The sequence below is a fragment of the Paenarthrobacter sp. NPDC056912 genome (assembly GCF_042786555.1).
Lineage (GTDB): Bacteria > Actinomycetota > Actinomycetes > Actinomycetales > Micrococcaceae > Arthrobacter.
Map to the genome: position 1 here is coordinate 1 of NZ_JBHUCD010000009.1, position 115,343 is coordinate 115,343.

A 115,343-nucleotide genomic window follows, 5' to 3' on the forward strand; every position below is an offset into this window, starting at 1 on the left:
CGGATCTCTTCACGCGTAAAACCCTTGTTATCAACGGGCATCGCCGGCTCCTTCAACAGGTAATGAATGACTCACAACCAGCCTGACGAAGAGGGCCTCTCTCACTTTCCAGAGGAAAGTGAGAGAGGGCCGGCCGGTGGGTGTCGGGAAGTGGGAGAGCGTCAGGCTGCGGTGTGAAGCCCGTCGAAGGCCATGGTGATCACATCGTCGGCGAGCTTCTCAGGGGACAGGGAGCCGCCGGGCTTGTACCACTCCACGATCGAGTTGATGGTGCCGAACAGCAGGCGCGTGACAGTGCGGGGATCGATGTCCTGGCGCAGGGAGCCGTCCTCACGGGCGGCCGAGATCAGCTCAGCTACCCTGTGGTCGAACGCACGGCGGCGTTCCAAGGCATTCCGCTCGATCTCCGTGTTGCCCCTCAAGCGCAGGAGCAGGGTCACAAACGGCAGCCTGTCCACCAGGACCGCAATGGTCTGCCGCAGTACGAACTCCAGACGCGCATCAGCAGGACCGGACGTCGCAGCGGGCTCCTCCAGGATGGCTTCCAAGCCGCCCAGCGCGTGGTCCAGGGCGAGCTTCAGAAGATCGCCCTTGGACGGCACGTGGTGGTAAATCGCCGACTTCGAAATGCCGAGGTTCTCGGCCAGGATGCCCATGGACGTTGCGTCGTACCCGTGGCGGTTGAAGACGTCGACGGCGATGCGGAGCACCGACTGCTGGTCGTAGCCGGGCCGTCCGCGCTTGGTGGTGGTCTCAGTAGGCATGCTGGCATTTTCTCATGAAGTGGATCAGCCCTTGGGGCGCATGTCGTAAATGCGGCGAAGCTTGCCGTTGGATCGCTCAAGGGAACCGGGCTCCACAACGTCAACGACGCAAGATGACCCGACGTGAATCTTGATCTGCTCACGCAAGGTGTGTGCCGCCGTCGTGCCTGCCTCGGACGGAACGTTCTCGCGGCGCTCGATCTTCACCGTCAGCGAATCCATGCGCTTGCCTTCGGGGCGGGTGATTTCGAGCTGGAAGTGCGGGCTGAGCTCTGGGATACGCAGCGCGATTTCCTCGATCTGTGACGGGAAGAGGTTCACGCCGCGAAGGATGATCATGTCGTCGCTGCGGCCGGTGATGCGCCCCATGCGGCGGTGCGCGGGGCGGGCTGTGCCGGGGAGCAGCCGCGTGAGGTCCTTGGTGCGGTAGCGGATGATCGGCAGCGCTTCCTTCGTCAAGGACGTGAAAACAAGCTCGCCGGGTTCGCCGTCCGCCAGGACCGTGGCGTGATCGAAGGGGTCGATGATCTCGGGGCGGAAGTGATCCTCCCAGATGTGGCAGCCGTCCTGGGTTTCAACAGCTTCGCCGGCGACGCCCGGGCCCATGACTTCGGAGAGTCCGTAGATGTCCGAGGCCTTGATGTTCATGGTGACTTCGAGCTCGTGGCGCATTTCTTCGGTCCACGGCTCGGCACCCAGGACTGCGTACTTGAGCGAGGTGGAGGTGGGATCGATGCCCTGGTGGGCCATGGCGTCGGCGATGGTCAGCAGGTACGTCGGCGTGGCCAGGATGGCGTCCGGCTTGAAGTCTTGGATGAGCTGGATCTGGCGTTCAGTCTGGCCGCCGGACATCGGGATGACGGTGCAGCCCAGTGCTTCGGCGCCGGCGTGTGCGCCCAGGCCGCCGGTGAAGAGGCCGTAGCCGTAGGCGTTGTGGACCTTCATGCCGGGGCGGACGCCGGAGGCCCGGAAGGAGCGGGCCACCAGGGTTGCCCAGTTGGCGAGGTCGTTCTTGGTGTAGCCAACCACTGTGGGGCGCCCGGTGGTACCGGAGCTGGCGTGGATGCGGGCTACTTCGCTCTGCGGGACCGCGAACATGCCAAACGGGTACTCCAGCCGGAGGTCTTCCTTGGTGGTGTACGGGAACTTGCCGAGGTCGCCCAGTTCGCGCAGATCCGTGGGGTGGACGCCGGCTTCGTCGAACTTGCGCTTGTACAGCGGCACGCGGTCGTAGGCGTAGGCCACCGTGTGCTGGAGGCGGGTCAGCTGCAATGCCTCGAGCTCGTCGCGGGACATGGTTTCTTCGCGGTCCAACACGGCGGCATCAGATGCGGGGGCGGCGACGGTGTTCTGAGTCATTTGCTGTTCCTACTTCTTGGAGATGGTGCGGCTGCGGCCACGGAACTCGGCAATGAGCTCTCCAGGCGCGGTGTCGGGGGTGGCGTCGGGATCGGCCGCGTAGATCTGGATGTCGTACAGGCCGCTTCGGCCGGTACTTGCACGGCGATTTGCGACGGCGGTGATCACCTGACCCTGGAAGGCCGGCTTGATGAAGTTGATGTCGACGCCGGAGGCCACCGTGATGTTGGCGGCTTGCTTGGGCGTGGGGTTGGCCGGGTTGCAGGCCAGCGCGAAGGCGGTGTCCCCGAAGGCGAAGATCATTCCACCGTGGGCCATGCCGAATCCGTTGAGCATTTCCTGGCGGAGGTGCATGCGGATGGTGGCGTGGCCGTCGTCGATCTTGAGGACCTCGATGCCCATCCATTCGGACGCGTAGTCGTTCGTCAGGATGTGGTGCGATGCACCGGAGAGGGTTGCTTCAACCATGCGTCATTGCCTCCAGCTTTATTTACCGAATGTTCATTAGGTAATCCCAGATCGCGCCACGTGTCAAGACTGGACCATGTTTCAGCCGTACCTAGTAGCCTCGAGTGCATGCCCGAAATTGAGCTTCCCATCATCACCGATCGACTCGTCCTGCGGCGCTTCGAGGCCGAGGACCTCGATCGCTTCCACGGTTACCAGTCCCTTCCCGAAACTGCCCGGTTCCTTCTGCGCAATGAGCTGACCAGGACCAAGTCCATGGAGGTCCTTGGCCGGTACGCGAACTTCGAGTTCAAACAAGAGGGCGACTGGGTTTGCCTTGCCATTGAACGCAAAGACCAACCGGGCCTGATGGGCGAGGTTGTGCTGAAGTGGCTGGAGGGCACGGGACAGGCCGAGGTGGGATGGATCCTCCATCCCGATGCCCAGGGCCACGGCATCGCCACGGAGGCGGCGGAGGCGGTGCTGCGGCTGGCGTTCGAGACGTTGTCCTTCCACCGCGTCGACGCCAAATTGGATGCCCTCAATGAAGGCTCGGCCGGGATTGCCAAGCGGCTGGGCATGCGGTTGGAGGCCACCTTGGTGGACAACTGGCACTACAAGGGGCAGTGGGCCAGCGAGTGCATCTACGCCATCCTGGACTCGGAGTGGCGCACGCGGCACCACCCGTGGACGCGGACCATCAGCTGACGGGCCACGTCTTGTGGTGCTTCAGCTGATCCGTGAGCTGCTCTTCAGGCAGCGGCCGGCTGAAGTAGTACCCCTGTCCGCTCGTGCAGCCGATGCTCAAGAGATATTCGGCCTGCTCAACGCTTTCGATGCCCTCCCACACGGCAGCCAGCCCGCAGGCCCGAATCAGCTGCAGCACCGCGGCGAGAAGCGCCGGCTGGGACGGGTCGCTGCCCAGTGCCGACAGCAGGGTCCTGTCCACTTTCACGGTATCCACGGGCAACTGCCGCAGGTAGCTGATGGAGGAGTAGCCCGTGCCGAAGTCGTCGATTTCCAAGCCGACACCCAGCCGGCGCAGGCTGTTGAGTGTGTAGCGATCCAGGTCGTTGCCCTGAATGACGGCGCTTTCAGTCAATTCCAGGACCAGGAGCGACGGGTCCAAGTGGGCCGACGCCAAAGCCTCCCTCACGTCCTCCACGAACTCCAGCCGCTGCAGGTCGGCGGCCGAAACGTTGATGCGCATGGTGAAGTCGTGACCTGACGTGAGGGGGTCGTTGCGCCATAGCTTCAACTGCTCGACGGCGGTGCGGAGCACCCAGCCGCCCAGATCGGAGATCATCCCCGTTTCTTCGGCGATGGGGATGAACTCGTCCGGCATGACGAGTCCGCGCGTCGGGTGCCTCCAGCGCACCAGAGCCTCCACGCCTTCGATTTCGCGGGTATCCAGCCGGATGATGGGCTGATAGTAGAGAACCAGCTGGGAACCGGAGATGGCCTCTTTGAGCTCGCCCACCAGCTGGTTCCGCATTTGCCGGGCATGGAGCATCTCGGGTTCGAATACCTTGAGCTTGCTGCGGCCGTCCGCCTTGGACTCGTACATGGCGATGTCAGCTTCGATCATCAGCTCTTCGGCCCTCTGGCCGGGATCGGCCATCCGGAGGCCCATGCTTGCGCTGCAACGGAGGTGTTGGCCTTCGATCTCCATCACGCCGTCCACGGAAGCGAGGATGCGGTTGCCAATGGAGCTGGCCATCGCGGGCGTGACTTCCGGGAGCAGGACAGCGAATTCGTCGCCGCCCATGCGGGCCACCATGTCCTGTTCACGGACTGCTGCGCTGATGCGGTTGGCTACCGTTTCCAGCACCTTGTCGCCGATGGTGTGTCCCAGGGAGTCGTTGATTGCCTTGAAGCCGTCCATATCGAGGAGGAGGATGGCTGGCCGCCTGGTGCCGGTGGCCTCATTGGCTTGGGCTTCGTTCAGGGCAGAGGAAAAGGCCGAACGGTTGTGGAGGCCAGTCAGGGGATCGGTCATGGCCATGTGCTGCATTGCCATGTGGGCTTCGTTGAGCTGCTGGGTCCGGGCCTGGACCCTCTGGTCCAGCTCCTCGTAGATGATCTGGAGGTCCTCGGCCAAGAGGTTGGTGCCCATGATCACGGCGTCGATCTCATCGCGGGCGGCCGAGACTTCAATTCTGGTGTTCAGGTCTCCGGCGGCCAACCTGACGATGCCTTCAAGGAGCAGCCCCAACCGGGGATCGTTCCCGGAATACATATTTCCTTCAGACATGCTCACTCCCCGTGCGGCCTGCCCCGCTGCTCAACAATTTGCCGCAGATGCTCGCGAACAGTGGCGCTGCGCTCAGGCAGGGCTGCCTGGTCAAAGAGCTTTGCCGATTCTTCAAAGACCGCCAGTGCATCCTCACGCCGATCCGATTCCAGCAAAGTCCTGGCAAAAAGGAAGTGTGCCTCGGCCGATGTTTGGGTTGCCAAAATGGACGAACGGGCGCAGAGCGGTTCAAGGATTGTCAAGGCTTCCTGCATATCGCCGCTAAGGAAATTCCAGTGGGCGCGAACCAACGACATTTCCAAGTGGTCCCGTTCGGATCCCCCCACAATGTCCGTTGCGAGCTCAGCCCTCTCAATGCAGCGGAGGGTTGCAGCGTCGCTGAGTTTCGCCTGAAGACGCATTTCCGCGGAGGCCCGGTTGAAACGTGCCCACAAATCCACGTCCTTGGACGGCGAAAGCCTTTCGGCTGCCAGATCGTGATAACGGCCCCCGTCGGCAACTCTGTCGGCCAGGAAAGCGACGTTTCCAATCACCCAATAGCCTTTGCCCGCGGTGTCTTCATCGACGTCGTCGGTTATCAATGTTTCCAAAACCAGGCATTCCCGCCAAGCGTCGTCAAGGAGGCGGCTTTCAGCCAAGGCGGCGATGAGCGCACGCTGGGCCAGGATCTGCACGTAGAGAAGATCGGCATCGCGGGCCGCCAGCTTGGCGGCGTCCGCTGCCACGGTGGCGGCTTCGGGGAGCCGGCCAAGGCCCTGCAGGCCAATGGCCACCATGGTCCCGGCTTTTGCGCCGAGTTCCGGGGACGATGCCGTGAGGCCGTGATCGTTCAGTTCGCTCGCCAGCGCGAGATATTTCTCAATGTTGCCTTGATCGCGGAGGCATTCGGCCTGAAGGTACCGCATGTTCCACCACGCGAGATCGTCTCCGGCGTCGGCAGCGAGTTGGGCGGCCTCTCCGGCCAGCCGGAAGGCCTCGTCGAAGTTCCGCTCTTTCCATTTTCCGCGTGCATTGAGTCCGGCAACAAGGTGAGGGGCTAGCTGGGGACTGTGCATATGCTCATTATCCATGTCAATGACGGGCAAAAGCTCGTATAGTTTGCCGAGTGACGATTTTGCATATCACGCACTGAAGTTCGCATCAGTTTGAAAGGGCACAGCGGATGAAGAAATTTGCAGTAACCCTGCTCATGGCAGGCATTCTGGCAGTAACGGGCTTCGTTGCTCCGGCGAATGCCGCGCCGACCCAGGAAACCAACACTACGGCAATCGGCTGGTGGCCTAACAGCATCACCACCACCAAGACGAATACCACGAGCATTGGGTGGTGGCCGAACTAATTGGGGATAGGACGGCCTGTCCTGACAGGCTGAAGCATAAAAGGGATGTCCCGGGCCCACGAGCCCGGGACATCCCTTTTTATGTCGGTTTGTGTCAGCTAGGGTCCGCCCACCGGTAACTCCACGGACACTGTGGTTCCGGTGCCCAGAATGGAGTCGAAGACCATCTTGCCCATGTGGCGGCTGATGATGTCGTGGGCGATCGCCAAGCCGAGTCCGCTGCCCGGAACGGCGGCCGAGGTGGCGTTGGAGGCCCGGTAGAAGCGGGTGAAGATGTGGGGGAGGTCGTGCTCGGGGATCCCCAGTCCGGTGTCGGCGATCTTTACCAGGGCCGAGCGTCCGCCGTTTTCCGACGACGACACCGTGCTGGTGATCCCCACGCGGCCACCTTCGGGCGTGAACTTGATGGCGTTGGCCACGATGTTGGTGAAGACCTGCTCCAACTTGGCTTCGTCTGCCGTGACCTCGATGTCCTCGGATGCTTCCGTGAAGGACACCGAGACGTGGCGGGACTCCGCCAACGGCCGGAGGGTTGCCACCACCACCTGCAGGAGCTTGGCGATGTCCACCGGCTTGAGGTCCAGGTTGCTTCCGTCCTGCATGGACACCGTGAGCATGTCCTCGATGAGCCGGCGCAAGCGGTCCGAGTTCCGGGCAATGACGTCCAGCATTTTGCTGATGCCCTCTGGAACCGGGCCTCCGGAACCGTCCCTGATCATGTCCAGGTAGGCCGTGATGGAGGTGAGCGGAGTCCTCAGCTCATGGTTCACGGTTGCCAGGAAATCCGTTTTGGCCTTGTCCAGCTGCCTGAGCTGGTGCAGGACGCGTTGCTGCGCGCTGATCAGGTGGCCTTGGATGAGCCCGTGGGCCACGTTGCCGGCCACGTGTTGCATCAGGGCGATCTCTGGGCGGGTCCAGTCGTGCCGGTCCTGCTCAGTGGACAGCAGGATGATGCCCATGGCCGAGGCTCCTTCGCCCACAGGCAGGAGCACAGTGGATATCGGGTGGAGTTCGGCGGACCAGTCCCGCAAAGCGGTGGAGATCATAGATTCGGGCTGGTCCCGGTGATCTGCCACGGCCAGGACATCGGCGGCGGCCCACAACTTGTTGGCTACCTCGGTGATGGCGTCCTCGCTGTTGCCCAGCCTTGCGGGCAGGAGCGGAAGGTCAGGTCGGTTCCATTGGGCGCGGATGAGGGGGACCCGTTCGTCGCGGAACGTCGCAAACCAGACGTGGTCCACGTCCAAGGCCTCGCCGAACCCGCGTACCACGTGCTCTGCGATAAGTTGGGGATCGTTGGTCTCCCGAACCGCGGAGGAGACGTTCCGGAGGCTTTCCCGGAGGGCTTCGATTTCGCCGCGGGACCTTGCGCGTTCCTTGGCCCGGCCAATCAGGGTTTCAACCCGATGGACGAGTTCCCCGGCGTGTACCGGGCTGATCACGTAGTCTGCCACGCGCCACGCTTCCACGTCCGCAACGTCCACGGTGCCCTGCCCGTCAAGGAGCAGCAACACCGGAACTCCAGGGTTTCGGAGGCCGTGGGCCAGTGGGGTTTCCGCCACGATCACACAAGGACTATGGTGCTGCAGCCGGGCGGCCAGGGACACGCCGTCGGAGGCCGTCAGGACCTCGAACCCGGCGGTACTAAGCGCTGCAACGATCGTCGCCAGACGCTCAACATCTGAATCCGCCACGACAGCGGAGCGGGCATGCTGCACATCGGCGCCGTTCTTGCCCACTGAGCCCCTTCCGTTGCAACCGTGATTCCGGATTTGGCAACACCCTATCAGCGGCATTGCGGGCGATGGCGGCCTCAGGCCAAATCGCCTGGATGAGTCGCGGGCGATGTCTTTACTTTGACTCCCGGAATCGACAACCTTGAGTGTGTCGGACGTGGCGGGCGTTGCACGCCTCCTTCCGCAACAGCGCCAACGCGGAAGGATCATTGTGGAGCATCCAACAACACCGGAGGACCATCAGGAGGTCACGTTCGAGCTGGAGCTCGAAGAGCCGGGCATCCTGCGCCTGACGTGGCCCCGCGGTGCCAGGATCACCGAGCACGATGCCCAGCGTGCCATGGACCGGGTCAACGAGCTCTGCGGCGAGGACCGCCACCCGATGATCGTTGACATGGCCACCACCGACGACGTCACCCGGGGTGCACGCTCCGTGTTCGCCAAGCCTTGCCAGGCCAACCGGATCGCACTATGGGGTTCATCGCCGGTGGACAGGGTCATTGCCAACTTTTTCCTGGGCATCATGAAGCCACCGTGTCCCACAAAATTCTTCACTTCCGAAACGGAAGCGTTGGAGTGGTTGGTGGAGGCGTAGCGCCGCCTATATTTGGAGAATGTTCTCCGCCCTCAGGAAGTACCTGCTGATCCCTCGCCTGATCAGGCTTTCTTCCGCAGCGCCCAAGGACCCGCTCACGGCCTGGGACCGGTACTGGGGCAATGTCCGGTCCACGGGTGCCACGGGCGACGTCTTGTGGGACTCGGGCAGCGACCATGAACTCAACGGCTACCTGCCCAAGCTGGCTCAGCTGGATCCGGCCCTACCTGTGGTGGACGTCGGATGCGGCAACGGCAGTTTCACGCGGCTGCTGGCGCAGCATTTCCCGCACGCACTGGGACTCGACTACTCCGCGAACGCCGTGGACCGTGCGCGGCTGGAGTCAGCAGACATCCCGACGGCGTCCTTCGCCGTGTGCGACATGACGGCGCCGGACGCCACTCAGGCCGTCGCTGCTGCCCTTGAGGCGGCGGGCTGGACCGGGGATGCAAACGTCTTCATCCGCGGTGTCCTGCACGTCCTGGACCGCGGCGGCAGGTCAGCCTTGGCCGCGAACCTGTTGCCCGTCGTCGGAAGCCGCGGTGGTGTCTTCTTGACCGAGACCAACTTTCCTGGAACCCCGGTTGACTACGTCAGCCACCTAGGTGCCACCCGGGATTCCATTCCGGCGCCGCTCGAGTGGGCCATCCGCGGGCTGCCCATGCCGGGCCGGTTCGGCGCCGCACAGCGCACCAAGGCCTTCCCGACGGCGGACTGGAACCTCGTGGAGGAAGGCTCAGCGAGCATCGAGACACGCCCGCTGAGCACCCCTGCGGCACCGGACGTGATCCCGGGCTACTACGCGCTGCTCAGGGCCCGGCAGTAAGGGCTACTTGAGCCCTGCTCCCGGCAACAGTTCGGTGGCCCCAACGGAGTCCGCCACGAAGGCGTAGTCCCACGCACGCTCGCGCCACTGCACGTACCGGCCCGAGGCGCCGCCGTGGCCGCCGTCCATCTCGATCTTCATGACAATCGGCTCGGATCCCGTGGAGACGGAGCGCAGCGCCTGAACCCACTTGGCCGGTTCGACGTAAAGGACACGAGTGTCGTTGAACGACGTGACGGCCGCGATCTTCGGATAGGCCACCGTCCGCACATTCTCGTACGGAGTGTAGGACTTCATGTACGCGTACGCCTCAGGGTCCGTGATCGGGTTGCCCCATTCCTCCCATTCCAGGGCGGACAGCGGGAGCTCGGGATCCAGGATGGTGGTCAGTGCGTCCACGAACGGGACCTGGGCCACTACTGCGGCGTATTTTTCGGGGGCCATGTTCGCGATGGCACCCATGAGCAGTCCGCCTGCCGAGCCGCCCATGGCCGCGATGCGGGAAGGATCAACCAAGCCCGATCCGGCCAGCCAGTCCGTGGCCGCGATGAAGTCGGAGAAGGTGTTCTTCTTGGTGAGCTTCTTGCCGTCCTCGTACCAGTGGCGTCCCAGCTCGCCGCCGCCACGGATGTGGGCGATGACCATGACGATCCCGCGGTCCAGGAGCGACAACCGCGCCACACCGAATCCGGGATCCATACTGACTTCGTAGGAGCCATAGCCGTACACCAGGCCTGCACCCGCGCCGTCCTGCTGCACCGAGGCGTGACGCAGCACTGACAGCGGCACCCGGGTGCCGTCGTCGGCCGTGGCCCATTCGCGGGTGGCAACGTAGTCCTGCGCGGAGTATCCGCCCAGGACCGGGCTCTCCTTGCGGAGCAGCAGCTGGCCTTCGGGGAGGTCTGCGGTAGGCAGAACAAAGTCGTAGACGCGTGACGGCGTGAAGTAGGACGTGTATCCCATGCGGATCACGGGGGCCTCGTAGTCCGAACCGGAAACGCCGGCGGTGTAAAGCTCCTCGTCAAACGCCGGTTCTACCGGCGTGCCCTGATCGGCAGTGCCCAGGCCTGCCAACGGCAGCACCTGCACGCGCTCGATGGTGTCCTTGCGGACAGACAACACCAGATGAGTGGACGTCACGCCCGCGCCGTTAACGCGGACGTCGTCGGAATGCCCGACGACGGTCCTCCAGTTCTGCTCGGCCACCGGCTTGGTGAGCTCGGCAGGGTCCAGCAGGCTCACCATCGAGTTGATGGCGTCCTTGTTGTGCGTCAGGAGCAGCGTTTCCTTGCCGTCCAGGAGGAAGGGCTCGGCCTCGTAGAGAATGTGTTCGTCGCGGGAGATGACCGTGCTGAGGCCCGCGGCGTCATCGTCAAAGCGGAGCAGCCGCGTCTCGCTGAACTCCGAGCAGCCGATGCTGAGCACCAGGTGGCGGCGGTCCGAGGAGAGGTCGAAACCGAGCCACATGGCGACGTCGTCCTCCTGGTAAAGAACCTGATCGTCGGTGACCGGCGTGCCCAGGACGTGGGACTTCACCTGGTACGGGCGCCACGAATCATCCACCACTGTGTAGAACAGGCGTGTTCCGTCGGGGGAGAAGGTCACACCGTAGAAGATGTCCTCGATGACATCGGGGAGAAGTTCGCCGGTGCGCAGATCCTTGATCCGCAGGGTGAAACGTTCGTCACCCGAGTTGTCCACGGCGTAGGCGTAAAGGTTGCCATCCACGGTGACGGCGGCGCCGCCCACGCTGAAGAACGGCTTGCCTTCCGCTTCAATGTTGCCATCCAGAAGGACCTGCTCGCCGGAGAGTTCCACGCCCGCTTCAACCTGCGGGGGAGTCCAGTCAGCCACCGGGTTGCCGGTGTCCCGGGCGAGGACGCGGCACTGGATGCTGTACTCCTTGCCCTCCACGGAACGGCTGTAGTACCACCAGCCATCCTTGCGGCTGGGCACGGAAAGATCCGTTTCCTGTGTGCGGCCCTTGATCTCCTGGAACATTGCCTCGCGCAAAGGCCCCTGGTGTGCGGTGACTGCTTCCTGATAGGCGTTCTCGGCCTTGAGGTGGTCCACCACCTCGGACGATTCCTTGTCCCGGAGCCACTCGTAGTTGTCCACAAAGACGTCGCCGTGGTGTTCACGGCGTGCGGGGACTTGTTTGGCGACGGGAGGCTGGGCCGCTGGGTCCGTGGCGGCAGCAGGTACGGAGGAAGTGTGGCTCATGTGGCCACTCTATAGACGGCTTCGGACAGGGAACCAGCAATTTCGCTCAGAGCGCCGGGAAGCGGCCCGGGCTACTCCGGGCCGTGGGGGAGCGCACTCGCCAAGGTGACCCTGTTCCGGCCCGCCGCCTTGGCAGCATAGAGCGCGAGGTCGGCCTCCCGCAGCAGTTGTTCCGTGCCGGACCGGTGCGCGTCCGTGAGGGCCGAGACGCCGGCGCTGATGGTCAGGACCCCATCGGGGTCGCCGGAGTGCTCGATCTTCAAGCCATGCACGGCAGAACGGACGCGTTCCATGACGATCTCGGCACCGGCTGCCGAGTGCCCGTCAAGCACCAGGAGGAACTCTTCACCGCCAAACCTGTACACGGCGTCGGAGTTCCGGACCTCACTGGCCAAGGTCGCTGCGATGGCCACCAGCGCCGCGTCGCCGGCCTGGTGGCCATAGATATCGTTGTAGCTCTTGAAATTATCTACATCCACCATGGCCAGGCAGTAGTTGTGGTCGGCCCGGCTGTGCAGGTTACCCAGGTCCTCCGTGAGCTTCAATCGGTTGTGAAGCTTGGTCAGGGGGTCCGTGCGTGCTTGCTCGGTGAGCGCCGAACGGTAACGGGCCAGGTCCGAGTGCAGCGAAGTGATCCGCTGGGCGGCAAGGAGGCGGATATGGAGGTTGAAGGGGTCCAAGGGTTTGGTGACATAGTCGTCAGCACCGGCTTCCATGCCAGCCAGGACGTCTTTCCGGGAGCCGTGGGAGGTCACCAGGATGACGTACGTGTAGCTGTCTTCCTCCGACGCCCGGATAGCGCGGCACAGGTCCAGCCCGCTGAGCCCGGGCATCATCAGATCGGTGACCACGGCCTCGGGGCTGTGGGCCTTGAAGAGCTGCCAGGCCGAGTCGCCGTCTACGGCAACGATGCACTCATGGCCGGACTGCTCGACGGCGGCCTTGGTGATCATCCGGGAGATCTGGTCGTCGTCGGCGATAAGGACTTTCATGGTGCTCCCAATAGTGTGCGCTCGAGTTCCTGGTCCACCTGTACGAGTTCAGCCTGCAGCCGGGCCAGCGTCCTTGATCCTTGGGCGGCCCAGCCTGGGCCTGCATCAGCACCGAGACGTTCAAGATCCTTGCACAGCCCGGCCGCTCCCAGCGCACCAATGTTGGCCGCCGCGCCGGAAAGTTTGTGGGCTGCCGCCTCCACTGCGTCGGCCTGTTCCGTTTCCAAGGCCGACCCCAGCGTTTCCACTGCGCCCAGGGCATCCTGTTTGAACGCCCTGATGGCATCCGGCAAGATGCCCAAACCGTCCGACGGGCCAAGTTCGCGCAGGAGCTGCAGCCTGTCGGCATCAAGAACGGAAGCGTTCGACGGCGGTGCTTCCGCCAGCGGCGGTTCCCCGCCCGCCGTCGTCGTGGATGTCTTTTCCACCTGCGGGACCCAGCGTGCGAGGACTTCGCCGAGCTTCGCCAGATCCACGGGCTTGCTGATGTAGTCGTCCATGCCGGCGGCGAAGCAGCGCTCGCGGTCCTCGTTGAGGGCTCCGGCGGTCATGGCGATGATGGGAATCCGTGCAGCGTGCGCGTCGCGGGTGCGGATGGCGCGGGTGGCGTCAAAGCCGTCCATCACGGGCATGTGGCAGTCCATGAGGACGGCCGCGTACGTGCCGGTACGTGTTGCTTCGACAGCTTGGGCACCGTCGTCGACGATATCTACCTCGTAGCCGAGCCGGTCCGCCATGCCCCGTGCCACAAGCTGGTTGACTTCGTTGTCCTCGGCGACCAGGAGTTTCCCCAGCCGCTTCGTCGGCTTTTCTGCTGACAACAGGGCCTCCGGGTGCGCAGCCGGTGACGGGACACCTGGCGTTCTTGTTGCCATGAGGCGGAGCAGGCGGTTGTAGAACTCGGAGCTGCGTACGGGTTTGGTCAGGTATTCACGGATTCCCGCAGAGGCCAGATCGTTGCGCTCCACCAGCATGGTGGACGTCAGCAGGATGATTCCCGGCGTGCCGGAGCCATTGCCCTCACTCTTGATTTGGCGCGCCAGTTCCAGTCCGTCGGTATCGGGCATGCACATGTCCACCACGGCAATGTCGTAGGGGTGGCTGGCCAGGACCGCGGTGCGGTATTCATCCATCGCGGACGAAGCATCCGCGACGGCCACCGGCAGCATGCCCCAACTGGAAAGTTGGGTTTCCAGCACCAAACGGTTGGTTGCGTTGTCGTCAACAACCAGGACCCTCCGCCCGGCGAGCGAGGCCGGCAACGTTCCGCTGTCCGAAGCTGCGGGTCCGATCGGCAGCTCCAGGACGAACCAGAACCTGCTGCCGGTCCCGGGTTCGCTGTCCAGACCGATCTCTCCGCCCATGACCTCCGTGAGTCGCCGGGAGATGGCCAAACCCAAGCCGGTGCCCCCGTAGCGGCGTGTGGTGGAGGCGTCTGCCTGCGCGAACGATTCGAAAAGCCGGTGGTGGTCTTCGGCGCTGATGCCGATTCCCGTGTCCCGGACTTCAAACTGCAAGGAGGCGGTGTCGCTATCCTGTTGAACAACAGAGACCTTGATTTCCACTTCACCGGAGGGCGTGAACTTAACCGCGTTGGACGAGAGGTTCAGCAGGATCTGGCGGATCCTGCCGGCGTCGCCCATCAGGCGTTCCGGGACGTCCGGGTGGCAGTAGGACATGAGTTCCAGGTTCTTGCCCTGGGCCGCTTCCGCAACCAGGCCAGCGACCTCTTCAACCAGTGCACGGGGGTCGAAGGAGTTGACGTCCAAGTCAACCTTCCCGGCTTCCAATTTGGAAAAGTCCAGGATGTCGTTGATCAGCGTCAGGAGGACCTCGCCTGCCCCCTTCACGCCTTGGGCGTATTGCCTCTGGCCCTCACTCAGTGGCGTGTCCATCATCAGGGATGTCAGGCCGATCACGGCGTTGAGGGGAGTCCGGATCTCGTGGCTCATGGTTGCCAGGAACTCGGACTTCAGTCGGCTCGCTTCCAAGGCCGCTTCGCGGGCCGCGAGGAGCTCGGCTTCGGCTGCCCTGCGTTCGGTGATGTCCCGGGAAATGGTGGCGACGCCCCGGACCCCGGACTCGCCGCGGACGGGGGAGAGAGTGACGGAGACGGGAATGGTGGATCCGTCTCCGCGCTGCCGCAGGGTCTCGAAGTTCTGCACGCCGCCGCTCTGCGCGGTTGCTTCCAGTGCTTGGCGTTCCTTCTCAAGCAAGTCCCGGGGAATGAAGAAGTCGCCCTTCTTGCCGATGGCGTCGGAAGCCGAGTACCCAAAGATTCGTTCAGCCCCGGGGTTCCAGCTGGTGATGACGCCGTCAGGTGTCTCGCCGATGATGGCATCGCCTGAGGAGTTGACGATCGCCCCGAGCCCCTCGAGTTCGGCGGTGCGTTCGGCCACCTTGGTCTCGAGGTCGCGGGTCAGCGTCACGTTCTCCACCACGATCAGCACCTGCCTGACAATCACGAAGGCCACCACCACCAGACCGGTGACCAGCAGGATGGGATCCGTGCCGATGGGGCGGCTTCTGGAGAAGAAGACTGCACTGAATACTGGCAGGTAGGGGAGGAGCTCCAGGGCTGCGGCATAGGCGCGGCCGTCCTTGCGTTCGCTGTCAGCCTCCGGAAGCAACGGGCTAAGGCCCACCAGCAGGAAGGCGAGCACCCATCCCAAAGCCAAAGGCGATCCCGTGACACCGGTGACGCCTTCGAGGGTGAAACGTACGTAGGTGAGGTCCGTGATGGCGAGGATCCAGAAGCCCACTCCCAGGCACAGCCACGGCAGTCGACGGCCCCGGGCCGCTCGCATGGTCAGGACGATCACTACCGAAACCATGAAGACGTCGGCGATCGGATAGGCCATCTGGGTCGCGTGGGCGAAGGGTTCCTGGTCCGGGACCCCTGCCAGCGGCCCTAGTACGGAGCTCCACGCGATGAAGAACGTTGCACTTGCCACCACGCCTGCGTCCAGGATGGTGCGGCGCAGCGAAAGGCGCAGCCCCTGGCCGCGCAAGAGCAGCACCAAGCCGATGGACGTCGGCAACGCGTACCAGACAAAGCCGACGTCGGCGAAGGAGGGGAAGGGGTAGTTGTGGTCCAGCGTGATGCCGTTGATGGTCCAGACGGTCTGCCCGGCGCTCCAGGTCGCCAAGCCTGCCACGATGAACCATCGGGCCGTGGCATTGTCCTGCGCTTTGATCGCTGCGCGCGCGTGGGTGGTCAACGCGGTGAGTGCAGCCAGGAGGATCGCCAAGTCGCCGGCGAGTTGCGCCGTCGTCGTTCCTGATCCGCTGGCCAGCCCGACCACCAGCAGCACCAAACACAACCCCACAGGCACCAGGTAGAACGGCAACACCTGCCGCGACCACGAGCGCACCGGAAGAACCATATGCTTCACTCCTGCCACTGAACCCCTGCCTTCGAAAGTGGCCCCACCAAAAGCGAACAACGCGTCTTGCCTCTGCGCTGAGGAGAGCATACGCCGAAAACCGTTTGCGGGCGGCAGTCCATACCGATAAGAACGATTAAGACAATGCCCGCAGGAATCCGCCAACAACGCCGGGGATCCTCGCGCTGCCTGTTCGCCGGTTGAAGTAGTCTGTGGGGGTCTGCCGTGTATCAGCCCGATGGCATGTGAGGAGGTTGGCGGTGGTTCCTCCGACGCGCACCACGCTGTGGGTCCGGGCTTTGTTTGCCGCGTATCTGATTTCGCTGGCCTTTGTGGTGTTTTTGCCGGCACGTGAAGCCAGCACAGTAACGGGCTTCGTGGGGATCATTGCCGGCTGGCTTTCGTCCCTCGGCTTACCACTTGCCGCCGCCGAGGTTGGCGTGGAGTTCGCCGCGAACATCGTCTTGTTTGTCCCTTTCGGGGCCTTCGTCAGACTTTTGCAACCAAGACAGTGGAGCTGGCTGCCCGTGATGATCCTTGCCTTGGTCTCGTCGGTGACCATCGAAGTCGTGCAACTGGTCATTCCCGGCCGGGTGACAGCCCTGTCCGATGTCATCGCGAACACCGTGGGCGCCATGGTCGGCCTTGCGGCAGTGAAGACGGTGGCCTCGGCCGTGCGTCCTGACGTTTAGTGCACTGCCGCTTGGAGGTGCTCGCGGAGGATCTGCGCGATGTCACCGCAATGGGCGGCGATGCGTCCGGCCACGTCGCGGTGAACTGCCTCGTTGGCGTTGATGGGGTCCGGAATGTCGTCGTCGTCGCTTAGTGCGGCCGTCGATCTCACGGCCGCAGTACGGCTGACCAAACCGGCCAGGGGAGAGTTTGTTGCTGCCCCCGTCACAGATGCCCAACTGGCCGCGGCCGGAACTGTCCTGCCCTGTCCTACGGGGAGGTTCTTCGCCGCGCGGGAGAACTCGGCCACCGTAAACGTGCGTTGTGCGGCACCGGGGTACTTCTTGACCAGCTCATCGCGCTGTTTGCGGGTCATGGTCAGGACGAGCCCGGCTTCTCCCACCACCTCGGCGGAGATCTGCCGGCCCACCGAGCCGGTGGGATCGCCGCCGTATTCCTTTGACAGTGCTGCCGGAAGTGGTTCCATGGGTGCCCCCACGGCAGCGTGCAAGCCAGCGCTAACCACTGTGAAGTTTTCGATTCCCGCGTCCTCAAGCCGGAAACGGAACAATTGTTCGGCCAAGGGGGAGCGGCAGATGTTGCCGGTGCAGACCGTGAGGATGGACGACGACGGCTGGGAACCAGGGTTGCTCATCGGCTTCACAGCGCGTTGGTGCGTTCGCGACGCCGTCCACGGCGTTGGTCTGTTAGCTGGACGTTCTCCGTCGCTGCCACGGGGGTCGACTCAGCAGCGGGAACATGGCTGGCACGGGGTGCTTCGTCGCCATTGTCCTTGCGGTTGTAGTACGTGTAGTACTGGTAGCCGTAGTCTTCGCCCTTTGACGACTTGCGCGAAACACCGTTGATGATGAGGCCAAGGGGCCGGCCCTTGACACGTTCGAGGTTCTGCAGCGCCTTCTTCAGCTGGTCGTAGGTGGTTTTCCCGGCGCGGCTGACCACAAGTGCTCCGTCTGTGCGGGCCGTCAGGATTGCGGCGTCGGTGACGGGCAACAGAGGCGGGGCATCCACCAGGACGATCGCGTGCTTGGCGATGTCCTCAAGCAACGTGTGCATGACGTTGGAGCCCAGAAGTTCACTGGGGTTGGGCGGTACGGAACCGGCACCAAGAACGAACAGATCGCCACTTTCTCCCCAAGGCTGGAGGACCTCGTTGAGGGTGGCCCTGCCAATGAGGACATCCGTAAGGCCCACGTTGGTCAGCAGGCCGAAAGTCTTGGCCACTGTGGGCCGGCGAAGATCGCCGTCAACCACCACAACGCGCTGGCCGGAGGCTGCGATGGTCTGGGCAAGGTTCGCGACCACAGTGGTCTTTCCTTCACCCGGAAGCGCAGAGGTCACAACAATGATGCGGGGCGGTTCGTCGACGTCCATGAACTGCAGGTTGGTTCGCAGTTCGCGGATGGACTCGGCCACCGCATAGTCCTGGTGGTTCTTGTTTTCGAGGTCGTTGCCGCCGTGCGAGAGGACGAGGCGGTTGGCGCCGTCGAAGTCTTTGTGGAACGGGACTGTACCGATGACGGCTACGCCGGTCTCGGATTCGAGCTGGGCCGCGGACCGAACGCGACGATCGAACATGTTTCTCAGCAGGGCGTACCCGATCGCCAGCAGCAGGCCGGCCACGATCCCGATGACCAGGGCGAGCCTGGTATTCGGCGACGTGGGGGTGGTGGGGAGCTGCGCGGCATCGAGGGAGCGGAAGCTGACGATCGAGGTCTCATTGCTGTTGCTGCCCTTTTCAAGCTCGGCAACTTGCTTGCCAACGGCCCGGACCCATGCCTCGGCGAGGTCACGGGCACCCTCTGGCGTGCTGGCTTGTGCCGTGAATTTCAAGGTGGCGGTGTCCTGCGGGTTCTGAGCCCCTACCCGGGCGATCAGTTGTTCGGGAGAGGTTCCTTGGAGCTGGAGGTCTTTGATGACGGTTTCAGCCACTGAGCGCGATTTCGCGACGTCCAGATAGGACTTTGCGCGGGACTTGGAGTAGCTCTCGCCCGCCATCGCTGTACCGAGGTCCTTGTTAACCCCAACGGAAATAATGCCGCTTGCATCGGCGCTGTAAACCTTCGTCTGCGTCTGGGTCCAACCGAAGGCGACTATTCCACCCAACACGGTGATGGCAATTACTGAGATCCAGTGGGCCCGGAGTACCCGCCAATAGTCCGTGAGCTCCATGAAATTGTCCCCCTGATGCTGTGTGGCGTCGACACAAAAAGAACGCAGTTCTTGCACTGCGTCCTGAATATCGTAACGTGCTGACCTAAAGGGGCTACCCACCTGATGGTGGGATGGGGGGTTTATGACAAATGCAGGATACTGACTTTCTTGAACAGCACGCGGGCGACGTCGCGAAAGTACTTCACGGCCAACGTGAAGACGCGGAGTGCGTATTCGGTGCGGTCTCTATCTGTTGGGTATCGGGCGAATTGGCTGCGGTCGACGGTAGCGTGGATATCTATTTCCTCAGCTCGGGAGTGGTCCGTGACCCCGGACCTGGCACGCTGATCCAAGCTGATGGAACGGTTGTTGTCATCCCTGGCGGACTGGCGCTGCAGTCGCCGTTTGTGGGTGAAGCGCAGGCCACGAGGATCAGGATACAGAGGACCATAGCGGAGACTTTCGTGCCGCACGCACTGGAGAGTGTGGTGGTCATTCCCGTTCGTTCGAGACTGGACTCTGCGGCTGATGCTTTCATTGGAGCCATCATGGGTGAGGCTTCCAGGCGTGATTCTGCAATTGCGGCCTATGCCACGGAGCAGATCCTCCTTGAGCTCACAGGGAGCCTGCTGCTGGATCACTGTGGCGTTTCCTGGGAGTCGACGTCGCTGACGTCCGTGCTCCGGGACCAAGCAATGGCGGTCATCGCCCAGCGCTGCGCTGACAGGGAGCTGAATCCTGAGGCAGTGGCCAAGGCTGTGCAGTCTTCGTTGCGGAGGGTACAGGCGGCTTTTGCGGAGGTCGGGAATTCCATTGCCGCGGAAATCCGGAGGCAGCGCGGCAGGCTTGCCCGGACACTCCTCACAGACGCGCGTTATGACGTTCTCAGCGTTCAGCAAATTGCCGAGCAGACCGGTTTTGGAACCACGGCCGCCCTGCGGAGGGCGTTGGACGAACTCTACGGCTGCGGGCCGAAAGACCTCAGGGAACGGCGCGGAAGCGCCTAGCGCCACGTCATAAGTTTCGGGCCGTGGCCGTGGCAGAGGACATTTCGTGCAGACCTTGAATCGTTTAGCGACAAACTTCCTGCTGAGGCCGTATCTGTGCTTTGGCGCAATAACTGATGGGTAGTGTCTATGCCTGATGGGGGAACTCGGCATGCGCTGAATTCCAACCGATGGTATTCATCCCGAGTTGAAAGAAGAATAATGAGCGACGAAGTTACCGTTTCCAAACCGCACTCGCGCCGCGCAATCGTCAAGGGCGCTGCTTGGTCCGTTCCCGTTATTGCTGCCGCTGTTGCAGCTCCCGCAGCAGTTGCTTCCGTGAACACTTTGGGTCTGGCCTTCACGGCTTCGTCCACATCGCTCCTCAGCCTCAACCTGCTGGACGGCGGTGGCACGCTCACGGCGCAAGCCCTGGTCACCGTCCCGACGACTCTCACGTTCACCAACGGTCCAGGCGGAGTCACCGAGAACGCCACGGTCACGGTGTCGGTTACCCGTCCTGCGGGCATCAACATTCCCGTTGGCAGGGCTCGTGGCTTCGGCGTTTACTCCTTCAACGGAACCACCACCACGGCCGGCCAGCGTACAGCCGTGTACCAGACCGCGCCGATCATCGGACAGTTTGGTTTCCCGGCCACCACCTGGACCAGCAGTGTCCCCGGCACCGTTGCGAGCAATGGCACGCTGAACCTCCCGATCGTCTTCGGCCTGGCGGGTACCAGCACCGGTGTAGCAGTCAGCTTGCTGGCCTCTTTCCCTGTCACCGTGACGGTAGTCATCGGTGGCCGTACGCTTACCGCCACCAGCAGCATCTCCGTTCCCGTCGGAGCGGGCCTTCTCTAGGACTTCCTTCGAGAACATTCTTCAACGGAAACGCGTCAGCTCCATGGGCTGACGCGTTTTCGCGCGTCGTGGTCTGTGGACATATGGTTTTGGAGTCGGGATCCGCGTCAATAGTCGGCCATTCAGGGCCCCGGATCTTAGGTGGGGGAAATGCAGACAAACGATATTGTGGTGGACGCCTTAGGCGGTTTGGTCAGGATCCGCTTCGACTTTACCGAGCATGCGTTTGACGAGCACCGATTCGAGAAACTACAGGTTCCTTGGAGCGATGCGGAGCCCGGAGCCGGCGCGGCTTCCTCAAGCGCCAAGGCCGTCGTCGCCGAACTGCTCTGGGCTTTCCCGGACGACGAGGGCGTGACAGGTTCCGTGGCGGAACTTTCCACGCACACGACCTTGGCAGCCATAGAGGCACAGCGAGGCCGGCTGCTGATGCTGCATGCTGCCGGCATTGCCGATGGAACCGGAAAAGTACTGGCGTTCATTGGTCCTTCCGGGCGAGGCAAAACAACACTGGCGCGTTGCTTGGGCAATGCCTACGGATACGTCACCGACGAGACCGTGGGAATCGAAGCCGATGGCACGATCCGTCCATACCGGAAGCCGTTGTCCGTTATCCATCCCGGCGAGGCCCATAAGCAGCAACTGGCGCCTTCTGCTTTGGGTCTTCGTGGGTTGCCTGAGGCACCGCTTCAGCTTGCCGGGCTGGTGTTGGTATCCCGCGACGACGCCTATTCCAGGGAACCGGAAATTGCCGCGCTGGGACTCTGTGAGGCCTTCGCCGTGATAGTCCCGGAAGTCAGCTATCTGGCCGATTTGGACAGACCGCTCCAGACCATCGCAACACATGTTGACCGCTGCGGAGCGATCCGGCAGGTCACCTACCGGGAGGCGGTTGAGGTGCTCCCGCTCATTCCGGAACTTTTGGCGAGGGTGGAACCTGAGACCTGGGAAGCGGTGGTGCCAACGGGAAAAGCCACAGGTGTCAGGAGTCCGTTGTCGTCTGATTCGTTCGTTCCGGCCCCGGTGATCGACGCCGTGGAATCCGGTGGCCAGACCGCCATCCTGGATGGGAACCGCGTACTCCACGTGCTGGACGGCGTCGGTCCAACGGTATGGAGGTGGCTATGTGAGGGCCATGACTTCGATGCACTGGCTCATGAGGTGGAGGTGCAGTTTGGTGCACCTCCGGAGCAGACGCTGGAAGAAGCACTCGTCGGTATTCTTGGTGCCCTCGCGGATGCCGGTCTGCTGATCCGTGTCCCCCTTCCGCAACCATGAGTCCTGAGATAGCGAAAGTGGCGGGTCGCCGTCGTCGATTCTTTCGCTCACCGTGGATTCATGTGTTGCTGGCGTTGGTCATGGTGTCCCTGGTTCAGGGATTCTTCGTGAAGGTTTACTCGGTTCCTTCGGGGTCCATGGAGCAGACACTCACGGTGGGGGACCGGGTACTGGTGAATCGTACTGCCTACCTTGCTTCAGGGCCGAAGCGCGGAGACGTGGTGGTTTTTCGTAAACCGGCGGACTGGGGTCAGCCGTCTGACCCTGGTGTCCTTCGTGTCGCTGTCGGCTGGTTTGGTGAGCTCACGGGGATTGGTCCCGGCAACACCGACTATCTGGTGAAGAGAGTCATTGGGCTGCCAGGCGACACCGTGGAATGCTGCGACGGTGCCGGCCAAGTCAAAGTCAACGGGGTGGCCGTTTCGGAACCGTACGTCTTCCAGGACCTGGCGTTTACAGCCGGCGGGGTTGACTGTTCGACGGCGGTACGGTCGCCGCGCTGCTTCGGCCCCATCCACTTGGGCGAGGATCAGTACCTGTTCCTGGGTGACCACCGCTCCAATTCGGGGGATTCCGTATCGGCATGCCGCAGTGTCGGGGCGCTGGCCACCTGCGTCAAGACAGCAGGGAGGGCAGAGATCATTGGCCGAGTCGATGGGTTTCTGTTCCCGTTCGACAAGTGGGGAAAAACTGAATTCCTGACCGGGCAACCACCGGCCTGACGGTGTTGGGTCAGGCCGGTTGCAGTGACTTGGACACGGAACGGTATTTGGCATAGAGCAGCAGACCGGTTGCTGATTCGACCACTGTGAGCCCCAGGAAAAGCAGCGCAAGCGAGTCACTCACCAGCAGGAGCGTCACGCTGACCGCGATGTACAACAGCGACGAGACGACCCGGATCCAGAAGACCTGTCGCACCATCCCTGCGCGGCGCAGGTATGTGAACGGGAGGGTGCTCGGGATGCTGACGAGCTTCCAGAGGCACGCAAGCGACAGAGCACCCAGGGTCACCACGTTCCAGGCAGCGCCGAACAGGTTGTGGAAGACACCGGACACTTCAAGGACAAGGATGAGCGCAATGGCGACGACGCTCAGGGCAGACATGCCCAGGGTGAGATTTCTTGAGTGCGCACCGAGAAGGCGGGTCCGCATGTAGCCGAGGATGGGCTGGAGAACCCCGAGCACGGTGATTGTCGCCTTGAGGGCTACCGCTTCTTCGTCACGCTGGAGCAGGTACACCGTGGCTACGATGCCCAAGGGAACCAGCGCCACCATGGCTGTTTCAACGGTGATCCAGGCGGTAGGGGCAAAACGTGGACGCCCCAGGACCTTGTAAGGGGTCTTGAAGGCGCGTATCAGGATGGCTGCGGCCATCGCCGTTCCCAGGACAGAGACAGCCCAAGGGGAATTCTGTTCTGAAAGAACCAATGCTGCTGCCGCCCCCAGGATCAGTGCGGCAGCAGTCAGCGCCTCCATCTTCCATCCGGCCGTGTAGGCCGCATGCATTCGCCCGATCTGAAGGGCCACCATTGCACATGGCAACCCCACTGCAAGGACTGTGATGGAGCTGGGAAGTACCACCATCCCGAGGGTTCCAATCACCCCCAACGCCGTAGCCCACGCTGGAATGTACGTCTTGTCGGCCAATCGGGAATCAGCCATCCGAGGCTCAAGCAAGCCCGCAGCGACCACACCGGCACAAAAGGACCCAATACTGAGGACCAGCGCAATGTGGGCTTGCTCGTCGAGCAAAAAGAGTCGGGCAGCGACAGCTTGGAACGCGGCAGGCACAATGGCTGTGACCGCTCCTGAGGCCACCATGACCAGCGACTGGAGCACGCTGCTCCGGGTGGCCGAAGGGGTGGTCATGCTTTGACGCCCACTGCGTTGTGGAGGCTCTCGGCCAGAGCCTGGTATGCCTCGTTGGTGTCTCTCGCGACTTGGTTAACTGCGGAATCGTAGGTGAGGCGGGTTCCTTCGTCGTCGAGCAGGCGGTGCAGTTGGGCGTTTACTTCCATGGGATCGAAAGAGAACGCGTTGTGGACGTACTCTTTGAGCCCGAGATCCTCAAACGCGGCAAAGCCCTTCCGCTCGTAAGACAGATGAATGACGTAGTGGCCTGCTTGCAAGGCCATGAGGGCCGCGTGCAGACGGACAGCAACCACTACCCGTTTGGCGGAGGTGGCATCCAGGAGGTCCTCGCGCCTGAGGATTCGTTGTGGCTTGAGGCTTTGCATGGGGGACAGGTCCTGGTTCCCACCGGTTTGGCTCTGCACATAGCCATCGAAAGTGCCCACCAAACCTGCCAGCTCGACGATGGGTGTGGGCAGTGCGCCACGGAGGTTTCGAACCGAGTAGACAGGTGTCGGCTCCACCGCATGCGTTGTCCGTGCGGGAACACGGAGGACGGCCATATCCGGTGCCCGCCGCACAACGGACGGCAGCGCGAGTTCTTGGACGGTGCGGTCGTCCCGTGCCCAGACCCGGCTGAGTCGTCCCAGTTTCCGCCTGAACCACGGCAAGCTGTTCAGCCGCAGGGGGCCGATGCTTTGCGGGAGATAGACAACCTTGGCTCCATGCCTGCTCGCTGCCTGTAACTGCACCCCATGGACCAAAAGCGCCTTGGCCAGCTCGACGCAGTTGCCGCCCCGCAGGTACCCACCGCCGACGCCGACTATGAGGTCGAATGTCTTGAGACTTCCCAATGTGGAGAGGTATTCGCGATCGTAGCCGCGGAGGGTTGGCTTGCTTCGGCGCAACGAGACACCGGGAAGGTCGAAACTCTCGGGATCTGAGGCGCAGAGGGTGAGATCGAGGTCCTCGGCCGGGAATGTCTCATTAATGAGCTCGATGGCCTCGGTGACAAGCATGCCGTCACCAATGTTGTTGGCGCTGTAGCCGTGGAGAATGAGAACCTTCATCGCTGCAACACCCGCTCGTAAACCTCGGCATGCGCGTCCACGCTTGAATTCCAGCTGAAGTGCTTGGCCCAGGCCAGACCGGCTTCCCGGACATTGTCCAGTGCGGTGGAGCTGCCAAGTGCGTCCGCAATGCCCTGGGAGATTGATGCAGCATCCGTATCAGCGAACAGCAGGGACGGACCCGCAACTTCTTTGAGCGAGCCACGGTCCGAACAAATGACCGGGGTTCCGGCGGCCAGGGCCTCGAGGACCGGAAAGCCAAAGCCTTCGTAGAGGCTCGGGAAGGCGAAGAGAGCGGAGTGCTGCATCAGTGCCACGCGTTCGTCATCGTCAACGAAGCCCACATACTCGATTTCGGCAGACTGAATGGCTGCCATGGATTCGGCCGCATTCCACGCAGGCTTTCCCGCAATCACCAGCTTTACGCCGAGCTCCTTGAGCGGCGGGAGCGCGAATGCGCGTACAAGTTCCACCAGATTTTTCCGAGGCTCGATGTTACCGAGGTAGAGCACGTACGGGGTGGTCCGGAGGTGTTTCAGCCTGTCACTTAGCTCGCGGCGGTGGGCGAAGTACTCTGTGTCCACGCCGTGGGGAATGGTAGTGATCCGTGAAGGCTCAACTCCGAAAACTGCAGATAGATCGTCGGCACTCGATTGGGACACGGTGATCACTGCATCTGTGGATTGGATGGCTCGCTGCACGCGGGTTCGCCAGATCTTTTCCTGCCGGGCTGATCTCGCTGTCGTAATCCAACGGCTGGCAACGCCGTGGACTGTGACCACGGACGGCGCGCGGGTGGGCAGCAAAGGGCCCGTATCCGCGCTGTAGTGCAGGACGAAGCCAGGCGTAGCCGGTAGCGTGAGGCCCTGCCACGTCTCTTGTACTGCGGTCAGTGCCGCTCGCTTTGAGGAACTGAGCTGGGCAATTTCAACGCCACGAAGCTCAAGGCCCTTGGCGATTTCCCTGGCATAGGTTGTGTTGCCACCCACGTGGCGGGAGAGGATCCGCGAGGGGAAGGACACTCGTTTGAGCCTGTTCAACGATCGGGGCCTTTCAAGTCGTAGAGGTCGCGAAGAGCAGTGTGCAGGGTCGAACGGTTCATACGGGCCAACAAGGCACGGTTTGCAGCCTGCGCCAGCGCCCTTGTCTCCGCATCGTTCAGAATGGCGGCAACAAGCTCGGCTACGCCGATTGGATCCGCCGCTTGCAGGAGTCCGGAACCTTCAAGCGCGCTAATGGTGCGTGCCGCAATCGGTACGCCCTGAGCAGCGGCGTCGAGGATGCTCAGTGGAAAGCCTTCATAGGCGGCTGTGTGAACGTAGACGGCGCTGGATGCCAGGGATTCGGCCACACCGGAGGCATCGAGCCACCCGGTCACTTCAATTCCGGCTTGTTCCAATTCCTTGCGCAGTTGTGGTTCTCCGTCCCCGATCCATTGAAGGCGTACCGACGGAATCCTGTCGCCAAGAGCTGTGGCCACATCACGGAAAAAGTCCGGATCTTTTTGGCGGGCGATCCTGCCAACCATGGAGATTACTGGAACCATATCCTGGCCGCCCGCGTCTCCTGGTGCCGAACGTGTGGCGACAGTAGGCAGGTTGGGGATGGGAACGCATGTTGCCGAAGGACTCAATGCCCGGACAAGCCGTTCCTCATGAGGAGTCAGTGTCCCGAACTTCCACGTTCGGTGCGCGAGGATCTTCTCGACACCCCTGTAGACCCGGCGCTGCACCGCTGAGGTGTGCGGATCGTCGTGCTTAAAGCAATGCGGTTCATAGACAACCGGTGCAGCCAGGCGCCGTGCCCGTGCGTAAAGGCCGGAAAAGCTTGAATGGGCATGCACAACTCCTGGTGTCACCAGCTTCACCGTGGCGCCAACAGCAGCGATTCGGTTGAACAACCCCGTGCCCAAATCATGGTGTTCCACGTTGAGGCCATGCCAGACGGTAGCGGGGCTCCCTTTCAGGAAGGGAGACAGGACCAGATGGGTAAACTCCTCAGGGCTGTTCTCGATGTAGCTCCGAACAGCTTTGGGTACCCCTCCGTCCACGCGATCGACCACGTGAAGAATCCGATGGGTATTCGTGGCTACCAAGTGGCACCTGCCGGTTTGTAGGCAAAGCCGTGGTGGCCGACATCGAGCGAGCTGAAAAGCTCGTGCCAGTATCTAATAATCGCCACGCTCCCCCATTCATTGGCGTGTCAGATGCACACTCCTGGCCCGGGGCAGTACCTCACCCTAAATTGGATTTGGCAGTGGTAGCCACAACGGAAGAAGCCTGAATTCCGACCAAATCTAGGATAACTGATCCCCGCGCCATTCCAGCTTTGTGTGGATTGTTTACCGTAAGTGCCCTGTCCAATCGGCTGGCATGAATTGCGGTAGATTTAATAAGGGAAAATAGCAGGTGCGTGCTGGAATGTTGAGCTGTTCCGCACCGTTTACACCGGTCCAAGGGGAGGGCGGCGAATGACGAGCTGGGTAGCAACCGCTTACGGCGCGCTGGATCTCCGTGGCTGGCACGAAAACCAGTCGGACGTCGAAGTGATGCTCCTGGCCACACTGCCATCCGAGCCGATCGGGTTGGCAGGAATGCCCGCCGGCCTTTGGCGGAAGTTGATCGAGGGTCCGGTGCAGGAAGGCGATCTGCAGGAAGATGAACGAGCCCTGGTCCACGAGTTCGAGGCAGCGGGTATCGCTTCCCGAAACGCGGCGCATCCGGCACGCATACTTGAGCTCAATGTCCCCTGGCTTTCATCTCCCGTGCATGAAATGGTCTACGCCTTGGTTGGCAGCGTCGCCAGGGACCACGGAGTGGATGTCGTAGCCATCAAAGGCCCAATGCTTCACCGCCAGGGGTTGCGGGCCAGGGAGCATTCCGGCGACGTAGACGTCTGGGTCGACCCCCGCAGCATGGAGGCTCTGTGCGACGCGTTCGAATCCTGGGGATGGAATGGGCAGGCAGACCAGTGGTCAGGCCTCTCCTTCAACCATTCGGTTGCGCTTGAGCCTGGTGCCTGGGGCTGTGAACTCGACGTGCACCGGCACGTTCCCGGTTGCGCCGAAGCGGACTCAGTGGTTTTCGCAAAGGTCATGCAAAGTTCCGAAAAGACGATGTTCGCCGGTGTTTCGATGTTGACGCCCGAGCTTGCCGCACACGCCGTTATTCTCGCACTTCACGATCTCAGGCCCGAGGCAAGGCATGGAAAAACCTCGGCCGAGGCTGAAGAGCACGCTGAAAAGCTGAGACTCGCTGGAGAACGCGCGCTGGAGTTCGCACACGGTGTCAAGGCCTCGGCTGTCCTGGAGCCGACACTAAGACTTGCCTTTCCGGCGGCCCGCCTTCGTGTGGACCATGAGATTCCCATGAACTGGAAGTGGCGGGAAAGCAAAGGCTGGTGGAGGGCGTACTGGATGATTTTCACGTCGCTTCCACCCGAAGAACGCCTGCTTTTCCTGCGGAGGGCTGTGTGGCCGCAGGCGGAGGTACTGGCCGCGTCCGAGATCCGGGCGGGACGGTCCATGCCAAGTTTGGTAGCTGCCAGATTCCGAAGGATCGGCAAGCTCTTCCGCTGGTAACTTCCTGATCGCCGAGACGTCGTGGGAATGCAGTGCAGATCGGCCATGGGGGCCACACAATATTGAGGGTGTTTGTATGGGGAATCAGATCAACCAAGGCTTGGGCAGATGGAACAAGAGTGCCGCTCCGCTGGACACGCGTGCCTCAGACGAAAAACGCGGGAACGGTGGGCGCGCCCGGCTGGCTTCATCCAGGGAACTGTGGAATTCCGGCCCATGGTTTCAGCGTTTCATGCTGCTCAGCGTTGTCTTCATGCCCTTCCAATATGCACTGACCCTTTCCGTGGGATTCCCGCTGAAAATCAGTGAAGTTTTCGGTGTCCTGGGCATCGCCTTCTTTGTCCTGGGACGGAGGGCCGAAGGACGAAAGCCGGACATCGCCAGCATCGCCGTGTTTCTTCTTGCCCTTGCAACTGTCTTCTCAGCGTTGGCCAACTTCACCCCGCCCAGCGGTGGCCTCAGGTCGGTGGGGTATGAACGCGGATTCGAGACCGACCTTCTTTTGTACAGCGGATACGCCCTGCTTGCACTCACGTATTGGTCGGTTCTCCGGCGCGTGGACCGGCGGAAGATTGTTCGGGCAATCGTGATCTCCATCTGGCTCTGCGGAGCAGCAGTACTGCTCCAATGGGCCTCCGTTCTGACCGGAAGCACCCAGCTGATCGGGGCCATGGGCTTCCGAACCCTTGGCGTAGACGACACCATAGAGACCCTGCGCTCCGGCCCGTTCCTTGAGGGACAACACTTGGGTTTTTATGCCGGTGGCGCGATCCTGGTTGCGTTGTACAACAGAAGCTATCCGGCCGCTGTAGTTGCGGCTCTTTCGATTCTGTATTCCCAGTCGACTACGGCCTATGCCGGCATCGCAGTCGGAATTGCGATGATCGTGATCCTGAAGTTTTCCAAGGTGGTGGTTCCCTTGCTGGCCACAGCACTGGTAGGCGTGTTGGCATTGCTCTTCTCGGACAGCCTCAGGACCACCCTTGGCAGGCAGCTGGCTAAGATCGGCTATACCGAATTCGCCCCGGATTACCAGTACGCCACAACGTCCTTGAACTTGCGGGGAGTCAAATCCCAGATTTCCTTTGACATGAGTTCAGACAATCCGCTCTTCGGAGTCGGCCCGGGACGTTACGGTGCGTACTTCGACCAGTACGTCAGTGGTCGCCAGTTGCCCTGGATCTACTCCACCGATCAGACCCGCCCCATCGCGGAGAACGCCTATGCACACATTGCGGCCGAGCTTGGCTATTTCGCACTGATTGCGTTCGGGCTGTTGATCGTCTTCCTCCTCTGGCGCAACCGAGGCAAGGCGTCCCTGATGGTCATGCTGGTTCTCTTCGTGGCCTTGGGCGTCTCAACCCAGTCGTCGTGGACATTCCTGCCGATCTGGACATTCTTCGGCCTCCTGGCAGCAGACGACGTCGATGCGGAGGTGCCTCAGACAGCGCCGACTGACGCGCCAGGCGCCCACGTTGGGGTGCCTGGCGCAGGCGTTCGTCACTTACAGGGTCAGTAGGCTCCGTCTTTGCCGACGACGGCTTTGGCTGTCCGGAACAGGATCATGATGTCCTGCGCCAGGGACCAGTTCTCCACGTAGTAGAGATCCAGACGAATCGATTCTTCCAATGAGAGGTCGTTGCGTCCGCTCACCTGCCATAGCCCCGTCATGCCCGGCTTGACCAGGAGCCGCCGCACCGAAGCGAAGTCGTACATCTCCACTTCACGGGCAACCTGCGGACGAGGTCCCACCAGACTCATAGTGCCATTGAGCACGTTGAAAAGCTGGGGGAGTTCGTCGATGGAGTAGCGGCGAATCCAGGCCCCCAGTCGCGTCACGCGCGGGTCATCTTTCATCTTGAAAAAGATTGCGCTGTCTTGGCTTTGGGCAATGAACGCGTCCAGCAGCGTTTCGGCATCGTTACGCATCGAGCGGAACTTGACCATCTTGAACGATTGACCGCCCTTGCCGATTCTTTCCTGGAAGAAGAACGCCGAACCGGGGCTGTCCAGCTTGACGAGGAGGGCAATCACCACCATCGGTACCGCCAGCACGAGAAGAACAATCGAAGAGAGGCAAATGTCCAAGGCTCTTTTGGCGAACGCCTTCATGCCGCTGAGTTTGGGCGTGGTGACATGGATCAGCGGGAGCCCTGCCACAGGCTGCATATGGATTCTGGGCCCGGAGATATCGGTTAGCGCCGGGGCGACGATCATCCCTACGTCCCGGGCAGAGAGCGCCCACCCCAACTGCCGCAGGAAAGCAGGCTCCAAGTGCGCTCCGCCGCAAACGGCCACGGTATCTGCTCCGGACTCCGCGATGGAGTCGAGAACCATCTCGACGCTGGGCGATGATCCAAGAACGGGGAGTGCGGTTTCGTGAATGGAGCCCGAATCCGTGACCACCGCGGCAACGGGTTTGTATCCGGACACGATGTGCTGGTTCAGCTTCTCTGACAGGTGGTTCACATTGTTGGGCGCTCCGATCAAAAGCACTCTATGAAGGTTTCGTCCGTCGAGCCGGCTCCGGTGAAGCGTCCTCCGTTGCGCGAACCTGACTGCCAGAAGCAGGATGACTCCGAGGGGAAGCGCCACCGAGACGTAGCCCCTCGCAGTCTGTAATTGGAAGACGTAGGAGACAACTGCCAGGGCTCCGAAGAGCCACAGGGACGTCACGGCCACCCGCTTGTATTCTTCGGTTCCGGTGCCCAGGACCTTGCGGTCCCTGGTCCCACCGAACCCCAAGGCTGCTGTCCAAGCGACGATTAGGACCACGGAGAGCGTGGAGTAAGAGAGCTCCGTATCTCCGCCGGCAACGGTTACGTCCTCGGTGCCGAACCGGAGCAGGTGGGCCCCCGCGACGGCCAGGACAACGCATGCCAGGTCAAGAAATCTCATCTTGATGCTTTGGGCCCGCAACCATGTAGAGCCTTCAGCTATACCGAGGCTTTGCGATGCGGCAGCGAATGTGGTCATAGCCGTTAGCTCGAGAACTGCGGAGCAGCAGCGAAGAACGGCCGTGTGACCACCTTTGGTACAAAGTACGACAAAACAACAAATCTATTCACTCTTCAGCCCCCATAGCTGTGCCCCCATCGCCCCTGCCGGCGAATGTGAATCGAAGACGCAAGCGGCACCACTCGGTGTTACTTGACACTTCAAGGCCATCGTAAATGGACTTTAGTTACATCTCAAATTGCGAAGACAGGCTGATATTCATGAGCACCATAAAAGGAATCGCAAGGCTCCTGAGATGGTTTATTTTGTGCAGCATTTGAAAATATCCGCGCAAGCAAAGGCGCCTGATAATGTCCATTCTGCGCAACTATTGGTAATTTCTGCGCACGTGAGGGTGGATTGATTTGCTCTGTTTTGTGCAGATTTTGATAAATTGCGCGCAGTGTCGAGTCTGTTATGCGGCAGTCTCCTCCCTGGCCTTATGTCCGCGGATGCGGGTGCTGCGCGCGGGGCTTTGTGATGGGCGGGGGTGAACTCCGCCAGGCGGGAGTCGGTAGGGGAACCGCGCGTCAGGGGGAGCCGGTCCTTGACTGAAAACGCCCGTTCCGCATATTCTGAACGAACGGTCGGTAATTTATTAGGAGCAACCATGGCATCGCAGAATCTGCAGTCAGTGCCCGCTGAGCTGTCCCCGGAAGAGCAGGAGCGGGAGGCGGCCGGCAAGGCGTATTTTGATCGCATCATCTCGGAGGACTCGCGCATCGAGCCGCGCGACTGGATGCCGGAGGCTTACCGCAAGACTTTGCTGCGCCAGATCTCGCAGCACGCTCACTCGGAAATCATCGGCATGCAGCCGGAAGCCAACTGGATCACGCGCGCTCCGAGCCTGAAGCGCAAGTCCATCCTCATGGCCAAAGTCCAGGACGAAGCGGGCCACGGCCTGTACCTGTACTCGGCAGCCGAGACCCTGGGACAGACCCGGGACAAGATGATGGAAGACCTGATTGCCGGCAAGGCCCGGTACTCGTCCATCTTTAACTACCCCACAATTTCCTGGGCAGACATGGGAGCCATCGGTTGGCTTGTTGATGGTGCTGCCATCTGCAACCAGGTGCCCCTGTGCCGTGCCTCGTATGGTCCTTATGGTCGCGCAATGGTGCGCATCTGCAAGGAAGAGTCGTTCCACCAGCGCCAGGGTTTCGAGATCCTGCTTGAACTGTCCAACGGCACGCCTGCGCAGAAGCAGATGGCCCAGGATGCCGTAAACCGTTGGTACGCGCCGTCGCTGATGATGTTCGGACCGCCGGATGACGATTCACCCAACTCCAAGCAGTCCATGGCCTGGAACATCAAGCGCTTCAGCAATGACGAGCTGCGCAGCCGGTTCGTCGGCATGATGGTGGAGCAGGTCAGGGTCCTCGGACTGACCCTCCCGGACCAAGACGTTCGTTTCAACGAAGAAACCAAGAAGTGGGAGCACGGACCCCTGGACTGGAATGAGTTCAAGGAAGTCCTGGCCGGCCGCGGCCCCTGCAACTCGCAGCGCATCGAGCGCCGCCGTGAGGCACACGAAAACGGTGCCTGGGTTCGCGAAGCCGCCGTTGCGTACGCCCGCAAGCAAGCACAGAAGGAACGCGCAGCATGACCCCCAACGAACAGCCCCACGAAGAAACCCCCTGGTCTCTCTGGGAAGTCTTTGTCCGTTCCAGCCGTGGCCTGTCCCACGTGCACGCCGGTTCCTTGCACGCACCGGATGCCGCCATGGCCCTCCGGAACGCCCGCGACCTTTACACCCGCCGCAACGAAGGCGTGTCCATCTGGGTTGTCCCGGCCGAGGCGATTTCCTCCAGCGATCCTGACTCCAAGGGCTCCTTCTTCGAGTCCCCGCAGGGCAAGGACTACCGCCATGCCACGTACTACACCAAGAGCGAAGGCGTGAAGCACCTGTGACGAACCACGACACTGACTTCGCCATCGAAGGCCACGGCGACATTTCCGTCGGCGTTCACGGAGCCGGCGCTTCCGGTGACGGTTCGGCCAGCGCCACCCGCATCACGCCGGGCAACGCGTTGCGTCCCGAAGACATCGCGCTGGAAATCAGCCGCGGACAGGTCAAGCCCAGCGACGACGTCGCCGAGTTTGCCCTGCGCGTCGGCGACGACGGGCTGATCCTCGCCCAGCGACTGGGCCACTGGATTTCCCGTGCTCCCGAGCTTGAGGAAGACATCGCCCTTGGCAACATCGCACTGGACCAGTTGGGCCACGCACGTTCCTTCCTGACCTACGCCGGTGCCGCCTGGGGTAAGTCCGAGGACGACCTCGCGTACTTCCGCCGCGAGCACGAGTTCCGCTCTGCTCACCTTTTCGAGCAGCCCAACGGCGATTTCGCGGTGACCATTGCCCGGCAGTTCATCGTGAGCTTCTACCAATATGAGCTCTACACGCGACTCATGGAGTCCACGGACGCCACTGTTGCTGCCATCTCGGCGAAGGCCGTGAAGGAAGTGGATTACCACCGCGACCACAGCGCCCAGTGGGTCCTGCGCCTGGCTGGCGGAACCGACGAGTCCCGCGAACGCATCGTCCAGGGCTTCAAGCTCGTCTGGCCGTATGTGGACGAACTCTTCGAGGACGACGAACTCACCACCCGCCTGGCCGAGGCCGGCGTCGCGGTTCAGCCCTCCAGCCTCCGCGCCGAATTCGACCGCCTTACCGGCGAGATCATGGCTGAGGCCGAGCTGGAAATCCCCGGCGTCCCGCAGTCCCTCGGCGGCGGACGCAAGGGCAAGCACTCCGAGTTCCTGGGCTACATCCTTGCTGAAATGCAGGTACTGGCCCGCGAGCATCCCGGCGCGAGCTGGTGACCAGCATGACCACCTTGTCAGGGACGCAGTCAAAGACAGCGGAGCAGCGCGCCTGGGACATCGCGTCCACGGTTTGCGATCCGGAGATCCCGGTCCTCACCATCGAGGACCTGGGGATCCTCCGCGGCGTGCGCGTTGTCGAGTCGCCTGAGGCGGCCACCGCTGACGGCAGGCACGACGACGACACCTCACGTACCGCCGTCGAAGTCACCATCACGCCCACGTACTCGGGCTGCCCGGCGATGGACGCCATTGGCGACGACCTGCGGAAGGCCTTCCTGACCGAGGGCTACGCGAGTGTGCACATCAACTTGGTGTTGTCGCCGGCATGGACCACGGACTGGATGACCGATTCGGGCAAGGCCAAGCTGGAAGAATACGGGATCGCGCCGCCCACCGGCATGGCTGCCGCGGGCGGTCACTCGGGTCCCGTCCGCCTGAGCCTGGCCGTGAAATGCCCGCAGTGTTCCTCGCTCAACACCAAGGAACTCACCCGCTTTGGTTCCACCTCCTGCAAGGCGTTGTTCGTCTGCCAGGACTGCAAGGAACCCTTCGACTACTTCAAAGTCCTCTAAGGAAGCAGCCATGACCACCGAAACACAGACGGCCAGCCGCCGTCGTGCGTCTTTCCATAACCTGACCGTCGCAGAAGTCCGCCGCCTTACGGACGACGCCATCGAGGTCACTTTCGGTGTTCCCGCCGAGCTCGCCGGGCAGTATGACTACCTTCCCGGCCAGTACGTCGCACTGCGCACCACGCTGCCCGACGAGTCGGGCGAGCCGCACGAGGTCCGTCGCAGCTACTCCATCTGCGCAGAGCCGCGCAGCTTCGAGGACGGCAGCAGCGAGATCCGGGTGGCCATCAAGAAGGACCTGGGCGGGCTGTTCTCTACTTGGGCCAACGCGGAGCTCAAGGCCGGCGACGTCCTGGACGTCATGAGCCCGCAGGGTGCATTCATTTCGCGGCACGGCAAGGACGGCTCCTCCGTCCAGCACAACGTCATGAACTCCATGAACCACCCGGAGGAGCTGGCAGGGGAGCCCGGAAGCTTTGTGGCCATCGCCGCCGGTTCCGGCATCACCCCTGTCATCGCGATTGCGCGGACACTGCTCGCTGCCAACCCGGAGACCCGCTTTGACTTGGTGTATGCCAACAAGGCTGCCATGGACGTCATGTTCCTGGAGGAGCTGGCGGACCTGAAGGACAAGTACCCGTCGCGCCTTGCGCTGCACCACGTCTTGTCCCGCGAACAGCGCATTGCGCCGCTGATGACCGGCCGCATTGATTCGGAGAAGCTCCAGTCGCTGTTGAGCAGCGCGATTCACGCCGAGGATGTGGACGAGTGGTTCCTGTGTGGGCCGTTCGAACTGGTCCAGCTGTGCCGCGATACTCTCGCTGCCCGCGGCGTGGAGCCTGAGCATGTCCGTTTCGAGCTGTTCACCACCGGCCGTCCTGACCGCCCCGAAGGCAACGCTGGCCGTCCCGTTGTGGAGGACGAGTCGCAGGACACCTTCAAGATCACGTTCACGTTGGATGGCCTGACCGGCGATGTCGCCAGCCCCACCCACGCCCGCGAGTCCATCCTCAACGCCGCGCTGCGCGTCCGCCCGGACGTCCCGTTCGCGTGTGCCGGCGGCGTCTGTGGCACCTGCCGCGCCAAGTTGATCACCGGTACGGTGACCATGGATGAGAACTACGCCCTTGAACAGGACGAGCTGGACAAGGGCTACGTCCTCACCTGCCAGTCCCACCCCACCAGCGAAGAAGTTACCGTCGACTTCGACGTTTAAGGAGTCCCATGATCGAGCTCTCCATTGCCAACGGCATTGCCGAAATTGTCATTAATGCCCCCGAAAAGCTGAACTCGCTCAACGAGGACGCACTGGCCGAACTGGATAAAGCGTACGACGACGCTGCTGCCGCCGCCTCAAGCGGCGAGGTGCGGGCGCTGCTGCTTCGCGGCGAGGGACGCGCCTTTTGTGCCGGACGCGACATTGCCGCCGTGACTCCTGAAACCGATGACGCCCAGGCGTACCTCGGCGGACTCGTGGAGCCGTTGCTCAAGAAGATGGCGGCGTTCCCGGCGCCGACGTTCGCTGCAGCGCAGGGTGCGTGCCTCGGTGTGGGGCTTGGGCTGCTGCTCGCTACGGATGTGGTGTACGTGGCGGACAACGCCAAGTTCGGTTCACCCTTCGCCAAGCTTGGTGCCACGCTCGATTCCGGCGGGCATTGGTACTTCGCCGAACGCCTCGGTATGCACCGTACCTTGGACCTGATCTACACGGCCGACCTCATCTCCGGGGCCGAGGCTGTGGCGCAGGGGATGTTCAGCCGGGCGATGCCTGCCGAGGTTTTGCTGGATGAAACGCGGGCGATTGTTTCGCGCGTTGCTGCCGGCGCGACTCAGGCCTTTGTCGCGTCGAAGGAGCTAGTGGCCCACATCCGCGACCAGCGCCTGGGCCTCTGGGATTCCATGGTGGAGGAGAACGCCGAGCAGGCACGCCTCTGCAAGACCGACGACTACGCCGAGGGCTTCCGGGCTTTCCAGGAGAAGCGGGCTCCCGTTTTCAAGGGGTCGTTGCCCGCGGCGGGGTTGCGGAGCGAGTCCTAGACGAAGTCGTTCAGGAGCTTGTACCCGGCAACTTTTCCCTCCAGGGAGATGACGGCCATGCCGTTGTCCGCAGTATTCACGTCGGTGAGAGCACCGTAAGTGAGGGCCGGGACCGCCGTGCCGCCCTTGACGCACGGGAACGCTGAGAAAGATCCTGCGCCGGGAGCATCCTGATAAGGGCCACGAGGGGGCATGGTGTACGTCGTCTCCTTCAAGCACACGAAGACGTCCTCGAACGATGTGCCTCGGTATTTCCCGGTGGCGGTGTCCCAAAGGTTTGCGCTCCAAAAAGTGCCTGCAATAACCCGGTCTCCACGGCTTAACGATGGCAAAAGGCCGTAGTCGCCCCAGCTCCGGACCTCTACCGCCTTGGTTTCCCAAGCGGCGTCGCCAGTGAGCGGATCGTAGCCAACCAGCTTCGATAGACCACCGCGATATTTCCCGGAGGGGAACTCAATGTGGCCCTCGGTGTATTCGCACCGAACAGGGAAGGCCTCGCCGCCTTCCAGTTTGGTGGCTGTGGTGCCAATGGTCTTGGCGCACTCCACCTGCGATCCTTCGGCTGTCCAGAGAACCCGGGCGCTTGAAGCCCGGAAGCCTACGGTCTTAGTGGATTCGCGCAAATTCAGTGAGAAGGTTTGCTCGGAGAATTTTTCGGGCGCGAAATCCGTAGGGTTGATTCCTGCGGAGCCAACATACAGGTCCAGCTTTTTGGAGTAGATGAAGTGCCAGCCCATGTCGGTGCTGGCCCCTTTGCCAAAGATTTTTTCTATCTCAACTTCCCACAACACCTCGCCATAGGAGACGTGGGCCAGCTTTTCAACGCCGTCCGTCACCACCGAGTACAGTTCTTTGCCCACTGGTCGGAAGTTCCCGATGAGGGGGTTGATGTCGGGACCACCGGATTCCTCGCCGGATTCCAAGTCCACCCAACGTTCCACCGTGTGGGATGCTTCATCGAAGGCGATGAAGCACATGTCTTGGACGTCGTCGCAGGCGAAGGGACGGGTGCTGACAAGTTCTTCCCTCCCGCGATAGAGTTCCTTCCCCGTTTTCAGATCAAAGGCTACTGGGGCAGTCCACCAGGCCACGCCGCCGTCGTTGGCTGGTGGTGTCGCCGCCTGCAGGAAGATCGCCGCACTCTTGCCGGTGGCGGTCCTGGTCACTACAGGTTCAAGCGGGACACCAGGCGCCTCGTACCCGGGATGAACGGGCTGCGTCCACAGCTCTTTGCCATCGGCAACAGAAATGGCATGGGCAGCAACGCCTGCCGCGCTCTTGGCGTAAACCAGTGCAACACCGTCGGCCACCACAGGCTGGCCGATGGGATCCAGCGGAACTTCCCATGCCGCCGTCGTGACTTCTGTGCTTCGCTCCACCGGAGATTTGCTCGGGGCTGGCGTGCTTTCAGGTGCCGGAGCTGGCAATGGGAGGAAGCTGCACGACGCAAGCAGCATTGCTGCGCCGATGGCCGTGATGGCCAATACTGCGGACCGATAACGGTTCTTGCGCGCAGCGGATGGCGAAGAATTCAAGGTTCCCCCAGGAACGTCAGTGGTTCAGCACCTGAAAGGCGATGGTTCCAAACCTGAAATGGCCAACTCAGCGTGGCCCAGAATGAGAATACAGCCCGCAGGCGCATGCATCTGCATGTTTCACTCATCACGCGGTTTCGTCCTGGACCGCCATTTCCGCGGCGTGGGCATAGGACAAACAGGGCAGTTAGCACGCTATTTCGCCGCAGACAGAGGATTTTCTCTTGCCAATAACGGGCGCGTCGGTAGTGTCTATGGCTGATGGGGGAACTCGGCGCGTGCTGAATTCCAATCGATGATGTTCGTCCGAGTTGAAAGAAGCAGCATGAGTAAAGAAGCTACCGTTTCAAAGCCCTATGCCCGCCGCGCAATCGTCAAAGGCGCTGCGTGGTCCCTGCCGGTTGTTGCTGCCGCAGTTGCAGCGCCAGCGGCGGTAGCATCCACTGGTTCCCTGAGCCTCGCCTTCACGGCTTCACAGACGTCGCTCCTCTCGTTGAGCTTGCTGGATGGCGTGGGAGTGATCACCGCACAGGCCCTGACAACTGTTCCCACCATGCTGACGTTCACCAACGGTTCGGGCGCCGTCTCGGGGTTGGCCACGATTACGGTTTCCATTGGCCGTCCGGCAGGCATCAACCTTCCGATCGGCACGGCCCGCGGCTTCGGTGTCGCCGCCTTCGGCGGAACGCCGACCACAGCCGGCCAGCGCACTACTACCTACCAGAGTGCAGCCGTTGTTGGGCAGTACGGGTTTCCCGCCACCACCTGGACCAACAGTCAAATGGTCACCATAGCCAGCAACGGGACCTTGAATGTCCCCATCGTCTTTGGGTTGGCCGGCGTCAGCACGGGTGTAGCCGTTAGCCTGTTGGCCACGTTCCCGGTCACGGTCACTGTGGTCATTGGCGGCCGAACCCTTACGGCCGTGAGCGGCATTTCCGTTCCGGTAGGAGCGGGTCTTCTCTAGGACCGTGGAGAGCTCCGGGCCCGTGCTGTCCAAAGCCGCTGGCCGTCGTCGACGTCTGTTCCGGGCCCCCTGGATGCACGTGGTTCTCGCCTTGGTGGTGGTGGCGCTGGTCCAGGGGTTGTTCGTCAAGGTCTACCAAGTCCCGTCCGGCTCCATGGAGCAGACACTCAACGTAGGTGACCGGATATTGGTGAACCGCACCGCCTATGCGTCTGCGGGACCAGTGCGTGGTGACGTTGTTGTTTTTGGAAAGCCGGTCAGTTGGGGACCGGCTCCCGAGCGGGGATCTGTCCGCACCGCCCTCGGTTGGATTGGTGAGGTGACAAGCATTGGTCCGGGCAACACCGAGTACCTTGTGAAGCGCATCATCGGGCTGCCTGGCGACACTGTGGCGTGTTGCGGTATTGGAGGGCAGCTTCAGGTCAATGGGGCGGTCGTCGCGGAGTCTTACATCTACCAGGACGTCCCGTTTCGGTCGGGTTCGGTTGATTGCTCGACGGCGGTAAAGTCACAGCGCTGCTTCAACCCCATCCGCTTGGGCGAGGATCAGTACTTGGTCATGGGCGATCACCGGTCCAATTCGGGAGACTCCGTCGCGGCGTGCCGGGGCGCTGCTGCGGCTGCGGACTGCGTGAAGACCGTGCAACGGGCGGACATCACTGGCCGGGTGGAGTGGTTGGTGTTCCCGGTTGATAAGTGGGGCGGGATTAAGTAGGTCGGTTACTTCGGGACCCCTCCGGAGATCAGCTTGGCCAGCTCATCGTTTGAAAGCTTCATCCACGCCGAATCCGACGAACCCTGCAATGCCGCTTCCGGGCTCTGCGTCTGGACCCACCATTTGGCTTCGAAGACGTGCTGGTCGAGCATCACGCGGTCGCCCTTGTGGTAGACGGTTGCGGCTGACCACGCCGGATATGTCCCGGCGGGAACGGTGATCTCCGGCTTGGGCCGGTCTCCCGGGAGGACGGGTCCGATCAGTTTCCATGGCGCTGCGGCTCCGTTAGGGACGGGGTCGTTGGGCACGTTGTCCTTCGTCCACCACTTGGCCTCGTAGACGTTGCCCTGCCAAACGATCCTGTCCGATTGCACGTACGTGGCCACGGGGGACCAGATCGGGTAGGGGCTGGTGGCGGGGTCATCGGCTACGGCTGTGGCAGTGGTTGTGCCCGTGGGCAGCGCTGGACTGGGGGAGTCAGTCACTTTGGAGTCAATGTGTGCGCCTAGTACGTCGGAAAAACGCGTATCACCTTGGCGTACGCCACTGCAGGCGTCGGACACGACGGTCAGGGTTGGATAGTTCGGGCCGCATTCGGCATCCCGGTTGAGGGACCACAGGGACATCCGGCCGATCCCCTTGTTCTGGGCGAAATCGTGGAGTCCTTGGGCATCTTCCAGGGTGAACACGTCGGCCACAATATCGTTCTGGCCGATCATGGGGGTCAGGCCAATTTTGCGCCACAGGGTCTGGTCACCAAGGTTCTGTTGCGCGGCCGTGTAGATGTCACCCAACTGGGCATGGGTTGCTTCCGCAGCCGCGATGGATGCTTGAAGCATGGACTGGCCGGCCACGCGGCTCTCCCCGAAGTCCATGGTCATGATGTTGACCCCGGCAATTTCCACTCCGGCTGCCAGAATCTGTTCGACGGCGGCCCTCCCGTCAGCCGTCAGCCCGGCCGGGGCCACGGGCAGGGTGAGCCAGATGGCGAGCTTCTTTCCCTCCGATTGCCGGTCCTTTTGCAGGACGGCCATGGCCTTGGCTTGGCGCCCGATAGCTGCCTTGTCCGCCAGGGCAGTGCCCTCGATATCCAGATCAACCGTGGTGAGGTCGTAGCGGTCCACCACGGTTGAGTAGGCCTGCTTCAGCCGGGTGTCGTCGGTGCATGCCGTGGAGAGTTCCTGGTTCGATAACCCGCCGAAGGAGACGGCAATGTCTCCGCCGGTTTGCCGAAGCCTGGCGATGCGCCGGTCCAGGTCCAAGTCTGAGGCGGCTGCGTCCAGGCTGTAGAAAGACCCCCACGACGGCGTGCAGCCGTCCTTTGCGTCGGCGACGATGAAGGACAAAACCACTGATTTCGTGTTTTCGGTGACTGGCTGCTCGAACGCGTAGCGGGGGGTTGCCGTGACATCGACGTATCCCGTAAAGACGGAAGGCGATGCTGCGGCGGCCCGGGTATCGGCATAGGTTCGCCAGGAAACAAGGGCAGCACCGGCAACTAACGCCACCACTGCCAGCAGCACGGAGAGCCGAATCCAGGACAGCTTTCGCCCAGGAAAGTGTTTCGACATGAATCCCCCAACGTTGACACCGGAACTTCGAGCCACAAGATGCAAAGAGCCTTGGTGAGGCGAAAACCATTCCACAAATTTTCGTCGGTCAAACGGGAATCCCAGGCACCTGTTATCGATTACTATAAGGGCAATTGGCGACGCTTTTGCCATTATGAGGCGGACGTTCAACCGGGCATCGGACCATTCGGTTCGGTCACAGTCTGATGGGGAACTATGACGGACCAGTTGGTTGATTCACACGATCTTGCCGTGGATTCCAGTCCACTTCCTGCTGAACGTCTGGAAAGTGCAGGACGCAAACGGCAGTGGGGATCGGAGCGCCGATCCGAGCCGTTGGCAATCGTTCACCCAACGCCGTCTTCCCGAAAGATCGTTCTGGGCCGTCTGGCTATCTTGGTGACGGTGGGCTCGTGGATTTATTACGTAATATCCACCATTATTCGGCAGTTCGTTGACAATCCGAACTCCGGATTCAGGTTTGGATTCGAGTCGATTTCCTACCTTATCGTGGTCACTTTCCTGACCTTCTCCGCCCTCATGTACCTCATTGCCAGGCAAGGAGCTCTCTATCGGTTCAAGGAGCACCGCCGGGTGCCCCGCGGAGAACTGGATAGCCACTTTGCCGATTACAACGAGGGCGTGACGGTGCTGGTGCCGTCCTATGCCGAGGAACCGCAGGTTGTGCGTGGAACGCTGTGGTCGGCGGCACTCCAGGAGTTCCCGGACTTGCGTGTGGTGCTGCTGCTGGATGATCCGCCCAACCCCACCGAACCCGAAAAAATACAGCGACTCGAACAGACCCGGGCCCTCGCCGGACAGATCGCAGCCGCCATGGCAGCCCCGGCAGCGCGAGCCAATAGGGCCCTTGCCGATTTCCAGGAAAGGCAAAAGACTTCTGCCGCTTCACCAAGGCCGGACGCTTCCCCGTCCGCAGCTGTTTCCACGGCAGGAGAACTCCAAGCCTTGATTGCGGAGTATGAGGCGGCCGTGGAGTGGCTTGAGGCAATGGCCGAGGCCGAAACGGTCGAGGATCACGTGGACGAATTCTTTGTTGACTTGGTCATCATGGGGCTGGCACGCGAACTTCGGCTGGTGTTGTTGGCGCTGCACGCTGCAAAAGTCCAGAATGCCGCTCCAACGCCTGAGCGAATGGAACAGCTTTACCGCCGTCTTACCTGGATTTTCAACGTTCGCACAGAGACATTTGAGCGCAAGCGCTACGCCAGCTTGTCCCATGAGGCCAACAAGGCCATGAACCTCAATGCCTATATCTCCTTGATGGGCAAGCGTTGGAAGAGGGAGGAAACGGCTGGACGCGTTGTGCTGCGTCCCACCTCGGTTGCGCACGAGGACGACTTCGTGGTGCCGGACAGCACCTATTTGCTGACACTGGACGCGGATTCCCTGTTGCTGCGGGACTATTGCCTGCGATTGGTGTACTTCCTTGAATCTGCCGGCAACGAACGCGTCGCAGTGACCCAAACACCGTATTCCTCATTCCGCGGTGCTCCCACCCGGATCGAACGAATCGCCGGAGCTACAACGGATATCCAGCACATTCTTCACCAGGGGATGACGTATTACGGGGCAACGTTCTGGGTGGGTGCGAATGCGATCATCCGCAAATGCGCCCTCGAGGACATTGTTGAAGTGGAGACAGTTGGCGGATTCGAAGTCCGTACATACATTCAAGACCGCACAGTCATTGAGGACACGGAATCGAGCATCGACCTCGGAACCCATGGCTGGACCCTCGTAAACTATCCGGAACGCCTGAGCTACAGCGCTACGCCCCCGGACTTCGGTTCGCTGGTGGTGCAGCGCCGGCGCTGGGCCAACGGCGGACTTTTGATCCTGCCCAAGTTGTGGAACCAGCTCTCCCTGCGGCGCAGCCAGCGCCAACGGATCCTCTTCCGCGAGGTGCTGCTACGGGTGAACTACATGGCATCGATTACCTGGGCGAGCTTCGGTCTTCTCTTCCTGCTGGCCTATCCCTATGACAGCAGGCTCCTCAGCCCGGCAGTCTTCATTGCTGCCCTGCCGTACTTCCTGTGCATGGGTTCAGATCTTCGCGACTGCGGCCACCGTTTCAGCGATATCTTCCGGATCTACGGGTTCAACCTCATCCTGTTGCCGGTCAATCTTGCCGGTGTGTTGAAGTCGCTTCAGCAAGGCCTGACGGGTGACAAAATCCCCTTCGTCCGTACTCCCAAGGTCAAGGACCGGACGGCCGCGCCGGCCATTTATGTCCTGATTCCGTACGCGATCGTCGCATTCTCTGTCCTCACCATCTGGAGGGACGCCCAACAGGGCAACTGGGGCAACGTCGCCTTCGCATCACTGAATGCCGTGTTGGCCATGACCTGTATCCAGGCGTACATCGGGTTGTGGAACTCCGTGGTGGACGTCTTCCTGGGAACCGTCAACTGGCTTTATGTCACCCCTAAGTCCAAGGCCAAACCCGAATCGCTGGTAGTGCCCAAAACGGCCGAGGAAGTGGACTGGGAATCGATTCTTTACCACGGCGACCGCCGACTGAACAGGGACCTTCGCGGCGGCACGGACCGCCGACGTCGGATTTCACTCCGCTGAAACAGTGGGTTAAGCGGGAGCTCACCGGCCGGCGGCGATGAGTCCGGATTCGTACGCCAGAATCACTAAGTGTGCCCGATCCCGAGCATCCACTTTCGTCATGATCCGGTTGACGTGAGTTTTCGCCGTGTGTGGGGAAATCACTAAGTGTCCGGCGATCTCCTGATTTGTCAGGCCCTTGGACACGAGGAGGAGTACCTCGCGTTCGCGCCCGGTGAGTCGCGCCAGGGTCGTGTCCTCCCACACGGTCGCCGGGGGAGCGGTCTGATGTACAAAACGCTCGATGAGGGCCCGCGCCGCGGCAGAGGACAGCAGCGATTCGCCCAGATGGATGGTGCGCACTGCGCGAACAATGTCGTCCGGTTCCGCTCCCTTCCCGATGAATCCGCTGGCACCGGCTCGGAGGGCGGCCACTATGTACTCGTCTTCTTCGAACGTTGTGAGGATCAGAACCCGCGTAGTGCTGCCGGTCGCGACGGCGCAGATTTCAGCAGTGGCCGCTATCCCATCGAGTTCGGGCATCCGAATGTCCATCACCACCACGTCGGGGGACTGTTCAGCGGCGACGCGCATGGCCTCGCGTCCATTGGAGGCTTCGCCAACCACCCTGATCCCGGCGTCTTCGGAGAGAATGTCACGCACCGCTTGACGCACCAGCGGTTGATCGTCGACGACGACTACGCTGATCACCGCGCGGCCCCTGCAGTGGCGGGTACTTTGACGAAAAGCCAGAACTTGCCGTCAGCCCTCACAGTTTCTACGCTGCCGCGGACGGCCGCGACCCGTTCACGCAGCCCGCGCAGTCCATGGCCGCTCGGTGGAAAGCCACCTGTGTGATCGCGCACCGGATTGGAAACCGTCAGGAGAACCTCACCTTCGCTGGTGCGGACATCGACGACGGCTTGCTCGCCTTCGCCGTGTTTGTGGGCGTTGGTGAGTCCCTCCTGCAGGGCAAGGTACGCCACATGATCGCTGGCCGGTGAGAGTTCTGCGACACCAGCCTCACGATGCACTACGACCTGCAGCCCGACGTCAGTGAATCGGGAGACGAGGTGGTCGAGTTGACTCAGTCCGGCCCGCGGATGGAGGTTCCGCTGCTCGTCAGCGTTTGCCGTGCGCAGGAGGGCCATCAGGGTTCCGATGTCGGCCAGCACGGATCTCGAGGCGCTGCGGATAGTGGTGAGTGCCTCCTGGGCACGTTCGGGACGTGTCGCCAGCGAGGACGATGCAACGCCGGCACTGAGGCTGATGACGGAGATCTGGTGCGCCACTACGTCGTGGAGATCCCTGGCGATTCGGACGCGCTCCTCAGCCACCCGCCGTCGTGCTTCCTCCTCCCGGCCACGTTCGGCGCGCTCTGCGCGCTCGGTGACTGCGGCGATGTATTCCCGCCTTGACCTGGCGGCATCGCCCAAGGCCCCAGCCAGAACGATGAATGAAAGGAACTGCAAGGCCCGGGAGTCGAACAGCTCGCCGTTAAGCGGAACGGCGCTGACACTGAATACCACCAACGCGCCCGCAGCCACGGCCGGAACGCCGACAACGCGCCGGGTCCGATCTGCCACCGAAAAAGCCGAGATGGCGACGGCGAGGAGTGTGCCCGGCGCAAGCACTCCGGATATTGCCAGGCCGGCCGTGCAGGCCAGGCTCACCCCGAGGGCCGCGACCGGCCAACGGCGGCGGAGGGGCATCACCGCAACCGGCAGCAGGGCCGCCACTATCGCCGGCCCCTGGACGCGGAAAAGTTCGTCGGGGAACGGAATGACAGCGAAGAGCACCACCACCGCGATCGCAATGACATCGCTCAATTGGGCCGGGATTCCTGGAGGACGAAGAGAGGGCACCCACCCAGTATTCCGGCGCCGCAACCACGCCGTTTCATCTCGAGGACGATCTGCATATACCGCAAAAGGGGTACTGAAGTGTCCACGTTGGGGTGACGCGCACGGCAACGTGAAAGGCGAGGCTGGATGCAGGGCACATAGTGTGCCCCGGGAAAGGCACGCTTGAAGAAGTCTGTGAAGAAAATGCTCGTGGCTGCCACAGCCGTCGGCGCCGTGCTGGCAGTCGGCCTGGCCACCACCACCGTGGTGAATGTGGTGGCGAGCGAATCCGAGAGCCACCGGATCGCATCCTACGGTGAGAGAGTGACCGTGGACGGCGGGCAGTTGAATGTCCTGGTCACCGGGAGCGGCCCGGAAGATATCGTGCTCCTGCCGGGATTCGGGACGTCCTCTCCGGTCCTCGACTTCGAGCCGCTGGTCAGTGACCTCGCCAAGGATCATCGAGTGATCGTCGTGGAGCCCTTTGGATATGGTCTGAGCGATGGAACAGGCCGGGAGCGGACAACGGAGAACATCGTCTCGGAGGTCCATTCGGCACTGGAGGCCCTGGAGGTTGACCGCTACGTCCTGATGGGCCACTCCATCGCCGGCATTTACGGCATCGAGTACGCAGCCCGCTATCCGGAGGAAGTGACCGCCTTTGTGGGCATAGATACGAGTGTCCCCGGACAACCCAACATGGACACGCAGTTCCCCACCGGCCTGCTGGCCGCTGCGAAGAACCTCGGCCTGCTCCGCCTGGTGGCCGCTGCTGGCGGCGGCTATGGCGAATCCGTGTACTCAGACCATGCCCGTGAGCAGATGGGCATCCTGAGCAACAGGAACTCAGCAACACCCACCTACCTCAACGAGATGAACCACATCCGTACCAACTTCGAGCGGGCGCTCGGCACAGGCTTCCCGAAGGACCTTCCGTTGCTTCTGTTCGTTGTTTCGGACAATGCCAAAAACCCGGACTGGCTGGACCTGCACAAGCGGCAAGCGTCGAGCGTTTCGGACGGTACCGTGGTGCCCCTCCCCGGAGACCACTATCTCCACCACGCCCATTCTCCGGAGATTGCCGGCAAGTTCCGGGAATGGGAGGCCGGTCGCGTTTCTGCGAGCCAATGATTTGGTCCCCAGAAGGTGAGGGGCGGGCTATTCTGAAGCGACGCGAGAATAACTCGCGCATTCAATGGGGGGCCTCTTGAAAAGAATCTCAGCACAAGCACGCGTGAATACGCGGTTGGTTGCGACAAAAATCCGATGTGGCCTGTTCTCTGATGGGAATGGGATGACGCCGAAATTACTCCTCAAGTCTGCGACGGCCGGGGCGTGCTTGCTCCTTGCCGCAGGCGGGTTATCAGCGAGTCCGGCCCAGGCCGCAGACAGCACGACAAATCTGGATTCCACCGTGACGGGTGAAAGCGTGCTGACCAACACAGCACCTATAACGCTTGCCGCCGGGGTGACGAAGGCGGTCATCAAACTTCAGCCCAACACGGTTGACCTATTCAGCTTTGGAACTACCGGCGTCGGCTACTACTTCGACGGAGCCGGCGTAATACCGGGCCTGAGTGGATACGCCGACATCAACCAAGAAGACATGACTGTCACAGTCCCGATCCCGGCCAATTTCACAGGCTACACGCCTGCTGCAAAATCGTATTGCGCCAACTCGTTCCTCAACACTTGTGCAAGTCCTCAGCAATACACGGGCTTCTCGTTGAGGCTGATTAATTACGGGGCGGGCGCCAGTGGCTACGTTTCCCTATGGAACGAAATTGGGCTCATTCAGGGCAGCGGCTCGGGTCCTTCCACCATCAATATCGACCTTGGGAACAAGAAAACATACGCGGAGACTCACTATGCCCACCCAGAGAAAGTCACCGTTATGGGCTCGGTGACAGACAAGGTCATCCTGCGTGCGCCTTCAGGTTTCTTCACCAAAGGACCGCTGGGAAAGTGGTCGGGCGGCTCTGTTTCGGCCGGGTTTTATCCGCAAACGGGAGGCTTCATGGCGGACGCTGACGTTGCAACGTCCTCCGACGGCCGAACTCTGGTGGCCAGTGTCGCAACCCGTCACTTGGTATACGCCTGCTACCAACAGGACACTCCAATGCAGCTGAACGTGATAGTCAAGGGGAGTTTTCTTGGCGAGGGCCTGGACCAATCCACGGTCAAGGTGGGCCCAATGTCCTGCCCCGTGAAGTTCTCGGATGTTGCCGTTCAGAACCAGTTCTACAAAGAGATCAACTGGCTCGCTAGTCAGGGCATCAGCACAGGTTACGGAGATGGTTCCTTTCTTCCTGTGAACACGGTGAATCGTGACGCGATGGCTGCCTTCCTCTACCGAATGGCGGGAAAACCAGCCTTCACACCACCTACGGTTTCGCCCTTTGCTGATGTTGCGCCCAGCAGCCAGTTCTACAAGGAGATCACCTGGCTCGCGTCCACGGGCATCACCTCCGGGTGGAATGAAGGAAACGGCGTCTTGACCTTCCGCCCCGTCACGCCGGTGAACCGTGATGCCATGGCGGCGTTCCTCTATCGCTTCGCAGGCAAGCCAGTCTTCTCCCCGCCGCCCGCGTCGCCGTTCTCTGACGTTGCAACCAGCGGTCAGTTCTACAAAGAGATCAGCTGGCTGGCCTCTACAGGGATCAGCACAGGCTGGGATGAAGGCAACGGAATCAAATCATTCCGTGCTTCAGCTCCAGTTAACCGTGATTCCATGGCAGCGTTCCTTTACCGCTTTGACACGTGGAAGTTGACCCGATGATTTCGGAAATTGCCGTTTCCATCGGTTGAACCCGGACCGGAAACCGGCAGGGAATGATCGCATCCCGGAAACGGCGGGCCCTGGCACGAAAAGTTCAGGGCCCGCCGTCGTGGTTTCCCCTAGGGGTGACCCGGGCGGGTCTCGCAAGCGATGCGGTCGCCGTCGCTATCGAGCCCGGCGATGTCGCCATACCAGGGGTAGTACGTGTCGAACCAGGCCTGGGCGGCGTGCCATGTGGCAAAGTCACCGCAGTTCTTGCTGTTCCCCGGGTTCGCCGGCTTCTGTGGAGTGACAGGCGGCGTCACCGGAGGCTTAGGCGTCACCGGCGGCGGGGTGACCGGTGGCGCGGGACGGGAGCAGGTGTTGCCCGTGATGCCGCCCGTACCGCCGTTGACTGACCGGTACATGAACGCCGCCATGGCATCACGTGCCACCGGCTGGACCGGGTTGTACGCGCGGCAACCGTAGCCGGTGTCCCAACCTGTGGAGATGCCCTGCGACGCCAGCCACGTGATCTGCCGATAGAACTGGCTGCTCACGGGAACGTCCTCGAACGGCGAGGTTCCCGGTACTGAGAATGCCGGATTGCCGGCGTAGCGGTAGAGGAATGCGGCCATCGCGTCACGGTTGACCGGGCTCAGCGGACGGTAGGTCTTGGAGCCATTCGCTTCGGTCCAACCGGTGGAGATGCCGCTTGTCGCCAGCCAGGTGATTTCCTTGTAGAACTGGCTCGACGGCGTGATGTCAGTGAAGGGCGACGTCGATGGGGGAGTGAATGCTGGCTTGCCTGCCAAGCGATAGAGGAATGCGGCCATGGCATCGCGATTCACGGCGTTGAGCGGACGGTAGGTCCGCGTTCCGTTGGCTTCCACCCAACCAGTGGAAATGCCCTGCGATGCGAGCCAGGAGATTTCGGCATTGAACTGCGTGGATCCGTTGACGTCACTGAACGTGATGGGTGCAGCGGGGACGGCGATCGCCGGAACGGCCACCATAGTGGCTCCACAGGCACCCTGTATGGCGGTCGAGATCGCCGTCGACTCGGCTTGATCAGTTGTCAACTGCCACCGGTACTTCACGAGCACCCAGTCGGTGGCGTACTCGCACGAAGTACCGGCCAGGGGCGGCATCCACTCTGCGGGGTCGCGGTCGCTCTTGGACTGGTTTACGTTGTCGGTCACGGCTTCGAGTGCCACGTCCAAAGTGAGATCGTTGGCGTAGTCGCGGCGCTGTTCGGCTGTCCAGGCGTTTGCGCCGGAACCCCATGCTTCGGCGAGCGGAACCAGATGGTCGATGTCGACGTCGGACGCGTTCGTCCAGCTACCGCCGTCGTACCAGGAGTCCCACTTTCCCGTAGCCACGGTGCAGCCGGAACTGAACGTCACCGGCGTCAGTGACTCCTGCTGAAGGACCTCCGAACGGGTATCACACCCGTCGTGGTCGGCGTCCACCCAGTGTTGGAAGAGGTCGCGGTTGTAGCCCGAGTTCGTTTCCGGTGCGACAGTCAATGACGAGAAAAGTGTTGAGACGCTGGCCGTATCTGAAGCGGTAGCGGTTTGCGGCAAAAAGACAGCCGCCGACGCGGTCAGCGACAGTATCGCCAACCACGAAAATGCCTTTGGCATCTGGGTCCCCATATTCGATTAGTGCGCTCTGAGCAGCGCATCCATCATGGGATGGTACAGGTGCAGGGTGACTCATAAGGAACCTTGGGACCTTCGTGACGCGCGTGTGGCGGCGTACGCTGGGCCCATGGAGTCCGAGGTGAGGACTATCGCCCTGAGCACAGGAATCAGCGTGCCTTGCTTCGTGCAGGGTCACCTTGCTGAAGCAGCCGACGACGGCGGCGCGCCGTTGCTCTTGTTGCACGCCTGGGGTGAATCCTGGGGGAGCTTCGGCCGGCTGATTGCCGCGCTCCCGGCCGCTGTTGTGGTGGCGCCGGATCTGCGCGGTCAGGGCGCGGCTGACAAACCAGCCAATGGGTACTCGTTGTTAGAGCTGGCAGAGGATGTTGCAGCCCTCTTGGATGCACTGGAGGTTTCCCGGGCCCATGTGGTGGGTTCCTCCAGCGGCGGATACGTTGCCCAGCAATTGGCTGCCGTCCATCCAGAGCGGGTGGCATCACTGACGCTGGTGGGAGCCCCGCTCAGCCTGCACTTCAGGCCGCCGTTCGCCGACGAGGTTGATGCCCTGACTGATCCGATCTCAGAGGACTGGGTCCGGGAGTCGTTGTCCTGGTACCGACTTCTCCACACGGTTCCCGCGGCCTACATCGAGGACCGGGTGCGGGACGGTCTCGCGATGCCGGCGGCGGTTTGGAAAGCAAGCCTGCGGGGTCTCTGCGAAGCCACGCCTCCCACGGAAGCCGGGACTATTTCCGTTCCCGCTCTCATTCTCTGGGGCGCCCACGATCATCTGGTACCCCGGCACCACCAAGAGACACTGGCCGAGCGCATTCCGGGTTCCCGGTTGAAGATCTACGAGAACACCGGGCATCTGGTGCTGTGGGAGTGCCCGGGGCGAGTGGGGGAAGATGTGAGCGAGTTTCTCGGCGGACCTGGAAGGCTGTCCCACTAGGGTTCAGATTTGAAGCACCTACGCGACGGTATCTGTCACTGCGGTCGCGAGGTCGTAGAGTTCAGTGTCCAACGGCAAGACGTCACTAACCCGAGGCCAGCCAGGGGAAATGGCACCAGCTTCCGCAGCAAGGGTGCGACGTAGCTGTCGGACTACCTCGTGCACTGTCATTTCTGGGTCCATTAGCAGCTCGAGGGCGCCCAGCAGAGCTTTTTCTGGCAGCGGAGCATGACCGTTGCCATAGTTCGCAACCCAGACGACATGGTCCTCGTCGGTACGATAGATCCCGTTTCCCTCATGGCCAAAAGCCCCAGCTCGCAGGAACGGTACCGCGTGGACGGGCGTATGCCAGTCGCTTCCATTCTGCATATACAACAGCCGACGCGGGTGGGACTTCAATGCATCAAGCACTATGCCGTATCTGTCGGCTTGTGCCCGCGCAACCAACTTCCAATCTTCGCCGTCCAAGTCAGCATCAGAACATAAAGCCTGTACTACGTAGTTCTTAACGAAGATCGGGTTGTAATCCGTAACACTTGTCTGAGGGTTCCAGACCAGAACAGACGCGGCGTTGCCCAATCGATCTCCGTACAAGAGCGAAGCGAATCCTCCGCCTGATCCCCCAATTAGCAGGAGTTCGCGGCTGCCGCGTTTTGAGATCTCCTGGAGCAGCGCTGCCAAAGAGTCTTGAAGATTCTGATGGGCGCTTCCGGCGTACCATGCCAGACCCAGAGTGGGGTCTAGATCCACTGATGGATCGGATATGGCGAGGAAGCCGAAACCGCCAGCCGCAGCGATCTTCCGTCCTGAAAAGAACGGCCCTGCCTTGCCTTCTCGCCCAGTGATCGCACCGTTGAAAAAGACAGGCAGAGTGCGACCAGGCCCTGACAGAGGATTGCCGCTAAAAAAGATGTCCAAGGCTGGACCAGATCCGAGTCCAATTGTGTGAACCCCGTCCAGCCAGATCTCGTTGTCGAGGAAATCTGCGACGCTGTCCCACTCAAAGTGGCCACCAGGCCATACGTCGTAATTATTGGCGATGGCTCTTGTGGAATTGGGCTGAGCGGGGCTGTTCATGTGGTCATTGTAGCTACCTCACAATGAGGCGAAGCTGCACGTTACTTCACCATAGCCCGCTGAGAACCTGCCTACAGGCCGCTAGTTTCCTTTTTCGAGTGCATGCGCTGTGACGTAAGTTCCCAATTGGTCCTTCGAAAGAGCTGTTGCAATGTCCGAAATGGCCGTGGTGTCCGCCACGACGATCGACTGGCCGTCCAGGGAAGTTCCGGTGCCGAGCGTGGGCAAGGTGAACATCACGGTATCGCTCGCCCGGATGTCCTTCATTCCCAGAGCAAGGCTGCCGATGGTTGCGGCGTCGAAACTCTTGTCCACGCTAACGAACGGCGAGACCGCGCTGACCATGCTGTTGACGGTCACTGGGTTCGTGAGTGTTTCGCGGGCGATGGTCTTGCTGATGACCGCTTTCATGTAAGCCTGCTGGTTTCGTACACGCTGGTAGTCGCCGTCGCTGAAGGACTTGCGTTCGCGGACAAAGGCGAGGGCTTCGTCGCCATTGAAGGTCTGCTTGCCTGCTTGGTAGAGGTGGCCCTTCATGGGACCTGAGTTCGGCGCGAACGGAATCTTGACGTCCACCTCGACCCCGCCGAGGGCATCTGTGAGGCCCTTGAATCCTTCGAAGTCCACCATGGCTACGTGATCAATCCGCTGCTGGAAGAGGGACTCCACGGTTTGAACCATCAGGGGAACGCCGCCCAGTGCAAGTGCGGCGTTGATCTTCGACTCGCCATGTCCGGGAATATCGACCCAGAGGTCACGCATGAGAGAGACAGCGTAGACGTTCTTCCGGTCAGCAGGGATATGCACCAGCATGAGCGTGTCGGCGCGCTGATCAGATGGTGCTTCTGTAGCCACATCGACTTCGCTGGTTCCGCGGGTATCGCTGCCCATCACGAGGATGTTCATGGCCGCACTACCGTTGACCGGCTCGGTTTTCTGCGGGCGCGTGGACTCTTCCGGGAACGCGGACTCGATCTTGGTGGTCCCGGAGTTGAACGTCTGTGCCAGGTTGAAGATGTAGGCGCCTCCAATAAGGTCAGCTACCAGAACTGCGGCCGCGAAGCCCAAGAGCACGTTCCGGGCGGTCTTTTTACCGCTTTTTTGACGTCGGGGACGGGAATCTACAGAGGGCGTTTCGGTGTCGGTCGGGAGCGTCATGTGTTCCTTGGTGTCGGCATCAGCAGTGTTGATTCTATCAAGGGACCAAACTGCGGATCGCAAACGCCTCGTTCGCACTGGCGCCCCATTGGTTGGTGACATTCAATGAGTAGGACCCGGCCGTACCAGAGACGGCATCACTCACACGAATCGAGATTGACTCAAGCCTGGGATTTAGCCCCCTTTGCTCACCGTAACCGGAGTTGCTTCTGACGGGTTGCATCTGTTCTACCTGGGACTTGCCCTTTTTGAGCCATTTCAACGTCGCAGAGCCTCCCGAGAGATTGAAACCGATGATGTCGAGCAAGCCCGAGTCGGCATCGAAACTCGTGTCGGTGACAATTGGAGTACTAAACCCGAACTGCAATTGAGTCTTGAGGGATGTATTTGTGCCTGCGCATGTGAAGTAGGGGTCCCACATGAAGGAAATCACTTTGGTGGGCTCGACCATCTGCTGCAGTTGCCGATCCATTCTTTCCAACGTGGTCTGTCCGCGAAGACTCTGGCTGCAAGGGTTGGAAGGCGTGGATGGGGCCATGCCCTCCAGATTGGCCCACAGTGAGGCGTTTGTCCCCGATATCCCCGCGGCCGCCGCCCGGAAGTACTCCCTGTTCGGCGCCGCATATTTGCCCCGCCAGGTTCCCTTGCCAACGATGCTCGCGGCGAATACGTCCACGGGTGAGTCCGCGTCCTTTGCGGAGTACGCTGCACCCTTGCCGGTTCCCATTCCGTCTTGGATTGCGATGTTCAGCAAAACACCGCTCGAAGTCTGTGCGATTCTTTTCATCCCGTTTCGAGCATCATCAAGACTGATATAGGACGCGTTCAACCTCGACTCGATGTACGGACTTATGATCGCAGAGCGCGTTGGGAGTATGCGGTGTATTGCCTGGTTCTGCATCTCATAAAGCGACAAAACCGGATCGAAAAAGGGACTGGCACTCACTGGCATTTCGAAGTGGTGGTAGAAGCCGGCGAGGCCAGCCACGTCATTCTTGGCCGCTTGGTATTGGAGGAATCGTTCGGTGATGAGCTGAAGAGTTCGCTTGTACGTAAGATCGGGAAGGTAGCCAAAGTCTGCGCGCTTGACCGGAGCTGGCATGCCGGCGTAGTACTTCATGCCTAAGTCGGTGGCCGTCGACGCCAGTGAGCCGCTCGGATCATCGGCACCTGATCTGCTTCCGCCGACCACAACCACGTCATACATTCCATCCGAAGATACGCAACCTTCACCCTCGGCGGGGAGGACCAGGACGGTGTATGACCGCCCGTTGCTTGAGACGCTTCGGTCCCTCGGACACTTGAGGACCACGTCGCCCCAGTCGCTTCCGTCGGCATAGGTGAAATACCGATTAACTTTCAATGAACCGGCCGCGACCTGCGCACAGCTGCGCCCGTTGACGAGGCAACCTTCCGGGAGCGAGTCTTCCGTGGCCGGCCTCAGAACTGTTCCGAAGGTGATGACTGTGTCGCCGCCAAGCCGCTTGATATCAGCCAGCTTCTGTTTGTTGCTCGATGCGTTGGGGCCCGCCGTGATGAAGTATCCGCCAATGGGATAGGTTGGCGGCGCTGCAGAGTGGGTTGGCGGGCTGGCGACGTCAACTGGCGGTGAGGCCAGTGGTGAGCACGAAACACCAGCAATGAGTGCAAGAACTACAAAGAGGGTTACTGTCCATGGCCAGAGACTTGCCCGACCGGCAAGCCTTGGCCGTGTTTGACCGGAGATCCTCGGGCGTTTCATGTATTCCTCGGAGTCGATGTCAGCAGAGGCGACTCTATCAACGGAAGGACCGGTGTCTGAGCCGGAGTTCATCGGGCACGCTTACGAGCGGAGGGCGGCGCTAATCCATACGATAAACTAATCCGGGTCGCCCTCCGACGGTGGACGTCCGTGAGTCATCGAAACTTAGGTGGCCGAGTACGATTTCGGACACATAAGCGGTCTGCAAAAATGACAACGGGGGAAAGATGGGAACGGCAATCAGACGCTTCCGAGCAGCAAGTGCCATCCTGATGCTGGCCATTCTTGGGTTCTTCGGTGCCCAGCCTGCCTTGGCGACGGAAACCAGCCCTGGACCCAGCACTGAACAGCCTGGCGAGTCACCGAGTCCGGACCCTAACCCCATTGATCCCCTTCCTGTAGATCCGCTGCCAGTTGAACCCGTTCCAGTGACTCCGACGGACCCCGCCACGACACCTCCGGATCCCAGCCCCGCTCCCAATCCCGTTCAGCCTCCTGTGGTTGAGCCAGTCGCACCGGTTACCCCGCCGGCCGTTGCGCCAGTAGCTCCCGTAGTTGTTCCGGTCCCGTCCGCGGAGCAAGTGCCGACAAGTCCGGCGCAGGAAGGCAGCGATCAACTCTTAGAGCCTGTGGCTCCCGTGGAGTCCGAAAGCTCAGCGCCGGCACCGGCCCCCGCCACACCTACACCTACGCCAGTCGCCGCAAAAGCCGCTCCACCCGTTGCAAGTGCGGACGTCACCGGCCCCCTTAAGGCTGCGCTGGCCCCGGTTGCTGAGAACAACCCGATTGTCCAGGGCCTGACAGTCCTCGTTTTGATTTTGTTGGGCTTTGCTTACTTCCGGGCTCTTCGAGCCAAGGGTGTCGCTAGACCCCGCCTCAACGGCAAGTAGGCCCATGGTTACTTCCCTTCCCAGGGATAAGGCTGCGGTAAATCCTGCATTGCCGATGCGCCTCATGCTCCTCACACATTCCTACTGGCCTGAACACAGCCCGCCACAGCGCAGGTGGTCGTCCCTGACCCGTGAGTTTCGCAGGACCGGGTGGAACGTAGATGTGGTTGCCCCGGTTGCGCACTTTCCCAACGGTCGCCGCAATCTACCCCGTAAAGAGGCAGGCTTCGCGTTTTCGCTCCAGAGTGGCCCGCACGGCGAGACAATCCGGCGCGTGCCCTACCTGCGCCACCTAGGCACTTCTTCTTTGGCGCGGTTCGTGGACCAGCTCTTTTCCGCTGTTATGTCCGTACCAATAGGTCTGCGCGGCCCGAAACCAGACGCAATTCTTGCGACGGCACCCAGCCTCCCGACTCTGGCCACCGGGTACGTCCTATCGAAGCTTCGCAGGGTGCCCTTCATAGTTGAGATGCGGGATGCCTGGCCGGACCTCGCCCGGGATGCCCGAATCGTCCAAGGCAGTGTGAAAAGCCTGGTGGAGCGTGTTGTTGAGTTTGTGCAACTGCGCGCTGATCTTGTAGTTACCGTCACCGAGGGATTCGCGGACACCCTGCGCGAACGTGGTGTAAAGAACGTGGTCACCGTCAGTAATGGACTCGATTTGAAGGCCGTTCCATTCCTTGAACCGCCAGCGTTGGCGCGTGATGGCTTCCACGCCCTTTACTTGGGTAACCATGGCAAAAGCCAGCGACTGGACGTCCTGATCCGAGCAAGCGCCCTTCTGGGTGAAGGCTTCCACTTGACATTCGTAGGACACGGAACCAGCCGCCCGCAGCTGGTGAACCTGGCACGTGAACTAAAAGCGCCCGTTACGTTCTTTCCGTCATTGCACGGTTCGGAAGTGATGGACAAGTACCGGGAAGCGGACACATGCATTGTTTCCCTGCGCGACGATTGGAAGTCGTTCGAGACGACTGTTCCGTCCAAGACATACGAAGTTCTCGCTATCGGCAGGCACGTCACAGCCATTGTGAAGGGTGAAGCTGAACGCATCATCGTTGAAGCAGGTGGGGGAGACGTCGTCCCCGCCAACCCCGAGGCCGTCGCGCAGTTGTGGCGTGAGCTCGCCGCTGACCGTGGCAGGCTCGCTTCTGGCGCCAGCGGACGTGAGTGGGTTCGTAATAACGCCGACTACGCACAACTGGCCGTTCGCTATATGGACTCAATTTCTTCTCTGGTTCGTCCCGAAACCGCTGCTGGGGAGTGCTCCTCGTGATTCAACTCCTGAGAAATATCCGGTTGGCAGTTGGGACAGTGGCAGAGCATGTGACCGAGGCGCCCTTTGTGCTTCTCCTCCAAGTGCTCCGCAAAATGCCATCGGCGTTCGTGCGCCCCTTGGCACGCCGGGTGAGTGTTGCCTCGCCGAACTCAGGGCGACCGCTCTTCCTGTTGGCCAGCCACGCCGCGGGAGACACCGAGAGTCTGATCCAACGTTTCAAGTACGCAGCAGCCGCTGGTGCCGACGGCGAACGCGCACGCAAAGCTGCTGAAGTGGCCATCGCCGCTGGGCAACCAGACTGGGCAGATGTTTTCCTGAAGGCTGCGGGCAACTCTCAAAGAACCGCCGCCACCATCGCTAGACGTAGGTGGTACGACGGCGACATGAGCGGCGCCGTCGTTGTCCTTGATGGGCAGTCAGGCAACATGGCGAAGCAGCGTCGCCGGCTCGAGTCCGAGCTGAAAGTCTTCAAGGGCTGGCAACCTGCCGTGCCGTCCACGACGGTGACATCGAAACCGCGACGCGTTCTGCACTTACTGACCAACTCTGTGCCTCACACCGGAAGCGGCTACGCCCGCCGCACGCATTCCATCCTCACGTCACAGCAGGAGGCCGGATGGGAACCTTTGGCTGTGACCCGCTTAGGTTATCCGGTCCAAATTGGTGTACTCACTGCCGATAATCATGACGTCGTTGACGGCGTCCGCTACGAGCGCATACTGCCTGGCCATCTGGCGCCGACTATGGATGCCCGCTTGCAGCAACAGACTGTAGAGCTGCTGACCATTGCCAAGGAATTCAGGCCCTCGGTCCTTCACACCACCACTCACTTTGTGAACGGACTAGTGGCCCGGGAAGTTGCCAGAGCTCTGGACATTCCTTGGGTATACGAGGTCCGGGGCCAGTTGGCAGACACTTGGGCGTCTAGCCGCAGTGAGGTAGCCCGCATCAGCGAACGCTATGAACTCTTCACTGAACGTGAAGCGGACATCATGCGCACAGCGAGCCTCGTGGTGACCCTTGGTGAATCAATGAAACGGAACATTGTAGCTATGGGCGTTCCGGAGGAAAGGATCCTGATCAGTCCCAATGCGGTGGGCGGCGCATACCTCGATGAGCCATTGAGCCATGGCGAGGCACGCCAGGCGCTCGGCCTTGATCCTAACGGCCTCTATATAGGCACAGTGAGTAGTCTGGTTGCCTACGAGGGCCTAGACGATCTCGTCACATCATTTGCGATACTCGCGCCGCGGCTGCCACAGTTGAAGCTGGTCTTGGTAGGGGACGGTACAGCTGCGCCTGCGCTTCACGACCAAGTCCAGCGTTTAGGACTATCGGATCGGACGATCTTCACTGGGCGCGTCCTTCCGGAACAAGCGCGTCTGTATCACTTGGCTTTGGACGTTTTTGTCGTGCCGCGCAAAGATCTTGCCGTCACGCAAGCCGTGACGCCATTGAAGCCTGTCGAAGCGCTTGCCTCGGCCCGTCCGGTCGTGGCTAGTGATCTAAGTGCGTTGCGGGAGATTGTGCTGGACGGAGTCAACGGCAGGGTGACCAAAGCCGAGGACCCTGGGCAGATGGCTGAGGTGTTGCTGGAATTACTGAAGGACGAAGGATTGCGTCGGCGGATGGGCTCTGCGGGCAGGGAGTATGTATTAGCCACAAGGACGTGGCAGGCCAACGCTCTTGCGTATGGCCGAGCTTATGAAGCTTTAGCGTCTAACTATACGAGGAGGGTCAGCTGATGTCGGCGAAAAAGGCACTTTTGCCAGAGCCAGCAGTGGTACAACCGCTGGCTGTGGATATGAGGCGTTTGACGCGCGTCGGCGCACGGCCAGGATTCTTGGACTACTTGGTACAGCTCTGGGACTTCCGCGAGTTCATTTTCTACGATGCCCGCGCCAGGGTTCAGAGCGGGACGCGCCGTGACCGTTTGGGTAGTGCGTGGTTGTTGCTCAACCCCATCTTCAACGGGCTCACGTACTTTGTGATTTTTGGGCTATTGCTCCAAACCGGCCACGGCATCGAAAATTATGTGGGCTACCTGGTCATTGGTATCTTCATCTTCCAAGGCACGTCTGGCGCGATTACCAGCGGTGCTAGGTCGATCCATAGCAACAAAGCAGTAGTCCAAGCGTTCAACTTCCCCAGGGCAACTCTTCCTATCGGGGTCAACATCCGTGAGATGATGTCGAACGTTCCGTTGATTCTCGCCATGCTCTTGATCATCACTTTGATTCCACCGGTGGAAAAGATCACCTGGTTGTGGTTCATGATTATTCCAGCCGTTGCACTGCAGGCCATCTTCAACCTGGGTGTCGGCTTAATCTTGGCGCGCGTCATTTCCCGCGTGCATGATGCGACGCATTTGCTGCCGTTTTTCATGCGGGCCTGGATGTATGGCTCCGCCATCTTCTACTCCTACGAGAAATTTGTCACTCACCCAGACATATTGGCGATCATGAAGCTAAATCCGCTCTTCAACGTGATTGACATCATCCGCAACTGTGTTCTCTACGCACAACCTCCGACGTGGCAGTCATGGGCGACTCTCAGCGTTTGGGCCTTTGGCGCGCTGCTTATTGGCATGGTGTTCTTCTGGCAGGGGGAAGAATCCTATGGTCGTGGCTGAACAGGTTTTGGAAGTCGAGGGTCACCCCTGCGTAGTGGTGGATCGTGCCGCCATGGAGTATCGCGTGGTTACAACGGATGCTGACGCGGTTGCGAAGGAACGCCGGGAAACGAGCTTTTTGGGACGCTTGATCCGGCGGCCCAACACCGTAACCGTACGCGCTTTGCAGGAGCTGTCCCTTGTCGTGGAGCGCGGGGAATCGGTGGGAATTATCGGCCGAAACGGTTCGGGAAAGAGCACGCTGATGAAGCTCATTTGCGGACAGGTCAAGCCGTCCTCAGGTGCAGTCTTCGCTTCCAGCACTCCAATCATGTTGGGAGTCAACGCGGCGCTTGTTGGCGATCTTTCGGGTCATCAGAATGTAGTCTTGGGCTGTCTCGCCATGGGTATGAGCCGCCGGGAAGTTGCCGCTAAATTTACTAGCATCGTAGAGCTTTCCGGGCTAAGGGACTCCATCTACCTGCCTATGAAGTCATACTCCTCAGGCATGGCATCGAGGCTTCGATTCGCCATCGCTGCAAGTATTGATCCGGAGATTCTTCTCGTAGACGAAGCCTTGAACACTGGTGATGCGCAATTTGGCGAGAGAAGTAAGCGCCGTATGGATCAACTTCGTGAACAGGCGGGTTGCGTTTTCATCGTAAGCCACTCCTTGGACACCATAACGAGCATGTGCACCCGCGTCGTGTGGTTGGACATGGGCCACATGATCATGGACGGAGACCCGGCTGAAACCGTCAAGGCCTACCAGGATTTCACTGGAAACCTCGCGAAAGGAAACGGCATTACTGCCGCCAGGATTCGTGATGAAGCTCGGGCCAATCTGCAAATGACAGAAGTGTTGGCCAGAAGTAAGATGCGTAGGAGTCGGGCATGATCTATAACGTAGGAAATTTGCGGAAGGCCGCTTGGCACTTTCGAGCCGGGGGAGTCCGGCAACTCCAGGCGTTCCATAAACGCCAACGGGCGCTCGCTGTAAATAAGACATCCAATAAGAACGTCCAGGCGCGCCCAGCAGTTTCTAAGTCCAGCAATGCGAGGAAGCAGCTGACTTTCCCGGCTTTCGACTACCCGACAGTTCCTTCCCGCAGGGATGACCTCACGGTTGGCGTTATTCTTGATGATTTCTCCTCTAAGGCCTTCGCCTTCGAATGGAATCTTGTCTTTCTGACGAAGGACGGCTGGATGCAGCAGCTCCAGGAGCAGCGCATCGACTTCTTGTTCGTTGAGTCCGCGTGGGAAGGCAATGGTGGTTCCTGGAAGTACCAGCTGACCGGGACCAGCGGCCCGAAGCAGCACTTCCTGAACCTGATGCGATGGTGCCGAGATAACGGCGTTCCGACGGTCTTTTGGAACAAAGAAGACCCTCCGCACTTCCACGACTTCCTGCCGGCCGCCCGCGAGTTTGACGTTGTTTTCACTTCCGACGAAAACAAGCTCCCGGACTACAGGCAGGCGCTGGGACACAACCGCGTGGATGTATTGCCTTTCGCAGCGCAACCGGCCATCCACAATCCTGTCCGACCAAGAGAAGGCCGCCACTCCCGTGACGTGGCATTCGCAGGTATGTACTTCGCTCACAAATATCCTGAGCGCCGTGAACAGATGCGTCTTTTGCTCGATGGTGCCATAGCCGGATCGGACAGGGTCAAGCACGGCTTGGAGATTTTTTCGCGGCAGCTCGGCGGGAATCCGGACTACCAGTTCCCCGCGCCGTATGATTCGCACGTTGTGGGATCTCTGAACTACGACCAAATGCTGACGGCGTATAAGGCCTACAAAGTCTTCTTGAACGTCAACTCAGTAGTCGATTCACCGAGTATGTGTGCTCGCCGAATCTTTGAAATCACCGCTTCCGGAACGCCTGTGGTTACCACACCCAGCCCTGCACTGCCTAGGTTCTTCCCCAACGGCGAGATTCACAGTGTGGAAAACAAAGAAGATGCAGCGTTCATCATGAGGGCGTTGATGAGGAGCCCGGAACTCAACGACCGTTCCGTTCACCTCGCCCAACGTCGAATTTGGGCAGAGCACACTTACGCGCACAGAGCCGAAAAGGTCGTAGGGCTGACTCTTCCTCACAGGGTTCGCCCGGTGCAACCCGAATCCGTAAGCGCATTGGTATCGACCATTCGCCCCCATCAACTCGAACATGTTTTCAGGACCATTGGCTCCCAGCAAGGGGTCGACGTCGAGTTGGTTTTGCTTGCGCATGGTTTCAAACCCAGCTGGTGGAAAATTTGGCGTTTGCGTAGGAAATATGGCGTACGAAAAGTGACGCTTCTCCATGAGCCCAGGACAGTCAGTCTTGGTAGTTGCCTGAATCTGTGCGTTGCGGCGTCGAGTGGTGCCATTCTGACGAAGATGGACGACGACGACTACTACGGTCCGAACTACCTTCGAGATCAGGTTAACGCCTTGATGTTCTCGGGGGCTGACGTCGTCGGCAAGCTAGCGCACTTCATGTATATCGAGAGCCGGAATGCCACACTGCTGAGGTTCAATCATATGGAGCATCGCTTCAGTCATATGGTTATTGGTGCAACGATCATGGCTAAGAAGTCAATCTTCGAACGCTATCCCTTCGAAGAGCTTGGGCGCGGAGAGGACACCGCGTTCATGCGAGCGGTGAGCGACGCCGGAGGCAAGATCTATGCCTCCGACCGATACAACTACTACGTTCAGCGGTCTGCTTCCGGGCATACGTGGACTGCTACCGACGATCAATTACTTGCTTCCGGGGACATACAGTTCTGGGGCAATCCGGCCGAACACATCACTGTCTAGATAAACCAAACAAAAACGGGGCACACTTTGAATACTATTAATCGCGTAGCCGTAATCGGACTGGGCTACATTGGCCTTCCAACTGCTGCCATTCTGGCAACCAACGGAATCAAGGTCACTGGCGTCGACGTCAACCAGAGCACAGTAGACGCCGTGAACGCGGGGCAGGTGCCCTTCGTGGAGCCAGACCTCGGCATTCACGTGTCCGGGGCCGTGAGCCAAGGACTCTTGGGCGCAACAACAACCACCCCACAGGCGCAGGCATACATCGTGGCGGTCCCGACTCCTTTCAAGGAAGACCATTCAGCTGACCTGAGCTACATCGAGGCTGCCGCACGAGGCATCGCCCCTCAGCTGCAAGGCGGCGAACTCCTGATTCTTGAATCAACGTCGCCTCCTGGTGCCACGGAACACATGGCCAACTACATACTGAACCTGCGTCCTGATCTGAGTCTTGACGGCTCCGATTCACGACCGGCAATCCTCGTTGCTCACTGCCCTGAGCGCGTACTTCCGGGGCGGGTCATGATTGAGTTAGTTACCAATGACCGGATCGTTGGCGGTATGACTCCTGAAGCGGCGGAGTCCGCCAAGAACCTTTACTCGGTGTTCTGCCAGGGTGAGATTCTCACGACGGATGCTGTAACTGCCGAGATGGCAAAGCTCGTGGAAAACTCTTACCGTGACGTGAATATCGCTTTTGCCAATGAGCTGTCGGTAATCAGTGAAAAGCTTGGTATCGATGTGTGGGAGCTAATCCGATTGGCCAACCACCACCCGCGAGTGAACATCCTGCAACCGGGACCTGGCGTCGGTGGGCACTGCATTGCTGTAGATCCGTGGTTCATTGTGGCAGCAGCACCCGACGAGTCGCGTTTGATCCGCACAGCACGCGAGGTTAACGACGCGAAGCCGGAGTGGGTAATTGATCAAGCAATGTCCGCGCTGGCTGGCTTGCCCGATTCAGCCGAACTGTCAGTCTTGGGACTGGCGTTCAAGGCGAACATTGATGACCTCCGCGAATCGCCAGCAATCGAAATTGCCGCGCGTCTCGCGGATGCTCTACCGGAACGACGTCTCAACGTTGCGGAACCACACATCGAAGCATTGCCGCGTCAGCTCGCAAACCGCCGGAATGTTGAGTTCGTGTCAGTTGAAGAGTCGATTCAGCGTTCCGAGGTAGTCCTGGTTCTTGTCGACCACGACGCAGTCAAGGAAGTTGGACCTGAGCTTTTGGCTGGCAAAGTGCTTATTGATACCCGCGGGTCCTTCGACGTACGTACTCGAGAGGTTGCGGGCAGCCGCGAAGGATGAAACCTATCGAGATTGTTGCAGGTGGAACGAAGTATCGACTGAACCTCCCGGACGCAGACCAGGACTACATTCAAAAGACAATAGCTTCAACGCAGCGCCCGTATGAAGAGGCGATGCTGATTGATATCGCGGATGGTGTAGCTGCGGGTGATCTGGTACTGGACGTTGGCGCCAACTGCGGTAATCACACACTTTACCTAGCCTGTGTGGCCGGAGCGGAAGTGCAGGCGTTCGAACCCGACGTTGAACTGTGCGGAGTTATTCGCTCAAGTGCTTCCCTTAATGGAGTCGACAGCCTCGTCACAGTTCACGAAGTAGGCGTGGGCGACGCGGAGGGTTTCGGCCGGATAGTTCAGACGGCAGAGAACAACAGGGGAGCACAACGCCTGCAGCGGGTCTCATCAGAGGAAAACGGAACTACCATCATTCGACTGGATGATTTGGAGTTCTCCAAGCCTGTGCGCGCCATGAAGATCGACGTGGAGGGGATGGAACTTGATGTCCTCAACGGGGCGAAGCTTCTTATAGAACGAGATCGACCCGAGATTTATGTGGAGTGCCAGACACGCCAAGATTTTGAAAGAATTCATACTTGGTTGGCGCAATACGACTACCGTTATCTTTCGACGTTTAACGCCACTCCGACGCATCGTTTCGGTCCGAGCTCATCGGCAGACGGGCGGGATCGATTTGAGCAGATCGTCAAGCAGCAGGTTGCTGCAACATATTATGATCAGCAACTAATTTCACAATTGCGTAAAAGCCTTACTGAAGCAAATCTGAAGTATCGTGGGGCTACTGCTACACTGGCGCCGATTAACGAGCAGTTGCGCATGGCGAACGTCGCTGAAGCACAACAATCCGAGGTCATTCAGAAATTAAGGCAAGATCTACTTGAATCGGCCAATCGAGTTCATGACTTCGAAACCGTGATTGAAGAGAAAGAAAATCAACTCACTGGGGTTCGTTCGCAGTTGCATGTTGCCAGCCTTACTGAACACAAGAACACCGAACGAGCCAAAGCGCTTTCAGTCCAACTCCAGGACTTGCGTGACGGCCTCCGACGGGAACGAAATCGGGTCAAAGCTGTAGAGAAACAAATTGCGCAGGCTAATGCACAAATAATTGCACTAGAGTCGCTCGCTGCTGAGCAGGCGAAACGCCATGACGAGGACAGGCAGTCGTGGCAGTTGGAACTTGAACAGTCGAATAGTCAACTCAGTCGGGCAAGTCGTAAGGCGAAGCTGCAGGCTGCAAAGTCAAGGTCTACCCTGATTCGGGAGAGGGCGATCGCCTCGGATCTGAGGGATACGTCGACTCGACTTGCCGAAGTTGAGGCTGCAAAGTCAAGGTCTGCCCTGATTCGGGAGAGGGCGATCGCCTCGGATCTGAGGGATACGTCGACTCGACTTGCCGAAGTTGAGGCTGCACTTGTTGACAGCCGACACCAATCCGAAGAAACCGCTAGGCGTCTGGTCAAAGAGAAAGGCATGGTCTCCCGGCTGGAGCAGGCCCTTGATGAGTCTCAGCGCGAAAAGGTCAGCCTTCAGAACGTCCTTGCCGAAAGCAAGAAGGAAAATGCCAGCCTTCAGAGTCGCTTGCGTGATATTCGAAAACAGCTGGACGACACGCAGGAACGACGTAAAACCCTGGAGTCTGAAGCTGTAGAGGCGGACGTCAAAATCGAGACTGCCCAAGCCGACAATGATCGATTGCAGAGCGCACTTGCCCTTGCCGAAGCTAAGCTGGTAGACCTTCGCGCAAGCGTCACATTCCGCCTCGGTAAATCCATCCGAGAATCCCTGACTTCCCCAAAGGGTTTGGGCGTATTGCCCGTAGCCCTGGGGCGGTTGGCAGTTGAACATCGTCAACGACATACAGTTGCACGCACCATCATTGGCGAGATCGTGGCCAATGAGCAGGCGATCGAGTCCGAAGAAAAGCCGGCTCCGACGCCGGTGAACAGGGCTGCTGAATTGAGGGCGTCGCGTCTCCTCTCAACGAGCGATGCTTCGGCCGCGCTCCAGCTGACTTCCAGTGCGCATCATCGCAATACGCGCGTGGCAGCGATCATGGACGAATTTACAGTTCAGTCCTTTGCTCCTGAGTGTGAGCTCCTTGAGTTGAGCTTGGGCAACTATATCGACGAGCTGAATTCCTTTTCTCCATCATTGGTTTTCCTGGAATCAGCCTGGCGTGGTAAGAATGATGCCTGGGGAAATAAAGTTGCCCAGACATCTGCGGAAGTTCGAGAAATCATATCTTGGTCAAAATCGAATAATGTTCCCGTAGTCTTGTGGAATAAGGAAGACCCAGTCCACTACTCGACATTCCTCAATACTGCGAAGCTCGTGGATCATGTTTTCACGACAGACATCGATTGTGTCCAGCGTTATAAAGGTGACCTCGGCCACAATCGAGTCCATTTCCTGCCTTTTGCCTGCCAGCCAGTCCTTCATAACCCATTGGAGGTCTACCGTCGCAGTGCGGGAATGTGTTTTGCGGGGGCGTATTACAGAAGATACCCGGCCCGGACGCGAGATCTAGAATCTTTCATGGCTGAGATTCCAAAATTTACCCCTCTTGAGATCTTTGACCGCAACTTTGGAAAATCGGACCAACAATACCAGTTCCCGAAAGAGTACCAAGAATACATCGTCGGCACGCTGACGAGTTCAGAAATCGACCTCGCCTACAAGGGCTACGACTACGCGATTAACCTGAACTCCGTCAAAGAATCCCAGTCAATGTTCGCTCGCCGCGTCTACGAGCTTCTTGCTTCAAATACGACTGTAGTCAGCAACTACTCGCGCGGTCTCCAGCTGCTTTTCGGCGACATACCAGTCATAGCCGATAGCGGCCGGGTTGTCGTGAATAAACTGTCGTCAACCACGGACGGATGGGGTAGCCGGCGCCGAAGGCTTGCAGGGCTTAGAAAGGTAATGCAGGAACATACCTACAGCCATAGGCTGGAGTATGTCCTGAACCAAGCTGGAGTGCCGGCCGCAGCCACCAAGCGGCCCACAGTTGTTGTGCTCGGACTCGTGTCAAGCGATGCCGAAGTAGGCCAACTTCTCGCGACAGTGAACCGCCAGATAGGTGTTGATGTGTCGCTTCGCCTTTACACAATGGATGCCAGCTGGGTTGATCAGGATGGGGCAGTGCAGGGAATCACTGTTCAGGACGTCTCGAAATCTTCAGGTGAGAAGCTAGAATCGTGCGTTGAGGATGGGGCATTTGCTGCCGTTATGGTGCCCGATGATTACTATGGTGCCAACTATTTGCTCGACTTGGCACTCGCGGCCCGATACTCGGCAGCAGTGGTAGTTGGCAAGGTCTCCTATTTTCAGGCCAAGGGTCGTACGGTAGGCGTGAATGACTCCCGCCCGGCATACACGGCTGTCACGGGACTTCCGGTGCGGGCGAGCCTGGTGCTCAAACCGCGGGAGATTGAACTCGGTGTCGACGAACTCGTACGGACAGCCGCGCATGCTGATTTTGGTCACGCCTCCATGCTTGGCGCTGAACTTTTTGATTACTGCAGAGACGGGGCAGGACTGACTTCCGAGGTCCTATCCTTGGTAACAAGTGGGAAAATCGACAGCGGGCTGCGCCTTGAGGAAATGGTTACGGCTGGCGATCAAATCGAAGCATCGAACTTTGTTGCCGATCAAGGCAAGGCGCTTAGTGGAGCTGAAGTAGCCAACCTTTTTGTGACCAGGTCTCGACCAGGTGTTACGAGTGAAGTCTCTGACAACGACTGGAATTTTGTCTCGACCCTCGGAGACGGTGTTCACGACTATATCTATGCCACAGAGCTAATCGGCTTGGATTCAATTGCTACTGAAGGGCAGCTCGAACTTCATGTAGAGGCTAGCCCCGGTCTCAATCTGCAAGTGGCGATCATCTACTACGACGGTGCCAACACAAAGATTGAAGGTCACGTCCGGGCTGCCAATCAGAACTGCACTCTGGATATTCCCGGGAACGCAAAGAGCGTGAAGCTGGGTATAAGAATCTTCGCATCCGGCGAAGGTTCACTGCGACGTATCCTCTGGAAGCACAAGAACATCAAGCCGGCGTTCATCGCGTCGCGGGCACAGAACCTTGTGATTACCAACCGGTATCCTTCCTACGATGACTTGTACAAAAATGCATTCGTCCACAGCCGTGTGCTTCGCTATATAGATTCAGGCGTCCCCACCGAGGTATTTGTTCTGGATGAGAACTCACATTTGCGTTTCCGCGAATTTGAAGGCGTAACTGTTATATCTGGATCTTCTTCCGCCCTGGACACCCTTCTTCTGGAGGGCAAGCATCGATCGATTTCACTTCATTTTGTAAATGACTCTATGTGGGACGCTGTTCGGAACCTTCCGCAAAAACCGCAAATTGCCATTTGGGCTCATGGGGCGGATATTCAAAAGTGGTCACGGCGCAGCTTCTTGTACAGTACAGATGAGGAAGTCAGGGCAGCTGAGGAGATCAGCGATCGGCGCCTTGCACTTTGGCGGCGCATCTTTGAGGAAGCCGCAGATTCGGTTTCGGTCATATTCGTTTCTAAATGGTTGGCTGAAACGGCCATGTCAGATTTAGGTTTGGTAAAAGAATCATCGCTTTCAGTGGTGATTCACAATCCCATTGACACAACGAAATTTGAGTACCAAAAGAAGACCCCTGGTCATAGACTAAAAGTTCTTTCGATTAGACCGTATGCATCGTCGGTCTATGCGAATGATCTAACTGTGGATGCAATCCTGCTTCTATCTCAGACGGCATATTTTTCCGACATGGAATTCAGGCTTGTTGGGGATGGGCCGCTTTTTGATGAGATGACCAAGCCGCTTGAGGGGTTCTCTAACGTCATCCTTGACAAGCGATTCTTGACACAGGATGAAATTGCTTCAATGCATAAGGAGTATGGCGTATTTCTTTGCCCGTCTCGCATGGATACGCACGGTGTGTCTCGGGACGAGGCCATGGCGTCAGGCCTTGTCCCCGTGACAACAAGTGTCGCTGCGATTCCAGAATTCGCGGATGCAACTTGTGCTGAACTCGTTGAGCCGGAGAACGCAGCCGAGATCGCCGATGCTTTGATGCGTCTGGCCAGTTCGAGTAGATTGTTCCGCCGTAAGTCCCTAGCTGCAGCTAAGCGAGTGCGTAGGCAAGCAGCGGCTTCTAATGTCATACCCAAAGAGCTTCAGGTCTTAGGATATTAGTTCCCTAATGCCCTTGGCGCAGTAAAACACTTTGAATGGCATTAAACAAAAAACTGCTTCCCTGGAGTTGGACTGAAAATTCAGTTCTGATTCCCGGGGAGCAGTTTTTTGTGAGCAAGTAGTTCGTCATACGCAGTTCAGCGCTGGTTGTCCATGGCGCAGATTTAGGAAAAGTTCAAGCTCACACTAGTAGTGCGGTTCTGTGCTCGCACGGCCGCCCTTGTCCATGACCCTTATTGCACCCCTTTGCCCGCTTGCAAGACCACGTGTGCTGGGTGCGCATCAACTTGAGGGCGCGGATGCATTGCCATCAGTGCCAGTCCCAGAGGTCTGACGACCAGCGGTTGACGGGAACGGTCAGGGCGGGGAGGCCCAGTCTACGGCTAAATTTCCGCAGCGCTTGCTGTGTTAGTGGCTTTCAGGTTGTTTCCTGCGAACAGGGAAGCGTCTCGAATCTGTATCTGTCCCTGTGCGATCTGCCAGCCCATGATTGTGACGGACGTGCAGGAGACATCATCAGGAAGTTCAAAGCCCGCGTAATATTTTCTTCGCGCACTATCAATCTCCACATACCTGAAATGCCCAACGCTTTCCATCCCAGACTTGGTAATGCGGTTCTTGACGAGCGGCAGCCCTTCGGCCCCTTCAAGTTTTAGGGAGAGGAGAATCTTGTTACCAGGCGAAACTGAACTTATCGCCTCGAACTGAATACCAAATGTCTTGGCGCCGCTGGGAACAAGGAACGTCTGCGGCTCAAGTACCGCATCATGCCAATCCCGGTCGTCCAGGCTCTTCGGCTCTGGGCCGGCGCCAGACGCGAAATGCTTCTGTTCGTCCAGGCCTGCTTCCAAGGAATTGAATTGATTCACCACGGCTTGATAGACATCGTCATGGTAGTGGTAGGGCGCGAGTCGCCACTTGTGATCCCTGCTGGAGACCGCCATCTCCCAAGGCAATTCAATGGTCGCCAAATTCAAGTGTTCCCGGAGAACTCCCATGTATTTGGCCAAGAGGTTGTTTGCCTCGTCCGGAAACATCCCCCATGATTTCTGGATCGGTGCCCCAAAATCGTCGTGCATGGACCATGGGAGGTTGAAGAGAACAATTTTGCTCTCAATGGAGTGGGCTCTCACGAAATCGGCGAAATTGACAACACTGTTGCGCCACAGCTCAAAGTGTTCGTTGGATCCAAATTTGATCCATTCGGGGTCACCGATGTTGTCGATGAGTCCACTCTGAAGGAGCTCAACGGATCGTGTGATGTAGCTGTCATGGCCTACCTTTATGACACCGAGTCGCTCGTCAGTAAGGTCCCAGAAGATGAAGTCAGCACTGGAGGCGACATCTGCAAGTGTCCTAAATATGGTGCCGTCAAAGTCATTCTGAAGATTGCGAATCTGGAATCGACTTTCCAGTGTTCCAGCGTTTGCAGACGCTGGGTAGGGACTGCCTGTCGCACTGATCAAGGACTGACGGGCAGTGTAGCCGATCAGCTCGTGTTCTGACTTGTCAAGGAACTCGAAGGAGTCCCGTGAGACACAGCTGCCGTAGACGAAGATTCGTGCCATTTGTTCACTCGCTCAACTAGTTGGCCACAATGAATTGCAGTGCTTGGGGCTAGCCCTACCATTGTGGGGTTCTTCCTTCAGGCCAGAAGGTCAGGCGAAACTATCAATTCGTTTGCCAACCCCAAGGAGCTCGGCAACAGCGGCTACAGTTCGGGCAGCAGCCTTGCCGTCGCCGTAAGGGTTTACTGCGTTGGCCATGGCATCAAATGCATCCTGCTGGTTCAGGAGTCGGTCCACTTCCTTGACGATTGTTTCCTCGTCTGTACCGATCAGGCTAACCGTCCCGGCGTCGACGGCTTCCGGGCGCTCCGTATTGTCGCGCATCACCAGCACCGGCTTGCCGAGGCTAGGAGCTTCTTCCTGGACTCCGCCCGAGTCCGTGAGAACAATGTGGGCCATGGAGAGCATGCGTGTGAATTCACCGTATGCCAATGGTTCTGTAACGATGACGTTTGCCTTGCCCTCAATCGCGGGCAGCACTGCTTCCCTCACCACGGGGTTCTTGTGTGCCGGCAGGACAATAACGAGGTCGGGTTCAGCCTCAGCTATCCGGGCCAATGCCCGTCCAACTCCACGCATAGCGTCGCCCTGGTTCTCACGGCGGTGAGTGGTCACCAGAAGAATTCGACGGCCGCTGGCGGCAAGGTCCTCGAGCTGCGGGTCGGAGAACGGGATGTGCTTGTCAACGGTGGTGAGAAGGGCGTCAATGACTGAGTTGCCAGTTACTACGATGTCGCTCTCAGAAATTCCCTCGGCCAAAAGGTTGGCTCGGCTGACACTGGTCGGGGCCAGATGAAGGCTTGCGATCTGGCTGGTGATCTTCCGGTTCGCTTCTTCCGGGAACGGGGAGAACAGATCGCCGCTTCGCAGGCCGGCCTCCACGTGGACTACAGGTATGCCGTGGTAGAAAGCGGCAATGGCGCCAGCTGTGGATGTGGTGGTGTCGCCCTGGACGATCACTGCGTCGGGTTTGTTTGCTGTGAACAGTTTGTCCAAGCCATCGATGGTCCTCGTCATGATTGAGGAGAGCGACTGACGCTGCTGCAGGATATTCAGATCGTGATCCGGTTCGATGCCGAAGAGTTCGTTGACTTGGTCCAGCATCTCGCGGTGCTGACCGGTGACAGTCACGATGCAGTCGAAATCCGGGGACTCTTGAAAAGCACTGACAATCGGAGCCATCTTAATGGCTTCCGGACGGGTGCCGAAGATTGGCATGACGCTGGGCATGGATTTCCCCCGGGGAGTGGCGTTGAGTGACTTCCCGATGCTATCGCACCACGCATCACGGTCTTCAATTTGCGTACCGAAGGGTCGCCGGACTATGGGGCAAAGATCAAGGTCAGGAGCAGGATGGGGATACTGATGGAGACGAGGATCACAACGAGCAGTGCGATTAAGCGCTTCTGTCGAAGGGTGACTTCGCGGGGCTCCGGGCGCTGCCTTGTTGATTCCTTGATTGGGGGAGCGGCCTTGACCGCTCCTTTGCTATCTCCACGGGTCTGCGCGGGCCGGAGCGACGGATTCGCGGGGCTGTGCTGTTGGTACCCGGCCATAAGGCTCGTTGCAACCTCGGGCCTAAAGCGGCGTTTCCGTAGGTGCCGTGGAGCAGGCGAAAGAGTCGCCGGCTGGCGGACAGGGTCCGTCACGTATTACTCCTCAGCTGCGTCAGGGTGAACCATGGGCACTACCAATTGTTGCATTTCGGGAGTCTGCCGCAACATTTCGTGTAGCGGGTGAACCCAACCTCAAGCCGCTTCGGGGCCTGCCAGGGACGCCGATGCAGCGCGTTGACGCAGCGAGGGGACGGCCCGGAAATCCCGGGCCGTCCCCTCGCTGAGACTGCTAGCCGCGGTCAGAGTACAGCGCGTCGTTCTTCTGCCCAGAGCCGTTCGTAACATCTATGAAGTAATTCTTACCCGACCCTAGAGACGTGCTGCCGAGCTTCGCGGTTACCGACTCCAAGAGCGGATTGATGCCCATTTGTTTGCCATATGTGGGGTTGTAGTTGGAAGCCGCTACAGTCTTGTCGAAGACCCGCCCTGATTTATCCGTCCACTTGACTTGGATAGTCCCGCCACTCAGGTTTTGGCCTGTGACCAGGACATCGCCATTACTGTTGAAGATCGAGTCAGTGATGATCGGCGTTGTGCTGCCCGCCTTGAGGCGATCAATCATTGGTGTCCAAGTCCCGGCACAGGTGAAATACGGATCCCACATGAATGAGATGACCTTCACCGGGCTGTTTCCGAATTGCTGCAACTGCTTGTCCACCCGGGTCTTCGTGGTTTGGCCCCGAAGACTGCCATCGCATGGATTCTGCGAGGTTGATGGCGCCATGCCTTCCAGGTTGGCCCACAGCTCCGCGCCGGTTCCCTCAACGCCTTCCGCCATCGCCCAGAAGTAGTCGCGAGTTGGAGCCAAATACTTACTGCCCCAAGACCCGCTGCCAACTATTGACGCTGCGTACTGGTCGACGTTGTTGTTGCTTTCACTGCCGAAGAAGGAAGCACCTTTGCCTGTGCCCATACCGTCTTGTACAGCAATGGAGAGGTGCACGTCACCGGCAGTCTCGGCAATATTCGCGATAGCGTTTCGTGCCTGGTCTACCGTGACTCGCCCACCGAAAGCGGTGCGAGAGTCGATGTATGGGCTGACGATTGCGTCGCGATCAGGCTGGTACTGGGCAATCCTGGAGTTCTGAATCCGATAGAGAGTCAGGACTGAGTCCCAAACGGGCCCATCGCTGAGTGGCATTTCTGTATGGTGGTAGAAGCCGGCAAGTCCAGGAACATCGTTCACTTTGCCTTGGTATATGAGGAATCGGGCAGTGAAGAGCGAGAACGTGGCCTGATATGACAGGTCCGGTAGGTAGGTGACGTCAGTCCGCATGACCGGGGCCGGAAGGCCTGCGTAGTACTTGATTCCCAAACTCGTTGCCGCCTTTCCCAGCGACACTGACATGGAGGACGCCGTCCCGCCGGTGATCACCACGATGTCGTAGCTTCCGCTGGGGGAGTTGCAGCCGCTCCCCTCCGATGGCAAGACCAAAATGGTGAATATCGTGGTTCCGCTGGTGACGGTTTTGTCGCGAGCACAGAGGATGGCGGGTGATCCCCAAGAGTTGCCGTCCGAGTATGTGAAGTAGCGCTTCACCTTGACTCCAGATGCCGCAGCGGTGGCGCAATTAACGCCGGAAATAGCGCAGGCGGCGGGAATGTCGGAAAGTGTGGCTGGTCTGAGTCGGGAGCCGAACGTGATGACCGTGTCGCCGCCTACCGACTTGATGTCGCTCAGTTTCTTGGTGTTGGCCGCATCGCTGGTGCTGCCATAAATGAAGTATCCGCTGATGGGATAGACGGGCGGCGCCGCCGCTTGGGCGGTGCTTCCGTGAAGGAGACTTAGAACCAAGGCGAATATGGCGAGAAGGCCAGCTGCCAGGTGTCGCGTCCTGTTGGGAGGAACGGTTGTCGGTTCTGCTGCGAAAGTTGTCACGGGTGATCCTCGGGCTCGTAGGGTGAGACCTTGGACCTATGGCAAAAGAATGGCTCGCATGAACGGCAAACTCAATAACTTGACTACAACTTTCAAGTAGGAAAATGGGATTGAGTATCCCGAAGAATTATTGACACGCCTGTTGTATCCGAAAGATCAGATTTACGGATTTAGTCACATCCCACAGGGGTGGAACTGGAGGCTAGGAAGAGCACTCCGGCCGCACCAATGCGTCGATCAACCCACCTGTTTCCACCACGAATCGGTCCAGCCAGGCGGCTGCGGAGAGCTCGGGCTGTGAGCCGACCATTTCCACCTCGATGGGCGTGCACTGGTGAATCAAAGTGCCTGCCCGGATGAGGTGATAGTCGGAGGTGACCACCGTGATGGACTTCCAGCCGTGCTCTTGGATCAGCTTGTTCAAGGCGCTTGCTTCGCCTCTTGTGTTCAGCGGGGAGGGGCGGAAGCACAGCAGATCCGGATCGCCAACGTCCTCGCGGCACAATTCATCACCCTCGGCGTTGCCGGCGAGTCCCGTTGTAGAGACCACCAGCACCGGAATGTCCAGCTGGTCCTGGAGTTCCTGCGCTACAGGTAACCGTTCCTTGCTGAGGCCGCCCAGGACAACGATTGCGTCGGTGCGCTGGGGAGCAACCCGGGGCGGGTTGAAAAAAAGCTGAAACGCGGCAATGAGCCACAGCAGCGCCACCAGGAAACACGCGACGACGGCGACGCTGAAGACGCGCGTGACGGAGGCGGTTTTGAGGGGCACGGGGACAGTCTAAGGTTCCCGAATGAGTGCTCTTCCCAGCCAGGAATGCCGAAGAAGCGCCTATCGTGTATCGACGTCCTCAAACACAAGGAAAGTCTGGGTATCCAGCACTCCCTCCATGGATTGCAATTGGTCGAAGATCACACGGCGGAGGTGGATATTGTCCGTGGCCCGGACCAGAAGGATGACGTCAAAGTCACCGCCTACCAGGGCAATGTGATGGATCTCGGGTATCGCGCGCAGCTGCTCCTTGAGTTCACGCCAAGAATGTTGCTGGACCTTGAGGGTCACGTATGCCGAGGACCGCAGCCCTGCCTTGATGGGATCCACCAGGGCCGTGAACTTGGTCAGCACTCCCTCCCCGGTGAGCCGGGCTATCCGTGAGTACGCGTGGGCGCGGCTGATGTGCACGTTCTCAGCCACTTGGGTGATGGACATGCGCCCATCCGTGGTGAGTTCTCGGATGATGTCCTGGTCCACGCTGTCCAGCGGTACGGCAGTCTGCTCTGCCTCGGCCTCGCTCATCGGCTCTCCAAATCGTCTACAGCACGGGCGCGTTACCCAGCTCACAATTGCAATTCGTCTTTCAGAATAGCCAGTTTGGCTGATGGCTTCCATGATTTCGGCGAAAGCTGGATACGAAACATCCGTCAGGAACATACTGGAAGCACATAGTGGCTAGAGAAGGACGGACCAATGACGATCCACGCAGATCACTCTGCCCCGGAAACGGCGGTAGAGGACCAAGCTGCTGACGTTCGGACCAAATTCGGCATCAGCGTTGAGGACTACATGCTCCCCGCCCGGCACCAGATCCAAATGGTGAACCCGGATGGCACCCTCCGCTCCCGTGACGAGCAGGGCACCGAACCCGGCCACGAGTACCCGACACCAAACGATGCTGAGCTGATGGCCGCTTACGAGCAGCTCGTCGTCGGACGTCGCGTCAATGACCAGAACTCCGCGCTCGTCCGGCAGGGCCGCATGGCCGTCTATCCGTCAAGCCACGGCCAGGAAGCCTGCCAGGTTGCAGCTGCCATGTGCCTCAGCGAAGGTGACTGGCTGTTCCCGACCTACCGTGACGCCGTCGCCGTCATGACCCGCGGGGTTGACCCCGTAGAGGTAATGACCATCTTCCGCGGCGACTGGCACGGTGGGTACGATCCCAGCGAGCACAAGGTCGGCATCCAGTGCACCCCGCTGACCACCCAGTTGCTCCACGCTGTCGGCGTCGCCCACGCCGCGAAGCTGCGTGGCGAAAACACTGTAGTGATGGCCATGTGCGGTGACGGTGCCACCAGCGAAGGCGACTTCCACGAGGCACTGAACTTTGCCGCCGTCTTCCACCTGCCGGTGATCTTCTTCGTGCAGAACAACAAGTACGCCATCTCGGTGCCGCTCAGTCACCAGTCCGTTGCGCCGTCGCTGGCCCACAAGGCAGTTGGTTACGGCATGGCCGGTGAGCGCGTGGACGGCAACGACCTCGTGGCACTGCTGGCAGTGATGGACCGTGCCGTGAAGCTGGCCCGTGACGGTTCCGGTCCGCTCCTGATCGAGGCCCACACGTACCGTATGCAGGCGCACACCAACGCCGACGACGCCACCCGCTACCGTCCGGACAGCGAAGTCGCCGAATGGCTGGCCAAGGATCCGCTGACGCGCATGAAGTCGTACCTCACGGACAAGGGCCTCCTGGACGACTCAGCCAGCGAACGGATAGCCGAGCATGCCGAAGCCGTAGCCACCCAGCTTCGCGAGGGCCTCGGCGAGGACGTCCCGGTCCAGCCGCTGGACCTCTTCAAGTACGTCTTCTCCAAGCCAACCCCGCAACTGAAAGAGCAGTCAGAACTGCTCGCCAGCGAACTCGCCCGCGCTGAAAGCGCCGGCAGCACCGACGACTCCGGAACGGAGAACGCAAAATGACCGTCACCACCTCCGTCAACGGCAACGTCAGCGCGGCCACCGCCAGCGCAGCAGCGTCGGCTGCGGCAACTGCCGAGGCAACCGGCCCGCAAAGCATGACCATGGCCAAAGCGCTCAACACGGCCATGTCCGATGCCATGCGCGCCGATCCTTCCGTTCTGGTTTTCGGCGAGGACGTCGGCATGCTTGGCGGTGTCTTCCGCATCACTGACGGCCTCATGGCCGAATTCGGTGAGCAGCGCTGCTTCGACACCCCGCTGGCAGAATCAGGCATCGTCGGAATGGCAGTGGGCATGGCCATCAACGGCATGCGGCCCGTGATCGAAATGCAGTTCGACGCCTTCGCCTACCCGGCCTTCGAACAGATCGTCAGCCACGTTGCCAAGATGCACAACCGCACCAAGGGCAAGCTCAAAATGCCCATGGTCATCCGTGTGCCCTACGCCGGCGGCATCGGGGGAGTGGAACACCACTGTGATTCCTCCGAGTCCTACTACGCCCACACAGCCGGCCTGAAGGTCTACACCCCGGCCACCGTAGCCGACGGCTACCGCATGCTGCGCGAAGCCATCGACTCCGATGATCCCGTGATGTTCATGGAGCCCAAGAAGCTCTACTGGTCCAAAGACCAGGTGGACTTGGGTGCCTTGCGTGAAGAGCACGACGCCGGCACCTCCACCGAGGGGCGCGCCGCCGTCGCGCGTCCCGGCACCGACGCGACGCTCATCGCCTACGGTCCGTCCGTGCCCACCGCGCTCGCCGCGGCCGCTGCCGCCGCCGAAGAGGGCCGCTCGCTCGAGGTCATCGACGTCCGCACCCTCGTCCCCTTCGACGACGAAACCGTCTGTGCGTCCGTTCGCAAGACCGGACGCGCCGTCGTCATCGCTGAAGCGCATGGCTTCGCATCGGTGTCCTCCGAGATCGTGGCCCGCGTGCAGGAGCGTGCGTTCCACTACCTCGCTGCGCCGATTCTCCGTGTGACCGGCTTCGATGTCCCATTCCCGTCTCCCAAGCTGGAGCACTACTACTTGCCGAGCGTCGACCGTATCCTCGACGCCGTCGACGACCTTCAATGGGAGGACTGACCATGAGTTCAGATATGCAGGTATTCCGTCTGCCGGACCTGGGAGAGGGCCTCACCGAGGCCGAACTGGTCAACTGGCTCGTCGCCGTGGGCGACGAGGTCAAGGTCGACCAGCCCATCGCCGAAGTCGAGACCGCCAAGTCCATGGTGGAAGTGCCTTCGCCTTACGCCGGTACGGTCGCCGAGCTGCACGGCCAGGCCGGTGAAACGCTCGACGTCGGCAAGCCGCTGATCTCGATCGCTCGCGCTGGTGCTGGCTCCGGTTCGCCCGCTGCCGCGGCTCCGGCGGCTCTGTCCTCCGGGATTGACGCTTCTCAAGCCGTCGAGGCGGCCGCCGAAACGTACCGGACTGAGGAAAAGGCCGGTTCCGGCAACGTGCTGATTGGATATGGCACGCCTGGGGGAGCGACCGGTGGCCGGACCCGCCCGCGCAAGGCGAGCGTCGCCGTCGTCGATCGCGTTGCTGAGCCTGTTGCTGTGGCTGAGCCAGTTCTTGAGCCCTCTGTGGCCGGCACGCGCATCCCTGGCAAGCTCAGTGCCGTCATTTCGCCCCTGGTGCGGAAGATGGCTCGCGACCATGGTGTTTCGCTGGATGCCATTGCCGGTACGGGTGCCAGCGGACTGATCAGGCGCAGGGATGTGGAGGCCGCGATCTCCGCTCCGGAAGCGCCTGCGGCTCCCGCTCCGTCACGGGTGGAATCGCCTGCCGCAGCGGAGGGCGCCCTTGATGGCAGGACAGGCTTGGCTGTTTCCGCCAGGACCCCCGTTCGTGGAGTCCGGAAGGCCGTTGCCGCGAACATGACCAAGAGCCGCTCGGAGATCCCCGAGGCTACGGTTTGGGTGGACGTGGACGCCACTGCATTGTTGGAGATGCGGGCCGAGCTCAAGAAGCGCGCTCCGCACGATACTCCTGGTCTGCTGGCCTTCATCGCGCGTTTTGTCACGGCCGGGTTAAAAAAGTACCCCGCTCTGAATACGCGCTTTGAGACGGCCGCTGACGGGTCGCAGGAGATCGTCGGTTTCGAGGGCATCAACCTTGGCTTCGCAGCTCAGACCGATCGCGGGCTTGTGGTTCCGTCCGTCCGCAATGCGCACGAGCTGAGCGCCCGGGAGCTGGACGCAGAGATCCGCCGCCTCACCGCCGTCGCCCGTGACGGCAAGGCGACGCCCACTGAACTTGGCTCCGGCACCTTCACGCTGAACAACTACGGTGTGTTCGGTGTGGACGGCTCGGCCGCGATCATCAACTACCCGGAGGTCGCGATGCTCGGTGTGGGCCGCATCATCGACAAGCCCTGGGTGGTCAACGGCGAGCTGGCTGTTCGCAAGGTCACTGAGCTGACGCTGGCCTTCGACCATCGCGTTTGCGACGGCGAGACCGCGGCCGGATTCCTCCGGTACGTCGCAGACGCCATTGAGAACCCGGGTGGGGCGCTGGCCGATATGTAGTTGGTGGCGCCCAATTGACTGGCATTTGTGGTTGTCCTGCGCCCCCTGAACAACCGCTAATGCCAGTCACGTTGGCCGATTTAGCCTCCCACTGGCACGGGGACGCTGGAGTTGGCGGTGGTGCCGTTGCCCAACTGCCCAGCCTCGTTCCACCCCCATGCCCAGAGGGAGCCGTCTTGTTTGAGGGCGTAGGCTGCGATCCCGTAGTTCAAGTCTGACGTGACCATTCGAACGTCGTTCAGGACACTCACTTGCACCGGTATCGTTGATGTCGCGGTTCCACCATTGCCAAGCTGACCAACGTTATTCCAGCCCCAGGCCCAAAGAGTCCCGTCGTTTTTCACAGCGTAGGAACCACCACCCACTGAAAGGCTCCGGACGTCGCTCATCCCCAGTACCTGACCCGGGACGTAGGAAGTGGTGGTGGTGCCGTTACCGAGCTGGCCGCTGTAATTGGTTCCCCATGACCAGACTGTTCCGTCCCGCTTCAGTGCGTATGCCGCTGCCCCCACGGATAAGCTGTCAACATCACCCAGGCCATGAATTTCCAGGGGGCGTCCGGAGCGTGCAGGAGTTCCGTCCTCAAACTGACCGGCGGTTCCCCAAGCCCAGACGGTGCCGTCGTACCGCAACGCGTATGTCCTTGACCATTGCGAGACAACGGTGCGGACATTGTCCAAAAGGACTTGCGTGGGAACTTTGGCGCCTTGCAATTGGCCAATTCCGAGCTGACCGTCGAGGTTGCCACCCCAGGCCCATACGGTGCGATCAGATCTAATGGCGAACACCGATTGGCTTGATGCGGCCAGTTCGGTCACATTGTCCACTCCAGGCACTTGAGTGGGAACCGTGGCTGCAGTGTTGGTTCCGTTACCTAACTGACCACCAGCATTGTCTCCCCACGCCCATACGGTCCCATCATTTTTCACCGCATATCCGGCTGCGCCTGTCCCATAAATAGCCTTCACGTTCACCAGGCCTTGAGCTTGGACTGGGAGATAGGACGATGAGGTTGAGCCGTTGCCCAATTGGCCGTTGGTGTTGTATCCCCAGGCCCAAACGGTGCCGTCGTTCTTCAGCACATAGGTTGTCCCGCCTGTTGCTACAACGTCCCTGACACTGCTCACCCCCTGCACCATGGCTGGAACGGATGTGTTGGTGGTGGTTCCGTTTCCCAGCTGGCCCGACGAGTTGTCGCCCCAGCTCCACAGCGTCTGGTCCGACCTGATTGCGAATGCTGAACCGAAATTGGCAACCACCTTTGTGAATTGTTTCGTCCCAGGGCTCGGCGTTGGTGTCGATGTGGGGCTCGGGGTTGGCGTAGGAGTTGTTGTGGGGGTGGGGGTTGTTGGTTGGGGTTTGATCACGGGGGTGCCTTGGCAGGGGTTGGCGGTGAAGAGTGGCCAGGACTTGGTGACTTTGGTTTCCCACTCGCCGAGGTCGAAGCCCATGATCTCGATGCCGGCGGTCACCCCGAGGCGCCCTTCGATACCCAGTTCCAGCGGGCAGGACCAGGTGAGGTTTTGACCGCCGGCTGCCGTCACGGTGATGGTTGTGGTCGCGTAAGGTCCCATCCCGAACGTGATACCGGCGATGCCGTAAAGCTTGATCGTGGCATCAAGATCCAACGACGCCCGCGCGGTCAGGGATGCCGAGGCTTTGTACTGATTCTGAATCCCGGTTGTGGAGGGCTTGTCGTTGACCAGGTTGAACGCGCCGCTCTTGTATCTGAACCCGTGGTTACTGGAGACCGTCTGGGACGAGGAGAACACAATCTGAGCATCCCCGTCCAGGGAGAAGTTCGCCTTCAACTCCGCTTCCCCGTTCACCGCCACAGGCACCGGCCCCACCCAGAACGTGAACCACGCATTAAGCTCACCAAGCTTGGAAGAAACCTGGCCCTTCAAAGACCCTTCAACCGTGAGGGAATGCTCGGCCTTCACCGACGGTGTTACCACCACCGAGGCCTCGTTCAACTGCAAGAACCCCACATCCAACGTCATCTTCGCAGTGGCCTTCGCCGTCACCGAAGACTTCAACGTCACCGAACCATTCCCGGTCAACGGCGCGCCAGGTTTGCCGAACTCACCCTTAACGGTCTTCTTGAACGTCATCGACTTGTTGAACACGTCCGCGGAAGTTTCCGCGAACGGCTGAGCCAGGTCGGTTTCGGTGCTGTTTGCTGCCGGTGCGGTGTCCGGTTCCACGGTCACGTCCGGCTCCGGGATGATCTCGGACGATACCGGGGTGCCGGTGACTTCCAGCAGCCCGCCAGTGGAGACTACGGCCTCGGGCAAGGTAGCGGGTTTGGTTCTCACCAGGGTGTTCCCGCCCGGGTCCCGGACCACCTGGACCACCCGGGCCAGCAACCCGTCCGGGGTCCCGGCCGTAACACCGGAAACCAGCACATCGTTGGGTTTGATCGCCGTGGCCTCATCCGAAGGGAGGACCACGGTATTCCCGGACACCACAGCAGTTTTTAGCTGGGCCGGTTCCAGTATTTCCACGTCCGGGGCCACCGTGACCGTGCCCGCGGACGGGTCGGACGGGTCAGCCGGTGCTTTCTGCCCCGCGTACCGGTACAGGAACGCGGCCATCGCATCCCGGGCGATCCCGTTCAACGGGCGATACTCCCGCTCCCCGCCACCGACATCCCAGCCCGTGGAAATCCCCGAACCGGCCAACCAAGAGATCTCCTGATAGAACCCGCCACCGGCCGGAACATCCCTGAACGGGGACACCGCCGGGGCCGTAAACGCCGGCTTGCCCGCGTACCGGTACAAAAACGCCGCCATCGCATCCCGTGCAATCGGGGACAACGGACGATACTCCCGCTTCCCGCCACCGACATCCCAGCCCGTGGAAATGCCCTGCGAGGCCAGCCACGTGATCTCCTTATAGAACCCCGCCCCGGCCGGAACATCCGTAAACGGCGAAACAGAAGGTGCGCTGAACGCCGGGGACCCGGCATGACGATACAAGAACGCCGCCATCGCATCCCGGGCAATGGAATCCAACGGCCGGTACTGCCGCACCCCGGAACCGGCATCCCAGCCCGTGGAAATCCCCGCAGCAGCCAACCACGAAATCTCCGTCGCAAACTGCGAACCCACTGGCACATCCGAGAACGACACCACATTCTCCACCACCGGATCAGCAGCCACCGCCGAGGGCAACACCACCAAACCCGGCCCCACCACCAACACCACCACAACCAACAACCACGCCACACCACGACGAAACACCGCAACCCCCACACCCCGGCGACACACAGAAAACACTCAGGAACCCAACTAGATGACATTGCACCCAATAACGCAACGCACTGGAGAAATCGGACCGCAAGTTACGTTCTCAGACTCAACGTTCGGAAGGTTCTTGAACGGCTAACGGAACCGGGCCAGCCGGCCTTCCACTTCTAAGGCCTTTTCGGGCTCGCCTGCCGCTATGTCGAGATCGGAAAGTATCGTCAAAGCTCGCTCCGGTTTGGGAGTGAGTTCGGCGGCCCGCTCGACGGCGGAAGTAGCCCCCATCAGGTCCTGGGCACTCGCCTTGGCCAAACCCCGGAGCAGGTACGGCTCCGATGTCCAAGGCGATCGTTCAATCTGTTGGTCCAGGGTCACACTGGCGGTCGGAACATCGCCTGTGCCGAGCTGGCCGATGGCAAGTGCGGTCAGCACTTCCATGGAGGACGGGTTACGTTCGATGGCGGTCCTCGCCCACGTGAGGGCAGCAGCTGCCGCTTGGCTATCTCCTTGAACGGCCTTGACAGCGAATGCCTGGGCAGCATGCAGATCTATGTCCTGGTCCCAGGGCCGGAGTGCCTTGGCTGCAGCCCTCGGGACTCGGTGATTTCAGAGCAAGTTGAGTAGCGGTCCCCCCGCCGTTAGAGAGCCGCACGCGGAACCGGTAGGCTTGGACCTGTTTTTTGTCGTTCTAACACCGGGGTATCGTGCGAGTTGTAGTTCTGGGAGATATTGGTCAGCCCGTTTACCACGTGGGTGACGAAGCCATGACGCACGCGGTGGTGGACGAACTCAGGGCCAGGGGAGTATCGGACATTGTCCTGCTGTCCCGGAATCCGGAGCAGAGCGCCGCGCTGTTTGGCACGTCAGCGGTCAAGACCTTGGAGTTCCCGTGGCCTCCGAACCGCCGCGAGACGTACCTGAAGGAAATCCGGGCTGTGCTGGCAGGGGACATGGACGCCCTCCCCGCCACGGATCAAGTCCATGCGCTCATTGAGACCATGAGGTCCTGCGACGGCGTCGTGATCGCTGGCGGCGGGAACATGACCTCGCCGTTCGGGTGGTTGCTCTACGAGCGCGCAGCGGTGGGAGCCATTGCGAATGCGCTGGGCAAGCCGCTGGTCATCTCCGGGCAGACCGTAGGCCCGGTTCTCACTGGCCCCGACTACGACACTGTGATGGAGCTGTTCCATTCCGCCGCAATGTCCAGCGTCCGGGAGCAAACCTCTTGGGAACTCATGCGGGATGCGGATGTTCCGGCCGGCCTGACCCTGGACGATGCAAGCTTCCTCAAAGCTGAGTACACCCCTGTGCTGGGCATGGAAACGAAGCAAACTACATACCAGCCTCAACCTGACAGGCCGTTCGTCGTTGCTACCTTCGCGCCGGGCACCGGCGCCATGGACAGGGACGACTTCAACCAGCGCGTTGCTGAGGTGCTGGACAGGATCGCCGACGCCGGCTCGCTGGACGTCGTGATGATCCCCCACATGTCGCGTCCCGGCCATGCGGACATGGATATCGAGACCCACAACGACATTCGCCGCAGGATGCGCTCGACGAACGTGACTGTCTGCGGTCAACTGAATGCCGAGGAATCAGCGTCGTTGACGATGCAAGCAGAACTGGTGGTGGCCAGCCGGTACCACCCGATTGTTTTCGCCCTCTCCGCCGGCGTTCCCTGTCTCGGCTTGGCCGTGGACTACTACGGCGAAGTACGGATCGGCGGAGCCCTCGCCAACTGGGGTCTCGGGCACACCCTGCGTTCGCTCCGGCACCTGGTGACCCCGCAGTTCGATGAATTCGTAGACCAGTTGTGGGCACGCCGGGACGACATCCGGGCGTACCTGAAGCAGTTGACCCCGGCGCAAGGCCAGTTCCAAAGCGAATGGTGGGACGCCGTCGTCGAGACCTTGAAGGCCGGCAGTCCCGAAGCTCCGGTCCTGGTCAGCCCACCGCCGGCTTTCCTGGAGCTCGACTCCGGTGAGCATCCCGCTGCGGCCAAGCTGACGGCCAACAACGAATCACACATCGGCCATCAGTCAGTGGAGCTCTACCGGCTGAACCACGCGCTGGAGGACCTCACCGGAAACCTTGGCGGCGTGGAAGCCGAACGGGAGCGGCTGCGGATTGAAGCTGAAGAGCTGGCGGGAGCGTTGGCATCCGTTGAGGCCGAACGTGACCAGCTCCGTGCCGGACGCGATCAACTCCACGGCGAGCTCCAAGCGTTGAATGCCTCCAAGGTTGTGAGAGTGGCCCGACGCCTGAGGTTTCTGCGGCGCTAGAAAGGCCGCCAGCCTTCCAGCTTCCCCTCGGGTTACGTGGGTAGAGTAGAGGCCTGAACATCGCCGGATTGCCCTGGATACGGAGAACTCATTGTCAGCTTGGCTCGAACTTGGACCGGACAACTACGTCTTGGAAACCGAGGGATCTTTACTCAACACCGGGCTGGTGGTGGGCTCTGAGCTCGCCATGGTCATTGACACCGGTTGCGGCCCGCGCCAAGGCCGGGAGATCCTCGTGGCAGTCCGCGAAAAGACGCAGTTGCCGCTGGTGGTCGTTAACACCCATGCTCACTACGACCACTTCTTCGGAAACGCTGTGTTCGCTGACGACGGCGTGACAGAGTTCTGGGCGCATGCCAACTGCGCTGCAGCAATAGAACGCGACGCCGACAACCAGCGCCGTTTCGTGGCCACCAACGAACCGGAGATGGCCGCGGGGGAGGGCGACGCCGTCGACATCGTTGTCCCGAACGCCCTGGTCCACGATCAGCCAGTGCTGGTGGACCTCGGCGGGATCACCGCCACGCTCTTCTACTTGGGCCGCGCACACACCGATGGGGACCTCTTGGTGGGCACCAACTCGACACTCTACGTGGGCGACCTCGTCGAGCAGGGCGCGCACCCGTCCTTCGAGGATTCGTACCCGGAGGAATGGGCGGATGCCCTCAGGCACATCTCGGCTCTTCGTCATCGCTACGAATTCCTTGTCCCGGGCCACGGTAAACCGGCCAGCGACGAGTTCGTGAAAACCATGGCCGACACCATGGGCACGGCGGTCCGCCAGGCAACACAATCCATCCGGGACATGCCTTCCGACGCCACGAAGGCAATCCCGGTCCTGCCCTATGGCCCGGAGCAATCCCGCTGGTTCATCAAGCGGCTTCAGGAGACCCACGCCCAGCGCTGACGGCCAGGCCGAGGCTCCCAGAGGGCGCAGACGCCCCGTCGGAAGGGCCGGATCACGGCCGTTGCCGTAGGAAGGTACCTTATAAACTTGACGTCTTGTTGGTCCTAACCATGGACTAACGGGTTATCCCAGTCCTAGGATGAAGGCGACCATTCGGTTCGCGACTACCTGGGGGTGTCGAGATGAGGGTTTCACGCGTTCTTCCGCGTGCTACCAGCATTCTCCGCTCTGTCATGATCGCTGGAGCCGGCGCCGCACTCTCGATGACACTCTCCGCAACAGCTGCCAGCGCAGACACGGGAGCATCGGACAACCATTCCCTTCTTGGCGGAGTAACGTCCGCTGCCTCCTCGGCTGCGAAAGCAGCCGCGCCGCAGGCGTCCGCTCCCACTGTCAGCATCCCGGTGCCGAACGTACCGCTACCGGCTCCCGTCAAGTCGATCCTTCCGGCCAAGCCCATGACGGTCCCGGTTCTTGCGGTAACGCCAGTCGTGCAGCACATCGGGGCGTCCACCGATTCAGTACTTTCTACCGTGCCTGTCATCGGTCACATCCTCCCCGCTGACAGCATCGGAACTGTTGTGGACGGGGTAGCGGCACCAGGTACTGGAGTCATCGACCACAGTGTGGCAGTGGTGGTCCCGCCGGTAAACGATGTCCTGGAACCCGTTGGGCTGGACCCCGTGACCGACGTGGCCACCCCGATCATCCAACCGATCGTTGACATCGTCGACGCCGTCCCGCCGCCGATCGCAGTTACCGTTCCGCCGGTTCTGCCAGCCGTTCCTCCTGTCACCGTGCCAGGCATCACCGTTCCTCCTGCCGCTGGCGGCGACGTTCCAGTACTCCCCGCAACACCGAGCGATGGCACCCTCCCGGGTTCCGGCGTCGTGGGTTCGCCAGTCGTCGTGGGTTCGCCAGACGCTGCGCCTTCGAACGCAACGGTGGACCAAGCGCCAGACCCACTCGGGGTGACCATTCCCGGCTTGGCGACTGATGGCTCACCCTTGTTCATGCCCTCCCGTAGCGCGGGTTCCGCCGGGATCACCGCGGTGGTAGGTGGCGCCCCGCCAGCCAACCACCCAGCGACTCCATCGGATCTGCCGGCCGACCCCGAAGCGGTACCTGTTGGCGTCACGGGCGCCGGTTCAGGGAACTCCCAAAACGGACCGCCAAGCCCCGCCGCAGCCTTCCTGCACGGAGCACATATCATCCCCGCAGACGCACTTCCCGGCCTGTGTACGGCCAGCAATGAACAACATCCAAAGCCGGTTTCCTTTGATCCCGGCTCAACTCCTGACTAGGTCCCCAGCCCGGCCGCGCGCCTACCGGCGGCAGACGGTTATTCGGGCGATCCGCAATCGGACGTCTCTGGGAACAAGACCTTCAGGAGAAGATCACAATGAACACGACCATTCGCAAGTGCTTAATCGGCACATGCTTTGCCGGGGGCATTATCGTCCTCAGCGCGACTGCGGCCAGCGCCGCAGATTCCACCAGCGGAAAGGACGGACTCCTTTCCGGCTCGCAAGTGGTGGCACCCGTGACCGCGCCGGTCAGCCTTGGCGCAACGTCTCTGGGACTCTTGGGCGATTCGGCAGCAAGCACTTCAACTCCGGCTCCTGCCTCACCCGCCGGAGCTTCGCCGGCTGCCAGCACCAACGGTTCCAACAGCATCGGATCAGGCACGCAAGTAGTCGCGCCGGTTACGGTGCCCATAAACCTGGGCTCGTCGTCAGTGGGTCTGCTGGGGGGTTCCACTGCGACGGGCCCAGCCTCGTCCGCCGCCCCGGCAGCACAAACAAGCTCGACGCCGGCAGCCGGCACCAGTGGGTCCGACGGCATCGCTTCTGGAACCCAACTGGTTGCCCCGGTGACGGTACCCGTCACTGTGGGATCGACGTCGGCGGGTCTATTGGGGGACTCATCGGCCGTCAACACAGCTCCAGCAGCATCAACTCCTGCGCCAGCGGCAGCACCAGCGCCTGCGCAGGCAACAACGTCGGGGGGAGAGAGTATCGCGTCCGGCGCTCAGGTAGTGGCTCCGATTTTTGTCCCTGTTAACATCGGAGCCACTGCCGCGGGTGTGGCTGGGGATTCAACGGCCACGTCCGGCGCACCCGCAAATACCGGCGCTGTTCCTGCAGCCCCGGCATCGGGTGCTACCACTAGTGGTTCGGACGGTATTGCTTCCGGTACGCAGGTGGTCGCTCCGATTGCGGCGCCCATCAGTGTTGGTTCCACGTCTGCTGGTGTGCTGGGTGACTCCTCGGCCACGAACGGGGGATCGGCTTCCAATGGGACTGCTCCCGGAAGTTCTTCAGGGGGCTCCACTAGTGGTTCGGACGGTATTGCTTCCGGTACGCAGGTGGTTGCTCCGATTGCGGTGCCCATCAGTGTTGGTTCCACGTCTGCTGGTCTGCTGGGTGACTCCTCGGCCACGAACAGCGGCGCCACCGGAGGACCTGTTGGCACCGGTACGACGCCCGGTAGCAGCACTTCCGGCAGCGACGGAATACTCTCCGGAACGCAGCTGGTCATCCCCGTTACGGCTCCTGTAACCGTCGGATCAACGTCTGTTGGCATCGGCGGCGAATCTGTTGGCACGGTGAATCCGCCGGTGGTGAATCCTCCGGTGGTGAACCCGCCCGTGGTGAATCCTCCGGTTGTGAACCCGCCCGTGGTGAATCCTCCGGTTGTGAATCCTCCGGTTGTGAACCCGCCGGTTGTGAACCCGCCGACTGGCGGCGGACTTGATGCTGGCGGAGCGACTACCAATAACGCTCCCGTCACGGGCATCACAACTACTGGCACCAACACCCGAACGGGCACCGCAGCAGCCGCTGGCGCCGCCCAAGGTGCGCTGACCGGAGGAGCCCCGGCCGCCGTCGGAAGCTCCGCCGCCCTGGCCAGCACCGGACTGAACGGCAGGTTCGTTCTCTGGGCAGGTGCCATGTTCCTTATGGGGCTGGTTCTGGCCGCAGCGGGACGCCGCAAGGCAGCCACCAACCGCCGGTGACGGCTATGCAGTAACCAAGTCCCACAAGCAGTTGTTGCGGTTTCGGTCGCCGGAACCGCAACAACTGCGGGCCGATCGGGGTTGCGGTCATAGGATGAAAGGGATGACCAGCACCCAAACGGACAAAAACTTCAGCCTTCGCAGCGTCGCTTTACCGGCCTTCGGGCCCGCGTTGCTGTTCTGTATCGGCGAAGGGGCGGTGCTGCCGGTCATTGCGCTCTCGGCGCGTGACCTCGGTGCTTCCGTGGCGGTATCGGCTTTGATCGTGACGTTGATCGGCGTGGGTTCCTGGCTCTTCAACATCCCGGCTTCCATCATCACCATGAAGTTCGGCGAACGATGGGCGATCGTTGGCGCCGGCGCCGCCGGTGCGATTGCCCTCGGGGCGTCTGCGTTCGCGCCGCAGATGGAGCACGGAATCTGGCTGTTGGCTGCCTCCATGACTCTCGTGGGCATGTCGGCCAGCGTGTTCAACCTTGCCCGCCAGAAGTTCCTCACCGAAGCTGTTCCGGTCATGTTCAGGGCACGTGCCCTGTCCACACTGGGCGGTGTTACGAGGATCGGTATCTTCATCGGGCCGTTTATCGGCGCCGGCGTCATGCAGTTTGCCGGAATCAGCGGGGCGTACTGGGTTGGGTTCGTGGGCATGATGGCAGCGGCCGCCCTGTCTCTCACCATCCCGGATTTGGTCGCCCCGGAAACGTCCGACGGCGGCACACGCCCTCCGGCGTCGACGCTGAAGAGCGTTGCCGTATCCCACGCCGGAGTCTTCCTGACCGTCGGGTTCGGGATCATGCTCCTGAGCGCCCTGCGTGCATCCCGTCAGGTGGTCATTCCGTTGTGGGCGGACAACCTGGGCCTCGATGCTACGCACGCTTCCTTGCTCTTCGGTTTGTCCGGTGCGATCGACATGCTGGTGTTCTACCCGGCCGGGAAGCTCATGGACCGGAAGGGCCGGCAATGGGTGGCGATACCCTCGACCGTGATCATGGGGACGGCCTTGATCCTCATTCCGTTCACGGCCGGATTCGTCCCCTTGCTGCTGGTCGCGTTGCTGATTGGCTTTGGAAACGGCATCAGCTCAGGGCTCATCATGACGCTGGGGGCCGACTTCTCACCGGACAACGGGAGGAGCCACTTCCTCGGCATCTGGCGCTTCATCGCTGATTCCGGGGCCACAGGCGGGCCAGTGCTGCTGTCCGGACTGACGGCTGCGATTTCGCTGTCCGCGGGTATCTGGGCCACTGGCGTACTGGGCTTCGCAGCGGCAGTGGTGTTCGCCGTCGCAATTCCGCGGCTGAAGCACCGGCGTAACTACTGACTGCACTAAGCAGCCTGACACGGTTCGAGGCTCAGGCCGAGCCGCGGCTAGACTACCGTGGTGCTAGAAAACCAAGCTGCTGAAACACCACAGTCATCCACGTTCGCCGATCTGCGGAGGTTCTTGTCTGCTGATGAGGTCCCTGCAGGGTTGATTGAAATTCAGCACGAAGGCTTGCCTCTGGAGATTCTGAATGTTCCGGCGGACTCGGACACCACCCTGGTCTGTTTCCACGGAGCCGCCGAAAAGGACGTCCGACTGCCGTGGTTCCTGGGGCAGGGCGTAACTGCCGGGCTACCCGTCAACCGCATCTTCATCTCTGATCCCAGCCTTCGTAAATCGACGGAGTTTAATATTGGCTGGTACGCAGGGTCCAAGGAGCAACCGGACCTGCAGGAGACGCTGACAGATGTTATCCGGCGCATCGTCAGGTCGACCAGCGGCTATAACGTCATCTTCTTTGGAAGCTCTGCAGGCGGATATGCCAGCCTTGCATTGTCGAGATTCTTCCCGACGTCCCTCGCGTTTGCCGTTAATCCCCAGACCTCGATTTCCAGGTTCTACCCGGGTGCCGTTGAACGCTACATGACGTACGCGTGGGAAATGCCAGGGAAAGAGATGGCCGAGCTGCCGGCCAGTGTTGCCCATGATTTGGTGCCCGCGTACTCCGCTGGTTTTGGCCACACGGTGGCTTTGGTCCAGAACGCCAAGGACTGGTTCCACATTCAGAACCACCAACTGCCCTTCATCGATGCGGTGGGAGACTCCGAGAACCTCTACATGGTGATGGATCGATGGGGACCGGATACTGGTGACGGACATACCCCGCCGCCCAAAGAGCTATTGCGCGAGTGCTTCGAACAGCTGGCGATTTGCCATGGTGATTGGCCGGCAGGACTCGCGGCGAGCGGTTTTCAAGCGCAGACGACCCGCCAGGATGTGAAGCGCCGGGTGACGGAAACGGCACCGGCTTCGGCTGGCTGAAGCTGAACGGCGCCCTTTCCAACCGTAATAGGGTGCATTTCCGAGCCAGCAGCTCCCGGCTCTCAGGAAATTCGCAGGAAACTCCAAAGTCTGGCTAAACTCATGCTGGCCGTAGACTCGCGGCCATTTTCCGCGCTCTTGGGGGCGTTTTAGCAGAGGGCGCTGTCTATGCAGAACCGACGGAGAGCCAGCGTGCGCTCTCGAGTATTCCTTGTGGGCGTTATCGCGATAGTTGGAGCTGGCCTGCCGGCGCTTCCGGCTGCGGCAGATGACGTACCCGCACCGCCGGCACCGAGTGCTGCAGCTCGTGCCATGCCAACGGATTCAGCCGACGTTCCCACCGACCAGTTCATTGTGAAGTTCAAGGAGCGGGCCGGTATTCAATCGGCGGACCGGCAATCCACTTTTGACCAGGCTGCGAGTGTTGCCGGCGTGCCGGTGGAAAGCGTGCGCACTACAGCTTCCGGCGAAGAGGTACTAAAGACCGACCGGAAACTCGGGGCTGAAGAGGCCGGCGAGCTTGTTACTGCCCTGGCTGCGGACCCTGGCGTGGAGTACGTCGAGCCAGACACGATCATGCGGCCGTTTGCTGCCCCGCCCAACGATTCGTACTACGACGTACAGTGGCCGCATCGCGCCATCGGTGTCTTGGAGGCCTGGGACATCAGCCGCGGCCAAGGAAGCGTTGTGGCCGTGGTTGATACGGGGATCGTTGCCCATTCCGACTTGGATGCCAACATTCTGCCGGGCTACGACATGATCAGCGACGCAGCTGACGCCCGCGATGGCAATGGCCGGGACCCGAACCCGCAGGACAAAGGCGACGCAAGCGCGGCTGGCCAGTGCGGTGTTGGAAAACCAGCCGAGACCTCGTCGTGGCATGGAACCCACGTCGCGGGCACTATCGCAGCGGTGGCCGGCAACGCGAAGGGCGTAGCCGGCGTGGCTCCGAAAGCCAAGGTTGTTCCTGTGAGGGCTTTGGGCGTTTGTGGCGGATACTCTTCTGACATTGCGGACGCTGTGATTTGGGCTGCGGGAGGTGCCGTGGCCGGTGTTCCCGCAAACGCGAATCCCGCCAAGGTCATTAATCTGAGCCTAGGCGGACGAGCCGCCTGCTCAACCACTTATCAGAAGGCGATTGACGCGGCCCGTGGTCGCGGGGCAGCTGTTGTTGTCGCTTCAGGCAATGAGGGGATCGATGCGACTCAAATCAGCCCAGCGAACTGCCGTGGCGTCATTGCCGTAGGAGCAAGTACGCAGGGCGAGGCCAAGGCCTACTACTCAAACTTCGGCTCCGTTATCGACATTTCGGCGCCAGGTGGCGACATGAGGAATGCCCCGCTTGAGGGAGTGCTCTCCACGTCAAACAATGGCTTGGATAGCCCAACAACTGAGGGCTACTACCTCATGCAAGGTACTTCCATGGCGGCACCGCATGTTGCTGCAACCGCGGCCTTGATGTTCGCTAACCGTCCCTCCATCACTCCTGATGAAGTGGAAGAGCGACTGAAGGCAACAGCGAAGCCTATGTACTCTTGCTCTTCGGGCTGCGGCGCAGGGCTGTTGGATGCGGCGGCCGTCGTCTTGGATGTGTCCCTGACCGATGCCCCGATTATTCCGGCGACGCCGAGGATCGGCGGCGATTACCAAATGGTCGGCTCTTCCCTCTACGTGAACATGGAGAACTGGAGTCCCAAGTTCCGCGTTGACCTTGCTTATCAGTGGAACCGCAACGGGGTTGCGATCCCGGATGCGACAGGCCTTTGGTATTACTTGACGGTTGATGACGTGGGCGCCACTATTACCGTTACCGTGACGGGGACTAAGGCGAACACCCCATCGGTTGCTGTGACGTCAGCGCCAACACTACCCATCCCGCTTGCCAGTTTGGGAGGAGACTATCCCTCCATCAAGGGGCAAGCTTACGTAGGCAGTACGGTGACGGTAGATCCAGGGGAGTGGGGTCCCGCGCCCGTAGATCTTACGTATCAATGGAGCCGTTCCGGCACCCTGATTCCCAATGCAACCAAGGTTTCGTACACACCTGTCAAAGCCGATGAAGGCAAAGTGCTTACGGTGGCCGTCACTGGAACCAAGCCCAAGTATCAGACTCTTGTCCGTACCACCGAGCACATCCACGTAGTGGTTTACCCTGCGAACAAGGTAGTCACCCCCGCTCCCGTAGTGTTCAATGACGGCCCCTATATGGCTGGAGACACTTACACCGTCCCAGCGGCGGCAGGGGTCGAATATCTCCTGTGGACTGGCGGCACTGTCATACCGGGATCCCACGTATCCAGGGGGTCAATCAAAATTTGGGCGAGGGCGAAGCCAGGTTTCTTGATTCTGGATGGTTCGACAACCGAGTGGGCTACGTCTTTCAGCACCAAAGGCCCCGATTTCACTCCGCCCTCCAAATCGCCGTTTAAGGACGTCCTGACCAGCCAACAGTTCTACAAGGAAATGTCCTGGCTGGCAGACCGGAAGATCTCCACTGGCTGGGTGGAAGCGGACAAGTCCGTTACTTACCGACCACTGACACCCATCAACCGCGACGCGATGGCGGCATTCCTATACCGTATGGCCGGGTCGCCGGAATTCACGCCGCCCGCAAAGTCGCCTTTCAAAGATGTCTCATCGGCGCAGCAATTTTACAAAGAGATGGCATGGTTGGCTCAAACGGGTATCTCCTCAGGCTGGACCGAGTCCGACGGATCAAAGACGTACCGGCCCATGACTCCAATTAATCGGGACGCCATGGCTGCGTTCCTTTACCGGCTTGCCGGGTCGCCCAGCTATCCCTTCCGCGAGTCATCGCCTTTTCAGGATGTAGACACGCGCCAGCAGTTCTACTACGAGATGGCCTGGATGTACGAACAGCAGATCTCAAAGGGCTGGTTGGAAGCCAACGGATCGTACACGTACCGTCCGTTCGCTCCCATCAACCGTGATGCCATGGCCGCCTTCCTATACCGCATGCCGTAGCGCGAACAAGCAATATCAACCGGGGCCGGTTGCAGAGTTTTTCTGCGACCGGCCCTTCGCGTTGCTGCACCGAAAGCGCGACTCACAGGCAATTCGCAGGAACCTCAACTCTCTGGCTAGACTCAATCTGGCTGCGCTTCGCGGCCACTTTTCAGCGCTCTTTTGGGGGGCGTTTTAGCAGAGGGCGACTGTATATGCGTAAGCAGCGGCGATCCGTTATGGGTTCTCGTTTGATCCTTTTGAGTGTCATGGCAATGGTGGGAGCAGCTTTGCCTGCCCTCCCTGCAGCGGCAGTGGACAATGTTCCGGCGCCGCCAACTCCGAGTGCTGCGCCTTTGCCGGTGTCCACGAATACGGTAGCGACTCCCACCGATCAGTTCATTGTGAAGTTCAAGGACCGGGCGGGAATCCAGGCGGTAGATCCCCAAAAATCCTTCAGCGAGGCCGCTGAGGCTATTGGTGTTCCGGTTGAAATTGTCCGGACCACGGCTGCCGGCGAAGAAGTGGTCAAAACAGACAGGAAGCTCGGCGCGGACCAAGCTACCGCCTTGGTTGCCACGTTGGCCGCTGATCCGAGCGTCGAATACGCCGAGCCGGACGCTATCATGCAGCCGCTGGCTGTTGCTCCCAACGACACCTACTACAGCCTTCAATGGGGCCTTGGCAGCGGGGCCGGCGGCATCAATGTCCTGGGCGCCTGGGACGTGAGCCAAGGCGAAGGAAGCGTCGTTGCCGTTGTTGACAGTGGCATCCTTGGGCACACGGATCTGGATGCCAACGTCCTGCCGGGCTACGACATGATCAACGACCTTGCGACGTCCCGCGATGGCGATCTCCGCGATCCCAACCCCCGCGACGAAGGCGACGCCACCTACGACGGCCAGTGCGCTGCGGGTAAAGCGGGTGCACGCTCCTCATGGCACGGCACGCACGTGGCAGGAATCATCGCTGCTGTGGCGGGCAATGGAAAAGGTGTAGCCGGTGTGGCTCCCAAGGCCAAGATAGTGCCAATCCGGGCCCTCGGTACTTGCGGTGGCTACACCTCGGACATCGCAGATGGCATCAGGTGGGCAGCCGGCGGAACCGTGACGGGCGTCCCGGCCAACGCCAACCCGGCCCGCGTGATCAACCTCAGTGTAGGTGGACGCGCCGCGTGCTCCGCTACGTACCAGAACGCCGTGAACTTCGCTCGCGGCCAAGGCGCAGTGGTTGTGGTCGCGGCCGGCAATGAGAACATCGACGCTTCCCTCATCAGCCCTGCGAACTGCAGCAATGTCATCACTGTTGGTGCCAGCACGAAGGACAACAGCAAGGCCTACTACTCCAACTCTGGTGAGAATGTAGACGTCACCGCTCCCGGTGGAGACATGACCAAGAACGCCGTTGACGGAATCGTCTCCACACTCAACAACGGCGCGGACACTGCAACCACCGAGGACTACTACCTCAAGTCGGGTACCTCGATGGCCGCACCGCACGTTGCAGCCGTGGCTGCGATGATGCTGTCCAAACTTCCCGCTCTGACTCCAGCCGACGTGGAACAGCGCCTCAAGTCCAACGCACGGGCCCTGGCAAGCTGCACAGGCGGCTGCGGCGCAGGCCTGGTGGATGCCAACGCCACCCTGAAGCAGCTCGCAGCTGACGCGGCTCCGATTGTTGCGGGCACGCCGACGATCACCGGTGAGGCCGCCGTCGGCAAGACACTGACCGTTGATAACGGGACGTGGAACAACGTCGAGTCTGCAGAGTGGACCTACCAGTGGAACCGATGGGGCGTTCCAGTTGCCGGAGCAACCGACTCCAGCTACACCCTGGTGGCGGATGACCACCAAGCTGCCATGACGGTGACTGTCACGGCTACCAAGAAGTACGTTCCGGCGGTCTCTGCGACTTCTGAACCTACCGCGCAAGTTGGGCAAGGAACCCTGACGGGCAGCGTTCCCGTTATTGTCGGCTCGGCTTATGTGGGGAGCACCCTGACCATTGACCCGGGTTCCTGGGAACCTGCGCCAGTGGAATTCATGTATGCATGGACGCGTAACGACCCAGGTACCACGGGCCACCACCTCTCGAGCCTCCCCAGCTACACGGTGACCAGCGAGGACGTGGGCAAGACCATCACGGCCGAGTTGATCGGCATGAAGACCCCATATTTCCTTTTGCAAATGCTGAGCAAGCCAACACCGGCTGTAGTTCCCGCAGACAAAGCCGTCTCCCCTGAGTCCGTGGTCTTCACCGAGGCTCCGTACATGGCTGATGATACGTACACAGTTCCTGAGTCAGAGACCGTGGACTATCAGGTTGACGGCAAAACCGTCGACGCCGGAACCCACCGCGCCCGCGGACAGGTTAAGGTAACCGCACAAGCCAAGGACGGGTATGCACTGCTCAACGCTGCAACCACTCAATGGTCTGCCTACTTCAGCAGCAAGGGTCCGGACTTCACCGCCCCCACGGTGTCCCCGTTCAAGGATGTGCTGACTAGCCAGCAGTTCTACACGGAGATGTCCTGGTTGGCAGACCGGAAGATCTCAACGGGTTGGATCGAGGCAGACAAGTCGGTCACCTACCGTCCCCTGACGCCGATCAACCGTGATGCCATGGCCGCCTTCCTCTACCGTATGGCGGGCTCACCCGACTACACGCCGCCGTCCCAGTCGCCGTTCAAGGATGTGCTCACCACCCAGCAGTTCTACAAGGAGATGTCCTGGCTGGCTGAGACCGGCATCTCGTCTGGATGGACAGAATCTGATAGCTCACGGACGTACCGGCCGCTGACGCCGATAAACCGTGACGCCATGGCTGCCTTCCTGTACCGTCTGGCGAACAAGCCTGATTACGTGGCTCCGGTAACGTCGCCATTCCGGGACGTTGACCCGCAGCAGCAGTTCTACAAAGAGATGGCATGGATGGCCGAGAAGGGCATTTCATCAGGCTGGATGATCTCTGACACGGACCGGATCTACCAACCACTCTCACCCATCAACCGTGACGCCATGGCAGCTTTCCTCTACCGCATGCCGTAGGGGCGCGAGGCATCACGACTCTTTTTGAACTAACAACGGCCGCCCAACAACCTCATGAGGTTGTTCGGCGGCCGTTCGTTTTCAATGAACGTCAGGAAGCCACGGACCCCTTTGCGATTAACCGGGGCGTCTTCCACGTCCGGTCCGGAACTTTGCCGGTCACCAAGGCCACGGCGATTACCAACAGCACCAGCCCCCACGTCGCATTGGTGGCATCCAACGCCGTCCTCATCACCACGAAGGGCGGAATGACGGCCAGGATGGTCCCCGCAGCGATACGCCACATCGCGGGTCGTGAAGCACCCTGCGCCAGCGCGGTGCCGGCGAGTTCCAACCGGACCAGCGGCATGGAGACCAGCAGCACCAGCGCCCAGGCCGCCACGTAGAAGACCGGCCGGCTCAACCACCACTGCGTGCTCGCCGGTTCAGGGAACGGAAGCCCGAGTACCAGGGCGATCCCGAACATGGCGATGATCAGCGGCAAGTGCCAAAGGTAGATAGTCATCGAACGGCTGCCGACCACGAACATCACCTTCTGGACCCAGCCCAGCTGTACGCACCTCTGCAGGAAAGGATAGGCAGCCTTGACCAGCAGCACGTGGGCCAAGCCCACCAGGATCAACGGGAACATGGGCGGGTTCTGGCTGGTCAGCATATCCACGGGGTAGGGGCCTGCGTCCGTCAACGGAACCATAGCCAGGTAGCAGGCACCGGCAGCGAGAACCAGCTTCCAGCCTGCAAACCTGTCAAAAAAGCCGTCTGCGTAGAAGAACCCCAGCTGCTGCAGCAGCCCCCACACGAACACCATGTTCAGCAGTCCGACTGGATTCGAGTCGAAGCCCCAGGGATTGTGCTCCAAGCCCAGGCGAAGGACATCGACGACGACGGCGCCCGCCGCCAGCGCGGCGACGGTCCTGTAGGGTGCCAACTCGTGGAATTTCGCCATGGTGGGCACCATGGCCTGGCAGATCAAATACGCGGCCAGGAACCACAGCTGAACTCCGGCGCCGGCAGCGATAACGGTGAGCAAATCACCTGGGACGCCCGCCGCCGTCGCACTCCACAGCGCCACGGTGAGGAACGCATACAAGGCAACGGTGGGACGGACCAAGCGCAGGACGCGGTTGCGGAGGTAGTCGCCGGCGTCTCCGCCCCTGCGCTGGAGGCTCCGCCATGAGGTGAGCGAAGCAAAGCCGCCCACCACAAAGAAGAGCGGCATGACCTGTCCGAACCAGGTGCCTTGAGCGAACCAGCTCAGGGACGTCAACGGATTGCCTACACCAATCCCGGACCGGTCCACGCTGATGCCCATCATGAGCAGGTGCACAGCCACCACGGCAAACATGCAGGCTACGCGAATGAAATCAACCACCAAGTCACGGGACGCGGAGATGCCTGCGGGAGCGGGCGCAGTGCCGGAGCGGCGCCGCAGGCTCGGGGTAGGCGTGGAAGACATGGTGACTCCTAGGACCTTGAACGATTATTCCAACGAATGGATTAATCGTAGGGCAAGGATTCCCAAGATGCCATGGGGAGGGCTATCCGGGGATTGCGGTGCGCCGGCGGTCACGTTGTAACGCCGCACCCGTTTGCGCCGACCGCACCCGTAACCGCTGGTGCGCGTGGCGCGATGGGGTGCGCCGTCGTCGAACGTGTGGTGCGCGTGGCGCGATGGGGTGCGCCGTCGTCGAACGTGTGGTGCGCGGGGCGCGATGGGGTGCGCCGTCGTCGAACGTGTGGTGCGCCGGCGGTCACCCGTTAGGCCGCACCCGTTTGCGCCGTCCGCGCCCGTAATCGCTGGTGCGCGTGGCGCGATGGGGTGCGCCGTCGTCGAACGTGTGGTGCGCGGGGCGCGATGGGGTGCGCCGTCGTCGAACGTGTGGTGCGCGTGGCGCGAAGGGGTGCGCCGCCGTCGAACGTGTGGTGCGCCGGGCGTCACCCGTTAGCGCCGCACCCGTTTGCGCCGACCGCACCCGTAACTGCTGGTGCGCGGGGCGCGAAGGGGTGCGCCGCCGTCGAGCGGTTTTGTGTCGTGAACGGGGGCTAGTGCCGTCGGGCGGCCAGGCCGAAGAGCCAGGTGCCCCCGAGGGCGGAAAGATAACCGGCGATCACGATGAAGGCTGTTCCTGCCCAGAAGTAGTCGATGGTGCTGTCGGTGCTCAATCCAGGCATGACCTGGAGCAGCGAGTAGGCGGCCACGGCAACCGCAATGACCAAGGCCGCAACGGTTAGCCAGACCCATAGGCGGGAGGCGGCCCAATGCTCGCCGTATCCCTTCCAGACGTTCCAGCTGCTGCCCGTGCGGAGGATGAGCCATCCGGCCGGGAGCATGATGGCGCCCACCACGAGGAAAGCTGCGACGACGTCGGCGGGACGATGCCATTGGTTGATCAGCGTGGAGACGCCGGTTGCTACGGCGAAACTGCTGCCCAGGAAGCCGGCGAGTGGACGCCAGCGCGGAGAAACCATCAGGAACACCGCGGCTGCGGCGGAGGCAGCCAGTGTTGTGTGCCCGGAGGGGAGTGAGTTCAGTTCCAGGGTCTGCACGCCGCGATCCGGCCGGTCCGGGATGAGGAATTTGAGAACCTGGGTGGCCAGGTTGGCGGCGATGCAGGCAACTACGGCGATTCCGGCGGCGGTCCAGCGGCGGCGGGCGACAGTCACGAAGAGCACCATGATGGCGGCGATGGCCAAGGAAAGCATGGGCAGCATATCCAGGAACTCGGTGGATGCCCTGCCAGCTGTTCCTCCCAGCACTGTGGCCTCCACCAGTGCGGATTCGTCAATGAACTGACCCGCGGTGGTGCGCACGAAGAAGTAGTACGTCGCGGCCAGGCCGACGATGCTGGCGATGGTGGCAAGGCAAAAGAGGAAGCCCGTGCCTGTACCTGCGACGCGCCCTTGACGTGGCCGTTTGCTCGACCTCCCGCTCACGCGGAATTGCTGGGAACTCATTCTCTCTAGACTGCCACAGTTCGCTGAGTGGCTCATGTGGGGCACGCGTCCCGCGGAGGGCGAATGTGAGACGCATGCAACATTCCTGTGACGCTTGACACGTGTTAGGTGACGGGTTTAGGCTTCCTAACACGTGTTAGGGAAGGAAATCTACATGCCGGGAACGAATGGGGCTTTGCGTCAATTCACACGCAGAAGCGCCCTCACAGCCCTCGGTGCCGGGATTGTTGGAGTAACCGCGGCGTCGTGGCCGCGCTTGACCGGGGCCGACATTCCGGGCCGCGGAGACAACAGCCTCAGCATCGCCATCATGGGCACCGCCGCAGACGCCGCAGCCCGCCAGAAGGTCATCGACGCCTTCGCGAAAGTCCAGCCGGGAATCAAGGTCAAAGTCCAGGCGATCCAAGCTGCGGACTGGAAGGACTTCTTCACCAAGATCCTCACCATGGTGGCAGCCGGCACCCCGCCGGACGTCGTCTACGTGGCCACGGAAGGTGCACAGCTCTTCGCGGAGAAACTGGCACATCCTCTGGACGAGTACCTGCGCCGCGACGCCGCGGACATGCAGGAGTACTTCCAGGACGTCCACCCCAGTCTGGTGGAAGCGTTCATGTACAAGGGCAGTCTGTTCCAGCTCCCCATCGACTGGAACGCGGCCAACATGTACTACAACACCGCATCGCTCCGGCAAGCCGGCCTGGAACGTCCGGACGACAACTGGACGCACACGGACTTCCGCAGCACTCTCGCTGCCATGAAGAAGGCCAAACCGCAGGACTTCACGCCCTACTACTGGACCAACCGCCTGTTCGGTGGAGTGGTGCCGTGGCTCTACGCCAACGACACCAGCTTCCTCAAGGAAACAAAGTCCCCGGGCGGCGAATGGCTGTGGGACGGCTTCTACGCCAACGACCCCACACGCAGCCTCCGCTCAGGCGGCTACCAGTGGCTCGAACCCAACGCCGACGATCCCCGGGTCTTCGAATCCTTCGACTACCTCCGCGGACTCGTGAAAGACGGCCTCGGTGTGCGGCCGGAGGAGGGCGGCGGCAACTCGCTGATCGGCCTCTTCGCCTCCAACAGGATCGGTACGACGCCGGCGGGCGGCTATTGGGTGCAAGGCCTCCACGAGGCGGGGATGACGGAAAACGACTTCGATGTCCAGTTCTTCCCCAAGTGGCGGACCCAGCGGCACCAGTTCGGCACCGCCGGCTACGCGATCATGAAGACTGCCAAGGACAAGGACGCCGCCTGGGAATGGGTGAAGTTCAGCTCCAGCCTTGAAGCCATGCAGATCGTGTTCCCCACACCGAACACCACCCCTGCCCGCCGCTCCATGGTGAACGAGCAGCTGTACGCGGGAACCGGTCCACGGAACTGGAAGGTCTTCTACGACACCTTGGACAAGTTCCCCACCACAGGTCCCATTCCGGCACCGCCCCAGCAGGCCGCCGTCGAGACCGCCCTCATGAAAAACGTATCCCTGGCTGTCAGCGGCGACGAGCGCCAACTCAAAGAGGCCCTCAACTCGATGCAGCGCGATCTTGAACTGGCCCTCAGGAGGCAGCCATGAGCACCGCAACCAGTACCTCCACCGGGACGGGCAACGAGCCGGGCCGCAAGCCAGCCCATAAGACCGGCCCGGCGAGCAAGCGTGGCCGAGTGCAGCAACGCTGGCTGCCGTGGGTGTTCCTGGCACCCACCATCGCGGGCATGGGCATCTTCACGCTGTTGCCGATTGTGGCGTCGATCGCGCTCGCCTTCTTCCGCTGGGACATCATCTCGGCGCCGACGTTCGTTGGCTTCGATAACTTCGCCGAGGTAGTCCAGGACCCCACCGTCCGGGTGTCCTTCGTCAACACCATCGTCTTCGTGGTGGTGGCCGTTGCGCTGCAGCTCGGATTGGCGCTGGGCCTGGCGATCATGGTCCAGGAGAAGCTCCCGGCGTGGCTCCGGGTGTTCTTCCGCTCCGCGTTCTTCTTCCCGCTGATCCTGTCCGCGGCATCGGTATCGATCTTCATGCGCTACCTCTTCAACGAGCAATTCGGCGTGGTGAACTGGCTGCTGTCCCTTGTTGGCATCCCTGCTGTCCCTTGGCTGACGACGCCAGGTGGTTCGGCCGCCGTCGTGATTCTTGTCTACGTGTGGCAGAACTTCGGGTTCTCGTTCCTGCTGTTCATTGGCGGGCTCGCCTCGATTCCGGTGGAGACGTACGAGGCCGCGTCGATCGACGGTGCCACGGGTTGGCGCAAGCACTTCTACGTCACCTTGCCGCTGCTGAGCCCCACCACATTGGTGGCCTCGGTCATGGCCATCATCAACGCGCTGCAAGTGTTCGACCAGCCCTATGTCCTGACCCGCGGCGGACCCGGCGACTCGACCCGCACAGCCGTCATGGTCATCTTCGAGTCCGCGTTCCAGCGCCTCGAATTCGGTCAGGCCTCGGCGATCGGCGTGATCCTGACGCTCATCATCATGGCCATCACGGCCGCGCAGTTCCGGCTCAGCAAACGATTCGTCTTCTACCAGTAAGGCCCGCCATGACCATCATTTCAGAACGTGTTGAAACCACGGCGCCTGCAGTCACGCGGAAGAAGCGGGACTGGTCAGTGGCCATTCGCATCGTCCTCCTGCTGATCGCCTCCGTCTTCGTCCTGGGTCCGGTGTTGTGGACGCTGTCCACGTCGCTGCGGCCGCCGTCGGAATCGTTCAAGCTGCCGCCCTCTTTCCTGCCGCTGAACCCGGACCTTGCGTCCTACACCCAAGTGTTCAAGCAGCTCGACATCGTGGCGCTGGTGGTGAACAGTGCCTTGGTGACCGGCCTGATTGCCGTGGGGCAGATGCTCACCGCGGCATTGGCGGGGTACGCCTTCGCCAACTTGAAGTTCCGCGGGCGCGGGGCCCTGTTCTCGATCGTGCTGGCCACCATGATGGTGCCCGCGCAGGTCACGATCGTTCCCGTCTTCATGCTGATCCGCGGCGTCGGTCTCTCGGACACCCTGCTGGCCCTGATCCTTCCGGCCATCCCGACGGCGTTCGGCACCTTCCTGATGCGCCAGTACTTCATGGGGTTGCCGGGTGAGCTCGCTGAAGCGGCAGCGATCGACGGCGCCTCGCCGTGGCGGACCTTCCGCTCCGTGTACGCGCCGCTGGCCATGCCGGGCCTGGCGATCGTGGGCATCCTGGCGTTCAACTTCCACTGGAACGAGTTCTTCAGGCCGCTCATCATGACCATCTCGGAGCAGAACTTCACCCTGCCCCTGGGCTTGGTCTCGCTTCAAGGCAACCTTGGCACGGGAAGCATTTCCGTGGTGCTCGCCGGCGTGGTGCTCTCCATGATTCCCGCGCTGGTGGTGTTCATGTTCGGCCAGCGTGCGCTGCAGGACGGACTCACCGCCGGCACGGGCAAGTAATTTCTCTCTTCTCTTTGAAAGGGTTCCTTATGACGGACCTCGCACTTGTTGACTCCCTGCTGTCTGCTTCGACGCACCCGGACCCCGCGTTCCCGCGCTTTCATCCGCGTCCGGCACAGGGCTGGATCAACGATCCCAACGGCATCAGCTACATCAACGGCCGGTACCACGTGTTCTTCCAATACAACCCGGATTCTGCCCGGCACAGCCAGATCCAATGGGGGCACGTAAGCTCCCCGGACCTGGTCCGCTGGGAAGAGCACCCCGTCGCGCTTTCGCCCCAGCCGGGCGGGCCCGACTCCGCTGGCTGCTGGACTGGTGTGGTGACCTCCGATGGTGGTGTGCCGACCGCCGCCTACTCCGGTGTTCGCGATCACGGTGGGCACTCGCAGGTGGTCATCGCCCGCGGTTCCGGTGATTTGGTGACATGGGCACAGGACGGACACGTTGCCGCTTCCATGCCGGACGACCCTTTCGTGACGGCCGTGCGCGACCCCTTTATCTTCCGTTTCAACGGTGCTCGATATGCCATGCAGGGCGCTGGTCTGGCTGACGGACGCGCTGCATTGCTGCTCTACACAGTGGAGGACATGAACGACTGGAAGTACCAAGGGATCTGGCTGACCACGGCTGATCCCGTGGCCGCGGTCCATACGCCGGCCGAGATTTGGGAGTGCCCGCAGTTGGTGCAGGTTCCGTCTGATTCCTCCGATGCGTGGGTCATGATGTTCTCGCTCTGGCTCACCGAAGACCAGCACGAGCACATCAACGGTGTGGGGCACCTGGTTGGTTCCCTGACCGAGGATCCCGCAACAGGCCTGCCCGTCTTCACGCCTCAGTCCGGCGGGAAGTCGGACCTCGGCCGCGATTTCTACGCCCCGCAGATCGTGCAGCTTTCTTCAGGAACCTCGCCGGATTCTTCGCCTGCGGCGCTCTTGTGGGGCTGGGCCAACGAAGGTCCCGGACGCGACGGCCGCCGTGGTCGCACCCAGGCGAAAATCGACGACGCCGGGTGGGCAGGTGTGCTGACCCACCCTCGCGTTTTGTCGGTGGTTGACGGAGCGCTGGCCGTCTCTCCCGCGCCGGAGGTGGATGCGTACCGGGGCCCAATGATCGCTGCGGGTGCGACAGGGGCCGTAGTTCTGCCGGGGTTCGCCGAGGTGCTGGTTGGTGGTGGCGTTGGTTCCGATCCCGTGGAGCTGGTGCTCGGATCCGGGGCCGAGGCACAGGTGGTCTACTCGGGCCCGTTGGCTGCCGGCGAGGAACTCCGGATCTTCCTGGATGCCTCGCTGGTGGAGGTCTACCGTTCCGGTGCAGTGGCCACGACGCTCCGGGCCTACCCGGCTCCGGGGGAGGAATGGCAGCTCACTGTGCCCGCTGGCGCAACTGCCGACGTGTGGGAGTTGACCCGTCCCGCTTAGGCGGCAGGCCGGCGTCGTGCTGTAAATGCTGGCTTCGAACGTTGAGAACCCGCTATTCCGTTGCCGGGCAGCGACGGAATAGCGGGTTCATCACGTCAAAGGCCTAACGGGTGGGCGCGGGGCCGGTTGATTCGCGGACCACAAGGCGGCAGGGGACCATCGTCTCGACGGTGGTCTCTGCCTCCGCGGTGTTCCCCTCGATGCTGTCCAGCAAAGTGGTCATGGCGGCGCGGCCGATCTCCCGCAACGGCAGCGCCATGGTGGTGAGCGCGGGGACCATGGTGTCTGCGATGCGGGTTTCGTCGTCGTAGCCCATCACGGAGAGGTCCGCGGGGATGCTTAGGCCCAGGCGCCCGGCAGCGAGGGCTACGCCGATGGCCAGGCGGTCGTTCGCGCACATGATGGCTGTGGGCCGGTTGGCCGGGGACACGTCATCGAGCAGTTTCATCGCGCCGTGGAAACCAGCATCGATGTCCCAACCGGCCATGAAGATCCTGTCTTCCCGGGCTTCGAAGCCAGCGGCCACGTGCGCCTCGCGGTACCCCTGAACGCGCAGGGGAGCGGCGGGCGATTCGGCCGCGCCGGCCAGCAGGGCGATGTCCTCGTGACCGAGTTGCAGCAAGTGCTCGGTGGCTTCCCGGCCCCCCTTGACCTCGTCCGGGATGACGTGATGGAGCTGTGGCTCGGGGTGCTCGTCGTAGCAATTGGCCAGGATAGACGGGACCCGCAGCATCCCCTGTGGCACCTCGAAGGGTTTCAGGCCTACGGTCACGTACATGAGCCCGTCGACCTGTCGGTCCAGGAGAGTCTCGATGGCGCTCGCATCCCTGGCGGTGTCACGTTCGGTGTCCATGACCACGGTGACAAAACCGCGGCTGCGGGCGACGTCGTCGGCACCTCCGATGATGTTGCCGTCAAAAGGGCTCACCACAACCTCGTCTGAAAGGATGCCGATGATCCGGGATCGCTGGTTACGGAGGCTGAGCGCGATCGCATTGGGCGAGTAGTTGAGCTCCTGGGCAGCGAGGCGGATCCGATCCTGGCTCTCCTTGGCCACATTGCCGTCTCCGCGGCCGTTAAGCACCAGCGAGACCGCGCTCCTGGAAACCCCCGCCCTCTTGGCGACGTCCAGTGCTGTGGCCTTGCGGTTCATGGGCGGGAGTCCTTCCGTGGTTCGTTGTCTGCAGTCTACCTAACGCGTGTGAGGTTTTGCCGTGGGCTAGGTTGAGACCGAATATCCGAACTGGGAGTACATGGACTGCATCAGGTTGGATGTCCAGATGCCTGCCACCACGATGTTGAGGACGAAGACGGCAATGAGCACCCATATGGGCCACAGCCCTCGGTTCAGAGCCACCTTTCGCACTATCACCGAGCGTCCGATTGTGTAAACGGTTGCGCCGAGGAACGCCCAGGCCCAGTGGAAGGGACGCACGACGCCGGACCTCAGCAGCCGTTGTCGATCCAGGAACGCGAACAATACTGTCAGGCCATAGACCACGAAGCTGGAGATCTGAACCAGGAAGTACATCGGTGTGTAGATCGACAGGGGATCGATGGTGGTAACGCCCTGCCGCGTAGTAATGGTCCGGAATTCCGGGTGCCAGGCAAACAGGAAAACGACGCCGAGCAGCGCCATCAGGACGATGGCCCAAATGAAAGGGTTGTACACCGGCGTCTGGGCACTGATCAACGTACGTGGCATCACCATTTGGTAGGGCTGGTACTGCCCGTGGTACTGGACCGAAGGTGGCCCCTGGTGCGCTGTCCACGCAACGCCGTCCCACCAACGCACCAAGCGCGGATCCGAAGGGTCCGGATACCAGCCGGGAGGCGGCGTCGAACCGGGCAATGCTTGTGTCATATTTCCCCCACAATTGAGTCGTGATTCAGAGGATAGCGCGGTTGCGGCCTCTCGGTTGCCAGGTGACCCTCCCCTTAGCTGCTGTGGCGGTGTAAGGATGGAACATGAACTTCTTCGACGACGTTCCCGAGCCGCTCCCGCGGCCCCGCCAACCGCAGCCGGTCCGGCCCGGATGGTCCGGTCCGCCGTCGGATGAACTGCCCGGCGTAGTGCACATCGGCGGTTTCCTTTACAGCAGTCCCAACGCGGTGCTGGCACTGAAACTGGTGGAGGTCTACTCCACGGGATGCCTGCTGGACCTGGTTTGGACCCTTCGGCGGGGCGACGAATCGGACCGGGAATGGCGGGACGTCATGGACCAAGGGTTCAACCACCCCGCGTCCCGCATGGCCGGAGACAACGGTCTCATGGTGGGAGTTGCCTATCCGGACGGGCGCAAAGCAATCGCATCCCACCCCGATCCCGCCATGTTCGAAGACGTCACGGGGCCCGTCCTTGCGGTGCTCGGAGGCGGTGGCGGCAGCGGCAACGACCACATGGTGCAGTCCTCCGCCCGGTACTGGTTGTGGCCTTTGCCGGTAGAAGCCGACACCCGGCTCGTCGCTCAATGGGAGGCGCTCGGCATGCCAGAGAGCTCGCTGGTTGTATCAGGCGAGCGGCTCGGAGATGCCTTGGGGAACATTCGGACCTACTGGTCGGAGTAGTTCTCCACATAGCCGGATTTGGCTGCCATGGGCCCGATAAGCCGCCGGTACAGTGGCAATATGCCTGCCAGCCTTCCCTCACTCGATGAACTTCTGGATTCCGCCTACGTAGTTTCGCTGCCCATGCGCGTCAAGTTCCGCGGCATCATGGTGCGCGAAACACTGCTCCTACGGGGACCGCTGGGCTGGGGTGAGTTCTGTCCCTTCCCGGAGTACGACGATCACGAGTCCTCCCGGTGGCTGGCGGCAGCCGTTGAAGCGGGATGGGTCGGCTTCCCTGCGGCGCTTCGGGACAAGATCCCAGTGAACGCAACGGTCCCAGCAGTCCCAGCCAAACGTGTCCCGGACGTGCTGGCGCAATTCGGGAGGGTAGACGCCGTCAAAATAAAGGTTGCCGAGCGCGGCCAAGGCCTTGACCAGGATGTCGCTCGTGTATCCGCCGTGCGTGATGTCCTCCCTGACGCCGCACTACGGGTAGATGCCAACGGGGGATGGGACGTCAACCAAGCAGTGGAGGCGCTCGGCAGGCTCCACACCTCGGGGCTGGAATACGCCGAGCAGCCTGTTCCAACCATCGACGGCCTGGCTGAGGTCCGCCGCCGGCTCGCCGCCGCCGGAACCCCGGTCCTGATCGCGGCCGATGAGAGTGTGCGGAAAGAAGAGGACCCCCTTCGCGTGGCAAGGGCCGGCGCCGCAGATCTCATCGTGGTCAAGGTCGCTCCGCTCGGGGGAGTCCGGCGGGCCCTGGACATCGTTGCCCAAGCCGGCCTGCCCGCCGTCGTCAGCTCCGCACTCGATACCTCCGTAGGTATCCGTGCCGGACTCGCGCTCGCAGCCGCCCTTCCTTCGCTGCCCTACGCCTGCGGTCTGGGTACTGTTTCGCTCTTCGCCTCAGACGTCACACTGGACCCGCTTGTGGCCGACGACGGCGCAATCAGCCTGCGCCAAGCCGTTCCCGATCCGGGGCTGCTGGAGGAATACGCGGCAACGGGGGAACGCCGCGATTGGTGGTTGGACCGCCTCCGCCGGGTGCATTCCGTCCTGGCCTCGAACCAGCACGGTTTGTTCACCGGGTCTTAACCAGAGCGACCTCTCAGATTCGGATTCCGCTGAAAGGCTCAGCGGGAACCTCGTACACACTCTGGAAGGTCCCCCCATGTCTGAAACCACCGGACGCACGTTCCCGCTGCTGCCCATGCTCGGCCACACCAAAGGCAAGCGCAGCGCCGTCACCTGTGCCCTGAAGTGCGATAACGCCTGCGCTGGCGACGTCTGCAACACCAGTTCCAACGGCTACTTCCGCGATATCGCCTCCACAGCGATGTCCCGCCGCGCCGCCCTGGGTCTGGGTGCCGCCGGTGCGCTCGCCGTCGTTCTTGGTGGAGCGGTGACGGGTACGGAAACTGCCGTGGCTGATGCCGGCAACGGCTTGTCGGACGCCGCGAAGAAGGGCTTCGACAAGTCCAAGCTCAAGTTCACTGCCATAAAGCCCGTGGACGCTGCGGTGGACGCCTTCACTGTGCCGGAAGGATTCGACTGGAAGCCGATCATCCGCTGGGGCGACCCCCTGTTCGCGGACTCACCGGCGTTCGACCTCAACGCGCAGACGGCCGCAGCGCAAGCACGGCAGTTCGGTTACAACAACGACTACACGGACATCCTGCCTGTCCCCGGCGCCAAGGACCGACGTGCCGTGTTGTTCACCAACCACGAATACACCAACGAGAACATCATGCTGCCGGCTGGCTTCGACGCCGCCGAGGCACGTGCAATCGGCCGTGCCGGGCATGGCCTCGCAGTGGTGGAACTTGAGCGCAAGAACAAGAACAAGCCCTGGAGCTACGTCAAGGGCGCACCGCTCAACCGCCGCTTCCTCACGGACACGGTCTACGAACTGACGGGTCCCGCGGTTGGAACCAACCTGGTCAAGACCATCGACGACCCCGCAGGTCGCTGGATCAAGGGAACCCTGGGTAACTGCTCCGGCGGCACCACCCCGTGGGGCACCATCCTCTCCGGTGAAGAGAACTTCAACGGCTACTTCGCCACACCCGGCACCAGCGACGCCGACAAGCGCTATGGTCTTGCCGCGAAGGCCACAACGCGTCAGTGGGAACTCGACGAGCAACGCTTCGATACCCGCAACTCCGGGTACGCCAACGAGACCAACCGCTTCGGCTGGATCGTGGAAGTCGACCCCTTCGATCCCACCTCCACTCCGAAGAAGCACTCTGCGATGGGTCGCTTCAAGCACGAGGGCGCCAACGTCATCGTTGCCCGGGATGGCCGGGTAGTGGCCTACATGGGCGACGACGAGCGCTTCGACTACCTCTACAAGTTTGTCTCCAAGGGAAAGTACAAGGCCGGTGACTCCGCCTCAGCGCGGCGCAACAACATGGCTCTCCTCTCTGAAGGCGACCTCTACGTTGCCAAGTTCACGGGGGATTCGCCGGTGGCCGAGATCGATGGCACGGGCAAGGTACCCGCCGACGGCTCCTTCGACGGCAAGGGCGAATGGCTGCCCTTGGTTGTAGACGGAAAGTCCAAGGTGCCCGGCATGTCCGTGCCTGAGGTCCTTGTCTACACACGCCTGGCCGCGGACAAGGTTGGCCCCACCAAGATGGACCGCTGCGAGGATGTCCAGCCGAATCCGCTCACCGGCAAGGTCTATGTGGCCTGCACCAACAACTCGGACCGCGGCAAGCCCGGCAAGGAAGGTGCCACCGAGGTCAACCCGCGTGCGCTGAACCGTGACGGACACATCGTGGAGATCACCGAAGGCAGGGACCAGACGGGAACACAATTCAACTGGACGCTCCTGCTGGTGGCTGGGGATCCTGCCAAGAACACTTCGACGTACTTCTCCGGCTTCCCCGCAGACAAGGTCTCGCCGATTTCCTGCCCGGACAACGTGGCCTTCGACTCAGTGGGAAACCTGTGGATCTCCACCGACGGCGCACCGTCAACCATTGGCTACGCCGACGGCCTGTTCAAGGTCACCCTGGACGGCCCGCAGCGCGGCAAGGTGGAGCAATTCCTTGCAGTGCCCCGCGACGCTGAAACCTGCGGGCCGGTGATTCACGACGACGAACGCACCGTTTTTGTCGCAGTGCAGCACCCGGGCGAGGAAGGCACGTTCGCGGACCAGCACTCCTTCTTCCCGGACTACGTCGCTGCCGGAGCCACCCCCACCGCGGGTGCGGCACGGGCCCCTCGGCCGTCCATCGTGCAGGTCTTCCGCAAGTAACCCTCTCTCACATACGCGCACTTAACCGCCAACGCTCTCTCACCTGACCCGCCGCGAACGGTGTAGGTGAGAGAGCGTTCGCCGTCGTCTGTATCGATCAGTCGATCAGCCCGGCGCCGAATTCTTCAACAGCGATCAGCGGCTTGATGGTCTTTTCGACTTCCCCGCGCACGAAGTTGCGGCGGATCACGTTGTCTCCAAAGACGTTGCCTATTGCACCGAGGACCATGGCTTGGTCGAGCGATAGGTACCGCTTGGCGATGGTGCCGGATTTGACGGCAACCGCGTCGTAGAAGCCGCCGTCGCCGTATGCGCCGAGTTTCCGCTCGATATTCACCAGGTTGTCGTAGGCTTCGCGGGGTTCGTACTCCATGGCCAGGAACGACGCGTGCGGTGTCACCACTCCGTCGCCCCACATCGGCGTGGGGTTGGCCGCCGGGCGGCATTCCCCAAATCCCTTGTCAACGCTGGTCCGTTCGACATCGGACGGGTAACCGTCGCTGCTCATGCCGAGTGCGTCAACGCCCCACTCGGAGTAGCCGCCGTTCGGGTGGCTGGCCGGTGAGAATCCCCAGTACCCGTACTTTGCGTCCTCCAGGCCGAACTCGCGCTGAGCTCGGACGGTGAGTGGGTGGTTAATGCCCCAGGCTTTCGGCGCCCAACTGGCCTCCGGGACGAACAGATCCGGCATCAGTGACTCGAACATATCCCCGCCCCAGCTCGGAACGATCCGCATGCCACGGTACGTGTAGGCACCCTCAAACACATCGATCCCTTGGTAGGTCCGGTGTTTGCCGACAGGTTGCTGCTCTTGCCAGGACCAGTCACAGGTGTCCGGGAATACCCGCATGGTGGCGAAGTAGTGGGCCGCAGGAATCTGACCCAAAGCAATACCGATGTACGTGGCGATCCGAGGTTCAGAATTGGTGACGTCGTAGTGGTTGAGTGTGTAGTAGACGTCTGGTCCCTTGCCGAGGTAGTTGCCTTGAACCGTACCGACAGTTGGTTTGACGTCGTAGAAGCCCCCGCGCAGGAGGCCCGCGGCAACGCCTGGCCGGGCGTCCTTGTTGTAAAAGATGCCGAAGTCCATCCTTTTGAGGATGCTGTTCGCCAAGGCAGCGACCTTCGGCTCGGCATTGCGGACTACCATGAGCGCGGCCGCGAACCAGCCGTTGTCCACGCTGGAGAGGAACGGCTGGACCACATTGCCGTTCTCGGGCCAGATGGTGATGACCTCTCCGGTGGCCTCGTCGTACCAGTTGTAGAGCATGCCGCTGGGCTCGTGGTGCTTCAGGCGTGACAACGTGGTGAGAGTCTGGGTCAGCCGGTCCCGGCATTCCTTTGCACTAATGAGGTGGAGCTCCCGGGCCACCACAGTGCTCCACAGGTAGCCGCCGATGTTGGTGGGGGACGTAAATCCGCTGCGCTTGGGTTGGGTGATGGAATCGCCGATGTAGTCGGCCGGCAAACCCGTTCGCGGATCCGTCATTGCTACCAAAGATTTCCAGGTGTCCTCCGCCCACCGGTTGATGACTTTGTGGTCGATCCCGCCCTTGTTGCGCGCCTTGGACGAGTCGCTCGACGCCGGAACTGCTGTTGCGGTGGCGAAGCCGGGGTGCGCCGTGGCGGCCGTGAGTCCGGTGGCGGCAACTGCCGCGACGCCGGCCAAGAGCTGGCGACGCGTGGCAACGGAGATTCCAGGTGTTTGCGCGAGGTGCTGGTTCATGCGCGATCCTTACTCTGTGGTGGGAGAAGCTTCGGTCTTTTTTCCGGGGTTCGGTGCCTTGGGCGGGTTCAGGCCGTGCCCAAAGGGGAACAGGGGGTTGGCGGTGTCGCTTGCGACATCCGATCGTGAGGCGTGGACGGCGTCCATCGACCGTGGGATTTCGAACGGAAGACGGCCGTGGGGTTCGATGCGTCCGAACAGGGCATCGAGAAGAGCGCGGTCTGAGACTCCAAACGTCCCTACCAGGGCCGAGGCGAAACCGGCCAGGGGAGTGAGGATGGCGGGCCGGTCCAGCCGTACGTCGATGATCAGTGGAGTTCGTTGTGCCAGTGCCCGTAACCGGGAGACCAGTCCGGGTGGGAAGTCCAGGCTCCCGGCGTGAAAGTGCCTTTCGAGGAACAGGTCATCGCGGTGTTCCCAAGGGGAGTGCAATCGAACGACAGCAATGTCCGCGTCATCCGGATTCCGGACAGCGGTTCCGAAGCCAGTGAGGCTAGCGGCGTCCATCCCTTCCACATAGATGGACGGCGAGCCAGCCAGCGGCAGGCTGGTCCCGCCGTCGTCAGTGGCGTTTGTCAGCACCGTCACGGACCGCGCCTGTGCGCTGTGACCTTCGCGTCGGAATTCTGCATTCCCGACGATTTCGGCTGCTGCATCCTCGTCCACGAAGGGGTTGTCGAACAGGCCCAGCTGGAATTTGACCAAGAGAAGGCGGCGCACGGATTCGTCGATGCGATCCTCGCTGATCGAGCCGTCCCGTATGAGGCCGATGAGCAACTCCGTGCACTCCTCGCCACCGAACTGGTCAACACCGGCGTCGAGGATTTTCAGCATTCGCTCCGGTGCACTGAGATGTTCGACACCCCAGGCCCGGGCCGGCAACACTTGCTCGCCCACGAGGTTGTCGTTGACGAGTTCCCAGTCGCTGAGCACAACACCGTCGAAGCCGAGCTTGTCCCTGAGCAGGCCGGTGATGATTTGCTTGTTGTAGCCGAAGCCCACCTCCTCCACGGCTTCACCGTCGAGTTCAATGCCAACGGGCATCCCGTAATAGGGCATGATGGCACTGGTCTTCTCGGCGATGGCCGTCCGGAACGGGGCCAGATGCTCGTCGAATCTACCGCCCGGATAGACCTGTTCACGCCCGTACGGGAAATGGGCGTCCTCGCCGTCGCGCTGGGGACCCCCGCCCGGGAAATGTTTGGTGGTGCAGGCAACGCTGCCGGGCCCCAGGTTTTTACCTTGGAAGCCCTGCAGATACTCCACCACGTACTTGGCGCTGAGCTCCGAGTCCTGGCCGAAAGTCCCAGCCTGCCGGCACCACCGCGGCTCGGTGGCCAAGTCGACTGTGGGGTGCAAGGCCGCCCTGATTCCCACGGCAGTGTATTCATGGCGGGCGATCTCGGCGAAGCGTCTGATCAGTTCGGCGCTCCCGACGGCCGCGAGCCCAAGGGGTTCGGGCCACTGGGAAAAGTGGGCTGCAGTGAACGAGACACCGGAATTCTCAATGAACGCGTGCCGCGGGTCGGTGGAGATGGTCACGGGGATCCCATGAGGAGTCTCCTGGGCGAGTTTCTGCAGGGCGTTGCTCCAGCGGGCCGCCTCGCGGGCAGTGCCCAGGCCATGGATGTTGAAGTGGTTCATGAACTTGCCAAGAATCACGGTGCTGGTGGGTGATTTGCTGATGTTGCCTGGCTTCTCCAGCAGGGAACCATCCGGACCCGTTTCGATGACCGTGTGGAACATCAGGCCGGCCTTCTCCTCGATGCTGAGCCGTGATGTTAGGTCCGCGGCGCGCTCATGCGGCGTGAGCGCCGGATTTTCGAAGGGATCCATGATCCCGTTGCCGTTGAGATCCCGGTACTGCGTGTCGTCGTCCGATACTGAGATCGCTGGGCCGGGGCTGGTGTGGGTTTGTGACGTCATGGGTACTTTCGAGAGTCAGGTTGTTCGTTTGCGCAGAGTTCTGTGGTTGCGCCGGGGTTGGTTACTTGATGCCGGTGGCCGCGACGCCCTGAATGAAGTAGCGCTGGAGGCCAACGAACAGGAGAAGGATGGGCGTGATGACCAGGACGGATCCTGCGAGGAGTAGTCCGTAGTCGGTGGCGTTTTGACCCGTGGAATAGAGGGACAGGGCCACTGGCAGGGTGTACATGTCCTCGGTCTGCGCGACCACGAGGGGCCAAAGGAAGTTGTTCCAGGAACCGAGGAACGTGAGGATGCCCAGCGTTGCCAGCGGTGGTCCACACAACGGCAGCACGATCCGCAGGAACGTGCGCAGTTCACCCGCGCCGTCGATCCTCGCGGCCTCGATGAGGGAATCCGGAATACCCATGATGAATTGGCGCATCAAGAACACGCCCATGGGTGCGGCCAGAAAGGGAAGGATCAAGGCCGGGTAAGTGCTGACCAGACCAAGCTTGCTCACCATCACGAACAGGGGAACAAACGTCACCACGCCGG

Annotated in this window: 88 protein-coding genes (1 of these 88 running past the window's edge); 49 read left to right on the forward strand and 39 right to left on the reverse strand. The window is 61.1% G+C overall.

Annotated elements, in window-relative coordinates; genetic code table 11:
• Window positions 1-161 precede the first annotated feature (161 nt).
• Genes ACFRJ9_RS11405 through ACFRJ9_RS11415 form a run of 3 tightly spaced genes read right to left on the reverse strand, consistent with a single transcriptional unit; the run spans window position 162 to window position 2,591 of the window.
• On the reverse strand, window positions 162-764 hold the full coding sequence (locus tag ACFRJ9_RS11405) for a TetR/AcrR family transcriptional regulator (RefSeq protein WP_377667668.1): 603 nt from the start codon (window positions 762-764) through the stop codon (window positions 162-164).
• A 24-nt stretch (window positions 765-788) separates the two neighbouring features.
• Entirely contained in the window at window positions 789-2,123 is a 1,335-nt protein-coding gene (paaK, locus tag ACFRJ9_RS11410; protein WP_377667671.1) for a phenylacetate--CoA ligase PaaK, read from the reverse strand.
• A 9-nt stretch (window positions 2,124-2,132) separates the two neighbouring features.
• Window positions 2,133-2,591, reverse strand: coding sequence for a hotdog fold thioesterase (locus ACFRJ9_RS11415; RefSeq protein ID WP_377667673.1), 459 nt, complete (start codon window positions 2,589-2,591; stop codon window positions 2,133-2,135).
• A 108-nt stretch (window positions 2,592-2,699) separates the two neighbouring features.
• Here ACFRJ9_RS11415 and ACFRJ9_RS11420 point away from each other — a divergent pair, with 108 nt between their 5' ends.
• On the forward strand, window positions 2,700-3,278 hold the full coding sequence (locus tag ACFRJ9_RS11420) for a GNAT family N-acetyltransferase (protein WP_377667675.1): 579 nt from the start codon (window positions 2,700-2,702) through the stop codon (window positions 3,276-3,278).
• Here the strand turns inward: ACFRJ9_RS11420 and ACFRJ9_RS11425 are convergent.
• Together ACFRJ9_RS11425 and ACFRJ9_RS11430 are read right to left on the reverse strand one after the other, a co-directional pair.
• Window positions 3,271-4,824: a putative bifunctional diguanylate cyclase/phosphodiesterase gene (locus ACFRJ9_RS11425; protein ID WP_377667677.1), complete on the reverse strand. Its 1,554-nt coding sequence runs from the start codon at window positions 4,822-4,824 to the stop codon at window positions 3,271-3,273. The two genes, ACFRJ9_RS11420 and ACFRJ9_RS11425, sit on opposite strands and share 8 nt — an antisense overlap.
• A 2-nt stretch (window positions 4,825-4,826) precedes the next feature.
• The gene (locus tag ACFRJ9_RS11430) at window positions 4,827-5,879 is read right to left on the reverse strand and encodes a hypothetical protein (RefSeq protein WP_377667680.1); all 1,053 of its coding nucleotides are present in this window, start codon (window positions 5,877-5,879) and stop codon (window positions 4,827-4,829) included.
• Window positions 5,880-5,986: 107 nt separating this feature from the next.
• Between ACFRJ9_RS11430 and ACFRJ9_RS11435 the strand changes: the two genes are divergently transcribed.
• Window positions 5,987-6,163: a hypothetical protein gene (locus ACFRJ9_RS11435; protein ID WP_377667682.1), complete on the forward strand. Its 177-nt coding sequence runs from the start codon at window positions 5,987-5,989 to the stop codon at window positions 6,161-6,163.
• A 98-nt stretch (window positions 6,164-6,261) separates the two neighbouring features.
• On the opposite strand, the gene ACFRJ9_RS11440 is transcribed toward ACFRJ9_RS11435, so the two are convergent.
• Window positions 6,262-7,902, reverse strand: coding sequence for an ATP-binding protein (locus ACFRJ9_RS11440; protein WP_377667684.1), 1,641 nt, complete (start codon window positions 7,900-7,902; stop codon window positions 6,262-6,264).
• 208 nt (window positions 7,903-8,110) lie between these two features.
• Between ACFRJ9_RS11440 and ACFRJ9_RS11445 the strand changes: the two genes are divergently transcribed.
• Window positions 8,111-8,494 (forward strand): STAS/SEC14 domain-containing protein, encoded by a 384-nt coding sequence (locus tag ACFRJ9_RS11445; protein ID WP_377667687.1) that lies wholly within the window; start codon window positions 8,111-8,113, stop codon window positions 8,492-8,494.
• A gap of 19 nt (window positions 8,495-8,513) precedes the next feature.
• Entirely contained in the window at window positions 8,514-9,320 is an 807-nt protein-coding gene (locus tag ACFRJ9_RS11450) for a class I SAM-dependent methyltransferase (RefSeq protein WP_377667689.1), read from the forward strand.
• Window positions 9,321-9,323: 3 nt separating this feature from the next.
• Here the strand turns inward: ACFRJ9_RS11450 and ACFRJ9_RS11455 are convergent, their stop codons facing one another.
• The 3 genes from ACFRJ9_RS11455 to ACFRJ9_RS11465 all read right to left on the reverse strand — a co-directional run bounded on the left by ACFRJ9_RS11455 (window position 9,324) and on the right by ACFRJ9_RS11465 (window position 15,921).
• On the reverse strand, window positions 9,324-11,543 hold the full coding sequence (locus ACFRJ9_RS11455) for a S9 family peptidase (RefSeq protein WP_377667692.1): 2,220 nt from the start codon (window positions 11,541-11,543) through the stop codon (window positions 9,324-9,326).
• Between the two features lie 71 nt (window positions 11,544-11,614).
• On the reverse strand, window positions 11,615-12,535 hold the full coding sequence (locus ACFRJ9_RS11460; protein WP_377667694.1) for a GGDEF domain-containing protein: 921 nt from the start codon (window positions 12,533-12,535) through the stop codon (window positions 11,615-11,617).
• Window positions 12,532-15,921 (reverse strand): response regulator, encoded by a 3,390-nt coding sequence (locus tag ACFRJ9_RS11465; RefSeq protein ID WP_377667697.1) that lies wholly within the window; start codon window positions 15,919-15,921, stop codon window positions 12,532-12,534. The genes ACFRJ9_RS11460 and ACFRJ9_RS11465 overlap by 4 nt, the downstream gene beginning before the upstream one ends.
• Window positions 15,922-16,181: 260 nt before the next feature.
• Between ACFRJ9_RS11465 and ACFRJ9_RS11470 the strand changes: the two genes are divergently transcribed.
• Window positions 16,182-16,613 (forward strand): VanZ family protein, encoded by a 432-nt coding sequence (locus tag ACFRJ9_RS11470; RefSeq protein ID WP_377667700.1) that lies wholly within the window; start codon window positions 16,182-16,184, stop codon window positions 16,611-16,613.
• Here the strand turns inward: ACFRJ9_RS11470 and ACFRJ9_RS11475 are convergent.
• Together ACFRJ9_RS11475 and ACFRJ9_RS11480 are read right to left on the reverse strand one after the other, a co-directional pair.
• Window positions 16,610-17,248, reverse strand: a complete 639-nt coding sequence (locus ACFRJ9_RS11475) for a hypothetical protein (protein ID WP_377668057.1) — start codon at window positions 17,246-17,248, stop codon at window positions 16,610-16,612. The two genes, ACFRJ9_RS11470 and ACFRJ9_RS11475, sit on opposite strands and share 4 nt — an antisense overlap.
• Window positions 17,249-17,253: 5 nt before the next feature.
• Complete coding sequence (locus tag ACFRJ9_RS11480; RefSeq protein ID WP_377667703.1) at window positions 17,254-18,783, reverse strand: polysaccharide biosynthesis tyrosine autokinase; 1,530 nt, start codon at window positions 18,781-18,783, stop codon at window positions 17,254-17,256.
• Window positions 18,784-18,914: 131 nt separating this feature from the next.
• On the opposite strand from ACFRJ9_RS11480, the gene ACFRJ9_RS11485 reads away from it, so the two are divergent.
• The 4 genes from ACFRJ9_RS11485 to lepB (ACFRJ9_RS11500) all read left to right on the forward strand — a co-directional run bounded on the left by ACFRJ9_RS11485 (window position 18,915) and on the right by lepB (ACFRJ9_RS11500) (window position 22,615).
• Window positions 18,915-19,772 (forward strand): helix-turn-helix domain-containing protein, encoded by an 858-nt coding sequence (locus ACFRJ9_RS11485; protein ID WP_377667706.1) that lies wholly within the window; start codon window positions 18,915-18,917, stop codon window positions 19,770-19,772.
• A gap of 201 nt (window positions 19,773-19,973) precedes the next feature.
• On the forward strand, window positions 19,974-20,615 hold the full coding sequence (locus ACFRJ9_RS11490; RefSeq protein ID WP_377667708.1) for a hypothetical protein: 642 nt from the start codon (window positions 19,974-19,976) through the stop codon (window positions 20,613-20,615).
• Window positions 20,616-20,765: 150 nt separating this feature from the next.
• Window positions 20,766-21,893: a hypothetical protein gene (locus ACFRJ9_RS11495; RefSeq protein WP_377667711.1), complete on the forward strand. Its 1,128-nt coding sequence runs from the start codon at window positions 20,766-20,768 to the stop codon at window positions 21,891-21,893.
• The gene (gene lepB, locus ACFRJ9_RS11500; RefSeq protein WP_377667714.1) at window positions 21,890-22,615 is read left to right on the forward strand and encodes a signal peptidase I; all 726 of its coding nucleotides are present in this window, start codon (window positions 21,890-21,892) and stop codon (window positions 22,613-22,615) included. Before ACFRJ9_RS11495 ends, lepB (ACFRJ9_RS11500) begins: the two co-directional genes overlap by 4 nt.
• Window positions 22,616-22,625: 10 nt before the next feature.
• Here lepB (ACFRJ9_RS11500) and ACFRJ9_RS11505 read toward each other — a convergent pair whose 3' ends face one another.
• The 4 genes from ACFRJ9_RS11505 to ACFRJ9_RS11520 are packed head-to-tail and all read right to left on the reverse strand — an operon-like array spanning window position 22,626 to window position 26,876.
• On the reverse strand, window positions 22,626-23,762 hold the full coding sequence (locus ACFRJ9_RS11505) for a hypothetical protein (protein ID WP_377667716.1): 1,137 nt from the start codon (window positions 23,760-23,762) through the stop codon (window positions 22,626-22,628).
• Complete coding sequence (locus ACFRJ9_RS11510; RefSeq protein ID WP_377667719.1) at window positions 23,759-24,814, reverse strand: polysaccharide pyruvyl transferase family protein; 1,056 nt, start codon at window positions 24,812-24,814, stop codon at window positions 23,759-23,761. Before ACFRJ9_RS11510 ends, ACFRJ9_RS11505 begins: the two co-directional genes overlap by 4 nt.
• Window positions 24,811-25,836 carry a glycosyltransferase family 4 protein gene (locus tag ACFRJ9_RS11515; RefSeq protein WP_377667721.1) on the reverse strand — a complete coding sequence of 342 codons (1,026 nt, stop codon included), beginning with the start codon at window positions 25,834-25,836 and terminating at the stop codon, window positions 24,811-24,813. The genes ACFRJ9_RS11510 and ACFRJ9_RS11515 overlap by 4 nt, the downstream gene beginning before the upstream one ends.
• Before the next feature lie 14 nt (window positions 25,837-25,850).
• Window positions 25,851-26,876 carry a glycosyltransferase family 4 protein gene (locus ACFRJ9_RS11520; RefSeq protein ID WP_377667723.1) on the reverse strand — a complete coding sequence of 342 codons (1,026 nt, stop codon included), beginning with the start codon at window positions 26,874-26,876 and terminating at the stop codon, window positions 25,851-25,853.
• Window positions 26,877-27,284: 408 nt separating this feature from the next.
• On the opposite strand from ACFRJ9_RS11520, the gene ACFRJ9_RS11525 reads away from it, so the two are divergent.
• Both ACFRJ9_RS11525 and ACFRJ9_RS11530 read left to right on the forward strand, forming a co-directional pair.
• The gene (locus tag ACFRJ9_RS11525; protein ID WP_377667726.1) at window positions 27,285-28,394 is read left to right on the forward strand and encodes a nucleotidyltransferase family protein; all 1,110 of its coding nucleotides are present in this window, start codon (window positions 27,285-27,287) and stop codon (window positions 28,392-28,394) included.
• 76 nt (window positions 28,395-28,470) lie between these two features.
• On the forward strand, window positions 28,471-29,913 hold the full coding sequence (locus ACFRJ9_RS11530; RefSeq protein WP_377667728.1) for an O-antigen ligase family protein: 1,443 nt from the start codon (window positions 28,471-28,473) through the stop codon (window positions 29,911-29,913).
• Here the strand turns inward: ACFRJ9_RS11530 and ACFRJ9_RS11535 are convergent.
• Complete coding sequence (locus ACFRJ9_RS11535; protein WP_377667731.1) at window positions 29,907-31,370, reverse strand: sugar transferase; 1,464 nt, start codon at window positions 31,368-31,370, stop codon at window positions 29,907-29,909. The genes ACFRJ9_RS11530 and ACFRJ9_RS11535 overlap by 7 nt on opposite strands.
• A 631-nt stretch (window positions 31,371-32,001) precedes the next feature.
• Between ACFRJ9_RS11535 and paaA the strand changes: the two genes are divergently transcribed.
• Genes paaA through ACFRJ9_RS11565 form a run of 6 tightly spaced genes read left to right on the forward strand, consistent with a single transcriptional unit; the run spans window position 32,002 to window position 36,828 of the window.
• Window positions 32,002-32,997 carry a 1,2-phenylacetyl-CoA epoxidase subunit PaaA gene (gene paaA / locus ACFRJ9_RS11540; protein WP_377667733.1) on the forward strand — a complete coding sequence of 332 codons (996 nt, stop codon included), beginning with the start codon at window positions 32,002-32,004 and terminating at the stop codon, window positions 32,995-32,997.
• A complete protein-coding gene (gene paaB, locus ACFRJ9_RS11545) occupies window positions 32,994-33,302 on the forward strand; it encodes a 1,2-phenylacetyl-CoA epoxidase subunit PaaB (protein ID WP_377667735.1) in 309 nt (102 codons plus the stop codon). Before paaA ends, paaB begins: the two co-directional genes overlap by 4 nt.
• Window positions 33,299-34,216, forward strand: a complete 918-nt coding sequence (paaC, locus tag ACFRJ9_RS11550) for a 1,2-phenylacetyl-CoA epoxidase subunit PaaC (RefSeq protein ID WP_377667737.1) — start codon at window positions 33,299-33,301, stop codon at window positions 34,214-34,216. Before paaB ends, paaC begins: the two co-directional genes overlap by 4 nt.
• A 5-nt stretch (window positions 34,217-34,221) precedes the next feature.
• The gene (gene paaD / locus ACFRJ9_RS11555) at window positions 34,222-34,791 is read left to right on the forward strand and encodes a 1,2-phenylacetyl-CoA epoxidase subunit PaaD (RefSeq protein WP_377667740.1); all 570 of its coding nucleotides are present in this window, start codon (window positions 34,222-34,224) and stop codon (window positions 34,789-34,791) included.
• A gap of 10 nt (window positions 34,792-34,801) precedes the next feature.
• Window positions 34,802-36,007 carry a 1,2-phenylacetyl-CoA epoxidase subunit PaaE gene (paaE, locus tag ACFRJ9_RS11560; protein WP_377667742.1) on the forward strand — a complete coding sequence of 402 codons (1,206 nt, stop codon included), beginning with the start codon at window positions 34,802-34,804 and terminating at the stop codon, window positions 36,005-36,007.
• A gap of 8 nt (window positions 36,008-36,015) precedes the next feature.
• Window positions 36,016-36,828 carry an enoyl-CoA hydratase/isomerase family protein gene (locus ACFRJ9_RS11565; RefSeq protein ID WP_377667744.1) on the forward strand — a complete coding sequence of 271 codons (813 nt, stop codon included), beginning with the start codon at window positions 36,016-36,018 and terminating at the stop codon, window positions 36,826-36,828.
• On the opposite strand, the gene ACFRJ9_RS11570 is transcribed toward ACFRJ9_RS11565, so the two are convergent.
• Entirely contained in the window at window positions 36,825-38,363 is a 1,539-nt protein-coding gene (locus tag ACFRJ9_RS11570) for a hypothetical protein (protein ID WP_377667746.1), read from the reverse strand. The two genes, ACFRJ9_RS11565 and ACFRJ9_RS11570, sit on opposite strands and share 4 nt — an antisense overlap.
• A gap of 325 nt (window positions 38,364-38,688) precedes the next feature.
• On the opposite strand from ACFRJ9_RS11570, the gene ACFRJ9_RS11575 reads away from it, so the two are divergent.
• Both ACFRJ9_RS11575 and lepB (ACFRJ9_RS11580) read left to right on the forward strand, forming a co-directional pair.
• On the forward strand, window positions 38,689-39,330 hold the full coding sequence (locus ACFRJ9_RS11575) for a hypothetical protein (RefSeq protein ID WP_377667748.1): 642 nt from the start codon (window positions 38,689-38,691) through the stop codon (window positions 39,328-39,330).
• A gap of 22 nt (window positions 39,331-39,352) precedes the next feature.
• Window positions 39,353-40,045: a signal peptidase I gene (gene lepB, locus ACFRJ9_RS11580; protein WP_377667751.1), complete on the forward strand. Its 693-nt coding sequence runs from the start codon at window positions 39,353-39,355 to the stop codon at window positions 40,043-40,045.
• Window positions 40,046-40,050: 5 nt separating this feature from the next.
• Here lepB (ACFRJ9_RS11580) and ACFRJ9_RS11585 read toward each other — a convergent pair whose 3' ends face one another.
• Window positions 40,051-41,616: a chitinase gene (locus ACFRJ9_RS11585; protein WP_377667753.1), complete on the reverse strand. Its 1,566-nt coding sequence runs from the start codon at window positions 41,614-41,616 to the stop codon at window positions 40,051-40,053.
• Between the two features lie 216 nt (window positions 41,617-41,832).
• Here ACFRJ9_RS11585 and ACFRJ9_RS11590 point away from each other — a divergent pair, with 216 nt between their 5' ends.
• Window positions 41,833-44,211: a glycosyltransferase family 2 protein gene (locus ACFRJ9_RS11590; protein WP_377667755.1), complete on the forward strand. Its 2,379-nt coding sequence runs from the start codon at window positions 41,833-41,835 to the stop codon at window positions 44,209-44,211.
• 21 nt (window positions 44,212-44,232) lie between these two features.
• Here the strand turns inward: ACFRJ9_RS11590 and ACFRJ9_RS11595 are convergent, their stop codons facing one another.
• Entirely contained in the window at window positions 44,233-44,901 is a 669-nt protein-coding gene (locus ACFRJ9_RS11595) for a response regulator (protein WP_377667758.1), read from the reverse strand.
• Window positions 44,898-46,019: a sensor histidine kinase gene (locus tag ACFRJ9_RS11600; RefSeq protein WP_377667761.1), complete on the reverse strand. Its 1,122-nt coding sequence runs from the start codon at window positions 46,017-46,019 to the stop codon at window positions 44,898-44,900. Before ACFRJ9_RS11600 ends, ACFRJ9_RS11595 begins: the two co-directional genes overlap by 4 nt.
• Window positions 46,020-46,238: 219 nt before the next feature.
• Here ACFRJ9_RS11600 and ACFRJ9_RS11605 point away from each other — a divergent pair, with 219 nt between their 5' ends.
• Complete coding sequence (locus tag ACFRJ9_RS11605; RefSeq protein ID WP_377668059.1) at window positions 46,239-47,165, forward strand: alpha/beta hydrolase; 927 nt, start codon at window positions 46,239-46,241, stop codon at window positions 47,163-47,165.
• Window positions 47,166-47,241: 76 nt separating this feature from the next.
• A complete protein-coding gene (locus ACFRJ9_RS11610) occupies window positions 47,242-48,813 on the forward strand; it encodes an S-layer homology domain-containing protein (protein ID WP_377667764.1) in 1,572 nt (523 codons plus the stop codon).
• 119 nt (window positions 48,814-48,932) lie between these two features.
• On the opposite strand, the gene ACFRJ9_RS11615 is transcribed toward ACFRJ9_RS11610, so the two are convergent.
• A complete protein-coding gene (locus ACFRJ9_RS11615) occupies window positions 48,933-50,438 on the reverse strand; it encodes an S-layer homology domain-containing protein (RefSeq protein WP_377667766.1) in 1,506 nt (501 codons plus the stop codon).
• A gap of 127 nt (window positions 50,439-50,565) precedes the next feature.
• On the opposite strand from ACFRJ9_RS11615, the gene ACFRJ9_RS11620 reads away from it, so the two are divergent.
• Complete coding sequence (locus ACFRJ9_RS11620) at window positions 50,566-51,390, forward strand: alpha/beta fold hydrolase (RefSeq protein WP_377667768.1); 825 nt, start codon at window positions 50,566-50,568, stop codon at window positions 51,388-51,390.
• 18 nt (window positions 51,391-51,408) lie between these two features.
• Here ACFRJ9_RS11620 and ACFRJ9_RS11625 read toward each other — a convergent pair whose 3' ends face one another.
• From ACFRJ9_RS11625 to ACFRJ9_RS11635, 3 genes are all read right to left on the reverse strand, one after another.
• A complete protein-coding gene (locus ACFRJ9_RS11625) occupies window positions 51,409-52,467 on the reverse strand; it encodes a hypothetical protein (RefSeq protein WP_377667770.1) in 1,059 nt (352 codons plus the stop codon).
• An 81-nt stretch (window positions 52,468-52,548) separates the two neighbouring features.
• On the reverse strand, window positions 52,549-53,625 hold the full coding sequence (locus tag ACFRJ9_RS11630) for an LCP family protein (RefSeq protein ID WP_377667772.1): 1,077 nt from the start codon (window positions 53,623-53,625) through the stop codon (window positions 52,549-52,551).
• Between the two features lie 37 nt (window positions 53,626-53,662).
• Window positions 53,663-55,438 (reverse strand): hypothetical protein, encoded by a 1,776-nt coding sequence (locus tag ACFRJ9_RS11635; protein WP_377667774.1) that lies wholly within the window; start codon window positions 55,436-55,438, stop codon window positions 53,663-53,665.
• Window positions 55,439-55,593: 155 nt separating this feature from the next.
• Between ACFRJ9_RS11635 and ACFRJ9_RS11640 the strand changes: the two genes are divergently transcribed.
• From ACFRJ9_RS11640 to ACFRJ9_RS11675, 8 genes are all read left to right on the forward strand, one after another.
• Entirely contained in the window at window positions 55,594-56,256 is a 663-nt protein-coding gene (locus tag ACFRJ9_RS11640) for a hypothetical protein (RefSeq protein WP_377667776.1), read from the forward strand.
• A gap of 64 nt (window positions 56,257-56,320) precedes the next feature.
• Complete coding sequence (locus tag ACFRJ9_RS11645; RefSeq protein WP_377668061.1) at window positions 56,321-57,532, forward strand: glycosyltransferase family 4 protein; 1,212 nt, start codon at window positions 56,321-56,323, stop codon at window positions 57,530-57,532.
• On the forward strand, window positions 57,529-59,280 hold the full coding sequence (locus ACFRJ9_RS11650) for a glycosyltransferase family 4 protein (RefSeq protein ID WP_377667779.1): 1,752 nt from the start codon (window positions 57,529-57,531) through the stop codon (window positions 59,278-59,280). Before ACFRJ9_RS11645 ends, ACFRJ9_RS11650 begins: the two co-directional genes overlap by 4 nt.
• Window positions 59,280-60,167: an ABC transporter permease gene (locus tag ACFRJ9_RS11655; protein ID WP_377667781.1), complete on the forward strand. Its 888-nt coding sequence runs from the start codon at window positions 59,280-59,282 to the stop codon at window positions 60,165-60,167. The genes ACFRJ9_RS11650 and ACFRJ9_RS11655 overlap by 1 nt, the downstream gene beginning before the upstream one ends.
• Window positions 60,154-61,044, forward strand: coding sequence for an ABC transporter ATP-binding protein (locus ACFRJ9_RS11660; protein WP_377667784.1), 891 nt, complete (start codon window positions 60,154-60,156; stop codon window positions 61,042-61,044). The genes ACFRJ9_RS11655 and ACFRJ9_RS11660 overlap by 14 nt, the downstream gene beginning before the upstream one ends.
• Window positions 61,041-62,954, forward strand: coding sequence for a glycosyltransferase (locus ACFRJ9_RS11665; protein ID WP_377667788.1), 1,914 nt, complete (start codon window positions 61,041-61,043; stop codon window positions 62,952-62,954). Before ACFRJ9_RS11660 ends, ACFRJ9_RS11665 begins: the two co-directional genes overlap by 4 nt.
• Before the next feature lie 27 nt (window positions 62,955-62,981).
• Entirely contained in the window at window positions 62,982-64,268 is a 1,287-nt protein-coding gene (gene wecC, locus ACFRJ9_RS11670) for a UDP-N-acetyl-D-mannosamine dehydrogenase (protein WP_377667791.1), read from the forward strand.
• Window positions 64,265-69,487, forward strand: coding sequence for an FkbM family methyltransferase (locus ACFRJ9_RS11675; protein ID WP_377667794.1), 5,223 nt, complete (start codon window positions 64,265-64,267; stop codon window positions 69,485-69,487). Before wecC ends, ACFRJ9_RS11675 begins: the two co-directional genes overlap by 4 nt.
• A gap of 383 nt (window positions 69,488-69,870) precedes the next feature.
• Here the strand turns inward: ACFRJ9_RS11675 and ACFRJ9_RS11680 are convergent, their stop codons facing one another.
• From ACFRJ9_RS11680 to ACFRJ9_RS11705, 6 genes are all read right to left on the reverse strand, one after another.
• Window positions 69,871-71,055, reverse strand: a complete 1,185-nt coding sequence (locus ACFRJ9_RS11680; protein WP_377667796.1) for a DUF6270 domain-containing protein — start codon at window positions 71,053-71,055, stop codon at window positions 69,871-69,873.
• 90 nt (window positions 71,056-71,145) lie between these two features.
• On the reverse strand, window positions 71,146-72,285 hold the full coding sequence (gene wecB / locus ACFRJ9_RS11685; RefSeq protein ID WP_377667798.1) for a non-hydrolyzing UDP-N-acetylglucosamine 2-epimerase: 1,140 nt from the start codon (window positions 72,283-72,285) through the stop codon (window positions 71,146-71,148).
• Between the two features lie 92 nt (window positions 72,286-72,377).
• Complete coding sequence (locus ACFRJ9_RS11690; protein ID WP_377667801.1) at window positions 72,378-72,704, reverse strand: hypothetical protein; 327 nt, start codon at window positions 72,702-72,704, stop codon at window positions 72,378-72,380.
• A 196-nt stretch (window positions 72,705-72,900) separates the two neighbouring features.
• On the reverse strand, window positions 72,901-74,550 hold the full coding sequence (locus ACFRJ9_RS11695) for a hypothetical protein (RefSeq protein WP_377667804.1): 1,650 nt from the start codon (window positions 74,548-74,550) through the stop codon (window positions 72,901-72,903).
• Between the two features lie 202 nt (window positions 74,551-74,752).
• Window positions 74,753-75,322: a YdcF family protein gene (locus ACFRJ9_RS11700; RefSeq protein ID WP_377667806.1), complete on the reverse strand. Its 570-nt coding sequence runs from the start codon at window positions 75,320-75,322 to the stop codon at window positions 74,753-74,755.
• Between the two features lie 60 nt (window positions 75,323-75,382).
• Window positions 75,383-75,847: an Lrp/AsnC family transcriptional regulator gene (locus tag ACFRJ9_RS11705; protein ID WP_377667809.1), complete on the reverse strand. Its 465-nt coding sequence runs from the start codon at window positions 75,845-75,847 to the stop codon at window positions 75,383-75,385.
• 171 nt (window positions 75,848-76,018) lie between these two features.
• Between ACFRJ9_RS11705 and pdhA the strand changes: the two genes are divergently transcribed.
• The 3 genes from pdhA to ACFRJ9_RS11720 are packed head-to-tail and all read left to right on the forward strand — an operon-like array spanning window position 76,019 to window position 79,778.
• Window positions 76,019-77,245, forward strand: a complete 1,227-nt coding sequence (gene pdhA / locus ACFRJ9_RS11710; protein WP_377667811.1) for a pyruvate dehydrogenase (acetyl-transferring) E1 component subunit alpha — start codon at window positions 76,019-76,021, stop codon at window positions 77,243-77,245.
• Window positions 77,242-78,330, forward strand: a complete 1,089-nt coding sequence (locus ACFRJ9_RS11715; RefSeq protein WP_377667814.1) for an alpha-ketoacid dehydrogenase subunit beta — start codon at window positions 77,242-77,244, stop codon at window positions 78,328-78,330. Before pdhA ends, ACFRJ9_RS11715 begins: the two co-directional genes overlap by 4 nt.
• Window positions 78,331-78,332: 2 nt before the next feature.
• Window positions 78,333-79,778, forward strand: a complete 1,446-nt coding sequence (locus ACFRJ9_RS11720) for a dihydrolipoamide acetyltransferase family protein (RefSeq protein WP_377667816.1) — start codon at window positions 78,333-78,335, stop codon at window positions 79,776-79,778.
• An 80-nt stretch (window positions 79,779-79,858) separates the two neighbouring features.
• Here the strand turns inward: ACFRJ9_RS11720 and ACFRJ9_RS11725 are convergent, their stop codons facing one another.
• On the reverse strand, window positions 79,859-83,023 hold the full coding sequence (locus tag ACFRJ9_RS11725; RefSeq protein WP_377667818.1) for a chromosome condensation regulator RCC1: 3,165 nt from the start codon (window positions 83,021-83,023) through the stop codon (window positions 79,859-79,861).
• Between the two features lie 141 nt (window positions 83,024-83,164).
• A complete protein-coding gene (locus ACFRJ9_RS11730) occupies window positions 83,165-83,464 on the reverse strand; it encodes a tetratricopeptide repeat protein (RefSeq protein WP_377667820.1) in 300 nt (99 codons plus the stop codon).
• A gap of 266 nt (window positions 83,465-83,730) precedes the next feature.
• On the opposite strand from ACFRJ9_RS11730, the gene ACFRJ9_RS11735 reads away from it, so the two are divergent.
• The 8 genes from ACFRJ9_RS11735 (at window position 83,731) to ACFRJ9_RS11770 (ending at window position 97,550) form a co-directional block, all read left to right on the forward strand.
• Window positions 83,731-85,308: a polysaccharide pyruvyl transferase family protein gene (locus ACFRJ9_RS11735; protein ID WP_377667822.1), complete on the forward strand. Its 1,578-nt coding sequence runs from the start codon at window positions 83,731-83,733 to the stop codon at window positions 85,306-85,308.
• Window positions 85,309-85,399: 91 nt separating this feature from the next.
• Entirely contained in the window at window positions 85,400-86,215 is an 816-nt protein-coding gene (locus ACFRJ9_RS11740; RefSeq protein WP_377667825.1) for an MBL fold metallo-hydrolase, read from the forward strand.
• Window positions 86,216-86,448: 233 nt separating this feature from the next.
• Window positions 86,449-87,519 (forward strand): hypothetical protein, encoded by a 1,071-nt coding sequence (locus tag ACFRJ9_RS11745; protein WP_377667827.1) that lies wholly within the window; start codon window positions 86,449-86,451, stop codon window positions 87,517-87,519.
• A gap of 98 nt (window positions 87,520-87,617) precedes the next feature.
• Complete coding sequence (locus tag ACFRJ9_RS11750; RefSeq protein ID WP_377667830.1) at window positions 87,618-89,234, forward strand: cell wall anchor protein; 1,617 nt, start codon at window positions 87,618-87,620, stop codon at window positions 89,232-89,234.
• A gap of 103 nt (window positions 89,235-89,337) precedes the next feature.
• Window positions 89,338-90,555 (forward strand): MFS transporter, encoded by a 1,218-nt coding sequence (locus tag ACFRJ9_RS11755; protein WP_377667833.1) that lies wholly within the window; start codon window positions 89,338-89,340, stop codon window positions 90,553-90,555.
• A 60-nt stretch (window positions 90,556-90,615) separates the two neighbouring features.
• On the forward strand, window positions 90,616-91,539 hold the full coding sequence (locus tag ACFRJ9_RS11760; RefSeq protein WP_377667836.1) for a hypothetical protein: 924 nt from the start codon (window positions 90,616-90,618) through the stop codon (window positions 91,537-91,539).
• Window positions 91,540-91,707: 168 nt separating this feature from the next.
• Entirely contained in the window at window positions 91,708-94,524 is a 2,817-nt protein-coding gene (locus ACFRJ9_RS11765; protein ID WP_377667839.1) for a S8 family serine peptidase, read from the forward strand.
• A gap of 194 nt (window positions 94,525-94,718) precedes the next feature.
• Window positions 94,719-97,550 carry a S8 family serine peptidase gene (locus ACFRJ9_RS11770; RefSeq protein ID WP_377667840.1) on the forward strand — a complete coding sequence of 944 codons (2,832 nt, stop codon included), beginning with the start codon at window positions 94,719-94,721 and terminating at the stop codon, window positions 97,548-97,550.
• Between the two features lie 91 nt (window positions 97,551-97,641).
• Here the strand turns inward: ACFRJ9_RS11770 and ACFRJ9_RS11775 are convergent, their stop codons facing one another.
• Both ACFRJ9_RS11775 and ACFRJ9_RS11780 read right to left on the reverse strand, forming a co-directional pair.
• On the reverse strand, window positions 97,642-99,006 hold the full coding sequence (locus ACFRJ9_RS11775; RefSeq protein ID WP_377667842.1) for an acyltransferase: 1,365 nt from the start codon (window positions 99,004-99,006) through the stop codon (window positions 97,642-97,644).
• Window positions 99,007-99,593: 587 nt separating this feature from the next.
• Entirely contained in the window at window positions 99,594-100,505 is a 912-nt protein-coding gene (locus ACFRJ9_RS11780; protein ID WP_377667844.1) for a phosphatase PAP2 family protein, read from the reverse strand.
• 154 nt (window positions 100,506-100,659) lie between these two features.
• On the opposite strand from ACFRJ9_RS11780, the gene ACFRJ9_RS11785 reads away from it, so the two are divergent.
• From ACFRJ9_RS11785 to ACFRJ9_RS11800, 4 genes are read left to right on the forward strand one after another with little or no spacing between them, the layout of a single operon-like run.
• Window positions 100,660-102,078, forward strand: a complete 1,419-nt coding sequence (locus ACFRJ9_RS11785; RefSeq protein WP_377667846.1) for an ABC transporter substrate-binding protein — start codon at window positions 100,660-100,662, stop codon at window positions 102,076-102,078.
• A complete protein-coding gene (locus tag ACFRJ9_RS11790) occupies window positions 102,075-103,037 on the forward strand; it encodes a carbohydrate ABC transporter permease (protein WP_377667850.1) in 963 nt (320 codons plus the stop codon). Before ACFRJ9_RS11785 ends, ACFRJ9_RS11790 begins: the two co-directional genes overlap by 4 nt.
• Window positions 103,038-103,045: 8 nt before the next feature.
• A complete protein-coding gene (locus ACFRJ9_RS11795) occupies window positions 103,046-103,918 on the forward strand; it encodes a carbohydrate ABC transporter permease (protein WP_377667852.1) in 873 nt (290 codons plus the stop codon).
• Between the two features lie 29 nt (window positions 103,919-103,947).
• Window positions 103,948-105,339, forward strand: a complete 1,392-nt coding sequence (locus tag ACFRJ9_RS11800; protein ID WP_377667854.1) for a glycoside hydrolase family 32 protein — start codon at window positions 103,948-103,950, stop codon at window positions 105,337-105,339.
• A 103-nt stretch (window positions 105,340-105,442) separates the two neighbouring features.
• Here ACFRJ9_RS11800 and ACFRJ9_RS11805 read toward each other — a convergent pair whose 3' ends face one another.
• Window positions 105,443-106,492, reverse strand: coding sequence for a LacI family DNA-binding transcriptional regulator (locus tag ACFRJ9_RS11805; RefSeq protein WP_377667856.1), 1,050 nt, complete (start codon window positions 106,490-106,492; stop codon window positions 105,443-105,445).
• A 66-nt stretch (window positions 106,493-106,558) separates the two neighbouring features.
• A complete protein-coding gene (locus ACFRJ9_RS11810) occupies window positions 106,559-107,203 on the reverse strand; it encodes a DUF2510 domain-containing protein (protein WP_377667859.1) in 645 nt (214 codons plus the stop codon).
• A 104-nt stretch (window positions 107,204-107,307) separates the two neighbouring features.
• Here ACFRJ9_RS11810 and ACFRJ9_RS11815 point away from each other — a divergent pair, with 104 nt between their 5' ends.
• The 3 genes from ACFRJ9_RS11815 to ACFRJ9_RS11825 all read left to right on the forward strand — a co-directional run bounded on the left by ACFRJ9_RS11815 (window position 107,308) and on the right by ACFRJ9_RS11825 (window position 111,154).
• Window positions 107,308-107,907, forward strand: a complete 600-nt coding sequence (locus ACFRJ9_RS11815; RefSeq protein ID WP_377667861.1) for a hypothetical protein — start codon at window positions 107,308-107,310, stop codon at window positions 107,905-107,907.
• Window positions 107,908-107,967: 60 nt separating this feature from the next.
• Window positions 107,968-108,987 carry an o-succinylbenzoate synthase gene (locus ACFRJ9_RS11820; RefSeq protein WP_377667862.1) on the forward strand — a complete coding sequence of 340 codons (1,020 nt, stop codon included), beginning with the start codon at window positions 107,968-107,970 and terminating at the stop codon, window positions 108,985-108,987.
• 76 nt (window positions 108,988-109,063) lie between these two features.
• Window positions 109,064-111,154 carry a PhoX family protein gene (locus tag ACFRJ9_RS11825; RefSeq protein WP_377667865.1) on the forward strand — a complete coding sequence of 697 codons (2,091 nt, stop codon included), beginning with the start codon at window positions 109,064-109,066 and terminating at the stop codon, window positions 111,152-111,154.
• A gap of 97 nt (window positions 111,155-111,251) precedes the next feature.
• Here ACFRJ9_RS11825 and ACFRJ9_RS11830 read toward each other — a convergent pair whose 3' ends face one another.
• The 3 genes from ACFRJ9_RS11830 to ACFRJ9_RS11840 all read right to left on the reverse strand — a co-directional run.
• Window positions 111,252-112,880, reverse strand: a complete 1,629-nt coding sequence (locus ACFRJ9_RS11830) for a glucoamylase family protein (protein ID WP_377667867.1) — start codon at window positions 112,878-112,880, stop codon at window positions 111,252-111,254.
• A gap of 9 nt (window positions 112,881-112,889) precedes the next feature.
• A complete protein-coding gene (locus ACFRJ9_RS11835; protein WP_377667869.1) occupies window positions 112,890-114,806 on the reverse strand; it encodes a glycoside hydrolase family 3 protein in 1,917 nt (638 codons plus the stop codon).
• 61 nt (window positions 114,807-114,867) lie between these two features.
• On the reverse strand, window positions 114,868-115,343 hold the 3' portion of the coding sequence (locus ACFRJ9_RS11840) for a carbohydrate ABC transporter permease (RefSeq protein WP_377668064.1). Its footprint extends 364 nt past the window's final position; 476 of the gene's 840 nt are visible here — the last part of the coding sequence; the start codon falls outside the window, past its right edge; its stop codon occupies window positions 114,868-114,870.

Coding starts and splice junctions, on each gene's coding strand:
- ACFRJ9_RS11665 (WP_377667788.1), top strand. CDS start 61,041: ATGATCTATAACGTAGGAAATTTGCGGAAGGCCGCTTGGCACTTTCGA.
- ACFRJ9_RS11755 (WP_377667833.1), top strand. CDS start 89,338: ATGACCAGCACCCAAACGGACAAAAACTTCAGCCTTCGCAGCGTCGCT.
- ACFRJ9_RS11565 (WP_377667744.1), top strand. CDS start 36,016: ATGATCGAGCTCTCCATTGCCAACGGCATTGCCGAAATTGTCATTAAT.
- paaA (WP_377667733.1), top strand. CDS start 32,002: ATGGCATCGCAGAATCTGCAGTCAGTGCCCGCTGAGCTGTCCCCGGAA.
- paaB (WP_377667735.1), top strand. CDS start 32,994: ATGACCCCCAACGAACAGCCCCACGAAGAAACCCCCTGGTCTCTCTGG.
- ACFRJ9_RS11465 (WP_377667697.1), bottom strand. CDS start 15,921: ATGGTTCTTCCGGTGCGCTCGTGGTCGCGGCAGGTGTTGCCGTTCTAC.
- ACFRJ9_RS11430 (WP_377667680.1), bottom strand. CDS start 5,879: ATGCACAGTCCCCAGCTAGCCCCTCACCTTGTTGCCGGACTCAATGCA.
- ACFRJ9_RS11640 (WP_377667776.1), top strand. CDS start 55,594: ATGGGAACGGCAATCAGACGCTTCCGAGCAGCAAGTGCCATCCTGATG.
- ACFRJ9_RS11455 (WP_377667692.1), bottom strand. CDS start 11,543: ATGAGCCACACTTCCTCCGTACCTGCTGCCGCCACGGACCCAGCGGCC.
- ACFRJ9_RS11795 (WP_377667852.1), top strand. CDS start 103,046: ATGACCATCATTTCAGAACGTGTTGAAACCACGGCGCCTGCAGTCACG.
- ACFRJ9_RS11745 (WP_377667827.1), top strand. CDS start 86,449: ATGATCGCTGGAGCCGGCGCCGCACTCTCGATGACACTCTCCGCAACA.
- ACFRJ9_RS11785 (WP_377667846.1), top strand. CDS start 100,660: ATGCCGGGAACGAATGGGGCTTTGCGTCAATTCACACGCAGAAGCGCC.
- ACFRJ9_RS11815 (WP_377667861.1), top strand. CDS start 107,308: ATGAACTTCTTCGACGACGTTCCCGAGCCGCTCCCGCGGCCCCGCCAA.
- ACFRJ9_RS11790 (WP_377667850.1), top strand. CDS start 102,075: ATGAGCACCGCAACCAGTACCTCCACCGGGACGGGCAACGAGCCGGGC.
- ACFRJ9_RS11630 (WP_377667772.1), bottom strand. CDS start 53,625: ATGACGCTCCCGACCGACACCGAAACGCCCTCTGTAGATTCCCGTCCC.
- ACFRJ9_RS11510 (WP_377667719.1), bottom strand. CDS start 24,814: ATGAAGGTTCTCATTCTCCACGGCTACAGCGCCAACAACATTGGTGAC.
- ACFRJ9_RS11835 (WP_377667869.1), bottom strand. CDS start 114,806: ATGACGTCACAAACCCACACCAGCCCCGGCCCAGCGATCTCAGTATCG.
- ACFRJ9_RS11475 (WP_377668057.1), bottom strand. CDS start 17,248: ATGAGCAACCCTGGTTCCCAGCCGTCGTCGTCCATCCTCACGGTCTGC.
- ACFRJ9_RS11495 (WP_377667711.1), top strand. CDS start 20,766: ATGCAGACAAACGATATTGTGGTGGACGCCTTAGGCGGTTTGGTCAGG.
- paaK (WP_377667671.1), bottom strand. CDS start 2,123: ATGACTCAGAACACCGTCGCCGCCCCCGCATCTGATGCCGCCGTGTTG.
- ACFRJ9_RS11420 (WP_377667675.1), top strand. CDS start 2,700: ATGCCCGAAATTGAGCTTCCCATCATCACCGATCGACTCGTCCTGCGG.
- ACFRJ9_RS11770 (WP_377667840.1), top strand. CDS start 94,719: ATGCGTAAGCAGCGGCGATCCGTTATGGGTTCTCGTTTGATCCTTTTG.
- ACFRJ9_RS11705 (WP_377667809.1), bottom strand. CDS start 75,847: ATGAGCGAGGCCGAGGCAGAGCAGACTGCCGTACCGCTGGACAGCGTG.
- ACFRJ9_RS11680 (WP_377667796.1), bottom strand. CDS start 71,055: ATGGCACGAATCTTCGTCTACGGCAGCTGTGTCTCACGGGACTCCTTC.
- ACFRJ9_RS11605 (WP_377668059.1), top strand. CDS start 46,239: ATGCTCGTGGCTGCCACAGCCGTCGGCGCCGTGCTGGCAGTCGGCCTG.
- wecB (WP_377667798.1), bottom strand. CDS start 72,285: ATGCCCAGCGTCATGCCAATCTTCGGCACCCGTCCGGAAGCCATTAAG.
- ACFRJ9_RS11830 (WP_377667867.1), bottom strand. CDS start 112,880: ATGAACCAGCACCTCGCGCAAACACCTGGAATCTCCGTTGCCACGCGT.
- ACFRJ9_RS11660 (WP_377667784.1), top strand. CDS start 60,154: ATGGTCGTGGCTGAACAGGTTTTGGAAGTCGAGGGTCACCCCTGCGTA.
- ACFRJ9_RS11775 (WP_377667842.1), bottom strand. CDS start 99,006: ATGTCTTCCACGCCTACCCCGAGCCTGCGGCGCCGCTCCGGCACTGCG.
- ACFRJ9_RS11800 (WP_377667854.1), top strand. CDS start 103,948: ATGACGGACCTCGCACTTGTTGACTCCCTGCTGTCTGCTTCGACGCAC.
- ACFRJ9_RS11715 (WP_377667814.1), top strand. CDS start 77,242: ATGACCGTCACCACCTCCGTCAACGGCAACGTCAGCGCGGCCACCGCC.
- ACFRJ9_RS11490 (WP_377667708.1), top strand. CDS start 19,974: ATGAGCGACGAAGTTACCGTTTCCAAACCGCACTCGCGCCGCGCAATC.
- ACFRJ9_RS11655 (WP_377667781.1), top strand. CDS start 59,280: ATGTCGGCGAAAAAGGCACTTTTGCCAGAGCCAGCAGTGGTACAACCG.
- ACFRJ9_RS11505 (WP_377667716.1), bottom strand. CDS start 23,762: ATGACCACCCCTTCGGCCACCCGGAGCAGCGTGCTCCAGTCGCTGGTC.
- ACFRJ9_RS11405 (WP_377667668.1), bottom strand. CDS start 764: ATGCCTACTGAGACCACCACCAAGCGCGGACGGCCCGGCTACGACCAG.
- ACFRJ9_RS11780 (WP_377667844.1), bottom strand. CDS start 100,505: ATGAGTTCCCAGCAATTCCGCGTGAGCGGGAGGTCGAGCAAACGGCCA.
- pdhA (WP_377667811.1), top strand. CDS start 76,019: ATGACGATCCACGCAGATCACTCTGCCCCGGAAACGGCGGTAGAGGAC.
- ACFRJ9_RS11750 (WP_377667830.1), top strand. CDS start 87,618: ATGAACACGACCATTCGCAAGTGCTTAATCGGCACATGCTTTGCCGGG.
- ACFRJ9_RS11485 (WP_377667706.1), top strand. CDS start 18,915: ATGCAGGATACTGACTTTCTTGAACAGCACGCGGGCGACGTCGCGAAA.
- ACFRJ9_RS11675 (WP_377667794.1), top strand. CDS start 64,265: ATGAAACCTATCGAGATTGTTGCAGGTGGAACGAAGTATCGACTGAAC.
- ACFRJ9_RS11625 (WP_377667770.1), bottom strand. CDS start 52,467: ATGAACAGCCCCGCTCAGCCCAATTCCACAAGAGCCATCGCCAATAAT.
- ACFRJ9_RS11620 (WP_377667768.1), top strand. CDS start 50,566: ATGGAGTCCGAGGTGAGGACTATCGCCCTGAGCACAGGAATCAGCGTG.
- ACFRJ9_RS11825 (WP_377667865.1), top strand. CDS start 109,064: ATGTCTGAAACCACCGGACGCACGTTCCCGCTGCTGCCCATGCTCGGC.
- ACFRJ9_RS11765 (WP_377667839.1), top strand. CDS start 91,708: ATGCAGAACCGACGGAGAGCCAGCGTGCGCTCTCGAGTATTCCTTGTG.
- ACFRJ9_RS11820 (WP_377667862.1), top strand. CDS start 107,968: ATGCCTGCCAGCCTTCCCTCACTCGATGAACTTCTGGATTCCGCCTAC.
- ACFRJ9_RS11805 (WP_377667856.1), bottom strand. CDS start 106,492: ATGAACCGCAAGGCCACAGCACTGGACGTCGCCAAGAGGGCGGGGGTT.
- ACFRJ9_RS11730 (WP_377667820.1), bottom strand. CDS start 83,464: ATGGAAGTGCTGACCGCACTTGCCATCGGCCAGCTCGGCACAGGCGAT.
- ACFRJ9_RS11535 (WP_377667731.1), bottom strand. CDS start 31,370: ATGACCACATTCGCTGCCGCATCGCAAAGCCTCGGTATAGCTGAAGGC.
- ACFRJ9_RS11525 (WP_377667726.1), top strand. CDS start 27,285: ATGACGAGCTGGGTAGCAACCGCTTACGGCGCGCTGGATCTCCGTGGC.
- paaE (WP_377667742.1), top strand. CDS start 34,802: ATGACCACCGAAACACAGACGGCCAGCCGCCGTCGTGCGTCTTTCCAT.
- ACFRJ9_RS11480 (WP_377667703.1), bottom strand. CDS start 18,783: ATGGAGCTCACGGACTATTGGCGGGTACTCCGGGCCCACTGGATCTCA.
- ACFRJ9_RS11720 (WP_377667816.1), top strand. CDS start 78,333: ATGAGTTCAGATATGCAGGTATTCCGTCTGCCGGACCTGGGAGAGGGC.
- ACFRJ9_RS11645 (WP_377668061.1), top strand. CDS start 56,321: ATGCTCCTCACACATTCCTACTGGCCTGAACACAGCCCGCCACAGCGC.
- ACFRJ9_RS11635 (WP_377667774.1), bottom strand. CDS start 55,438: ATGAACTCCGGCTCAGACACCGGTCCTTCCGTTGATAGAGTCGCCTCT.
- ACFRJ9_RS11615 (WP_377667766.1), bottom strand. CDS start 50,438: ATGCCAAAGGCATTTTCGTGGTTGGCGATACTGTCGCTGACCGCGTCG.
- paaD (WP_377667740.1), top strand. CDS start 34,222: ATGACCACCTTGTCAGGGACGCAGTCAAAGACAGCGGAGCAGCGCGCC.
- ACFRJ9_RS11460 (WP_377667694.1), bottom strand. CDS start 12,535: ATGAAAGTCCTTATCGCCGACGACGACCAGATCTCCCGGATGATCACC.
- ACFRJ9_RS11575 (WP_377667748.1), top strand. CDS start 38,689: ATGAGTAAAGAAGCTACCGTTTCAAAGCCCTATGCCCGCCGCGCAATC.
- ACFRJ9_RS11590 (WP_377667755.1), top strand. CDS start 41,833: ATGACGGACCAGTTGGTTGATTCACACGATCTTGCCGTGGATTCCAGT.
- ACFRJ9_RS11585 (WP_377667753.1), bottom strand. CDS start 41,616: ATGTCGAAACACTTTCCTGGGCGAAAGCTGTCCTGGATTCGGCTCTCC.
- lepB (WP_377667714.1), top strand. CDS start 21,890: ATGAGTCCTGAGATAGCGAAAGTGGCGGGTCGCCGTCGTCGATTCTTT.
- ACFRJ9_RS11450 (WP_377667689.1), top strand. CDS start 8,514: ATGTTCTCCGCCCTCAGGAAGTACCTGCTGATCCCTCGCCTGATCAGG.
- ACFRJ9_RS11810 (WP_377667859.1), bottom strand. CDS start 107,203: ATGACACAAGCATTGCCCGGTTCGACGCCGCCTCCCGGCTGGTATCCG.
- ACFRJ9_RS11415 (WP_377667673.1), bottom strand. CDS start 2,591: ATGGTTGAAGCAACCCTCTCCGGTGCATCGCACCACATCCTGACGAAC.
- ACFRJ9_RS11425 (WP_377667677.1), bottom strand. CDS start 4,824: ATGTCTGAAGGAAATATGTATTCCGGGAACGATCCCCGGTTGGGGCTG.
- ACFRJ9_RS11530 (WP_377667728.1), top strand. CDS start 28,471: ATGGGGAATCAGATCAACCAAGGCTTGGGCAGATGGAACAAGAGTGCC.
- ACFRJ9_RS11435 (WP_377667682.1), top strand. CDS start 5,987: ATGAAGAAATTTGCAGTAACCCTGCTCATGGCAGGCATTCTGGCAGTA.